At 32.8% G+C, this 115,343-nt stretch carries 102 protein-coding genes, 1 pseudogene and 1 CRISPR repeat array (1 of these 104 running past the window's edge); of the genes and pseudogenes, 68 read left to right on the forward strand and 35 right to left on the reverse strand.

The window, feature by feature from the left end; all coding sequences use genetic code 11:
* Positions 1-1,246 precede the first annotated feature (1,246 nt).
* The 4 genes from thrS to rplT all read left to right on the forward strand — a co-directional run bounded on the left by thrS (position 1,247) and on the right by rplT (position 4,602).
* The gene (gene thrS / locus E0F76_RS14095) at positions 1,247-3,193 is read left to right on the forward strand and encodes a threonine--tRNA ligase (protein WP_132007369.1); all 1,947 of its coding nucleotides are present in this window, start codon (positions 1,247-1,249) and stop codon (positions 3,191-3,193) included.
* A 16-nt stretch (positions 3,194-3,209) separates the two neighbouring features.
* A complete protein-coding gene (gene infC / locus E0F76_RS14100) occupies positions 3,210-3,767 on the forward strand; it encodes a translation initiation factor IF-3 (RefSeq protein ID WP_407920993.1) in 558 nt (185 codons plus the stop codon).
* 121 nt (positions 3,768-3,888) lie between these two features.
* Positions 3,889-4,086, forward strand: a complete 198-nt coding sequence (gene rpmI / locus E0F76_RS14105; protein ID WP_022827375.1) for a 50S ribosomal protein L35 — start codon at positions 3,889-3,891, stop codon at positions 4,084-4,086.
* A 171-nt stretch (positions 4,087-4,257) separates the two neighbouring features.
* Positions 4,258-4,602: a 50S ribosomal protein L20 gene (rplT, locus tag E0F76_RS14110; protein ID WP_132007375.1), complete on the forward strand. Its 345-nt coding sequence runs from the start codon at positions 4,258-4,260 to the stop codon at positions 4,600-4,602.
* A 102-nt stretch (positions 4,603-4,704) separates the two neighbouring features.
* On the opposite strand, the gene E0F76_RS14115 is transcribed toward rplT, so the two are convergent.
* On the reverse strand, positions 4,705-4,914 hold the full coding sequence (locus E0F76_RS14115) for a hypothetical protein (RefSeq protein WP_132007378.1): 210 nt from the start codon (positions 4,912-4,914) through the stop codon (positions 4,705-4,707).
* Positions 4,915-5,246: 332 nt separating this feature from the next.
* Here E0F76_RS14115 and E0F76_RS14120 point away from each other — a divergent pair, with 332 nt between their 5' ends.
* From E0F76_RS14120 to E0F76_RS20045, 6 genes are all read left to right on the forward strand, one after another.
* Entirely contained in the window at positions 5,247-6,713 is a 1,467-nt protein-coding gene (locus tag E0F76_RS14120; RefSeq protein WP_132007381.1) for a tetratricopeptide repeat-containing sensor histidine kinase, read from the forward strand.
* A 12-nt stretch (positions 6,714-6,725) separates the two neighbouring features.
* Positions 6,726-7,394, forward strand: a complete 669-nt coding sequence (locus E0F76_RS14125; protein ID WP_132007384.1) for a response regulator — start codon at positions 6,726-6,728, stop codon at positions 7,392-7,394.
* A 288-nt stretch (positions 7,395-7,682) separates the two neighbouring features.
* A complete protein-coding gene (locus E0F76_RS14130; RefSeq protein ID WP_132007387.1) occupies positions 7,683-7,892 on the forward strand; it encodes a KTSC domain-containing protein in 210 nt (69 codons plus the stop codon).
* Positions 7,893-7,986: 94 nt separating this feature from the next.
* Positions 7,987-8,139 (forward strand): hypothetical protein, encoded by a 153-nt coding sequence (locus tag E0F76_RS19370; RefSeq protein ID WP_165932711.1) that lies wholly within the window; start codon positions 7,987-7,989, stop codon positions 8,137-8,139.
* On the forward strand, positions 8,136-8,339 hold the full coding sequence (locus E0F76_RS14135; protein ID WP_132007390.1) for a hypothetical protein: 204 nt from the start codon (positions 8,136-8,138) through the stop codon (positions 8,337-8,339). The genes E0F76_RS19370 and E0F76_RS14135 overlap by 4 nt, the downstream gene beginning before the upstream one ends.
* 6 nt (positions 8,340-8,345) lie before the next feature.
* Entirely contained in the window at positions 8,346-8,513 is a 168-nt protein-coding gene (locus tag E0F76_RS20045) for a DUF4236 domain-containing protein (RefSeq protein WP_132007393.1), read from the forward strand.
* A gap of 237 nt (positions 8,514-8,750) precedes the next feature.
* On the opposite strand, the gene E0F76_RS14145 is transcribed toward E0F76_RS20045, so the two are convergent.
* The 6 genes from E0F76_RS14145 to tgt all read right to left on the reverse strand — a co-directional run bounded on the left by E0F76_RS14145 (position 8,751) and on the right by tgt (position 16,028).
* Positions 8,751-10,013: an asparagine synthetase B gene (locus E0F76_RS14145; protein ID WP_132007396.1), complete on the reverse strand. Its 1,263-nt coding sequence runs from the start codon at positions 10,011-10,013 to the stop codon at positions 8,751-8,753.
* 91 nt (positions 10,014-10,104) lie between these two features.
* The gene (gene dnaB, locus E0F76_RS14150; protein ID WP_132007399.1) at positions 10,105-11,649 is read right to left on the reverse strand and encodes a replicative DNA helicase; all 1,545 of its coding nucleotides are present in this window, start codon (positions 11,647-11,649) and stop codon (positions 10,105-10,107) included.
* A gap of 140 nt (positions 11,650-11,789) precedes the next feature.
* A complete protein-coding gene (locus E0F76_RS14155; RefSeq protein ID WP_132007402.1) occupies positions 11,790-12,743 on the reverse strand; it encodes an acetyl-CoA carboxylase carboxyltransferase subunit alpha in 954 nt (317 codons plus the stop codon).
* Between the two features lie 118 nt (positions 12,744-12,861).
* The gene (locus tag E0F76_RS14160) at positions 12,862-13,743 is read right to left on the reverse strand and encodes a DMT family transporter (protein ID WP_132007405.1); all 882 of its coding nucleotides are present in this window, start codon (positions 13,741-13,743) and stop codon (positions 12,862-12,864) included.
* Positions 13,730-14,818 carry an LptF/LptG family permease gene (locus E0F76_RS14165; RefSeq protein ID WP_132007408.1) on the reverse strand — a complete coding sequence of 363 codons (1,089 nt, stop codon included), beginning with the start codon at positions 14,816-14,818 and terminating at the stop codon, positions 13,730-13,732. Before E0F76_RS14165 ends, E0F76_RS14160 begins: the two co-directional genes overlap by 14 nt.
* Before the next feature lie 79 nt (positions 14,819-14,897).
* Positions 14,898-16,028 (reverse strand): tRNA guanosine(34) transglycosylase Tgt, encoded by a 1,131-nt coding sequence (tgt, locus tag E0F76_RS14170; protein ID WP_132007411.1) that lies wholly within the window; start codon positions 16,026-16,028, stop codon positions 14,898-14,900.
* A gap of 291 nt (positions 16,029-16,319) precedes the next feature.
* On the opposite strand from tgt, the gene cas9 reads away from it, so the two are divergent.
* The 4 genes from cas9 (at position 16,320) to cas2 (ending at position 22,536) form a co-directional block, all read left to right on the forward strand.
* On the forward strand, positions 16,320-20,381 hold the full coding sequence (gene cas9, locus E0F76_RS14175) for a type II CRISPR RNA-guided endonuclease Cas9 (protein WP_132007414.1): 4,062 nt from the start codon (positions 16,320-16,322) through the stop codon (positions 20,379-20,381).
* 272 nt (positions 20,382-20,653) lie between these two features.
* Positions 20,654-21,085 (forward strand): IS200/IS605 family transposase, encoded by a 432-nt coding sequence (gene tnpA / locus E0F76_RS14180; RefSeq protein ID WP_132007417.1) that lies wholly within the window; start codon positions 20,654-20,656, stop codon positions 21,083-21,085.
* Positions 21,086-21,299: 214 nt separating this feature from the next.
* Complete coding sequence (gene cas1, locus E0F76_RS14185; RefSeq protein ID WP_132007420.1) at positions 21,300-22,196, forward strand: type II CRISPR-associated endonuclease Cas1; 897 nt, start codon at positions 21,300-21,302, stop codon at positions 22,194-22,196.
* Positions 22,189-22,536: a CRISPR-associated endonuclease Cas2 gene (gene cas2 / locus E0F76_RS14190; protein WP_132007423.1), complete on the forward strand. Its 348-nt coding sequence runs from the start codon at positions 22,189-22,191 to the stop codon at positions 22,534-22,536. Before cas1 ends, cas2 begins: the two co-directional genes overlap by 8 nt.
* A gap of 117 nt (positions 22,537-22,653) precedes the next feature.
* A CRISPR array of direct repeats spans positions 22,654-25,885; the repeat unit is 46 nt; unit sequence GTTGGGAATTATAAGCTAAAATACAATTTTGAAAGCAATTCACAAC.
* A gap of 428 nt (positions 25,886-26,313) precedes the next feature.
* Here the strand turns inward: cas2 and E0F76_RS14195 are convergent.
* The gene (locus E0F76_RS14195; RefSeq protein WP_132007426.1) at positions 26,314-27,903 is read right to left on the reverse strand and encodes an NAD(P)/FAD-dependent oxidoreductase; all 1,590 of its coding nucleotides are present in this window, start codon (positions 27,901-27,903) and stop codon (positions 26,314-26,316) included.
* Positions 27,904-28,035: 132 nt separating this feature from the next.
* Here E0F76_RS14195 and E0F76_RS14200 point away from each other — a divergent pair, with 132 nt between their 5' ends.
* The gene (locus E0F76_RS14200; RefSeq protein WP_132007429.1) at positions 28,036-28,272 is read left to right on the forward strand and encodes a hypothetical protein; all 237 of its coding nucleotides are present in this window, start codon (positions 28,036-28,038) and stop codon (positions 28,270-28,272) included.
* 130 nt (positions 28,273-28,402) lie between these two features.
* Here E0F76_RS14200 and E0F76_RS14205 read toward each other — a convergent pair whose 3' ends face one another.
* On the reverse strand, positions 28,403-30,598 hold the full coding sequence (locus E0F76_RS14205; RefSeq protein ID WP_132007432.1) for a RecQ family ATP-dependent DNA helicase: 2,196 nt from the start codon (positions 30,596-30,598) through the stop codon (positions 28,403-28,405).
* Positions 30,599-30,683: 85 nt separating this feature from the next.
* On the opposite strand from E0F76_RS14205, the gene E0F76_RS14210 reads away from it, so the two are divergent.
* The 4 genes from E0F76_RS14210 to E0F76_RS14225 all read left to right on the forward strand — a co-directional run bounded on the left by E0F76_RS14210 (position 30,684) and on the right by E0F76_RS14225 (position 33,789).
* Positions 30,684-31,649 carry a KpsF/GutQ family sugar-phosphate isomerase gene (locus E0F76_RS14210; RefSeq protein ID WP_165932712.1) on the forward strand — a complete coding sequence of 322 codons (966 nt, stop codon included), beginning with the start codon at positions 30,684-30,686 and terminating at the stop codon, positions 31,647-31,649.
* Positions 31,649-32,470 carry a twin-arginine translocase subunit TatC gene (tatC, locus tag E0F76_RS14215; protein ID WP_132007435.1) on the forward strand — a complete coding sequence of 274 codons (822 nt, stop codon included), beginning with the start codon at positions 31,649-31,651 and terminating at the stop codon, positions 32,468-32,470. The genes E0F76_RS14210 and tatC overlap by 1 nt, the downstream gene beginning before the upstream one ends.
* Before the next feature lie 280 nt (positions 32,471-32,750).
* Positions 32,751-33,491, forward strand: a complete 741-nt coding sequence (gene lptB, locus E0F76_RS14220; RefSeq protein WP_132007438.1) for an LPS export ABC transporter ATP-binding protein — start codon at positions 32,751-32,753, stop codon at positions 33,489-33,491.
* A 61-nt stretch (positions 33,492-33,552) separates the two neighbouring features.
* Complete coding sequence (locus E0F76_RS14225) at positions 33,553-33,789, forward strand: DUF5808 domain-containing protein (RefSeq protein WP_132007441.1); 237 nt, start codon at positions 33,553-33,555, stop codon at positions 33,787-33,789.
* On the opposite strand, the gene E0F76_RS14230 is transcribed toward E0F76_RS14225, so the two are convergent.
* Both E0F76_RS14230 and E0F76_RS14235 read right to left on the reverse strand, forming a co-directional pair.
* Complete coding sequence (locus E0F76_RS14230) at positions 33,790-34,653, reverse strand: glycoside hydrolase family 25 protein (RefSeq protein ID WP_132007444.1); 864 nt, start codon at positions 34,651-34,653, stop codon at positions 33,790-33,792.
* A 7-nt stretch (positions 34,654-34,660) separates the two neighbouring features.
* On the reverse strand, positions 34,661-35,371 hold the full coding sequence (locus E0F76_RS14235) for a CDP-alcohol phosphatidyltransferase family protein (protein WP_132007447.1): 711 nt from the start codon (positions 35,369-35,371) through the stop codon (positions 34,661-34,663).
* A gap of 190 nt (positions 35,372-35,561) precedes the next feature.
* On the opposite strand from E0F76_RS14235, the gene E0F76_RS14240 reads away from it, so the two are divergent.
* Both E0F76_RS14240 and E0F76_RS14245 read left to right on the forward strand, forming a co-directional pair.
* Positions 35,562-36,635, forward strand: a complete 1,074-nt coding sequence (locus E0F76_RS14240) for a putative type IX sorting system protein PorV2 (RefSeq protein ID WP_456236440.1) — start codon at positions 35,562-35,564, stop codon at positions 36,633-36,635.
* A 20-nt stretch (positions 36,636-36,655) separates the two neighbouring features.
* Entirely contained in the window at positions 36,656-37,789 is a 1,134-nt protein-coding gene (locus E0F76_RS14245; RefSeq protein ID WP_132007450.1) for a lipoprotein N-acyltransferase Lnb domain-containing protein, read from the forward strand.
* A gap of 11 nt (positions 37,790-37,800) precedes the next feature.
* On the opposite strand, the gene E0F76_RS14250 is transcribed toward E0F76_RS14245, so the two are convergent.
* From E0F76_RS14250 to E0F76_RS14260, 3 genes are all read right to left on the reverse strand, one after another.
* A complete protein-coding gene (locus E0F76_RS14250; RefSeq protein WP_132007453.1) occupies positions 37,801-39,195 on the reverse strand; it encodes an exopolysaccharide biosynthesis polyprenyl glycosylphosphotransferase in 1,395 nt (464 codons plus the stop codon).
* Between the two features lie 211 nt (positions 39,196-39,406).
* Positions 39,407-40,486, reverse strand: coding sequence for a glycosyltransferase (locus E0F76_RS14255; RefSeq protein ID WP_132007456.1), 1,080 nt, complete (start codon positions 40,484-40,486; stop codon positions 39,407-39,409).
* Positions 40,487-40,488: 2 nt separating this feature from the next.
* Positions 40,489-41,601, reverse strand: coding sequence for a glycosyltransferase family 4 protein (locus E0F76_RS14260; protein WP_132007459.1), 1,113 nt, complete (start codon positions 41,599-41,601; stop codon positions 40,489-40,491).
* A 242-nt stretch (positions 41,602-41,843) separates the two neighbouring features.
* Between E0F76_RS14260 and E0F76_RS14265 the strand changes: the two genes are divergently transcribed.
* The 7 genes and pseudogenes from E0F76_RS14265 (at position 41,844) to E0F76_RS14295 (ending at position 47,610) form a co-directional block, all read left to right on the forward strand.
* A complete protein-coding gene (locus tag E0F76_RS14265; RefSeq protein ID WP_132007462.1) occupies positions 41,844-42,611 on the forward strand; it encodes a ParA family protein in 768 nt (255 codons plus the stop codon).
* Between the two features lie 4 nt (positions 42,612-42,615).
* Positions 42,616-43,515, forward strand: coding sequence for a ParB/RepB/Spo0J family partition protein (locus E0F76_RS14270; protein WP_132007465.1), 900 nt, complete (start codon positions 42,616-42,618; stop codon positions 43,513-43,515).
* Positions 43,515-44,075, forward strand: a complete 561-nt coding sequence (locus E0F76_RS14275) for a DUF5683 domain-containing protein (RefSeq protein ID WP_132007468.1) — start codon at positions 43,515-43,517, stop codon at positions 44,073-44,075. The genes E0F76_RS14270 and E0F76_RS14275 overlap by 1 nt, the downstream gene beginning before the upstream one ends.
* A gap of 14 nt (positions 44,076-44,089) precedes the next feature.
* Positions 44,090-44,785: a 4-hydroxy-tetrahydrodipicolinate reductase gene (gene dapB / locus E0F76_RS14280; RefSeq protein WP_132007471.1), complete on the forward strand. Its 696-nt coding sequence runs from the start codon at positions 44,090-44,092 to the stop codon at positions 44,783-44,785.
* 138 nt (positions 44,786-44,923) lie between these two features.
* Positions 44,924-46,474, forward strand: a complete 1,551-nt coding sequence (gene lepB / locus E0F76_RS14285) for a signal peptidase I (protein WP_132007474.1) — start codon at positions 44,924-44,926, stop codon at positions 46,472-46,474.
* 109 nt (positions 46,475-46,583) lie between these two features.
* A pseudogene (locus E0F76_RS14290) lies at positions 46,584-46,987 on the forward strand (four helix bundle protein).
* Complete coding sequence (locus E0F76_RS14295) at positions 46,984-47,610, forward strand: WbqC family protein (protein WP_132007477.1); 627 nt, start codon at positions 46,984-46,986, stop codon at positions 47,608-47,610. The pseudogene E0F76_RS14290 and the gene E0F76_RS14295 overlap by 4 nt, the downstream one beginning before the upstream one ends.
* A 15-nt stretch (positions 47,611-47,625) precedes the next feature.
* Here the strand turns inward: E0F76_RS14295 and E0F76_RS14300 are convergent, their stop codons facing one another.
* The 6 genes from E0F76_RS14300 to E0F76_RS14325 all read right to left on the reverse strand — a co-directional run bounded on the left by E0F76_RS14300 (position 47,626) and on the right by E0F76_RS14325 (position 53,855).
* Positions 47,626-48,672 (reverse strand): endonuclease/exonuclease/phosphatase family protein, encoded by a 1,047-nt coding sequence (locus tag E0F76_RS14300; protein ID WP_132007480.1) that lies wholly within the window; start codon positions 48,670-48,672, stop codon positions 47,626-47,628.
* A gap of 52 nt (positions 48,673-48,724) precedes the next feature.
* Positions 48,725-49,591, reverse strand: coding sequence for a rhomboid family intramembrane serine protease (locus E0F76_RS14305; RefSeq protein ID WP_132007483.1), 867 nt, complete (start codon positions 49,589-49,591; stop codon positions 48,725-48,727).
* 85 nt (positions 49,592-49,676) lie between these two features.
* Complete coding sequence (locus E0F76_RS14310) at positions 49,677-50,435, reverse strand: rhomboid family intramembrane serine protease (protein ID WP_132007486.1); 759 nt, start codon at positions 50,433-50,435, stop codon at positions 49,677-49,679.
* Entirely contained in the window at positions 50,432-52,276 is a 1,845-nt protein-coding gene (mutL, locus tag E0F76_RS14315; protein ID WP_132007489.1) for a DNA mismatch repair endonuclease MutL, read from the reverse strand. Before mutL ends, E0F76_RS14310 begins: the two co-directional genes overlap by 4 nt.
* 160 nt (positions 52,277-52,436) lie before the next feature.
* Positions 52,437-53,006: a 6,7-dimethyl-8-ribityllumazine synthase gene (gene ribH / locus E0F76_RS14320; protein WP_132007492.1), complete on the reverse strand. Its 570-nt coding sequence runs from the start codon at positions 53,004-53,006 to the stop codon at positions 52,437-52,439.
* Positions 53,007-53,081: 75 nt separating this feature from the next.
* A complete protein-coding gene (locus tag E0F76_RS14325) occupies positions 53,082-53,855 on the reverse strand; it encodes a tetratricopeptide repeat protein (RefSeq protein WP_132007495.1) in 774 nt (257 codons plus the stop codon).
* Between the two features lie 142 nt (positions 53,856-53,997).
* Here E0F76_RS14325 and recF point away from each other — a divergent pair, with 142 nt between their 5' ends.
* The 13 genes from recF to E0F76_RS14390 all read left to right on the forward strand — a co-directional run bounded on the left by recF (position 53,998) and on the right by E0F76_RS14390 (position 68,339).
* A complete protein-coding gene (recF, locus tag E0F76_RS14330) occupies positions 53,998-55,077 on the forward strand; it encodes a DNA replication/repair protein RecF (RefSeq protein WP_132007498.1) in 1,080 nt (359 codons plus the stop codon).
* Positions 55,078-55,158: 81 nt separating this feature from the next.
* Positions 55,159-55,854: a thioredoxin domain-containing protein gene (locus E0F76_RS19895; protein WP_132007501.1), complete on the forward strand. Its 696-nt coding sequence runs from the start codon at positions 55,159-55,161 to the stop codon at positions 55,852-55,854.
* A 14-nt stretch (positions 55,855-55,868) separates the two neighbouring features.
* The gene (locus tag E0F76_RS14340; protein ID WP_132007504.1) at positions 55,869-56,546 is read left to right on the forward strand and encodes a DUF2461 domain-containing protein; all 678 of its coding nucleotides are present in this window, start codon (positions 55,869-55,871) and stop codon (positions 56,544-56,546) included.
* A gap of 5 nt (positions 56,547-56,551) precedes the next feature.
* Entirely contained in the window at positions 56,552-57,619 is a 1,068-nt protein-coding gene (locus tag E0F76_RS14345; protein WP_132007507.1) for a glycosyltransferase, read from the forward strand.
* A 2-nt stretch (positions 57,620-57,621) separates the two neighbouring features.
* Complete coding sequence (asnB, locus tag E0F76_RS14350) at positions 57,622-59,469, forward strand: asparagine synthase (glutamine-hydrolyzing) (protein WP_132007510.1); 1,848 nt, start codon at positions 57,622-57,624, stop codon at positions 59,467-59,469.
* Between the two features lie 41 nt (positions 59,470-59,510).
* Positions 59,511-60,524 (forward strand): UDP-N-acetylmuramate dehydrogenase, encoded by a 1,014-nt coding sequence (murB, locus tag E0F76_RS14355; protein ID WP_132007513.1) that lies wholly within the window; start codon positions 59,511-59,513, stop codon positions 60,522-60,524.
* Positions 60,525-60,609: 85 nt separating this feature from the next.
* Complete coding sequence (locus tag E0F76_RS14360) at positions 60,610-61,716, forward strand: glycosyltransferase (protein ID WP_132007516.1); 1,107 nt, start codon at positions 60,610-60,612, stop codon at positions 61,714-61,716.
* Complete coding sequence (locus E0F76_RS14365; protein ID WP_132007519.1) at positions 61,707-62,258, forward strand: RNA polymerase sigma factor; 552 nt, start codon at positions 61,707-61,709, stop codon at positions 62,256-62,258. Before E0F76_RS14360 ends, E0F76_RS14365 begins: the two co-directional genes overlap by 10 nt.
* Before the next feature lie 203 nt (positions 62,259-62,461).
* Entirely contained in the window at positions 62,462-63,280 is an 819-nt protein-coding gene (locus tag E0F76_RS14370; RefSeq protein ID WP_132007522.1) for an energy transducer TonB, read from the forward strand.
* 156 nt (positions 63,281-63,436) lie between these two features.
* Positions 63,437-64,063, forward strand: a complete 627-nt coding sequence (locus E0F76_RS14375) for a TetR/AcrR family transcriptional regulator (RefSeq protein ID WP_132007526.1) — start codon at positions 63,437-63,439, stop codon at positions 64,061-64,063.
* On the forward strand, positions 64,053-65,381 hold the full coding sequence (locus E0F76_RS14380; RefSeq protein WP_132007529.1) for a TolC family protein: 1,329 nt from the start codon (positions 64,053-64,055) through the stop codon (positions 65,379-65,381). The genes E0F76_RS14375 and E0F76_RS14380 overlap by 11 nt, the downstream gene beginning before the upstream one ends.
* 8 nt (positions 65,382-65,389) lie before the next feature.
* The gene (locus E0F76_RS14385; RefSeq protein WP_132007532.1) at positions 65,390-66,469 is read left to right on the forward strand and encodes an HlyD family secretion protein; all 1,080 of its coding nucleotides are present in this window, start codon (positions 65,390-65,392) and stop codon (positions 66,467-66,469) included.
* A 286-nt stretch (positions 66,470-66,755) separates the two neighbouring features.
* Entirely contained in the window at positions 66,756-68,339 is a 1,584-nt protein-coding gene (locus E0F76_RS14390; RefSeq protein WP_132007535.1) for a DHA2 family efflux MFS transporter permease subunit, read from the forward strand.
* A 125-nt stretch (positions 68,340-68,464) separates the two neighbouring features.
* Here E0F76_RS14390 and yaaA read toward each other — a convergent pair whose 3' ends face one another.
* A complete protein-coding gene (gene yaaA, locus E0F76_RS14395; RefSeq protein ID WP_132007538.1) occupies positions 68,465-69,223 on the reverse strand; it encodes a peroxide stress protein YaaA in 759 nt (252 codons plus the stop codon).
* 117 nt (positions 69,224-69,340) lie between these two features.
* Between yaaA and E0F76_RS14400 the strand changes: the two genes are divergently transcribed.
* Both E0F76_RS14400 and E0F76_RS14405 read left to right on the forward strand, forming a co-directional pair.
* On the forward strand, positions 69,341-69,865 hold the full coding sequence (locus tag E0F76_RS14400; protein ID WP_132007541.1) for a GNAT family N-acetyltransferase: 525 nt from the start codon (positions 69,341-69,343) through the stop codon (positions 69,863-69,865).
* A 17-nt stretch (positions 69,866-69,882) separates the two neighbouring features.
* Positions 69,883-71,130, forward strand: coding sequence for an ATP-binding cassette domain-containing protein (locus tag E0F76_RS14405; RefSeq protein WP_132007544.1), 1,248 nt, complete (start codon positions 69,883-69,885; stop codon positions 71,128-71,130).
* A 164-nt stretch (positions 71,131-71,294) separates the two neighbouring features.
* Here the strand turns inward: E0F76_RS14405 and E0F76_RS14410 are convergent, their stop codons facing one another.
* Complete coding sequence (locus E0F76_RS14410; protein WP_132007548.1) at positions 71,295-72,332, reverse strand: RluA family pseudouridine synthase; 1,038 nt, start codon at positions 72,330-72,332, stop codon at positions 71,295-71,297.
* Positions 72,322-72,918: a PASTA domain-containing protein gene (locus tag E0F76_RS14415; RefSeq protein ID WP_132007551.1), complete on the reverse strand. Its 597-nt coding sequence runs from the start codon at positions 72,916-72,918 to the stop codon at positions 72,322-72,324. The genes E0F76_RS14410 and E0F76_RS14415 overlap by 11 nt, the downstream gene beginning before the upstream one ends.
* Before the next feature lie 232 nt (positions 72,919-73,150).
* On the opposite strand from E0F76_RS14415, the gene E0F76_RS14420 reads away from it, so the two are divergent.
* The 5 genes from E0F76_RS14420 (at position 73,151) to E0F76_RS14440 (ending at position 76,622) form a co-directional block, all read left to right on the forward strand.
* A complete protein-coding gene (locus E0F76_RS14420; RefSeq protein ID WP_132007554.1) occupies positions 73,151-74,125 on the forward strand; it encodes a D-alanine--D-alanine ligase in 975 nt (324 codons plus the stop codon).
* A gap of 6 nt (positions 74,126-74,131) precedes the next feature.
* On the forward strand, positions 74,132-74,824 hold the full coding sequence (locus E0F76_RS14425) for a DUF421 domain-containing protein (protein ID WP_132007557.1): 693 nt from the start codon (positions 74,132-74,134) through the stop codon (positions 74,822-74,824).
* Between the two features lie 116 nt (positions 74,825-74,940).
* A complete protein-coding gene (locus tag E0F76_RS14430) occupies positions 74,941-75,519 on the forward strand; it encodes a TMEM175 family protein (protein ID WP_132007560.1) in 579 nt (192 codons plus the stop codon).
* 1 nt (position 75,520) lies between these two features.
* Positions 75,521-75,979 carry a pantetheine-phosphate adenylyltransferase gene (coaD, locus tag E0F76_RS14435; protein ID WP_132007563.1) on the forward strand — a complete coding sequence of 153 codons (459 nt, stop codon included), beginning with the start codon at positions 75,521-75,523 and terminating at the stop codon, positions 75,977-75,979.
* Positions 75,980-76,049: 70 nt separating this feature from the next.
* Positions 76,050-76,622, forward strand: coding sequence for a PhnA domain-containing protein (locus tag E0F76_RS14440; protein WP_132007566.1), 573 nt, complete (start codon positions 76,050-76,052; stop codon positions 76,620-76,622).
* Between the two features lie 137 nt (positions 76,623-76,759).
* Here the strand turns inward: E0F76_RS14440 and E0F76_RS14445 are convergent, their stop codons facing one another.
* Both E0F76_RS14445 and E0F76_RS14450 read right to left on the reverse strand, forming a co-directional pair.
* A complete protein-coding gene (locus tag E0F76_RS14445) occupies positions 76,760-78,109 on the reverse strand; it encodes a DEAD/DEAH box helicase (RefSeq protein ID WP_132007569.1) in 1,350 nt (449 codons plus the stop codon).
* 64 nt (positions 78,110-78,173) lie between these two features.
* Positions 78,174-78,797 carry an NUDIX hydrolase gene (locus E0F76_RS14450; RefSeq protein WP_132007572.1) on the reverse strand — a complete coding sequence of 208 codons (624 nt, stop codon included), beginning with the start codon at positions 78,795-78,797 and terminating at the stop codon, positions 78,174-78,176.
* A gap of 7 nt (positions 78,798-78,804) precedes the next feature.
* Between E0F76_RS14450 and pyrE the strand changes: the two genes are divergently transcribed.
* Positions 78,805-79,446: an orotate phosphoribosyltransferase gene (pyrE, locus tag E0F76_RS14455; protein ID WP_132007575.1), complete on the forward strand. Its 642-nt coding sequence runs from the start codon at positions 78,805-78,807 to the stop codon at positions 79,444-79,446.
* A 49-nt stretch (positions 79,447-79,495) separates the two neighbouring features.
* A complete protein-coding gene (locus E0F76_RS14460; RefSeq protein ID WP_132007578.1) occupies positions 79,496-79,888 on the forward strand; it encodes an SRPBCC family protein in 393 nt (130 codons plus the stop codon).
* Between the two features lie 76 nt (positions 79,889-79,964).
* On the opposite strand, the gene E0F76_RS14465 is transcribed toward E0F76_RS14460, so the two are convergent.
* Positions 79,965-80,693, reverse strand: coding sequence for a biotin--[acetyl-CoA-carboxylase] ligase (locus tag E0F76_RS14465; RefSeq protein ID WP_132007581.1), 729 nt, complete (start codon positions 80,691-80,693; stop codon positions 79,965-79,967).
* A 94-nt stretch (positions 80,694-80,787) separates the two neighbouring features.
* Here E0F76_RS14465 and rsfS point away from each other — a divergent pair, with 94 nt between their 5' ends.
* From rsfS to E0F76_RS14500, 7 genes are all read left to right on the forward strand, one after another.
* Positions 80,788-81,159 (forward strand): ribosome silencing factor, encoded by a 372-nt coding sequence (gene rsfS, locus E0F76_RS14470; protein ID WP_132007584.1) that lies wholly within the window; start codon positions 80,788-80,790, stop codon positions 81,157-81,159.
* A gap of 14 nt (positions 81,160-81,173) precedes the next feature.
* On the forward strand, positions 81,174-83,099 hold the full coding sequence (gene ftsH, locus E0F76_RS14475) for an ATP-dependent zinc metalloprotease FtsH (protein WP_132007587.1): 1,926 nt from the start codon (positions 81,174-81,176) through the stop codon (positions 83,097-83,099).
* A 110-nt stretch (positions 83,100-83,209) separates the two neighbouring features.
* The gene (locus E0F76_RS14480; protein WP_132007590.1) at positions 83,210-83,812 is read left to right on the forward strand and encodes an LUD domain-containing protein; all 603 of its coding nucleotides are present in this window, start codon (positions 83,210-83,212) and stop codon (positions 83,810-83,812) included.
* A gap of 1 nt (position 83,813) precedes the next feature.
* Positions 83,814-84,704 (forward strand): phosphatidate cytidylyltransferase, encoded by an 891-nt coding sequence (locus tag E0F76_RS14485; RefSeq protein WP_132007593.1) that lies wholly within the window; start codon positions 83,814-83,816, stop codon positions 84,702-84,704.
* The gene (locus E0F76_RS14490; RefSeq protein ID WP_132007596.1) at positions 84,694-85,350 is read left to right on the forward strand and encodes a phosphatidylserine decarboxylase family protein; all 657 of its coding nucleotides are present in this window, start codon (positions 84,694-84,696) and stop codon (positions 85,348-85,350) included. Before E0F76_RS14485 ends, E0F76_RS14490 begins: the two co-directional genes overlap by 11 nt.
* The gene (locus E0F76_RS14495) at positions 85,347-85,613 is read left to right on the forward strand and encodes an acyl-CoA-binding protein (RefSeq protein WP_132007599.1); all 267 of its coding nucleotides are present in this window, start codon (positions 85,347-85,349) and stop codon (positions 85,611-85,613) included. Before E0F76_RS14490 ends, E0F76_RS14495 begins: the two co-directional genes overlap by 4 nt.
* 11 nt (positions 85,614-85,624) lie before the next feature.
* A complete protein-coding gene (locus E0F76_RS14500) occupies positions 85,625-86,401 on the forward strand; it encodes a superoxide dismutase (protein ID WP_132007602.1) in 777 nt (258 codons plus the stop codon).
* 103 nt (positions 86,402-86,504) lie between these two features.
* Here the strand turns inward: E0F76_RS14500 and E0F76_RS14505 are convergent, their stop codons facing one another.
* Positions 86,505-88,373, reverse strand: coding sequence for an alpha-amylase family protein (locus tag E0F76_RS14505; RefSeq protein WP_132007605.1), 1,869 nt, complete (start codon positions 88,371-88,373; stop codon positions 86,505-86,507).
* Positions 88,374-88,654: 281 nt separating this feature from the next.
* Here E0F76_RS14505 and E0F76_RS14510 point away from each other — a divergent pair, with 281 nt between their 5' ends.
* From E0F76_RS14510 to E0F76_RS14535, 6 genes are all read left to right on the forward strand, one after another.
* Complete coding sequence (locus E0F76_RS14510) at positions 88,655-90,277, forward strand: OstA-like protein (protein WP_246022074.1); 1,623 nt, start codon at positions 88,655-88,657, stop codon at positions 90,275-90,277.
* Positions 90,278-90,390: 113 nt separating this feature from the next.
* Positions 90,391-91,572 carry an aspartate aminotransferase family protein gene (locus tag E0F76_RS14515; RefSeq protein WP_132007611.1) on the forward strand — a complete coding sequence of 394 codons (1,182 nt, stop codon included), beginning with the start codon at positions 90,391-90,393 and terminating at the stop codon, positions 91,570-91,572.
* 168 nt (positions 91,573-91,740) lie between these two features.
* Positions 91,741-93,135 carry a tetratricopeptide repeat protein gene (locus tag E0F76_RS14520; RefSeq protein ID WP_132007614.1) on the forward strand — a complete coding sequence of 465 codons (1,395 nt, stop codon included), beginning with the start codon at positions 91,741-91,743 and terminating at the stop codon, positions 93,133-93,135.
* A gap of 117 nt (positions 93,136-93,252) precedes the next feature.
* A complete protein-coding gene (locus tag E0F76_RS14525; protein ID WP_132007617.1) occupies positions 93,253-94,002 on the forward strand; it encodes a shikimate dehydrogenase family protein in 750 nt (249 codons plus the stop codon).
* A 173-nt stretch (positions 94,003-94,175) separates the two neighbouring features.
* Positions 94,176-95,636: a sialate O-acetylesterase gene (locus tag E0F76_RS14530; RefSeq protein WP_220398928.1), complete on the forward strand. Its 1,461-nt coding sequence runs from the start codon at positions 94,176-94,178 to the stop codon at positions 95,634-95,636.
* 195 nt (positions 95,637-95,831) lie between these two features.
* Complete coding sequence (locus E0F76_RS14535) at positions 95,832-96,056, forward strand: hypothetical protein (RefSeq protein WP_132007620.1); 225 nt, start codon at positions 95,832-95,834, stop codon at positions 96,054-96,056.
* Positions 96,057-96,455: 399 nt separating this feature from the next.
* Here E0F76_RS14535 and E0F76_RS14540 read toward each other — a convergent pair whose 3' ends face one another.
* From E0F76_RS14540 to E0F76_RS14550, 3 genes are all read right to left on the reverse strand, one after another.
* Positions 96,456-96,803, reverse strand: a complete 348-nt coding sequence (locus E0F76_RS14540) for a DUF1508 domain-containing protein (protein WP_132007623.1) — start codon at positions 96,801-96,803, stop codon at positions 96,456-96,458.
* Between the two features lie 102 nt (positions 96,804-96,905).
* Positions 96,906-97,262, reverse strand: coding sequence for a hypothetical protein (locus E0F76_RS14545; RefSeq protein ID WP_132007626.1), 357 nt, complete (start codon positions 97,260-97,262; stop codon positions 96,906-96,908).
* Positions 97,263-97,376: 114 nt separating this feature from the next.
* Positions 97,377-98,555 (reverse strand): AIR synthase related protein, encoded by a 1,179-nt coding sequence (locus E0F76_RS14550; protein WP_132007629.1) that lies wholly within the window; start codon positions 98,553-98,555, stop codon positions 97,377-97,379.
* Positions 98,556-98,807: 252 nt separating this feature from the next.
* Between E0F76_RS14550 and E0F76_RS14555 the strand changes: the two genes are divergently transcribed.
* Genes E0F76_RS14555 through E0F76_RS14565 form a run of 3 tightly spaced genes read left to right on the forward strand, consistent with a single transcriptional unit; the run spans position 98,808 to position 101,421 of the window.
* Positions 98,808-99,080: a DUF4242 domain-containing protein gene (locus tag E0F76_RS14555; protein ID WP_132007632.1), complete on the forward strand. Its 273-nt coding sequence runs from the start codon at positions 98,808-98,810 to the stop codon at positions 99,078-99,080.
* Between the two features lie 43 nt (positions 99,081-99,123).
* Positions 99,124-99,546 (forward strand): hypothetical protein, encoded by a 423-nt coding sequence (locus tag E0F76_RS14560; protein WP_132007635.1) that lies wholly within the window; start codon positions 99,124-99,126, stop codon positions 99,544-99,546.
* Positions 99,547-99,573: 27 nt separating this feature from the next.
* Positions 99,574-101,421, forward strand: a complete 1,848-nt coding sequence (locus E0F76_RS14565) for an adenylate/guanylate cyclase domain-containing protein (protein WP_246022075.1) — start codon at positions 99,574-99,576, stop codon at positions 101,419-101,421.
* A gap of 126 nt (positions 101,422-101,547) precedes the next feature.
* Here E0F76_RS14565 and E0F76_RS14570 read toward each other — a convergent pair whose 3' ends face one another.
* Entirely contained in the window at positions 101,548-103,737 is a 2,190-nt protein-coding gene (locus tag E0F76_RS14570; protein WP_132007637.1) for a glutamine synthetase III family protein, read from the reverse strand.
* 431 nt (positions 103,738-104,168) lie between these two features.
* Between E0F76_RS14570 and E0F76_RS14575 the strand changes: the two genes are divergently transcribed.
* Together E0F76_RS14575 and E0F76_RS14580 are read left to right on the forward strand one after the other, a co-directional pair.
* On the forward strand, positions 104,169-105,185 hold the full coding sequence (locus E0F76_RS14575; protein WP_132007640.1) for a glutamine synthetase beta-grasp domain-containing protein: 1,017 nt from the start codon (positions 104,169-104,171) through the stop codon (positions 105,183-105,185).
* 151 nt (positions 105,186-105,336) lie between these two features.
* Entirely contained in the window at positions 105,337-106,284 is a 948-nt protein-coding gene (locus tag E0F76_RS14580; protein WP_132007643.1) for a TerC family protein, read from the forward strand.
* Between the two features lie 70 nt (positions 106,285-106,354).
* On the opposite strand, the gene E0F76_RS14585 is transcribed toward E0F76_RS14580, so the two are convergent.
* The 4 genes from E0F76_RS14585 to E0F76_RS14600 all read right to left on the reverse strand — a co-directional run.
* Positions 106,355-106,861 carry a hypothetical protein gene (locus tag E0F76_RS14585; RefSeq protein WP_132007646.1) on the reverse strand — a complete coding sequence of 169 codons (507 nt, stop codon included), beginning with the start codon at positions 106,859-106,861 and terminating at the stop codon, positions 106,355-106,357.
* Between the two features lie 246 nt (positions 106,862-107,107).
* Positions 107,108-112,132, reverse strand: a complete 5,025-nt coding sequence (locus E0F76_RS14590; protein WP_132007649.1) for an Ig-like domain-containing protein — start codon at positions 112,130-112,132, stop codon at positions 107,108-107,110.
* A 1,059-nt stretch (positions 112,133-113,191) separates the two neighbouring features.
* The gene (locus E0F76_RS14595; RefSeq protein WP_132007652.1) at positions 113,192-114,412 is read right to left on the reverse strand and encodes a 3-oxoacyl-[acyl-carrier-protein] synthase III C-terminal domain-containing protein; all 1,221 of its coding nucleotides are present in this window, start codon (positions 114,410-114,412) and stop codon (positions 113,192-113,194) included.
* Between the two features lie 550 nt (positions 114,413-114,962).
* Positions 114,963-115,343: the 3' portion of a methylmalonyl-CoA mutase family protein gene (locus E0F76_RS14600; protein WP_132007655.1), read on the reverse strand. It continues 3,072 nt past the right edge of the window; 381 of the gene's 3,453 nt are visible here — the last part of the coding sequence; the start codon falls outside the window, past its right edge; its stop codon occupies positions 114,963-114,965.

Here is a 115,343-nt window from a genome sequence, read left to right on the forward strand (position 1 = left end):
CGGTTAGCGGCTGCAAAAGTAACTATTCTTTTTTAACTGGCAAGACTTTTTGAAAATCTTTTGAAAAATATTTTTTTTCCATCTTATTATCAATCTTCTTATCAGTCTATCAAGGAACGTTGCTCGTTTAGCGGGGTGCAAAGGTAACTCTCGTTTTTAAATCTCACAAGCTTTTTTTAAACTTTATTTAGAAAATAAATCTTCCTTTTTGTTTGTAATGCTTGTCAGTATTTTAAAGAACTTCGTGCTCATTGCGGGTGCAAAAGTAGTGGGTTTATTTAGTTATTCAAGACCTTTTGCAAACTATTTTTAAAGTATTTTTTAAGTTGTTGGTTTTTCGGTATTTAAATCCCAAAGTTTTTTGGATTTTAGGATTCTAATAGCCACGTTTTTCAGAATTCTATCGGTTTTGGGTGTTTGAGGTTTTGTTTTTGGTCAGCGGTTATGGTTGGAATGCGAGTTTATTAGCGTTATAGATAATGAAGGTTGTTGGAAAAAGCGGATTTTGCTTTTAAAAATAGAATCGAAACCACGCTCTCCCACTTTTGAAACCCTGATTTATGCTGATTTCTTTGATGTAAAACTGTTTTTCATAAATCATTCGGGTTTTACTTTCCGATTAACTCGTCTGACACTGCTTTCTATTCCTATATATAAGGTGAAAGATGATTATATTATCTATTCTAAATTATTGGAAGGTTAATTGGCACGCAGATTTTAGCAGATTATGGAAGATGTGGTAATAGCCAAGCTACTTTAATTAAAAATCAGTGAGGTTTCATTTTACAATAAGCTCGTTTGATCTGGTTTTCTATTCCTATATATAAGGAGAAAGATAACTTTAAAAACAATTCTGCTTTGTTCGATTAAAGGTAGGCACGCAGATTTTAGAAGATGGTGAACTGAGATACATGTTTATTTTCAAAAGCATTGGCTTTTATAGTACTATATAATGACTTGAACAGATTATATAAAGGAGAAACATCTTGATGACTACGTATGCCATAGCCCTGATCGTAGTGGAAATCCTTGTGAAAAGAAAGACTAATTTTTCTTGCAGAAAAAGAGCGACCAAAGGAAGCTCCTTTTTATGCTTAGAAAAATAGACTGGATTGAACAAGATTGAAACGAAGAGATGGATGAAGCTCCCAGAAATTCTTATACTATATATAATGTATAAACTTGTGCTTATATATTGTATGTATTTTAGTAATGCGCTATATTTGCATTCACAAAATTAAAAACAATGATTAAGATTACTTTGCCCGATGGGACAGTTAAAGAGTTTGCACCAAATGTAACGCCAATGGAGGTTGCTATAAGCATTAGTGAAGGATTTGCTAGAAATGTAATTTCGGCTTCTTTTAATGGTACAATAGTAGAAACGACAACTCCTTTGACGACAGATGGAAGTCTTGTTTTATATACTTGGAATGATGAAGGTGGGAAGAAAGCTTTTTGGCATTCGACTTCGCACGTTATGGCTCAGGTTCTTGAAGAATTGTACCCAGGAATTAAACTAACTCTTGGACCAGCAATTTCTAACGGATTTTATTATGACGTGGATTTTGAGGATCAAAAAATCACAGAAGCGGATTTTAAAAAGATTGAAACTCGTATTTTGGAAATTTCTAGAGAGAAGCACGAGTTCAAACTACGTCCTGTTTCTAAAGCGGAAGCACTCGAGACTTACAAAGACAATGTTTATAAAACAGAATTGATTTCTAATCTTGAAGATGGAACGATTACGTTTTGTGATCATTCTACTTTTACTGACTTATGTCGTGGTGGCCATATTCCGAATACTGGAATTATAAAAGCCGTAAAAATAATGAGTGTTGCTGGTGCTTACTGGCGTGGTGATGAAAAGAACAAACAATTGACTCGTGTTTACGGTACTTCATTCCCGAAACAGAAAGACCTAACTGAGTACCTTGAACTTCTTGAAGAAGCCAAACGTCGTGATCACAGAAAATTGGGAAAAGAATTGGAATTATTTGCTTTCTCCCAAAAAGTAGGTCAAGGTTTGCCATTGTGGCTGCCTAAAGGTGCCGCATTGCGTGATCGACTAGAGCAATTCTTAAAAAAAGCACAGAAGAAAGCAGGTTACGAACAAGTGGTGACTCCTCATATTGGACAGAAGGAATTGTATGTTACTTCTGGACATTATGCTAAATATGGAGCCGATAGTTTTCAGCCGATAAATACTCCTAACGAAGGTGAAGAGTTTTTATTAAAACCTATGAACTGTCCTCATCACTGTGAAATATACAATGTGAGACCTTGGTCCTACAAAGATTTACCAAAGCGTTATGCAGAATTTGGAACTGTATATCGATATGAACAAAGTGGCGAATTGCATGGATTGACTCGTGTACGTGGATTTACTCAAGATGACGCTCATATTTTTTGTACTCCCGATCAATTGGATCAGGAATTCAAAAACGTAATTGATTTAGTATTGTATGTTTTTGGATCATTAGGTTTCGAAAACTTTACTGCTCAGATTTCCTTACGTGATAATGAAAATAGAGAAAAATACATTGGTTCTGATGAAAACTGGGAGAAAGCTGAAAATGCCATCATTAATGCTGCTGCTGATAAAGGATTGAAAACAGTTGTTGCTTATGGCGAAGCTGCTTTTTATGGTCCAAAATTAGACTTCATGGTAAAAGATGCGCTAGGAAGACAATGGCAATTAGGAACTATTCAGGTGGATTATAATTTACCAGAACGTTTTGAATTGACATACAAAGGTTCAGACGATCAATTGCACACACCAGTTATGATTCATAGAGCGCCATTTGGATCTATGGAACGATTTATCGCTATATTAATTGAACACACAGCAGGAAAATTCCCACTCTGGTTGATACCAGAACAGGCTATAATATTGTGTTTGAGTGAGAAATATGAAATATATGCGAAAAAAGTTTTGAATCTGCTAGAAAATCACGAAATTCGCGCCCTGATTGACAACAGAAATGAGTCAATTGGTAGAAAAATTAGAGATGCAGAAATGCAAAAAACCCCGTTTATGTTGATTGTAGGCGAGGAAGAAGAGAAAAACGGAACCATATCCATACGTCGTCACGGACAAGAAGGAAAAGGGAATGTTAGCGTTACAATTGAAGAGTTTGCCACAATTGTTAATGAAGAAATAGGCAAAACACTAAAAACATTTACAGTTTAACTTAAATTATAAAGCCATAGCAATAAGAAGCAATAGAGGTTATCAACCTCGAGTAGAAAAAAAGGATGCCCACAGAATAAACAACCTTATCCGTGGAGTACAAGAAGTAAGGCTTGTGGGTGAAAATATTGAGCCGGGAGTTTTTAAACTTTCCGAAGCACTAAGATTAGCTGACGAATTCGAATTGGATTTGGTAGAAATTTCACCAAATGCTGAGCCACCAGTTTGTAAAATAATGGACTATAAAAAGTTCGTTTACATGCAAAAGAAACGCGAAAAAGAATTAAAAGCTAAATCTACTCAAATTACAGTAAAAGAGATCCGTTTTGGACCTCAGACTGATGAGCATGATTACGAATTCAAAAGAAAAAATGCTGAGAAATTCCTAAAAGAAGGTTCAAAATTAAAAGCTTTTGTTTTCTTTAAAGGTCGTTCTATCATTTATAAAGATCAAGGTCAAATCTTATTATTGAGATTAGCAACTGATTTGGAAGAATTTGGAAAAGTAGAAGCTATGCCAGTTCTTGAAGGAAAGAGAATGATTATGTTTATTGCTCCGAAAAAGAAGAAATAAATTTGTCATAAAGTCTAAAGTCATAAAGTCCAAAGTCAGTTGCTGACCTGAAGACATTTGACTTTTAAACTTTAGGACTGAAAGATAAGTAAGTAAGAATAAATTAAAACACTAGGAAAAAATGCCTAAAATGAAAACCAAATCTAGCGCCAAGAAACGTTTTAAAGTTACTGGTTCTGGAAAAATTAAGAGAAAACATGCTTTCAAAAGTCATATCTTGACCAAGAAATCTAAGAAACGTAAATTAGCTTTGACACACTCAGCGTTAGTTCACAAAACCGATATGAAAAGTATCAAACAACAATTAAGAATCATCTAATAAGCCACTAGTAAAAAGCCAATAGCCATTAGTTTTAAAACTTTTGCCTAATGCCTAATAACTATTGCCTAGATTTCTTTAGGTTAAAACAATTTAAAATAACCTTGGAGTGGGCCATTAAGTACTTTCGATTAAATTCAAGTCGCCTTATTACAAAAAAACATAAAAATTATGCCAAGATCAGTAAATTCAGTTGCTAAAAGAGCAAGAAGAAAAAAGATAATGAAGCAAGCCAAAGGATTCTTTGGTCGTCGTAAAAACGTTTGGACAGTTGCAAAAAATGCGGTTGAGAAAGCAATGTGCTATGCTTACCGTGATAGAAAAGTGAACAAAAGAAATTTCCGTTCTTTATGGATTCAACGTATCAACGCTGGAGCTCGTTTAGAAGGAATGTCTTATTCAGAACTAATGGGAAAAATCAAAAAGAACAATATCGAATTGAACCGTAAAGTTCTTGCAGATTTGGCTATGAATCACCCAGTAGCTTTCAAAGCAATACTTAATAAAGTAAAATAAACGTTTTATCAACTCAATTTAAGATTACTTACTTATACAGAAACCCAGTCGAAAGATTGGGTTTTTTTTTATATTTCATTTTCTAAAATCAAATGTAAAGGACTACTCCTTATTATGAATGTATTTTTCATAAATATATTTTGTGATTGGTTTTAAAGTTTTACCAGTTTCAGGATGTAATCCAGGTTGATTGAAATAGTCCAACTTCTTTGCATCTACAGCCTTTCCGTACCAGACTAATGGTTTATTATAATTTCCATCTTTAAAAAATTTGGTTGTATTGCAAATGGATAGTTTTTTAAAATCATCCAATAAAGACTTTTTAAAAGGAATAATTTTTTCTTTTAAAAGTATAAATAAATTTTAAATTTCTGTATTTTCGGGAAATGGTTCGAAGCAAATTTCATTTCCCGATTTACATTTTAATACTCGTATTTTTTCATGTGTTACAATCATGTGAAAATAAGCCTATAACAACAATCTCAAAAAACAATGATGTAAAAAAAATAGATTTTTTTCTGGACCTTGGTGATGCGTTTTTTGAAAAAACTATAAATGACAGTGCCTACTATTATTACAATGAAGCAAAATCACTTTGCGACACAAAAACCGACACTACCAGGATCATATATTCTTTGACTAAAATGTCTGAAATCCAACAAAATCAAGGAGATTATTCTGGAAGTGAGGCTACAGCTATAGAAGCCCTCCCCTATTTAAATAACACAATAGATCCAGCTTACGAATGCTCCTTATACAACTTACTTGGGATAGTTAATGTAAAACTGTTCGAATATGACAATGCAATTGAATATTATACCAATGGATTAAAATTAAAGATAGATGATGTTCGAAAATTAAAATTAAAACATAATATTGCTGTAGCCTATATGGCAAAGGACGATTACAACAGAGCAATACAAATTTTACTTCCATTGACTTTGAAAAAGGAAGTTATAAATGAACCTGCATCATTTGCAAAAGCAGTTGATAATTTGGGTTTTTCTTACTTTAAAGTAGGCAGCCCTTTAGCACTTGCTTATTTGAAACAAGCCCTAAAAATAAAAAAACAAAAGAAGGATGATAATGGTATAGTTACAAGCTATATTCACCTTACTAATTTTTATAATCAAACCAACCAAAAATTGGCATTTGATTTTGCACAAAAGGCATACGAAAAAGCAACTAAAGTTAATTCAGTTGATAAACGCTTAGAATCGTTAGCTTTATTAATCCAAAATGGTACTGGAAATCAAACCAAAACCTATTCCGAGAAATACGTCTTCATAAATGATAGTATAACAAAGGTGAGACAAAAAGCCAAAAATCAGTTTGCTAAAATAAAATACGATTCCAAAAAAGATAAAGAAGAAAACCTGGTACTTAAAACTCAAAAAGCAGAAGCAGCACTTGAATTGGAATTACAAAAAAACCGTAATTTGATTTTACTTTTTATAACATTAATTGGCGTTTTGACTACCGTTTTTCTATATTATTTTTGGAAATCAAAAAACAAAAAGGAAAAATTACAAACAGTATATGACACCGAAACCCGTATTTCGAAACGCTTACATGACGAGCTAGCAAACGATGTGTACAATACTATGACATTTGCAGAGACACAAGATCTGAGTATGACTGACAAAAAGGAACACTTCTTAAACCAAATCGAAACTATTTATAACCGAACACGAAACATTTCGTTAGAAAACAGTGAAATTGATACTGGCATACACTTTAAAGAAAATTTATTAATGCTAATTTCTAGCTTCAATAATGAAAAAACCAATATAATAATTAAAAATCAAGAAGTTATCAATTGGAATACTCTTGAAAAATTAACAAAAATAACCATCTACCGCATTGTACAAGAATTATTGGTTAATATGAAAAAGCACAGCCAATGCAGTCTTGCCGTTTTTAGTTTTGAATCTAAAGGAAAAAAATACGAAATCAAGTATTCAGACAATGGAGTTGGTAGCCCAAAAACGTTAAAATTCAAAAATGGTTTGCAAAATGTGGGAAACCGCATAAAAACTATAAATGGAACATTTACTTTTGACAATGAAACTCAGAAAGGGTTCAAAGCCAAAATTATTTTTCCACACTAGAAATTTTAAATTATGTTTTCAAAAGTACTCCTTGCAGAAGATATCGACAGCATAAATATAGCTGTGGTAAATACACTAGACGAATTGAATATTATTGAAAAAGACAGTGTGAAGTATTGTGATGATGCGCTATTAAAAATAAAAAAGGCCTTACAAGATGAGAAACCTTATCAATTATTGTTAACCGATTTATCCTTTAAGGAAGATTTTAGGCAAAATACGCTCAATTCAGGTGAAGAATTAATCATTGCAATCAAACAATTACAACCAACCATAAAAGTAATTGTATTATCTGTAGAAGAAAAAACCTATCGCATAAAATCACTTTTTGAACATTTACATATTGATGCTTTTGTATTAAAAGGCCGAAACAGTATGCCCGAACTCAAAAAAGCCATTCAACATGTTTTTGATGGAAACACGAATTACATTGCTCCTAATTTATCTTTTATCTTAAAAGACAAAATGATACACGAAATAGACAATTACGACATCCAACTTATCGAGCAACTTTCCTATGGAATTGCCCAAGAAAAAATGGATATCAAGTTTAAAGAATTAGGTGTAGAACCTAATAGTAAATCCACCATCGAAAAACGAATAGGCAAACTCAAAGACTATTTCAAAGCCAACAATACCGTACACCTCATAGCAATTGCTAAAGATTTAGGACTCATATAAATCTTTTTTTATGTTTTATTTTGGCATGACCCTTCAGGTTACTTCGTCATTCTTCCTCGCACCTTCGGGTCGGGCTTTACGCTCCCGCTTTTCTTTATTTGGCAAAAAAAACGCCATATAAAGAAAGAGCTTCACTTCAATCCCTCATGCAACAACAAAGGAAAATTACAACTTAAAATCAAGTGAATCATAGAAATTAGTATTCATTTTTGAATTATAAATCATTTTTACGGTTTCCCGTAAGGAACATTATTTAATTGAAATTACATTTGGAAAAACTAAAAAACAATGAACCGCTACACTGTCAACGACCATAACATCATTTCTATAGGATATGATGAGATCAAAAATGTTCTCGAAATTGAATTTAAATTGCAAGCAATACATCAGTATTTTAATGTTTCCTTGGATGAATTTATAGCATTAATGAAAGCACCAAAAAAAGAAACTCATTATTTCAATTTCGTGTATTGCCAGTATCTATTTGATGTAGTTTAATTATTACACCTCTTTACGGTTTCCCGTAAGGAATTGATTTTCACAATTTTTAGGTTTGGAGAATTATTAATTTAAAAAAAGAAATTATAAAAAAATGGCTCTAGTATTTACTTTATTCTTATTCTTTATGGGAAGTCCTATTGATGCCTATAGTGGACATTATAAAAACGGTAAAGGAAGTTCTCATAAGGGAGGAAAGCACAAAAATTCAAGTACTAATAACCATTATAAAAAAATAAAGTCATGAAATATTATGTAAACAAAAATGCACAAACCAATGGAGATCGTGAAGTACATACAGAATTTTGTGGGTATATACCAAAAGTTGAAAATCGAAAATATCTAGGAGAATTTTCAAATTGCAAAGATGCAGTTTCAGAAGCAAAGAAAACATATCCACAATCCAATGGCTGTAAAACTTGCTCAAATTCATGTCATACAAGCTAACTAATCATGAGATTCAGATATTCAAAAAGAATTAATTTGGGAGGTGGTTTAGGATTAAATATTAGTGAAACTGGTATTTCTACAAGCCTAAGAACTAAGGCAGAATCAATTAGCAACAACGGTTTATCAGTTAGAAACAGGTGTTTCTGGTGTGTCGTACAGAAAACCATTTAAGTCATCAAAATCAAGAGGGTGTCTCTTAACGCTAGCTATTTATTTGAGTTTGGGCTTTACAATTTGACAATGTCTTTTTCAACACTTCAAAAATACAATTGATACATTCGGGAATTATTGCTTTTCATAAAAGCTTTGAATCCCTAGAAGAAGCTAGAAAAATATCAGATCACATTCCTATTTGGTTTAAATTTTCTTTAAAATAACTCATTAAATCACTCTCAAAAAAGAGAAAAACTACGTTTTCATTTTCTTTTTCCTGGCTGCAGGGAATAAAACATTGTTCAATATTAATCGATACCCCGGAGAGTTTGGATGCAAATCAAGAACTGTAGCGGGGTCCCCTACTCTATGTTGGTAATCTTCAGGATCATGTCCTCCAAAAAAAGTAAACATTCCCTTTCCTTTTTCACCGTGAATGTACCGGGCTTCACCGTTAAGTTCACAGGTCCCCATAACAAGTACATTCGATTTAATAAGGGTTTGATCATAGGATGTAGTTTGCCCCATAAATCCCTTTATCAATTGGGTGTGATTTTGACACAACATGCTAGGAATAGGATCCCATTTTGCCGAAAACTCCATCAAAGTAAAATAATCTTTCTCCATTGGAATTCTTCTTTTTTCAGTCATATCAATATCTGAAAATTCATAGTGTTCTGGTTTCCGATCTAATATAAAATCTTTAAATGCGAAAGTATTACCATAATTTATTTTGGTTTGATAATTAGCATCACTGGCATCACCGTCAAACATGGGTTCACAAATATCGACACCATCAGCCGCTAAAGCAATATCAAAACTATCGGTTGCAGAGCACATGGCAAACATAAACCCACCACCAATTACGAAATCCCTTATTTTTTTAGCTACAGCCAATTTTTCTTCCGAAACTTTTTTATAACCCAATTTCGATGCCAAATTTTCAGCCTCTTTTTTCTGGTCAATGTACCAAAGTGAATTTTTATTGGATCCATAAAATTTCCCGTATTGCCCCGTAAAATCCTCATGATGCAAATGCAACCAATCATAAAGTATCAATTGATCACTTAAAACTTCTTCGTCATATATAGGCGTAAAAGGAATTTCGGCATAGGTCAAAACAAGCGTTACGGCATCATCCCAAGGCTGTTTCCCTTTTGGTGTATAAACAGCAATTTTAGGCGCTTTTTCTAGAACAACTGCTTCCATATTTTGGGAAGGACTGGCTATTAATTCTAGAATCTGATTCGTTTCAGTATCACTTAACACTTCAAAACTCACCCCTCGAATCTGACATTCTTTTCTGATTTCTGGTGCATCTGGAAATAAAAAAGAACCACCTCTATAATTGAGTAACCAGCTGGATTTGTATTTTTTTTCGATGCACCAATAGGTAATTCCATAGGCTTTTAAATGATTTTGTTGCGTAGTTTCATCCATTGGCAACAAGATAAAAGAAGCCTTTGCTGTAAAAGAAAAAAGGATTAATAGGATAAAGAATATCTTTTTTGAAATCATTTTAAAAATTTTATATCTCAAAGATACTTGTTTTATTTTTTTAAAAAGACAAAAAAAAAATTCGCTCATAAAGCGAATTTTAATTTATTTTCTAAAATGGCATATCATCATCTTCTTCTTCCTCATTCAAATTACTACCAAAGGCTTCATTTGGAGATGGAAGGTTTTTGGATTGAAAAGGGTTATCATCATGATTCATTTTTGATGGTAAGTCATCATAACTTCCGCTAAAATCTTCAAGGTTATCAAATTTACCCAGATTTCCTATAAACTTTAAGCGAACGTTTTCAAGCGAACCATTTCTATGTTTGGCAATCATAAATTCAGCTTGACCAGCCGAAGGTGATTGTTCATCATCATCCCATTCTTCAATTTTATAATATTCTGGACGGTAAATAAACGATACAATATCGGCATCTTGCTCAATTGCACCCGATTCACGAAGGTCAGAAAGTAATGGTCTTTTACTTGAACCCCTAGTTTCCACTGCACGAGACAACTGAGATAAGGCAATTACTGGAACTGCTAGCTCCTTGGCCAATGCTTTTAAATTTCGAGAAATTGTCGAAATTTCTTGTTCCCTATTACCTCCTCCTTTTCCATTTCCACCGGCAGTCATCAACTGCAAATAATCGACAATAATGATTTTAATACCATGTTGGGATACCAAACGTCTTGCTTTTGCTCTTAAATCAAAAATAGAAAGCGATGGAGAATCATCAATAAAAAGGGGTGCTTTTTCTAAATTTTTAACCTTTACACTTAATTGTTCCCATTCGTGTTTTTCTAATTTTCCTGTTCTCAATTTTTCAGATGACAAACCTGTTTCAGAAGAAATTAACCTGGTAATCAACTGAACTGAGGACATCTCTAATGAAAACAATGCCACTGCATGTCCATAATCGATGGCAATATTACGAGCCATTGAAAGTACAAATGCAGTTTTACCCATACCTGGACGAGCAGCAATAATAATTAAATCACTAGGTTGCCAACCAGAAGTAATGGCGTCCAGTTTTGTGAAACCAGTTTCTACCCCACTTAATCCTTTTTGATTGGCTATTTCTTCAATTCGTTTTTTAGCTTGTAAAACCAAACTCTGCGCTGTTTCAGAACTCCGTTTTATATTTCCTTGGGTAACTTCATATAATTTAGACTCTGCTTTATCTAATAAATCAAAAACATCTGTAGTTTCATCATAGGATTCTTCGATAATATCCGAAGAAATACGAATTAAGCTTCGCTGAATAAATTTTTGAAGAATAATTCTAGAGTGAAATTCAATATGTGCAGATGAAGATATTTTTTGCGTAAGCTGAATTAAATAAAAATCGCCACCAGCCAAGTCTAACTTTGCATTTTTACGCAACTGAGCAGAAACTGTTAATAAGTCAATAGGCTGCGTTTCTGTGAATAACTGTACAATTGCTTCAAAAATATGTTTGTGTGCCTCTTTATAAAAAGCATCTGGTTGTAAAATATCAATTACCTCATCAACACCTTTCTTATCAATCATCATTGCTCCAAGCACAGCCTCCTCTAAATCTATTACCTGAGGCGGGAGTTTCCCTTTTTCAAGGTTGATGATAGTTGTTCTATCAGCTTTAGCAGGGTTATAATTTTTGACATTTTCCATGAAGCGAAATTAAGTAAAAATTAAAAAATATTACTATAGAGTTATTAGAAAGATTTGTTCATAAACAATCATTTTTTGTTAATAACCATAAAAAAATCCGAAACTGTAAGGCTTCGGATTTTATATAAAATTACAAGGTATTACTCTTTAAATTCACCCATATTACAGTATTTATCCATTCTTTGAGCTATTAATTCGTCTGTTGATAAGTCTTTCAATTCATTGAATCCTTTCAAAATATATTGCTTAACTGTTTTAAAAGCAGTTTCTCTATCATAGTGAGCTCCACCAAGTGGTTCAGGAATAATATCATCAACTAATTTTTGATTTTTCATATCAGTTGAAGTCAATTTCAACGCTTCTGCAGCTTGCTCTTTGTAATCCCAGCTTTTCCACAAAATAGAGGAACATGATTCTGGAGAAATAACTGAATACCACGTGTTTTCCATCATATAAACACGATCTCCAACTCCTATACCCAATGCGCCACCAGAGGCACCTTCTCCAACAATAACCACAATTATAGGCACTGTTAATCGCACCATTTCGATGATATTTCTAGCAATGGCTTCTCCTTGTCCGCGTTCTTCCGCTTCAATTCCAGGAAAAGCTCCAGGAGTATCAATAAAAGAAACTACAGGAATACCAAATTTCTCTGCCATTTTCATTAATCGCAAAGCTTTACGATAGCCTTCTGGATTTGCCATTCCAAAATTACGATATTGACGAGTTTTGGTATTAAATCCTTTTTGTTGACCAATAATCATAAAGGATTGTCCTCCAATTTTTCCTAAACCACCTATCATTGCTTTGTCATCTTTAAAACCTCTATCACCGTGAAGTTCTAGAAAAGTTTCGCCACAAAGCGCTCTTACGTGATCTAAAGTGTAGGGTCTACTGGGGTGTCTTGATAATTGAACACGTTGCCAAGCAGTAAGATTTTTATAAATATTTTTTTTAGTTTCTTCGAGTTTCTTGTTGATTTTTTTACAAGTAGTTGTCACATCAACCTCCGATTCCTCTCCAATAGTAAGACACTTTTCTAACTGGTCTTCTAATTCTTTTATTGGAAGTTCAAAATCTAAATATTCCATATTATGTATATTTTTTGTTTTAATTCGAACTGCAAATATAAAATTTAAAATTATCAAAACATTACTTTTCTTATTCAAATGCAAATAAATTGATAGAAAAACACTCTTAAATTTATTATTATTTAGGTTTAAAATAGTGTTTTATGATACCATTTAAGATAACTGTAGCTACAATTATTATAGCTCCAATATAGAACTCAAAACTCATTTTCTCTTTCTCGCCTATGATGAAATATGCCAAAATAATTCCATAAACAGGTTCTAAACTAGTGGTAAGCATCACTGTATAAGGAGAGAGTTGTTGCATTATTTTTACTGATGCAGTAAAAGCGTAAGCCGTACAGATGGAAGCGAGAATTAGAATTAAAATCCAATCATTTGATGTCAAAACAAAAAAATCAGGAGTAAATTTATTATCGAATAAAAAATAGATGGATATAAAGAAAACGCCCGAAATAAATTCATAAAAAGTGATAACTGCCGAATCATTTTTTACAATTAACTTTCCATTCATCAGTGTAAATAAAACACCAATAATCACTGAAATTAAAGCATAAATCATTCCTTCAAAATAATTAATTTCAACCTTTAATATTAAAGATAAAGAAGCAATAATGACAAGCCCAAAAAACACTTCATACCAAAGTACTTTTCTTCCGTAAAAAAGAGGTTCCAATAATGAGGCGAAAAATGCTCCCAATGAAAAAATTGCTAACGTGATAGACACATTAGATAAATGAATGGCTTTGAAAAAAAATATCCAATGAACCGCAATTAATAGTCCCACAAAAATTAATTTCAGAAACTCTTTTGTCGGAATTATAAAGGATTTCTTTTTGAAAAGGATATAAAGAAATAAAAAACCACTAGCAAAAAGCATGCGATACCAAACTAAAGAATCGGCATTAATTGAAATTAAGGCACCCAATATTGCTGTGAATCCCCAAATAAATACAATTAAATGAAGATTTAAATAACTACTTAATTTACCGTTTAGCATTTCGTAATAAAAATATTGCTAAAATTCCAAATATGAAATTAGGAAACCAAACTGCTATAATAGGGGGAAAAGTAGATTTCTCAGCTAAAGTTCCAAATATTTTATCAAAAAACACAAACGAAAAAGCAATTGCAATTCCTATTGCTAAATTCATCCCCATTCCTCCTCTACGTTTCATAGAAGAAACAGCAACAGCAATAATTGTCAGAATAAATGCGGAGACTGGAATACTGTATTTTTTATACAATACCACTAGATATATGTTAATATTAGAAGAACCTCTACCTCGCTCCTTCTCTATAAACCGGTTTAATTTTCCTAAATCTAAGGTTTCGGCAATATATATAACAGGGGTTAAATCTTCTAAGTCAAAACTAAACTTGGCATTTCTTTGATCCGCTTTTTCTATTTTATCTCCAAACTCCCCTACTGTTCTTTTAACAAAATCATACAAGGTATAGTTCTTAGTTTTAGGGTTCCATTGGATTCTTCTAGCCGAAATTTTATATTGTAATTTGTTTTTATTAAATCTCTCGTAACTAAAATTATAAGCCGTTTTAGTTTCTGCATTGAAACTATTTACATAAATAAACTCATTTTTGGCAATTTGACGAAAAACATCCGTAGCATCACCTCGCATCACCTGTTTACCATCACCTCTAAGATATGTATATCTAAAATTATTAAATCCTTCACTGGCTTTTGGCACAATAAAAAAACCCATTAATAATATAAAAACAGATACGATGGAAGCACCAATAATAAAAGGCCTTAAGAATCTTGTGAAAGAAATCCCTGAACTCAAAATAGCTATAATCTCTGTGTCGTTTGCTAGTTTTGATGTAAACCAAATCACAGATAAAAATAGAAATATAGGAAATAGAAGATTGGTAAAGTAAATTGTGAAATTGAAATAATAGACCAAAATTTCCATAATTGGAACTTTGTTTTCTATCATTTTATTGATCTTTTCAGATACGTCTATTACAATGCCAATAGGCGCAAACAAAAGTAACATAACCGAGAAAGTCGATAAATATTTCTTTAATATGTATTTGTCTAATATTGTTAACATATTTTATTTATGAGTTATGAATTATGAATTATAAACTACAAGCTAACTCATAATTCATAATTCATAACTCATAATTATTTTAAAGTCTTTGGCTCATATTGCGAACCATCATGTCTTTCCAAGTTCTAAAATCTCCTGCTAAGATATGTTTTCTTGCTTCACGAACCAACCACATATAAAACCCAAGATTATGTATCGTAGCGATTTGTTTTCCAAGGTATTCATTGGCGGCAAACAAGTGACGCAAATAGGCTTTTGTATATTCTGTATCTACAAAAGTGTGTCCCATTTCATCAACTGGAGAAAAATCATCTTCCCACTTTTTGTTTTTAATATTAATCGTTCCATGCGCTGTAAACAACATTCCGTTTCTCGCATTTCGCGTTGGCATCACACAGTCGAACATGTCAATTCCTAAAGCAATATTCTCTAGAATATTAATTGGAGTTCCAACACCCATCAAGTAGCGAGGTTTGTCTTCAGGAAGGATTTCACAAACCACCTCAGTCATCGCGTACATTTCCTCAGCGGGTTCCCCTACCGAAAGTCCGCCAATAGCGTTTCCTTGTTGATTTGAATTGGCAATATATTCCGCTGATTGTTGACGTAAATCTTTATACGTACTTCCTTGAATAATTGGAAAGAAAGTTTGATCGTACCCATATTTTGTTGGCACTTTTTCTAAATGATTGATGCATCGATCCAACCAACGGTGGGTCATGTGCATTGACCGTTGAGCGTATCTATAATCACAAGGATATGGTGTACACTCGTCGAATGCCATAATAATATCGGCCCCAATTGTCCGTTGAATTTCCATCACATTTTCGGGTGTGAAAAAATGATACGAACCATCAATGTGTGATTTGAATTTTACGCCTTCTTCTTTGATTTTTCTATTGGCCGAAAGCGAATACACTTGATAGCCACCAGAATCGGTCAAGATATTACGATCCCAGTTCATGAATTTATGCAACCCACCTGCTTTTTCCAATATTTCAGTTTGCGGACGTAAGTACAAATGATAGGTATTCCCAAGGATAATATCGGGGTTTATATCGTCTTTCAATTCCCGCTGATGCACCCCTTTTACTGAAGCTACTGTACCAACAGGCATAAAAATTGGGGTTTCAATCACACCATGATCAGTGGTAATACTTCCAGCTCTAGCTTTAGTATGTGGATCTTTTTGTAATAAATCAAATTGCATAAGGACTTTTTTCAGTGCGCAAAGATAATTTATTTAAGATTTAAGAATTAGGAATTGAGGTTTTATTTAGAATACATTTCAAAATAAAAAAAGCGACCCTTTTGAGGCCGCTTTGAATGTTTTCACAACGGAATAATCCTTATTGTGAATTGCTCAAAATTGTAGTACAATGATACAATAAAAGTTTTAATGTTCGAATGTGGTTTTTCATAAAAAAGGTAATTTTTTTATTGTTAAATTTAGAGATTAATTTACAGTCCGTGAAAAATTATCATAAAATACAGTTATAAAATGAAGAAAATATTAGGATTGGATTTGGGGACAACATCAATAGGTTGGTCATTTATAAACGAATCAGAAAGCGAAAATGAAACTTCATCCATTATAAATACAGGGGTTCGTATTGTTCCGCTTAGTACAGATGAAGAAGCTGATTTCAAAAAAGGCAATACAATCTCAATAAATGCTGATAGAACATTAAAACGAGGAGCAAGAAGAGGTTTACAGCGTTTTAAACAAAGAAGAAATGCTTTATTAGAAACTTTTAGCAAAATAAAATTCATTCCTCGTGATTTTATTTATGCCGAAACTGGAAAAGAAACTACTTTTTCTTCATATCAATTAAGAGCCAAAGCAGCTGTTGAAGCCGTTACAAAAGAAGAATTGGTTCAGGTTTTATTGATGTTGAACAAAAAACGAGGTTATAAAAGCAGTCGAAAAGCCAAAACTGCCGAAGAAGGAGAAGCAATTGACGGAATGAAAATTGCCAAAGAAATTTTTGAAAATAATTTAACACCTGGTCAATGGGTTTTTAATTCTTTATCAAATGGAGGCAAATATATCCCCGACTTTTATCGTTCTGATTTACAGAAAGAAATGGAAAAAATTGTTTATTATCAAAATCCATTTCACTCAGAACAAATGAACAATAAATTACTTGAAGATATTCAAGGAAAATCGAGAACACAAACTTCTCAACATTTTACTAAAACTCTAAAAATAGAACTTGCAGAAAACAAAGGAACTAGGGAAGAAACCAAACTGCAACATTACAAGTGGAGAGATGAAGCTTTGACAAACGAACTAGATTTGAAAGTTTTGGCCCTTATTCTTACTGAAATCAACAATCAAATTAATCAATCCAGCGGTTACCTTGGAGCTATTAGCGACCGAAGTAAGGAATTGTACTTCAATCAAGAAACGGTTGGTCAATTTCAGTACAAACAACTTCAAAAAAATGTACATTCAAAACTAAAAAATCAAGTTTTTTATCGTCGAGATTATTTAGATGAGTTTGAAAACATTTGGGAAACACAGACACGATTTCATCCTGAATTAAATGACAAACTCAAATCAGAAGTTCGAGATATTACGATTTTCTACCAACGAAAACTTAAATCTCAAAAGCATTTAGTAAGTTTTTGTGAATTTGAAAAAGGACATAAAGCCATTCCAAAATCGTCTCCTTTATTTCAAGAATTTAGAATTTGGCAGAATTTGAACAATGTTGTTGTTAAAAATGAAATTACAAAAGAACCGTTCCTTTTAGACGAAGATTTAAAAAAACTTATTACTCAAGAATTATTGTTTAAAGATAGTATGACTGACTCACAATTACTCAATTTTTGTGGACTTAAAAAAGCAGAATACTCGGTTAATTTCAAAAAAATTGAAGGCAATAGAACCAATACCGAAATTTACAAAGCATTTGAGAAAATTTTAGTTTTAGAAGGTAATGATGAATTAGATATTTCAAAATTAGATGCAATTGATATTAAAACAACAATAAAATCAGTCTTTTCGGATTTAGAAATTAATACCAAATTATTGAATTTTGATACAACAATTCAAGGCAATGATTTCGACAAACAGCCCTATTATCAATTATGGCATTTGCTATATTCGTCGGAGGAAGACGAACCCTTGAAAAAAACTTTAATGACAAAATTTGGTTTTAAAGACAATCATATTCCATTTCTTTTGAATGTAAAACTGCAAGCAGATTACGGAAGTTTGAGTGCTAAAGCCATAAAAAAAATATTGCCACATTTGATGGACGGACATATTTATGACAAAGCCTGTTTATTAGTCGGCTACAACCATTCATCATCATTAACGACAGAACAAAATAATGAAAGAATTCTAAAAAACACTCTTGAATTACTCAAGAAAAACAGTTTGAGAAATCCTGTGGTAGAGAAAATCCTAAATCAGATGATTAATGTGATTAATGCTATTATTGCTGACTCAACAATGGGGAAACCTGATGAAATTCGTGTAGAATTGGCTCGTGAGTTGAAAAACAACAACGAACAGCGCAGCGAAATGACAAAAGAAATCAACAAAAGTACCGCTGAACACGAACAAATTAGAAAATTATTACACACCGAATTTGGAATCCATCGGGTAACTCGAAACGATATTATTCGTTATAAACTTTGGAAAGAGTCAGATGGAATTTCGCTTTATACAGGGAAACCAATCGAACCATCAAAGCTGTTTTCTAAAGAGTATGATATTGAACATATTATTCCAAAATCACGTTTGTTTGACGATAGTTTTTCTAATAAAACAATTTGTGAACGCCAATTAAATATTGATAAAAGTAACAAAACTGCCTATTCATTTTTAAAAGAAAAATTAACTCCCGAAGAATTTGACCAATTCGAAAAAAGGGTTCGAGGGCTTTTTGGAAAAGTCAGTAGAACCAAGCAAAATAAGCTTTTGATGGCTGACAGCGATATTCCAGAAGATTTTATTGCCCGTCAATTACGAGAAACACAATACATTGCAAAAAAAGCGAAAGAAATTTTGTTGGAGGTCTCCAGAAATGTAACTACAACAATTGGAAGTGTAACCGACAAACTTCGTGAAGATTGGGAATTAGTTGATGTGATGAAAGAACTTAATTGGGACAAATACCATAAATTAGGGTTAACCAAAGAGGAAGAAGGCAAAAATGGAGAACGTTTATATAAAATTCTGGATTGGACAAAACGAAATGACCATCGCCACCACGCTATGGACGCAATAACAGTTGCATTCACTAAACCTGCTTATATTCAGTATTTGAATAATTTGAATGCAAAAACGCAAGGAGAGAAAAAAGCCGGAGCGATTTACGGAATAGAAACCAAATATTTAGAGCGAGATAAAAATAACAAACTACGTTTTAAATCTCCAATGAAAAACTTTAGAGAAGAAGCCAAAAAGCAACTTGAAAACATTTTGATTTCTTATAAAGCCAAAAACAAAGTCGTTACCAAAAACAAGAATATTACTAAAAAAAGTGGTGGTACAAATCAAAAAATTCAACTTACACCTCGTGGGCAATTACATAAAGAAACCGTTTACGGAAAACTGCAACGTTATGAGACTAAAGAAGAAAGCGTAAACGCTAAATTTACTAAAGAATACATCGCTAAAGTTGCCAAAAAAGAATATCGAGAAGCACTTTTGAAACGATTGCAACAAAATAACAATGATTCTAAAAAAGCATTTACAGGTAAAAATGCTTTAAACAAAATACCAATTTACATTAGTTTGAAAGATAATATTGTAGTACCTGAAAAGGTAAAAATAGTATGGTTAGAGGACAATTATACAATACGAAAAGACATTACACCTGATAATTTCAAAGACATAAAAAGCACAGCTAAAGTAATGGATTCGGGTTTGAAAACTATTTTAGAAAACCGTTTAGCAGAATTTGGTGGCGATGCTAAAAAAGCTTTCGTGAATTTAGACGAAAATCCAATTTGGCAAAACAAAGAAAAAGGAATTGCGATAAAACGAGTAACTATAAGTGGTGTGAGCAATGCGCAAGCCTTGCATACCAAGAAAGATCATTTAGGCAACGAAATTTTAGATGAAAACGAGAACCCAATTCCAGTAGATTTTGTGAGTACAGGAAATAATCATCACGTGGCTATTTACAAAGACGAAAAAGGCAATCTACAAGAAGAAGTAGTTTCATTTTATGATGCTGTTGTTCGTATAAATTTAGGGTTATCCGTTATCAACAAAAATCACAAAAAAGGTTGGGAGTTCCTATTCTCTATGAAGCAAAATGAGTTTTTTATATTTCCGTCAGAGAGTTTCAATCCACACGAAATGGATTTATTAAACTCTAGTAATTATCATTTGATAAGTCCTAATATTTTTAGAGTGCAGAAGTTTGGGTCCCTTCTTTCAGGTTTTTGGTTTAGACATCATTTAGAAACTCAAATTGAAACACCAAAAGAATTAAAAGGTATTACTTTTAAAGTAATTCAAAGCGCTAATAATTTAAAAGATATAATAAAAGTCCGTATCAATCATTTAGGTCAAATTGTTCAACTTGGAGAATATTAATTATGATAAAACGCACCCTTTTCTTCGACAATCCCGCTTATTTGAGCACCAAAAAAGAGCAAATTATAATCTATTATCCAGCTAAATTCAATAGGATTGGGCTTTAGCCCATTCGACAAAAATAGAAATATATAAAATGGCTATAGCCAAAATATTTCGGCTAAAGCCAATATTCAAAATCAATTATTATATCCCTCCAGCTAAAGCTGGAGGCAATTCAAAAACTAAAGCTGGAGGCAATTCAAAAATGAGAACAATATAATAATCAAATTATGTCATACATCAAAACCTATATTCATTTTGTTTGGAGTACAAAAAACAGAATTCCTTTTTTGGACAGCAAAGAATTAAGACAAAAAGTGTGGCGTCATATCAAAGAAAATGCCCAAGAGAAAGTGATTTTTGTAGATCATGTTAATGGATATACCGATCATTGCCATTGTTTGGTTTCTATAGAAGCAGATCAAACCATTCAAAAAGTAACGCAACTCATCAAAGGGGAATCTTCGTTTTGGATTAACAAAAATAAATTGTGTTTAGAGAAATTTGAATGGCAAGATGAATATTTTGCTGTTTCGGTTTCGGAATCTATGCTTGATAAAGTTCGAAATTACATTAAAAATCAAGAAGAACATCATAGCAAACAAACATATCAGGAAGAATATGATGAATTTATTGCTAAATATAAATTTCAAAAAGAATAGTTTTTTGGCTAAAGCCATTTATATTATTATCATTTTTTCCCTCCAGCTAAAGCTAGAGGCAATTCATAAAATGAGGTAATTAATATACAGATGCATTTCAAAAGTTGGAGACTATTAAAATGAATAGGATTGGGCTTTAGCCCAATCATAAATATATAATATATCAAAAGGCTTTAGCCAAAATTTTAATTGAGCATTTTTAAATCCAAAAACGATGATAAAACGTACTCTTTTCTTCGGTAACCCAGCGTATTTAAGCACGAAAAATGAACAAATAGTAATCTCATATCCTGACAAAGAACTAGAAATAAAAACAGTCGCTATTGAAGATATTGGAGTTGTCGTGCTGGAAAATCAACAAATCACAATTACCAATGGTTTACTCGAAAAACTAACTAATAACAATGTGGCATTAATTAATTGTGACCAATTTCATTTACCTATTGGTTTGTTAATGCCTTTGAATGGTCATACAGAACAATCGGAGCGGTTTAAGAACCAAATTAATGCTTCCGTCCCTCTCAAAAAGAATTTGTGGCAACAAACTATTAGCTCCAAAATTATGAACCAAGCAGGATTGCTCAAAGAAAAAGGAATTCCGTGTCGAAAAATGGAACTTTGGGCAAAAGAAGTGACTTCAGGAGATGCTTTAAATCACGAATCGAGAGCCGCTGTTTTTTATTGGCAAAACCTCATCACAGTAGAAAATTTTACTAGAGGACAAAAAGGAATCCCACCAAACAATTTATTGAACTATGGATATGCCATTTTACGAGCCATTACAGCTAGAGCAATTGTTAGTTCTGGGATGTTGCCAACTTTGGGCATTTTTCATCGCAACAAATACAATGCCTATTGCCTTGCGGATGATATTATGGAACCCTATCGTCCCTATGTAGATTTGATAGTATGCCATATTATGGAAACTGAAGATACTTTTGAAGAATTGACGATTGATATCAAAAAACAATTATTGAACATTGCCAGTATTGATGTTTTCATTGATGGAAAAAACAGTCCGTTGATGGTTGCAATGAGTAGAACAACGCATTCCTTACAGGAATGCTTTGAAGGAACAGCAAGGAAAATTTTATACCCTGCATATGTATGACGATAATTACACTCGTTTAAACCAATATAGAAGTTTGTGGATATTAGTATTTTTTGACCTTCCAACCGAAACACGCAAAGAGCGTAAAATTGCTAGTTCGTTTCGCAAGAAATTATTAGACGATGGTTTTTCTATGTTTCAATTTTCGATCTATATGCGATTTTGTGCCAGCCGAGAAAATGCCGAAGTGCACGGAAAAAGAATAAAAAACAATCTTCCCGAACATGGAAAAATTGGTGTGATGCAAATAACCGACAAACAATTTGGGATGATGGAACTTTTTTACGGTAAAAAGCAAGTAGAAACAGACAAACCTTCACAACAATTAGAGTTATTTTAATGGTACAGGATAAGAAAACAGACTAACTCGCTGTATTACACCAAACAAGCACCACTTCTTTTCATTTTCAAAATAAGCTCATAACTGCCAACATATCAAACGATTGAATCGCGGTATGTTGGGAATTATAAGCTAAAATACAATTTTGAAAGCAATTCACAACTCTATAATAAACGGGTATTCCTTTTGGTGTGTTGGGAATTATAAGCTAAAATACAATTTTGAAAGCAATTCACAACAATTCTTGTAACATAGTCGTTTGAAAGAGGTTGGGAATTATAAGCTAAAATACAATTTTGAAAGCAATTCACAACGATACTATGGAAATTCTATTTTTATTCGTTGTTGGGAATTATAAGCTAAAATACAATTTTGAAAGCAATTCACAACACAAGTGTATCAGCAATATCATTAAATGAAGTTGGGAATTATAAGCTAAAATACAATTTTGAAAGCAATTCACAACTATATCAAACAGTTGTGATAATCATAATAAGTTGGGAATTATAAGCTAAAATACAATTTTGAAAGCAATTCACAACTAGGTTCTCCTTGATTTTCAAATTCTACTGGTTGGGAATTATAAGCTAAAATACAATTTTGAAAGCAATTCACAACATAGCTGTAGACTTATCTATAACAATAGATGTTGGGAATTATAAGCTAAAATACAATTTTGAAAGCAATTCACAACAACGGTGTTGTTTCCCAAACAGAAGCATCTGTTGGGAATTATAAGCTAAAATACAATTTTGAAAGCAATTCACAACTTATGTAATAGGTTAATATTTATATTATTTGTTGGGAATTATAAGCTAAAATACAATTTTGAAAGCAATTCACAACATTTGTAATTGATTTTCTTGGTTTATTTTAGTTGGGAATTATAAGCTAAAATACAATTTTGAAAGCAATTCACAACTTCGCTTTCGCATCAGCGTTATCGATTTTGTTGGGAATTATAAGCTAAAATACAATTTTGAAAGCAATTCACAACATATAACCGCCATACAATTCATTAACAGTAGTTGGGAATTATAAGCTAAAATACAATTTTGAAAGCAATTCACAACAGATATGAATATGTACTTGTGCAGCATCAGTTGGGAATTATAAGCTAAAATACAATTTTGAAAGCAATTCACAACTTCTGAGGAGTTGAGGCTACGCAAGCGTTTGTTGGGAATTATAAGCTAAAATACAATTTTGAAAGCAATTCACAACTAGATTTGTGTATATTTGTTGGGCTTAGGTGTTGGGAATTATAAGCTAAAATACAATTTTGAAAGCAATTCACAACACAATAAGTCTAATTATTTTATCAACTTTTGTTGGGAATTATAAGCTAAAATACAATTTTGAAAGCAATTCACAACACTAAACCCACAGTAAGTACAAACGTGTGTGTTGGGAATTATAAGCTAAAATACAATTTTGAAAGCAATTCACAACTCATGCAGGTATTGCCCCATATTTTGGTCAGTTGGGAATTATAAGCTAAAATACAATTTTGAAAGCAATTCACAACTATGGATAAGTAATGTTTTATATTTTTCGTGTTGGGAATTATAAGCTAAAATACAATTTTGAAAGCAATTCACAACTGTCGTTACATTATAATAATCATTTGTCTTGTTGGGAATTATAAGCTAAAATACAATTTTGAAAGCAATTCACAACTCTTCTGTTAAAGTAAAGTATAAGTTTTGAGTTGGGAATTATAAGCTAAAATACAATTTTGAAAGCAATTCACAACTAAGCAACCTATTGACATTGTGTGATGGTGGTTGGGAATTATAAGCTAAAATACAATTTTGAAAGCAATTCACAACTTGTACTGCTTTGTTTGTTTGTCTAATGCGTTGGGAATTATAAGCTAAAATACAATTTTGAAAGCAATTCACAACTGTCACAATTAGAGTTAGATGGTCTTTATTGTTGGGAATTATAAGCTAAAATACAATTTTGAAAGCAATTCACAACGCAATTAGAATCTACGTCAATGAATCTGCAGTTGGGAATTATAAGCTAAAATACAATTTTGAAAGCAATTCACAACTAGGTGTTTCGACACCTTTAGTATATTTTCGTTGGGAATTATAAGCTAAAATACAATTTTGAAAGCAATTCACAACAAATTCTATCAGCAAATTCAGAATCTTGTTGTTGGGAATTATAAGCTAAAATACAATTTTGAAAGCAATTCACAACACGGGAGTCCCAGTTGCACCAACAGCTACCGTTGGGAATTATAAGCTAAAATACAATTTTGAAAGCAATTCACAACAAAGAATCCTATTCAGTTAAAATGGGAGGGTTGGGAATTATAAGCTAAAATACAATTTTGAAAGCAATTCACAACTAGTAAAAGACTTTATTACGCTATCGTATTGTTGGGAATTATAAGCTAAAATACAATTTTGAAAGCAATTCACAACAATCGCTGCATTGTTTTACGTTTTCTAATGGTTGGGAATTATAAGCTAAAATACAATTTTGAAAGCAATTCACAACGGAGGTTTAGTGGTTAATGCCAATTCCTTTGTTGGGAATTATAAGCTAAAATACAATTTTGAAAGCAATTCACAACTAAGAATATATAATAAATCATTGTCTTTGCGTTGGGAATTATAAGCTAAAATACAATTTTGAAAGCAATTCACAACTAATGAGTAAAATAAAACGTCATTACAAAAGTTGGGAATTATAAGCTAAAATACAATTTTGAAAGCAATTCACAACAAGGAGTCGTAGATCCTTTGTTAAATGAAGTTGGGAATTATAAGCTAAAATACAATTTTGAAAGCAATTCACAACGGGACCACAATTGTTTCTCCAAAACAAGTTGTTGGGAATTATAAGCTAAAATACAATTTTGAAAGCAATTCACAACACAAAACTAAACCTATCTTCAATGAAAATAGTTGGGAATTATAAGCTAAAATACAATTTTGAAAGCAATTCACAACACCTACAATCTGAGCATTTAATGCGAATGGGTTGGGAATTATAAGCTAAAATACAATTTTGAAAGCAATTCACAACAAGGTGAGAACGAGAGAGAGAGGGGAGAGAGTTGGGAATTATAAGCTAAAATACAATTTTGAAAGCAATTCACAACAGTTTCGGAACAACAGCAGGCGACGGCACAGTTGGGAATTATAAGCTAAAATACAATTTTGAAAGCAATTCACAACCTGTCTAAAGATGCTTGAGAATATTCTCCTGTTGGGAATTATAAGCTAAAATACAATTTTGAAAGCAATTCACAACAAATGGAGACTCCTACACTAAAATTATTATGTTGGGAATTATAAGCTAAAATACAATTTTGAAAGCAATTCACAACGGAAAATCGTTGCAACAAAATCGGAAGGTCGATTTTCCGTTGTTAATTGGATGATTAAGACTGTGAAAAATAGAAAAATATTTTGTTGTAAATGTTACAACAAAACTTCTGGGTGGAACGATTAATCAAAAATAGAGGATTTCAACATATTCCAAATATTTGTCAACGTTAAAAACAACAGTAATACATGGGTTTACCATAAATTTTAGTTTTTAATAAAAATATTTCTATACTTTATCAAAATCTTATCACAATAAGGCTATATGCCGTAGATGAAAATCTTTAGTCCTGCTTCGGTGGGACTTTTTGTTTTCATAAACAGTTTACTAATTGTCACCTTTAATATTGGTAATAAAATAACACCTAACAGGTTTTAAAAACGGGTTAGGATTTAGCATTAAAATTTAAAAATAAATAAAACGTGTAGTTTACCTTTTCAAAACCTCCCCGATTTTCAAGGCACATTTTTCCCCATCGATTGCTGCTGAGATAATCCCTCCTGCATAACCTGCACCTTCTCCGCAAGGATACAAGCCTTTTATTTGAAGATGTTCTAAAGTGTCGGAATCTCTAGGAATTCGAACTGGCGATGATGTTCTTGATTCGGGTGCGTGAAGAATGGCTTCATTAGTCAAATAGCCGCGCATTGATTTTCCGAATTCAGTGAAACCTTCTCTTAATATTTGGGTAAGAAATCCAGGAAAAACGGATCCCATTTCCACCGAAGTGGTTCCGGGAACATACGATGTTTTTGGAATAGTTGCAGAAACTTTATTTTGAGTAAAATCGACCATGCGTTGCGCTGGAACTTTTTGAGTTTGCTTCGCCTGTTCGCTAAAGCTCGAGCCCCCTGCCAAATGCCAAGCTTTTTGTTCGATACTTTTTTGGAATTCCATTCCAGCTAAGGCACCAAATTTGGCAAAAGGCTTAAAATCTTCGAGTTTTAATTCGATCACAATTCCAGAATTAGCAGTTGCCTGATCTCTTTTTGATGGTGACCAACCATTAGTTACCACTTCGCCTGGACTTGTAGCACAGGGCGCAATCACACCACCGGGACACATACAAAAGGAATATATTCCTCTTCCGCCTACTTGTTTCACAATCGAATAAGGTGCTGGAGGCAAATGTTCACCACGATAATCACAACTGTATTGAATACTATCTATCAATGATTGTGGATGTTCCGCTCGAACGCCAAGAGCAAATGCTTTGGCTTCGATGAAAATTTGCTTTCTATCTAATAATTCATAAATATCTCGAGCAGAATGTCCAGTGGCTAAAATTAATTTATTGGCATTAATAGTGTGGCCATTATTAGTCACGACGCCTTGAACTTCATTATTTTTGATAATAATATCAGTCAGTCGAGTTTCGAATAGGACTTGACCTCCCATTTCGATAATTTTCTCCCGAATATCCTGGATAATTTGTGGTAATTTATTGGTTCCAATATGCGGATGTGCATCAACTAAAATATCTGGTGAAGCGCCATAAGCAACAAATAGCTCTAAAATCCGGGTTACATCGCCCCGCTTTTTGGAACGGGTGTATAATTTTCCGTCGGAATAAGTTCCTGCACCACCTTCACCAAAACAGTAATTACTATCTTCATCAACGACATGTTCTAAATTGATTGCTTTCAGATCACGACGGCGACCACGAACCTCTTTCCCTCGTTCTATGACTATTGGCTTCAACCCCATTTCTATTAATTGCAGAGCAGCAAACAATCCTGCTGGACCTGCACCTACAACTATTACTTCTTGCGAATTGGAAACATTTTTATATTCAGGAAGTTCTATTTTAGTTTCAACTAAAGGCTCTCCTACTTTAAAAATAGCCACTTTTAAATTGAACTTTACCGCTTTTTGGCGTGCATCAATTGACCGTTTTAAAATCGAAATATGTTGGATTTCTTTGGCGTCAAGCCGAATTAATTTCGCGACATGCTCTTTGAGCACCATTTCGTTTGAGGCTATCTCTGGCGTAACTTGAAAAAGAAGTTCTTGTGGCATTTTACAATTAATTGGGTTATTTGAAAACCATAATGAAATGCAAAAATAGCACTTTGATATGAATATGTTTATTGAAACTAGAATCCATTTTCAAATAAGTCTTTGTAACTTTACGTTCTAAAAACTTATTAAATGTCTCGACTAATTAAACTAATATGGGATTTTCGTGGTCCATCTTCGGCAAAAACAGCGGAACATCATGAAATTCATTTGAAGGAATACATCATTACAGAAAAATTATCTCCGAATATTACTGGATTTAAAATTGTAAATGAAATGTATGCAATTGCATTTATGGTGGTAAATGAAGAGAATATGATTCAAGTTCGGGATTCTTTGAAACCACATCGAGGAGAGGTTTTTGAGTGATCAGTGTTCAGTGGCAGTGTTCAGTGTGTGAGTTTAAAAATTCTATTTAAACAAAATTTAATTATCTATAAAATTTCGATTTTTAGCAAATAGTTCTAAAAAAACAAGATTGCTGAACACTGAACACTTTTTAATTTGCTACTTCGCTTATAAATTTAATTCTCATTAAGCGCAATTCTTCAATATCATAATCACCCTCGAATTCCTTGAGAGCTTTCTCGATATTATCGGAATGTGTTTCCATAAAATAATCAAAAATTTCTTCTTGTTGGTCTTCGTCGAGCATATCATCTACCCAATATTTGATATTCAACTTTGTCCCAGAATTAACAATTTGTTCCATTTCGGAAATTAGGGCTTCGAGGGTTAAACCTTTGGCGGAAGCAATATCATTAAGCGGTAATTTTCTATCAATGTTTTGAATAATATATAGTTTATTAATAGAATTTGCACCAGTGGATTTTACTACTAAATCGTCTGGACGAATGATATCATTGTCTTCAACATATTGCATTATTAGTTCAATAAATTCCTTACCATATTTTTTTGCTTTACCTTCTCCAACACCGTGTATGTTTAATAATTCCACCATAGAAATAGGATATTTCAAGGCCATATCTTCAAGTGAAGGATCTTGAAAAACCACAAAAGGAGGAACTCCTAATCTTTTGGCTGTTTTTTTACGCAAATCACGTAACATAGTCATTAAAACCTCATCGGCAATTCCGGTAGATTTTGAAGCAGTAACTAGTGCTTCATCTACTGATTCATTATATTCATGATCCTCAGACATCATAAATGATTTTGGATCACTGATAAAATCTAATCCTTTCTTAGTGATTTTAACAATACCATAGGTCTCAATGTCTTTAGATAATAATCCATCTACAAGCACTTGCCTCAATAAAGCCATCCAATATTTCTCATCGTGATCGGCTCCTGATCCAAAAAAAGACTGCACATCTGTTCTATGGGCTTTTATCACTGCGTTAACTCGTCCTATAAGCGTAAAAACAACTTCTTTGGATTTGTATAAATGTTTGGTATCACGAACAATTTTAAGCAATTTTACGACTTGTTCTTTGGCTTCTTTTTTTACTTTTGGATTGCGAACATTGTCATCCATATCGCCACCATCACCAGTTTCATTGTCGAATTCTTCACCAAAATAATGCAAAAGAAATTTACGTCGAGACATCGAAGTTTCGGCATAAGCCACCACTTCTTGCAATAATGCAAAACCAATCTCTTGTTCGGCTACAGGTTTTCCGGATAAGAATTTTTCGAGTTTCTCTACATCTTTATAAGAATAATAAGCAAGACAATGCCCTTCTCCTCCATCGCGACCTGCACGACCCGTTTCTTGGTAATAACTTTCTAATGATTTTGGAATATCATGATGAATCACAAAACGCACATCTGGTTTGTCAATACCCATTCCGAAGGCGATTGTTGCCACCACCACATCTACATCTTCCATTAGAAACATATCTTGATGTTTGGCTCGGGTTTTAGCATCTAACCCAGCATGATACGGAACAGCGCTAATCCCATTAACCTGCAAAACATGGGCAACTGCTTCTACTTTTTTACGACTTAAACAATATATTATTCCTGATTTTCCTTTATGAAGCTTTATGAAACGAATAATATCCGATTCTATATTTTTGGTTTTGGTACGTACTTCATAATATAAGTTGGGTCTATTAAAGGATGCTTTATAGGTTGTTGCATCAGACATATCCAAATTTTTCAGAATATCTTCTTGTACTTTTGGAGTGGCAGTTGCTGTAAGACCAATAATTGGCACATCACCCAATTGTTTTATTATATGCTTTAAATTTCTGTATTCTGGCCTAAAATCATGCCCCCATTCTGAAATACAATGCGCTTCATCTATTGCTACAAAAGAGATTGTCACCGTTTGAAGAAAATTCAAGTATTCTTCTTTGGTTAAGGATTCAGGAGCAACATATAAAAGTTTGGTCAAACCAGAACTTATATCTTTTTTAACTTGGGTTATTTCAGTTTTTGTTAATGAGGAATTGAGAACATGTGCGATACCATTTTCAGAAGACAAACTCCTAATAGCATCTACTTGATTTTTCATTAAAGCTATCAATGGTGATACAACTATGGCAGTACCTTCATTAAATAAAGCTGGTAATTGATAGCAGAGTGATTTACCACCGCCTGTTGGCATAATTACAAAAGTGTTTTCTTTATTGAGAATACTTTTAATTACCTGTTCTTGTAAGCCTTTGAATTGGTTGAAGCCAAAATACTTTTTTAATTCTTTGTGGATATCAATTTCGTTTGAATTCATTCTTTATTAATGGTATTTTATCTAAATTTGCACCACTAAAGATACTACTTTCTTTTATACATACAAATTTTTTAAAAATTCTATTTTGAATACCAAGGAAAATATATTGATTTTAGCAAAGAAAACGATTCTATCAGAAAGCGAGTCAATAGCTAAACTAATTGATTTTATTGACATTAACTTTTCAGAAGCTGTGCAAATCTTATTTAATGCCAAAGGCAGAATAATTGTAACAGGTATTGGGAAAAGCGCTATTATTGCCCAAAAAATTGTAGCTACATTTAATTCTACTGGCACGCCTTCACTTTTTTTACATGCCTCAGAAGCCATTCATGGTGATTTAGGTATGGTACAAGCCGATGATGTGGTGATTTGTATCTCTAAAAGTGGCAATAGCCCTGAAATAAAAATTCTTATTCCTTTCTTGAAACGTTTTGGCAACAAACTAATCGCAATTACAGGAAATACTACTTCTTTTTTAGCAAAAGAATCTCACTATACGTTAAACACTTTTGTTGAAGCAGAGGCTTGCATATTAAATTTAGCTCCTACAAACAGCACAACAGCGCAACTCGTAATGGGTGATGCACTAGCTGTATGCTTGATGTCGTTGCGAGATTTCAAAAACGAGGATTTTGCAAAATACCATCCAGGAGGCTCTTTGGGCAAAAAACTGTTACTTCGAGTAAAAGATATGATAGGAAATTCTTTGAAGCCTATGGTAACACCAGAGACTTCTATTAAGAAAGTGATTTTTGAAATCTCTGAAAAAAGACTTGGAGTTACAGCTGTAGTCGAAAACGACGTAGTAATCGGAATTATTACTGATGGAGATATTAGAAGAATGCTGAATGAAAATGATACTTTCATCCATTTGACTGCTAAAGATATTATGACAAAAAAACCTAAAATAATTCAACCCTCATGCATGGTTGTTGATGCTTTTAATATTCTTGAAGATTTTTCCATCACACAATTAGTTGTTGTTGATGAAGGAAAGTATATTGGAGTGTTGCATTTGCATGATATCTTAAAAGAAGGAATAATATAATGAAACAAAAAGAAACTAAAGAAATGTCGTTTTTAGACCACCTTGAGGAATTAAGATGGTTATTAGTAAGAAGTACAATCGCTATAATTATTATGGCTTTCTTAACTTATTTTATTAGTGATTACTTATTTGACACAATTATATTTGGCCCCGCAAGACCTTCCTTTTTTACTTACCGTTTTTTTTGTGATCTATCACATACTTTAAATTTCGGAGAAAGTATTTGTATTGAAGAATTGCCTTTCATTATTCAAAACACTGAAATGGAAGGACAAGTGAATATGTTTGTATGGATGTGTATCCTTGCAGGATTCATTTTGGCTTTCCCATATATTTTATGGCAAATTTGGCGCTTTATAAGTCCCGCACTTTATGAAAAAGAAAGAAAAAACGCTAAATTATTTATATTTATATCTTCACTTTTATTTTTCTTAGGCGTTCTTTTTGGTTATTTTATAATTATACCTATGTCAGTAAATTTCGTAGCTACTTTTTCAGTGAGTGATATCGTAAAAAATCAATTTACCTTAGATTCTTATATAGGAATGGTAAGAACATCTGTATTAGCTGGCGGTTTGTTTTTTGAATTACCAATTATCATCTACTTTTTAACAAAGCTTGGATTAGTAACTCCTGAATTTTTACGTAAATACAGAAAATATGCTGTAGTAATTGTATTAATAGTAGCAGCCATTGTAACTCCTCCTGATGTTGTGAGCCAAACAATTGTCGCCATTCCTATGTTGATTATTTTTGAGCTAAGCGTTATTATCTCTTCTATTGTCTATAAAAGAAAAATAAAAAAGGAGCAACTAAGTTAAAGAATGCAACACCAACAATATTGCTATTAAAAGGATTCTCTAAAGAAGGAATTATGAAAGCCCAAAAAATTGCTACTTTAAATATAGGAACAATTATCATTTCTCCTTTGCTCAGAACCTATGATATTGAGAAGAATTGAAAACAATAAATCTACTTGAAAATTATAATTCAAAGTTAATAGTTCCTTGTTTTTTAATCCTTTTGATTTTCTTTACATAAAATAAATTAAAATTATCAGAAGTAGCCAGAAATTAAACTTCTAAACTCATAAACTTAAAAATGATATTAAGAGCCGAGAATCTAGTAAAAAAATACAAAAGTAGAAGTGTCGTAAAAGGCATTTCGGTAGAAGTAAATCAAGGCGAAATCGTGGGTTTACTTGGGCCAAATGGAGCTGGAAAAACAACTTCATTCTATATGATTGTTGGTTTAGTAAAACCAAATATGGGCAATATCTATCTTGATGATTTAGATATCACCCATTATCCAATGTACAAAAGAGCACAAAATGGCATAGGTTATTTAGCCCAAGAAGCTTCGGTTTTCAGAAAACTGAGCATCGAAGACAATATTCTGAGTGTTTTACAATTGACCAAACATACAAAAGCGGAACAGGAAGCAAAAATGGAAAGCTTAATAGCTGAATTTGGTTTAGAACACATTCGCACCAACCGAGGTGATCTTCTCTCAGGAGGAGAACGAAGACGAACTGAAATTGCACGTTGCTTGGCTACTGACCCAAAATTTATTTTACTAGATGAACCTTTTGCTGGAGTTGACCCAGTTGCAGTTGAAGACATTCAAAGAATTGTAGCTCAACTAAAAAATAAAAACATTGGTATATTAATTACGGATCACAACGTTCAAGAAACCCTTGCCATTACAGACAAAACCTATCTTATGTTTGAAGGAGGTATTTTAAAAGCAGGTATTCCAGAAGAATTAGTAGAAGATGAAATGGTACGTCGTGTCTATTTAGGTCAAAATTTTGAATTGAGAAAGAAGAAGTTGGAGTTTTAGAAAAAAGTGAACAGTGGTCACTTTTTGAGTAATCTGTTTTAAAAATAATCGCAATTATTAAATGAAAAATCCAGATTATCCTACCGACGAAACTTCTGAAAAATGGCGTAAAGATCCCAATAAATGGATTTGGGGAATTTTTTATTATAACAAAGAAGACAAACGAATTTTCCCTCCTAAAAAGATTCCTTGGATGGGTTTTACTACCAATTTTGCCAATACAAAATCTGTGCTTTCAATGATTGCTTTTTTACTCTTGGCAATCTTTATTGTTACTATGATATCAAGAAAACATTAATTATTCGATTGTAATAAAGCCCAACTGTTCTGAGTCTCCATTAAAAATATTGGCATCCACATTTCCTTTTATTCCAGGAATAGTTGCTTTTTCAGTAAATTGCCAGAACAACCAATGGTCATCCATTGTTTCTCGATAGAAATTATAATTGGCAATCCAGAATAAATAGTCACTAAATTCTTCTTTCAAAAAATCATCATAATATTTCTCACCAGTATATATAATAGGTTTTACTTTATAATGAGCTTCAACAACCTTTAGCCAACGCTTTAAACCAAGCTTTAAATTCGTTAAAGATTGCTCCTTTGGCAATTTTTCAATATCTAAAATTGGAGGTAAATCTCCTTTGTGCAAATGCACTGTTTTGATAAAAAGCTGAGCTTGTTCTAATGAATTTTCATTGGGACGATAATAGTGATAGGCACCACGAATTATTTTTCTTTTTTTGGCACCAAGCCAATTGGTTTCAAATTGTCCATCTGCTTTATCGTTACCAGCAGTTGCCCGAATAACAACAAATTCTATTTGATAATTCCCCTCTATTGTTTCTACCAATTCCCAATCGATTTTTCCTTGAAACTCAGAAACATCAATCCCAATGGCTTTTCCTTCGTGATTTTTTAATACTTCATAATTGCGAACATCAGAAATCCGTTTTGCTTCGGCCTTTTCGTAAGAAAGTTTATTGGATTTAAAACTAAAATAATAAGCCAAACCATTTCGATAATGATATGCAAGGCCAATAATTAGCAAAATAAAAAAACCAATTATCGAAAAATGCAACAGTTTTCCAGAGAATAAAGAAGCTTTTTTTCGAGGTTTTCGCCGACTAACCGTTCTTGTTCGAGTACTTTTCCGTCTCATTAAAAAGTTACTTTTTTAGGAACTTATTATTAAAAACAGACAACAAAACATATAAAAGGATTACCAATGGAATTCCTAAATAGTGGAGGAAGACCAATAACAATACTGAAAGCAAGAGAAAAACAAGTTGTAAAGCATTTTTCTGGAACGTGAAATCTTTTATTTTTAAAGAAAACAATGGGATTTCGGCGTTTAATATGTATGCACTAAATAGCGTAATTGCTAAAAGAATCCAATGATTTGACAAAATTTCAAATACTACTAAAGAATCTGAATATTCTAAAACCAATGGTAAACTTAATATAAACAGTGCATTGGCTGGAGTAGGCAAACCAATAAAAGAATCTGTTTGTCGGGTGTCAATATTAAAATTAGCCAAGCGATAACAAGAAGCCATAGTGATTATAAATCCCAAATAAGGCAAAATGACATTAGGAGAAACTGGATTATTGGCCATTTGTAATAATGTAAACATCACATATCCAGGAACGACACCACTAGTAACCATATCTGCTAATGAATCTAATTGCAACCCTAATGGGCTAGAAACTTTAAATAATCGGGCAAAGAATCCATCGAAAAAATCTAGAAAAATCCCCAAACAAACAAAATAGAAAGCCATTAGAAAATTCATTTCTGAAATATATACAACTGCAATACAACCACAAAAAAGATTAAGCAAAGTAATGATATTCGGAATGTGTTTTTTAATTAGCATAGTTTATGGATTAAAATTCTAAGTTCACAAATTTAATATAATAAGTGGATGAGAAGTACGTTTTTTAATAGAGATTTTAAACCATTGGATCTTTTAGTTAATATTTAGGTCATTCAAGGAATTAGCTCAATTAAAAATTATATTTTTGAAAAAAAATTCAAACCACATAATTGGTCTGCAAAAATTAACAATGTTTAAAATAAATCAACTTGTCTTTGTTTTTTTACTTTGCGTCTCTTTGAACGCACAAACTTTACGAAAATATTCGAACGAATTTATGAATATTGGTGTTGATGCAGCAGCTTTAGGAATGGCAAATGCAATGACTGCAAGCACTAACGATGTGAATTCAGGCTACTGGAATCCAGCTGGTTTAGTACATCTTGAAGACCATCAACTATCACTAATGCACGCCAATTATTTTGCCAACATCGCTCAATACGATTATATTGCTTATGCAAAACCAATAGACGATGAAAGTGCTTGGGGTATTTCACTCATCCGTTTTGGTGTGGATGACATTTTGAATACTACTGAATTAATAGACAGTCAAGGCAATATAGACTACAACCGAATCAGTCTTTTTTCTACAGCAGATTATGGATTTACCTTTTCTTATGCCCGAAAATTACCCGTTGCCGGATTTCAATACGGAGTAAATGCTAAAGTAATACGAAGAATTATAGGTAAATTTGCAAGTTCTTGGGGTTTTGGATTTGATGCCGGAATTCAATTCGAAAAAAACGACTGGCAATATGGTTTGATGATTCGAGATATCACAACAACTTATAATGTTTGGAATATTAACGAAAAAGAATATCAAAAAATTGCCGATGCTATTCCAGGACAAAATAAAGAGTTGCCAGAAAGCACGGAGATTACAGCGCCAAAAGTTCAATTAGGTTTATCAAAAAAGTTTATCATTCGATATGATTATAGCCTTTTGGCTGCAGCCAATATCAATATGTTATTTACCAAAACCAATGACTTGATTTCTACTCGATTTGCCAGTATTGATCCTGCTTTGGGTTTGGAATTTGGTTACACTGATTTAGTCTTTCTAAGAGCTGGAGTTGGCAACTTTCAAAACATTCAACAAATAGATAATACTAATAAAGTAGGATTCCAACCTAATGTAGGTTTGGGATTTAAATACAAAGGAATCCAAGTTGATTATGCATTGACCAATTTAGGCAATCAAAGTGCTTCTTTGTATTCGAATATCTTTTCTGTAAAAATAGATTTGGGTTTATTCAGAAATTAATTTTATTTATATATCCACAAATGAATTTATCATTCAATAAAACATTCTTTTTCCTGTTGCTTATTTTTTCATGCAGCAGCAATGGACAAAATATCAAATTGTCTAATACTACTCAGGTCAGTATTATCACATGTGATACTGGTAACGAATCCTATTCCCTTTTTGGTCATACTGCTATTCGAATAGCGGATTCAGAAAACAACTTAGATTTAGTGTACAATTATGGAGCTTTTGATTTTGCTACACCTAATTTCGTTGCGAAATTTGCAAAAGGAGATTTACAGTATTTTGCTGTAGTGAATAAATACAATGACTTTATCAATCAATATGTTTATGAGCAAAGGAGTGTTTATGAACAAGAATTGAATGTTCCTTTGGCTTATAAACAACAATTATTTGACAATCTTACTTCTGCTTTAGCCTCAAGTGAAAGTTATTATACCTATAAGTTTATTGATAAAAACTGTACTTCTATGGTTGTTGACATTTTAAACAAAACTTTGGGAGAATCTACAATTGTAAAAAAAACAGATACAGACATAACCTATAGAACTATTTTATACCCTTATTTCAATAATTCATTTTATGAAAAATTAGGAACTAGTATTATTTTTGGAAAAAAAGTAGATGAGTATGGTACAAAAATATTCCTACCTCTTGAATTGAAAAAAAGTTTAGCTCTAATACAATTTCAAGACCATCCGCTTTGTACCGAAAGTAAAACATCACTAGAATACAAAAAAGAAACATCCTTTTCTTGGTGGGATAACATATACACTTATTTACTAATTCTAGGATTGATTCTAGTTATAAGTAAAGAAAGCGTCAATAACATTTATTTTTTGATCATGGGATTTTTGGGATTATTCTTTGGTTTTATGGGATATTATTCTTTGCATCAAGAATTAGCCTACAATTATAATATATTCCTATTCAATCCAACATTATTACTATTGCTCTACTTTACAATCAGGAATAACAAAAAATGGATTATCAACATCGGTGTATTTAACCTAATTTCACTTTGTGTATACTTCTTTTTCATGCTTAATAAAGCACATTTATTAATCGTATTGCCAATGCTGTTTACAAGTGCAATTGTATTAATTAAAACAATTATTAAAAACAGCAAAAGAATTCCAATCGTTATATAAAAACAATATTATTATTGACCTCTATAAAATAAGACAGTGCTGATGGTTTTTATAGTGATATTCAAATCTAAGAAAACACTACGATGCTTTATATAGTACAAATCATACTGTAATTTAATCAAACTGTCCTCAATTGATATTCCATATACATAATTAACCTGCGCCCAACCTGTTAAACCAGGTTTAATAACATGCCTAGTTTCATAAAAAGGCATGATTTCTGAAATTTCTTTAACAAAAATGGGACGCTCTGGTCGTGGACCAATAACAGCCATTTCTCCTTTTAATATATTTATAAATTGCGGAATTTCATCGATTCTAGTTTTACGCAAAAATTTACCAAAAACGGTTACCCGACTATCGTTTGGTGTTGAAAATACAGCCCCATTTTTTTCTGCATTTATAACCATTGTTCTGAACTTAATAATTTGAAATATTTTTCCGTGTTTCCCAACTCTTTCCTGGGTATAGAATAATTTTCCAGGATTCCCAATAGCATTTCCAATAATAATAAATGGCAAAAAAATCAGTCCAAATAATAATCCAATTATGGATATTACTGTTTCCATAATTTTAATATTAAGTTGGTACAATTTATTATAATTACTTCTGCTAAATGGGAAAAATTTATAAAAATCCCTTGTAATAAATTGTACTGGAATGCGTTGAACCTTATCCTCGAATACTTGGTTGTATTCGCGAATATTTGTTCCTGATTCTAATAGAAGTAGCAAAACTTGATACAATTCAACTGTAATATCTTCTGTTTTTTTAGAGGCTATAACAATTTCAAAAATAATAGTATCATTAATAAAATCAACTATGTTTGCTATTTCAATATTTTTAACAAAATGGTAGGTAGAATGCCCGTTTTTATTAGTAACAGTATTTACATAAGCAACCACTCTATAATGTGGATCTGATTTTTCTAGTGCTTGAATTAATTCCTCAACTTGCTCTTGATCACAAATTAAAACCACATTTTGAACAAATCTACTGGAAGCCAAAAACTTTACATAAATAGTTCTCCAAAGTACTAAAGCAAAAAGCACCGTGAAATAAAATAGTAGAATTTGAATCCTGTTATTAGGAAGCTCGGCTGATAAAACTGGAGTCAAAAGGTAAAACAACACGGAAGTTGAAGCAGTTAATATACAACTTTTCAATATTTTAAATTGATTACTAGCAATATGTAAACTATACATTTCAAAAACAGTCCCAATTACATTAATATAAATTGCAAGAACAATAGCATAGTAAAAATTTGTTGAAGAGGTTTCTAGATAATTTAAATCTAAAAAATTACCCGTACTACGTAATAATGACCAAACAAAGATTACATCAAAAATCCGCAACAGCACTTTTCGTTCCGAAACTTCAAAATGTATCTTATTATTTTTGGTCATAATTTTTTGTTTCTGTGCAATTTTGAAAACAAAATTAAGCAAACTCATCAGAATACATTAATATATCCGATAAATAACCATTTTATAAGGTCAAACCAAGCCTAAAACACTCTATCTCAACAATTAAGCTATTGTAACTTATTAATATGCTTGTTTAAAAATGCAAAATAGCCCATTTATTTTACACTTTAATTAAAACAAATCTTAATTACTATTTTACATTATTTGTTAACCACTTTAAATAGTTAGTTATTATCGTTTGTTCTGAAAAACTATTATGTATTGTTTTGTATAATTCATTCCCGAAATTGAGTTGAATTGTATCATTTTCTATCAATTTGACTAATGACTCATTAAATAACTCAACTTGATTTGAAGTAATTAAAAATCCATTTACTCCCTCTTGAATCACCATTGGAATCTCTCCAACTGCTGTAACTACTACTGGTAATTTATGCAAACCATATTCTAACAATGCAACAGGCAATCCTTCTGATTGAGAAGTTAAAATAGCAATAGTAGACTGCGTTAGTATATTTCCAATATCTTGTTTTGAACCGTAGATAAAAACAGATTTTTCTAAATTAAATGCTATAATCAATTTTTTAATTTGTTTAGAATAATCATCCTCAAAATCTTTTCCTACTAAATGAAAGGTCCATTCAGGATGAGACAGTTTAATTCTTTTTGCCACTTCAAGCAACATAAAATGATTTTTTTGCACTCTCAAATTAGCCAAAGAAAGTATTCGTTTTCCTTTAATTCCAAATAAAACAGTGTCATGCTTACCCTCAATTTCCGTTGAAGGAAAGTTAGGCAAGTAAATTACATTCTTAAAATGCATTTTTTCTTCATCCCAAGTTTTAAGTTTTTGGTTTACAGCAATAATTCCATTAAAAAACAAAAGACATAGCTTTAAACTTATTGTTGGTCTTTGATTTAAAAACTCACTATCCCCATAATGATCGTGCCAAATTAATTGTACAGATGGAATACTTAATTTCAAAAGGAATGCAAAAAAAAATGAGGTACTATGAGCATGAATCATTGTTACATTATTTTCCTGTACAAATTTTCTTAATTTATAAAGTGCCTGTACATCAATACTGCTTCTTTTATTCAAAAAAAGGTAGCTAACATTATCACAAATTTGGCGCAAAAGTGGTCCTTCTTTACGAGTAACAACCAAACCTGAAAATTCAATTTTATCCGAAAGTGCATTGGCGTAATTAACGGCCATACGTTCTGCTCCTCCAGCATCTAATGAATCAATAATTTGAATTATTCTCATAGTTACAATAATTTTTTGATTTCGGCTTCAAAAACATCCAATGTATAGTTTCTAGACCAATCAGATGCTGCTTTACTCCTGTTTTCAAATTCAACTAAATTTTGCAAAACAGCTTCAATTTGATTAGCATCTTGAGCTAAATCACATTCTAACAAAATACCTCTTTGTCCATTATCAAGCATAAAAGGAACACAGGAAATAGTTGTTGCAATAGGTACACAACCCCAAAACATTCCTTCGGCAATGGCTTTTGGCCAACCTTCACTTTGAGATGGTAACACAACGAAGTGGCTTTGTTTGTATGCAATTTTAATAGATTCTGCATTCTGATTTCCTTCTAAAGAAATAAAATCACTTAAATTATTTTGGTTGATATACTGTTCCAAAGTGATTCGTTCTATTCCTTCTCCATATAAAGCCAAGCTAACATTATATCCTCTCCTTTTTAGTTCTTCAACTAGTTGAATGCAGTACAAAGGATTTTTACCCGAAACCAATGTTCCCACAAAAACAAATCGAATTTGTTCTTTAAAATCTTTTATTGGAACAGCTAATTTATCAGATTCATTGTAAGTGGCGGTAAAAAATGATTTAATATTTTTAGAATTATTATCCCATTCGCCATAAACCAAAACTTGGATGTTTTTTGTCAAAAAAGGATTCGATAAAATCCATTTTTGCAAAGTATAACTTATGGGTTGATTTGATTTCGGATCCCAATTTCCGGCATATTTGGCTGTTTTGATTTTATTTGGAAATAAAATCTGAACGACGCAACCTAATAGACCTATATTTCCGGGACAGCGTAAATGAATATGATCGGCTTTTTGCATTGCTTGATAAATCTTCCAACAGATACATGGCACTTTAAAAACAGTCGCAAAAACGGAACTTAGTCGCAATATATCAAAACTGGCAATGGGAATAAATTCTATATTATTGTGTTCGTAACTGATATCAATTGAAGAGGTTTTCAAATTAGAAATTGGGGCAACAATTATCAATTTATCTACTTGTTTAATCCAAATATTCATTTCGCGAACATAAGGTGCATAAGCAAAATATTTATTTTGATGAATAATATGGGGTACATGAGTAACGATTACAAAATTCATTCTAAATAATAGTGTTGTGAATTATATTTATAATGGTAAATATATCGCTAAATCCAGTCATTTTGAAAATTTAATATCAAAATTGTTACTTAAATAAGGGAAATGTGATACTTAAATGTAAAATATGTAAAAACTCTTTCAATAAAACCAACTACTTATCAAGTCTTAACATTTGTTAACAAAATAGATTTTTAGAAACGATAATAAATTGTATTTTTACCGTTCAAAATTTAGAAAAATAAATGGGCAAAATCATTGCGATTGCTAATCAAAAAGGTGGTGTTGGAAAGACTACAACGTCTATAAACCTCGCTGCCTCACTAGGCGTTTTAGAAAAAAAAGTATTACTAATAGATGCTGATCCTCAGGCGAATGCCACATCAGGATTAGGGATCGATGTTGAAGCTGTTGAAATTGGAACTTATCAAATTCTAGAACACAGCAGTACTCCTAAGGAATCTATTGTTGTAAGTTCGGCTCCAAATGTAGATGTAATTCCATCGCATATCGATCTTGTAGCTATCGAAATCGAATTAGTTGACAAAGAAAACAGGGAATACATGCTAAAAAAAGCATTGGAAAGCATCAAAGACGAATACGATTATATTATTATCGATTGTGCACCGTCTCTTGGTTTGCTTACATTAAATGCTTTGACAGCTGCAGATTCAGTTATTATTCCTATACAATGCGAATATTTTGCTTTAGAAGGATTAGGTAAATTATTAAATACTATAAAAAGTATTCAAAAAATTCACAATCCAGATTTAGACATCGAAGGTCTTTTATTGACCATGTTTGATTCCCGATTGCGTTTATCCAATCAGGTTGTTGAAGAGGTTCAAAAACATTTTAACGATATGGTTTTTGAAACCATTATCCAAAGAAATGTAAAATTAAGTGAGGCTCCAAGTTTTGGCGAAAGCATTATAAACTATGACGCTACAAGTAAAGGAGCCACAAATTATTTACAATTGGCTCAAGAAGTTATAAAGAAAAACAGCAAATAATTTTATGGCAAAAGCAATAAAAAAACAAGCGTTAGGAAGAGGTTTATCAGCATTATTGAAAGATCCTGAAAATGATATAAAATCAGTAACAGATAAAAATGCTGACAAAGTTGTTGGAAATATTATTGAGCTTGAAATTGATGCTATCGAAATAAATCCTTTTCAACCTAGAAGCAATTTTAACGAAGATTCTTTGAGAGAATTAGCTTCTTCTATAAAAGAATTAGGTCTTATTCAACCTATAACTGTTAGAAAATTAGATTTTAATAAGTACCAATTAATTTCAGGAGAGCGACGTCTTCGTGCCTCAAAATTAGTGGGATTAACAACTGTTCCAGCTTATATAAGAATCGCAAATGACAACGAATCCTTAATAATGGCTTTGGTTGAAAACATTCAACGCCACGATTTAGATCCAATTGAAATAGCGCTATCTTACCAAAGATTGATTGACGAAATTCAATTAACTCAAGAACAAATGAGTGAAAGAGTGGGAAAGAAACGTTCTACAATCGCCAATTATTTAAGACTTTTAAAGCTAGATCCAATTATTCAAACTGGAATTCGTGATGGATTTATAAGTATGGGTCACGGTAGAGCTATAATAAACATTGAGGATCTTGATATCCAAACCGATATCTATCAAAAAATAGTAAGTCAAAACCTCTCCGTTAGAGATACTGAAGCATTGGTTAAAAATTATCACGAAAGTTTAAAACCTAAAGCAGTAAATCAACCCAAATCTACTTCCTTTGTAATAGAGGAAAGCAAAAAAAACACTTTCAACAATTATTTTGGAACTAAAGTTGACGTAAAAGTGGCTGGTAACGGTAAAGGAAAAATCACTATTCCGTTTCATTCTGAAGAAGAATTAAACAGAATTATAAAATTAATAAAAGAGTAGTGAATAAATTTGCTTTCATAGGTCTTTTCCTTTTTGTTTTAGGAAACATTTCCGTTTTTTCTCAAGGTAAAATAGGCAAAGAATTCGTGGCACAAGACACCTTGAAATCAGTTGATATAGACCCACTAACTCCTGCAAAAGCAGCTTTTTACTCGGCAATTTTACCTGGATTAGGTCAAGCATACAATAAAAAGTATTGGAAAATACCCCTAGTTTATGGAGCTATCGGTACCAGTATGTATTTCTATTTGGATAGTAATAAAAAATACAATCAATATAGAGATGCCTACAAAAGAAGATTAGAAGGATATTCAGATGATAATTTTAGCTATTTAGATAATAGCCGATTAATTGCAGGTCAAAAATTTTATAAAAAAAACAAGGATTTTTCTGCTCTTTTTGTAATTGGTTTTTATGTATTAAATATCATTGACGCCAATGTTGACGCTGCCTTAATACAGTTTAATGTGAATGATAATTTATCTTTAAAGCCAAATATGTACTATAATGATGTAACATTAAAGTCGAATTTAGGTCTAACACTTAATTATAATTTTTAGAAAATTAAAAAAAAATGAAAATCGCACTTTTAGGATACGGAAAAATGGGTCACGTGATTGAGCGAATTGCTCTAGAAAGAGGTCACGAAATTGTTTTGAAAAAAGATGAAAATAACACTTATGATGGACTTTCGAATGCCGATGTAGCAATAGACTTCAGTATACCAACAGTAGCTGTTGATAATATTTCAAGTTGTTTTCATGCTAATGTCCCTGTTATTTCAGGCACAACGGGCTGGTTAGAACATTACGATGACATGGTGGCACTGTGCACAGAAAAAAAAGGGGCTTTTATTTCTAGTTCTAATTTTAGTTTGGGTGTAAATCTTTTCTTTGAACTCAATGATTATTTAGCCCAAATGATGTCTAAATTTAACTCTTACACTGTAGAAATGGAAGAAATTCATCATACTCAAAAATTAGATGCTCCAAGTGGAACAGCAATTTCATTGGCAAAAGGCGTTATTGAAAACAGCAGTTATACCGATTGGACATTAGACAAACCACTTGATAATCAGATTCACATTGAAGCCGTAAGAACTGAAAACATACCAGGAACACATACTGTAACATATAATTCAGATGTAGATTCTATTGAAATAAAACATACAGCACACAATCGCGATGGTTTTGCACTAGGTGCAGTTATTGCTGCCGAATGGATCGTAGGAAAACATGGTGTTTTTACTATGAAAGATGTCCTAAAATAAATTTAAGATTGCAGATTAGCGATTTTAGATTTAAAAACTTAAAACAATAAATAACTAAACATATAATTCGTATTTTATATTTTTTATTTTCAACTGAAATCTAAAATATAAAATCTAAAATCTAAATTGTAAAATATTATGACACTATATCACTGGTTTCTATTTTTCTTATCAATTCAAATAATTCATTTTTTAGGGACTTGGAAAATATATGTTGCCGCTGGCAGAAAAGCATGGGAAGCTGCAGTTCCAGTTTATAATGCTATCATTTTAATGAAAATAATTGGCCGGCCAACTTGGTGGACACTGTTACTTTTCATTCCTATTATAAACTTAATAATGTTTCCTGTTATTTGGACTGAAACCCTAAGAAGTTTTGGAAAACGATCTACTTTAGACACTTTTTTGGGTATTGCTACATTTGGATTTTATATTTATTTTATCAATTATACCCAGAAATTAAATTACATCGCAGATAGAAATTTGAATGCTGAAAATAGAGCTGCTGACACAGTGAGTTCCCTTCTTTTTGCTATTATAGTGGCAACCTTAGTTCACACTTATGTCCTTCAACCCTACACTATTCCTACTTCATCATTAGAAAAATCATTATTAGTTGGCGACTTTTTATTTGTTAGCAAAGTGAATTATGGCGCTAGAGTACCAATGACTACCATTGCTTTGCCAATGGTTCATGACTCTATACCAATGACTAAATGCAAATCCTATTTGACTTGGCCTCAACTGCCTTATTTTAGATTACCTGCTTTCGAAAAAATTAAAAATTGTGATATTGTTGTTTTTAATTGGCCAGTAGATACGGTCTACAAATTCAGGGACAATTCAGGAAGAAGAGCCTACAAACCAATTGACAAGAAATCGAATTATGTAAAACGATGTGTAGGTATTCCTGGGGATAGTTTACAAATAAAAGAAGGTATTGTTTATATCAATGGTAAAATACTGGCTCTGCCAGAAAGAGCAAAACCTCAATATTCTTATAAAATAGCTATTGATGGTAAAACTCCAATAAATTTTGAATATTTATTCAAGGACATGCATGTAACTGATGGAGCTGGTTTTACATCTGAAACAAGAGACACCTTATTTGTTGCTGCCTTGACAGAAGAAAGTGTAACAAGATTGAAAAATGTACCTGGAATTACAGCTGTAACTAGAGAAATTGCTAAAGGAGTAGAAAATGGCATTTTTCCTCATATAAACAAATGGAATCGCGATAATTTTGGCCCTATTTTTATACCTAAAGAAGGAACAACAGTTGCGCTAAACACTGCTACATTACCGTTTTATAGAATGATTATCACAGAATACGAAAGTAATAAATTGGAAGTAAATGGTGATGTAATTAAAATAAATGGAATAGTCGCTAACAGCTATACTTTTAAACAAAATTACTATTGGATGATGGGAGACAATCGTCACAACTCCGAAGATAGTCGCTATTGGGGTTATGTACCTGGCAACCATATTGTGGGCAAGCCCGTTTTTATATGGATGTCTTGGGACACAAATGGAAAAGGACTTGGAAAAATTCGTTGGGAAAGATTGTTCACAACCGTTGGTGGTGATGGACAGCCTCAATCGTATTTTAAATTTTTCTTAATTTTATTAGCAGCATATTTTGTTGGTGAATATTTTTGGAAAAAGAGAAAAGAGAAAAAGGGTTAATTTGTTGATTCGGTTATTTGATTATAAATACTGAACTATTTCCTTATTTTATACATTCAAATAAAATCTAATTATTAGTGAACATCATAGTATTTAAAAATAAATAAGTATGTACATTTATTCATTTGAAAAATTAGAGGTTTGGAATGAATCGAAAGAATTCACTAAAACAATTTATAAACTAACTTCAACATTTCCTGTTTCAGAAAAATTTGGAATGGTTTCACAATTAAGAAGAACATCTGTATCAATATGTTCAAATATTGCGGAAGGCTCTCAAGAAAAAGTTTTAAAGACAAAGCACATTTTACAACAATGGCAATTAGCTCAACTGTTCAAGTTTTGAATAAATTAATATTATCTTTTGAGCTGGATTTCATTAAGGAATGTGACTATTTGAAATTACGACAAGATATTGAAAGTGTTACCAATAAATTAAATCGACTTCGAAATTACCAAATAGACAAGTCTATCGAAAACTCTAAACAACCAAATCCACGAATAACCGAATGAACATTCTTATTCACCCTACTTATTTTCCGCCTATTAGTCATCTTGTTGCAATGGTACAGGCAGATAGCATCACCTTTGAAATAGAGGATAATTTCCAAAAACAAACCAATCGCAATCGAACGTATATTTATAGTCCAAACGGAATTCAACTTTTAAACATTCCTATAAAACATTCCAAAGAAAGTCATCAAAAAACAAAAGAGGTGAAAATAGATAATGATTTTGACTGGCAGAAACAACATTTCAAATCATTAGAAGCAGCATACAGAAGTTCCCCATTTTTTGAGTATTTTGAAGATGATATTCGTCCTTTATTCGAAAAAAAACACACTTCCCTTATTGATTTGAATTTCGAGACATTAGAATTACTTTCTAAATTATTGAGAATGAAATTAGAATATCAAACCACAACTGAATATTTTCACGAAATAGATCAATTATCTGTTTTGGATTACCGGTTTTTAGTAAATGGTAAAAAAGACGATTCACAATTCGAATCTTATCCTCAAGTTTTTAAAGAAAAGCAAGGTTTTCTAAATAATTTAAACATCCTAGACTTATTATTCAACGAAGGAAGGTACGCCATGGATTATTTAAGAAATCAAAAATTAATCATTAAGTAAATTTGTTCGCAGCTATTATTCCATTGATAAAGTTGCCATAATAGGCAAATGATCTGAGTTTTCGAAATCAGGAAAACATTCATATTTTTTGACTTTCATTTTTTCGTCCGCAAAAATAAAATCGATCCTGGCTGGATAATATTTAAATTTATAAGTTGCTCCAAATCCTAATCCAGCTTCTTCAAAAGTGTCTCTTAATTTTCCTTTTATATTCCTATATACATAAGAAAAAGCACTGTTATTCATATCTCCACAAATAATAATTGGGTACGGACAGTTTTTTTTATGTTCTTTTATTATCTCTGCTTGCTGCTGTTGTTGCTTGAAAGCCTTACTAATTCTATAAATAAGCTTTTGAGATTTCCCTTGATCAATAGCATCAATATTATCATTTATTTCATTAACATCAGGCGATATTTTAATGGATTGTAAATGCATATTATACACTCTAATAATATCTTTTCCTTTTTTTATATCGGCAAAAACTACATTATTATTTGAATTTGGGAATAGAATATTTCCTTGATCAATAATAGGAAATTTAGAAAATATAGCTTGTCCTGTTTTAATTTTATTTCCTTCCATAACTATATACTTATGACGGTACACTTTTAAATCAATATTCGCAGAATTAGAGAATTCTTGAATACAAAGTATATCAGGATTTTTATCGTTTATAAACTCAAGTATTTTATCCGGAACATTATCCCTTTCCATCCATTTGAACACATTAAACAAACGAACATTATAACTCATAACAATGAAGTCTTTCTCCTCTATTGGATACTCTTTGTCTGAAAATTTATAAAATTTATTAATAAAAGTAATCCCCATCAAGAGGACTAAACCTGATAATATCAAATGTTTTTTGAATTGAATTGCCCAATAAATAAAAAACAAGGCGTTTAATACTAAGAACACAGGCATGAATAAGGTAAGCACCGACAAAATTGGGTAAAGTTTTGGTGCCAAAAACGGCAAAATATAAGCAATGAATGTTGAAACAGCCAAAACTATATTAAAAAAATAAACCAATTTATTAAACCAAGAGAGGTTTTTCATTTTTTACGCTGATTCGTGATAAACTAAAAATTGATCACTGATTACTGAACACTTACTTTCCTGCCTTAAATAAAAATTCTTTTTCTTCTTTTGTTAAACAATCATAACCCGATTGACTTATTTTATCCAATATTTCGTCTATTTGTTGTTGTGATTTGTCTTTAGTTATAATTTTAGATACTGGTTTCTCCACCGGTTTTTTATAATTTTTATGAACTTTTTTGAATGGTGTTGAAGAAGATTTCGCAAACAAATTAACGACAGATTGAATTACTATTGAAACAATTTTACTTAAATCTGTTCCGTTTTCGAGTAATTTAATAAATACAAAACCAAAAAAAGCACCGGCCAAATGAGCGATATGACCACCCGTATTTTCTACCCTAATTTGCATTAAGTCTATAACAAGAATTACGAGCGTAATATGCCATAATTTTACATTTCCTATGATCAATAATCGAATATTCATTAATGGCTGATAGGTTGTTGTTGCCACTAATATTGCCATGATAGCTGCGGAAGCTCCAACAATTGAAGCGCTAAAGTTTAAAAAATAATAACCCGAAACAAAAGCTATTCCTGCAAAAATAGAACTTAAAACATACAATCCTAGCAATTGCTTTTCAGAAAAAAAAGTTAAAAACAATGCACTCGAAAAATTTAAAACGATCATATTAAAAAATATATGACCAAACCCATCGTGAAAGAAAGCATAAGTCAATAGAGTCCATGGCTTAGTAATAAAAACCGAAGGCTCAGAGGACAAAGCAACCCAATTGGGAAAATCAAAAACTCCAATACTAAATTGGTAAAAAAATACCAAAGAAATTAGAAAGCAAGCCACATTCCAGAGGATTAACCTTTGGGCCATTCCTCCTAATTTGTATTGCATTTTTAAGTCGTCTATTATGTTACTCATTTAAAGTTAGATGTTAGAGGTTGAACTTAGATGTTAGGCGTTTTGTTTAATTGAACACTTAAAACTGAACACTGAATATTACATTTTAATTCCATCTATTGTCACTAAATTGATTTTTTTTCCATATCCACATCATTAAAAATCCGGTAACTGCACCACCAATATGAGCAAAATGGGCAATTCCTGTGCTTCCTGCACCAAAAATGGACTGTCCTTTAAACCCTAAAAACAAATCGATTGCTAAAATTCCTGGCACAAAGTATTTAGCTTTAATTGGAACTGGAATAAACATTAATGCCAATTCAGCATTAGGAAACATATAAGCAAAAGCAACTAGTAATCCATAAATTGCTCCAGAAGCTCCTACAACAGTTCCAAAATAGGAACTTGTGAAATTTTCAAAATCAGAAACAGACAATAACTCTTGCCATCTTGTATCTATTTTTCCTTCATTCAAAAGATGTAAAATATCTTGTTTATTAAAACCATGAGTAGTAAGCGTATTTATACTTTCTTGAAAAAAGTAATAATTCACTCCTGTATGTAACAAAGCCGCTCCCAACCCACAAGAAATATAGAAAAACAAGAATTTTTTCCCTCCCCAAAAATGTTCTAAGGCACTCCCAAAGGAATATAATGCAAACATATTAAACAAAATATGCATAACATTAGGAAAAGGAGCATGCATAAACATGTGGGTAATCAACTGCCATATTCTGAAGTGATTACTTTCAGGATAATAAAGTGCGAAAAAATCATACGATACGGGCACAATCTGTGAACCAATAAAGAAAATAAAATTGATTATTAATAACTGCTTAACAGTTGGTGTAATATTCATCATATAGCAAATTTTTTATCTAAATCTTCCACACGCATGGTGATGAAAGTAGGTTTTTGAAATGGAGAAACATTGGGGTCTTTACATGCAAAAAGTCCGTTTACCAAGTTTTCTTGTTCTTTTTGTGTTAAATAAGTTCCGGTTTTTACTGCTAAACTTCGTGCCATCGATTTGGCAATGGTATCATTCTGGCTGAAACTATTTTCCGGAATTCCGTCCTGCAAATCACTCACTAATTGTTCTAAAACTATAGTAGCTTCACTTTCGGAAACATTTACGGGTAATCCTGAAATGACAACATTACCTTCGTTTGTTTCTTCAAAAACAAAACCAGTATTAGTCAGTGAAGGTTTTAATTCAGTTATCAATTGCATTTCTCCATTAGAAAAATACAAATGTAATGGAAATAATAATTGCTGGCTTGAAGCCAAATTAACTGTGATATTGGTAAGAAATTGTTCGTACAAAATACGTTGATGCGCTCTATGTTGATCCACAATTATCATTCCTGATTTTATGGGATTAACAATATATTTTTTATGGATTTGATGGGTTTTATGAATAGCTTGTTCTACATCTTCATTATTAAATAAAGACGAATTAATGTCTTCATTTTCGAAAGTAATGGTCTCAACGTCATCAGAATCATTCTCTAAACCAACATATAAGCTTTCCCATTTAGCAGTAACTTCTGGTTTTCTGTAATTAGCAAAGTGTCTGTTGGGCTTAATTTCTTCAGAAAAGGGATTAAAATTACCATCAACCTGAATTGTAGGCGTTGAACCTTCTAAGTTTTTATAATGATAGGGAGTATCCAAATTAGAATCACGTTCAAAATCCAAAACTGGTGCGATGTTGAATTGTCCCAAACTATGTTTTATAGAAGCACGCAAAATAGCATACAAAGCCGATTCATCATCAAACTTGATTTCTGTCTTTGTAGGATGAATATTGATGTCAATTGTGTTTGGAGGGACTGATAGGTATAAAAAATAACTCGGTTGTGCACCATCTTTTAAAATTCCATCGTATGCTGCCATTACAGCATGATGCAAATAACCACTTTTTATAAAGCGATCGTTGACAAAGAAAAACTGTTCACTTCGATTTTTCTTGGCAAATTCGGGTTTACAAACAAACCCTTGAATAGTTACAATTTCGGTTTCTTCTTTTACTGGAACTAGTTTCTCATTGGTTTTACCTGAGAAAATAGCGACAATTCGTTGTCTCAAACTCGATGAATGCAAATTAAACATCTCGCTTCCATTATGATAAAATGTAAAATATATTTGTGGATGTGCCAATGCTACTCTATGAAACTCATCAATGATGTGGCGGTATTCCACTGTGTCTGATTTCAGAAAATTACGACGAGCAGGAATATTAAAAAACAAGTTTTTGACAGAAAAAGAAGTTCCCTTTGGCAAAACAGCTACTTCTTGCGAAACAAACTTACTGCCTTCAATCACAATATGAGTTCCTAATTCTTCTTGATCTTGTTTGGTTTTCATCTCCACGTGAGCAATCGCAGCAATAGATGCTAATGCTTCACCACGAAATCCTTTGGTATGCAAGGAAAACAAATCTTCGGCTTGACGAATTTTAGAAGTGGCGTGACGTTCAAAACACAATCGAGCATCGGTAACACTCATTCCTTTTCCATTATCAATTACTTGGACCAGAGATTTACCCGCATCTTTAATAATTAATTTAATATCAGTAGCACCTGCATCAACAGCATTTTCAAGTAATTCCTTAACAACAGAGGCAGGTCGCTGAACGACTTCTCCTGCAGCTATTTGATTGGCAACGTGATCGGGAAGTAATTGAATAATACTCGACATTTTTTTAGTGTTCAGTGTTCAGGGATTAGCGTTTAGTACTATACTAACGTGAGCAAATTTAAGGAATTTCTATTGGGATTGCTACCTAAATTAATCATAAAAAACAAAAAACCTATACTAACAAAAAACTAGTATAGGCTTTACAATAAATGTATGTTTTTTATTCTTCTAGTAAAGGCTGACCTTCGATTTGCAACATCCCAGAAGATAATAATTGTTGACTTTTCATTTCATGACTAAATAAAGCTTGATGCTTTAAATAGGCCATTTTAATTGCTGCAATAGCAGCTTCTGTTCCTTTATTTCCGTGTTTTCCACCACTTCTATCAATAGATTGTTGCATGGTATTATCTGTCAAAACACAAAAAATAACGGGTACATCTGTTTGAACATTCAAGTCTTTAATTCCTTGTGTCACTCCTTCGCACACAAAATCAAAATGTTTTGTTTGTCCTTGAATCACACAACCAATAGCGATAACAGCATCTACCTTTTGAGTTTGCAACATCTTTTTAGCACCATAAATAAGTTCAAAACTTCCAGGCACATTCCAACGAATTATGTGCTCTGAAGGAACTTCATTTTCTAAAAGTCCGGTAACAGCTCCATAACAAAGCGCTTCAGTTATAGCATCATTCCATTCAGAAACAACAATCCCAAACCGAAAATTTTTCGCGTCTGGGATTGAATTTTTATCGTATTCAGATAAGTTTTTATTTTTAGTTGCCATCTTTATAATTAGTATTTTAAAGTTAAAATTTCAGATTATAAATTTACGAATCAAAAATCAACAATCAAAAATTATTTATTGAGCTAAACCAATCAATACATCAACATATGAAGCTTCTGGTGAAGAATCGAAATTATCTTTAATATCATTAAAATATTTAAGAGCATCTTCTTTATTCCCTATTTCCAAAGCTATTTTCCCTGCTTTTAACAAGAAACGTGGTGTTGTAAAATCGTTTTTATTTACTTCAGCTGCTTTAATATAATATTCTAAAGCTTCTTTTGGGTTTTTATTTTGTGAATAAGCGTCTCCTATTGCTCCCTTTGCCAAAGCATTTAAAACAATATCTTCTGATTTAAATTTCCCTAAATACTCTATTGCTTCTGTAAATTTCCCTGTGTTCAAATAAGCAATACCAGCATAATAATTAGCTAGATTTCCAGCATCAGTTCCAGAATATTTATCAGAGATATCAACAAAACCAAATTTCCCTTCCGCTCCTTTCAATGACAATTTATATAAAGAATCACTAGCAACACCTGTAGTGGCTTGCTGAAAATATTGTTGTGCTTGAAACATTTCTGAAGCTGCTTCTTCTTGTTTTGGCGCAGCAACAAATTTTTCATAAGCCAAATACCCTACTAAAACAACTGCTATTGCAGCAACAACACCAATAATAATTTTTTGGTTTTTTGCAACAAAATCTTCCGTTTTTGAAGCTGTTTCATCTAATGTTGAAAATACACCTGCCGTTGCACTGTTTTTTTCTAATGCACTGATATCTTCAGTAACATCTGTAACTTCTTTTTCCTTTGCTGGTTTATATCCTCTCTTATTATAAGTAGCCATTTAAATTTTATTTAGTGAGTGGCAAAAATATAATATTTATTCAAATCTAAAACCTCTTTTATCGATATTTTTCAATAATTTGCACCCTCCTAAAAAAAACAACTCAAAAGGAGCAAAATTCCCAATACCAGCAAGCCTTAAAATGTATTTAAAAAAGATTTCATTATTCAATTACAAGAATTTTTCAGAGGTAAATTTCGATTTTGTAAACAAAATAAATTGTTTTGTAGGCAAAAACGGAATTGGAAAGACCAATGTTCTCGATGCAATCTATCATTTATCGTATGGAAAGAGCTATTTTAATCCTCTAGCAGTTCAAAATATAAAACACGGCGAAGAGTTTTTTGTTATTGATGGTGAATTTGAAAGAAACGAAAGAAACGAACAAATAGTTTGCAGCCTGAAAAAAGGACATAAAAAAATTCTTAAGCGTAACGGTAAAATCTACGACAAGTTTTCTGAACATTTAGGATTCATCCCGTTAGTTATTATATCACCTGCCGACAGGGATTTGATAATTGAAGGAAGCGAAACTAGGAGAAAATTTATGGATAGTGTGATTTCACAACTCGATTCTCACTATTTAAAACAAATTATTCAATACCAAAAAGTAATGAGTCAACGCAATGCTTTATTGAAGTATTTTTCGGTAAATTATGTTTTTGACAATGATACTTTATCTATATATAATGAACAACTCGATAGTTTTGGCAATTATATTTTTGAAAAAAGGAAAGAATTTATAACACAATTTGTACCTATTTTCAACAATCATCATCAAGCCATAACCGGTTCCGAAGAAACGGTACAACTAGTTTATGAAAGTCATTTGTATGAAAATAATTTATTGACGCTTTTAAATGAAAACATCAATAAAGACAGGGCTTTAAATTATACCAGTGTTGGCATCCATAAAGATGATTTGTCTTTTGAAATAGATCATTTTCCTATTAAGAAATTTGGCTCACAAGGACAACAAAAGTCGTTTCTGATAGCGCTAAAATTGGCACAATTCGAATTTTTAAAAAATCAAAGTGGCAGTAAACCTATTTTACTTTTTGATGATATTTTTGATAAATTAGACGAATTTCGAGTTGCCAAGATCGTTGAAATGGTCAACAGCGATACCTTTGGCCAACTTTTTATTTCAGACACACATCCAGAACGAACTGAAAAAATCGTAAAATCAACCCATCAAAATTATAGAATTTTCAATCTTTAAATTACTATTATTTTAACTTTTCCTTTCCACATTAGAAATAGAAATTTCTTATTTTAGCCTCGTTAATTTAAACCAGTTAAAATGAGATTTTATTCAATTTTAGTACTATTTATTTCTCTTACCATTTCCTCCTGCATCGGACAACCTTCAAAAAATATCGAAAACACTTCTCCTGAGGCTTTCGCCAAAAAAATAAGCGAAGTTCCAAATGCACAAATTTTGGATGTAAGAACGCCTGAAGAATACGCGCCGGAACATATCGACAATGCTGAAAATGCGGATTGGCTTGGGAATAACTTTGTTTCAGATATAGCTATATATGACAAATCAAAACCTGTTTTTGTATACTGTAAAAGCGGAGGAAGAAGTGTAAAAGCAGCTGCTAAATTACAAGAATTAGGATTTAAAAAAATCTACAATCTTGAAGGTGGTTTCTTAAAATGGACGTCAGCAGGATTATCAAAACCTGATGACACAATCATTGGCATGAGTAGCTTAGCCTATTCAAAATTAATACATTCTCACAAAAAAGTACTTATCGATTTCTATGCAGAATGGTGTGCCCCATGCAAAAAAATGACTCCGTATCTCTTGCAAATGCAAAAAGAAATGGCTGGCAAAGTAGTTATAATTCGCTTAAACGCTGATGAAAACAAAACCCTAATGAAAGATATGAAAATTGACGAATTGCCAACACTTTTATTATACGAGAACCAGGAAATAAATTGGAAACATTCTGGATTTATAAGTGAAGAAGACTTGAAAAAACAACTGTAATAATCGAATTACCTATGATTTCAACAGACAGCCTGCAATTTCTGGAAGACTTAAAAATCAACAACAATCGAGATTGGTTTTTAGACAATAAAAAGCGTTATGACATTTTCAAAAAAGACTATCATAATTTAGTATCGGATTTTCTGGATGCAATGAAACCGTTAGATCCATCGTTAGAAATGCTCGAAATTAAAAATTGCACCTTCAGAATCAATCGTGACATTCGATTTTCAAAAGACAAATCACCTTATAAAGACCATTTAGGCATATGGATGTCGAGTGGAGCCAAAGGGATGAATCGTTCGGGTTATTATGTTCACCTTGCCAAAACTGGCAGTTTTATAGCTGGCGGTTTCTATTGCCCTGAATCCGAAGATTTAAAAAAAGTTCGAAAAGAAATTGCCTATTTCAACGAAGATTTACAAGAAATCATGAATAACAAAAGCTTCAAAAAAGAATTTGGAGATTTTGACCGAAATGAAAACAATATACTAAAAAACCCACCACGAGGTTACGAAAAAGAACATCCTGCAATAGAATTCCTGAAGTTAAAAAGCTTTGAAACTACACATAAATTTGATTTAGATGAAGTTACGAAAGAAGATTTTGTTGCCAGAATGAGCAAGAAATTAATCGTATTAAAACCCTTGAATGATTTTATAAATCGTGCTTTAACAACCGAAGAATTATAGAATCAATGACTAAAAAGAAAATACTTTTTCTTGGTGAAACCTATAGAGCCGACGCTATTACTTGGATGAATGGGCTGAAGGAATTTGGCGACTTCGACATCGTCACTTGGGAATTAAAAACACCAAACACAAGTTTTTTTAGCCGACTAATTCGAATTTTTGAATTTAGTTTGGCTATTTTCTCCATTAGAAAAATAATCCAACAACATCAACCTGACATGGTTATTGCTGAACGAACCACTAGTTATGGTTTTCTTGCTGCATTATCAGGAGTAAAACCTATTGCAATTGCGCAACAAGGAAGAACGGACATATGGCCTGAAAAATCTATTTTGTTAGCTTTCAAAAAAATAATTCAGCATTATGCTTTCAAAAAAGCGGACTTAATACACGCTTGGGGTTCTGTTATGACCATTTCAATGAAAGCCACAAATGTCGATATGAAAAAGGTTTTAGTACTGCCAAAAGGAATCGATTTGATACAATTTAAATATATTAACACTGCAAATCCATCCAAAATAAATGCTATTGTGACCCGTTCTTTGGCACCAGATTATCGACATGAAGTTATATTAAAAGCTTTTGGAATACTAAACCAAAAAGGAATTGATTTCACATTAACCATTGTAGGTGACGGCAAACAATTACCAATCCTAAAAGCATTATCCAAAAAATTACAAATCGAAACTAAAGTCAATTTTACGGGTCGAATCCAAAATACAAAATTACCAGAACTGCTACAGAATTCAAACATTTATCTCAGCATGCCAATAACTGAAGGAGTATCGGCTTCTTTATTTGAAGCAATGGCATCCAATTGTTATCCAATCGTAACTGATATTCCAGGCAATCAAAGCTGGATAAAACATCGAGAAAACGGACAGTTAATCACAATTGATGATTATAAAATGCTTGCTGATGAAATTATTTGGGCTTTTGAAAACAATCAATATCGAAAAGAAGCCAAAATAAAGAACAGAAAATTTGTTGAAGAAAATGCAGATTACAAAATCAATATGAAAATAATTGCTGAAAAATACCATGAATTAATTAACACACAAAAAACGAACTAGTTATGTGTGGAATTAATGGGATCATGCATTTGCAAACGCAAAAAAAAGTAGATGAACGCCTTTTAACTAAAATGCGAGATTCGCTTGAACATCGTGGTCCAGATGACAAAGGATTATTTTTAGAAAACAATATTGGATTAGGACATCGGAGACTGTCCGTTATTGATTTATCGTCAGCAGGACATCAACCTTTTTTTTCGGATAATGGTCGATATGTTATGGTATATAATGGAGAAATATATAATTTCAAGGATTTTTACCCTGAATTACGAAGCCATGGAATAATTATAAAAACAAATTCCGATACTGAGGTTTTGTTGCAATTGTATGAATTATATGGTCTAAAAATGCTAAATCGACTCCATGGTATGTTTGCTTTTGCCATTTGGGACAAAATGGAACGAAAGCTAATCACAGTTCGTGACAGAATGGGGGTTAAGCCTTTATATTATACGTTCAAAAATGAAACCTTTTACTTCGCATCGGAACAAAAGGCACTTTTTACTGTTGGAATTCCTCTAAAATTAGCTAATGATGGACTGGAAGAATTTATTTTTAATCGTTTTGTTTCTGGTGAAAATACCTTGTATGAAAACGTAAAAAAAGTATTACCAGGACACGTGATGACCATTCACGAAAGTGGAAAAATAACGAATGAAAAATGGTGGGATTTGAAATCCGAAATTCAGAACCATCCAAAGATTCAGAAACCAATTGAATGGTTTCGCAACACTTTTGATGACTCCCTAAAATTGAGAATGGTAAGTGACGTTCCAGTTGGTGTTTTGCTTAGCGGCGGACTCGATTCAGCATCAATTTTGGCTTCATTAAACCAACAGAATTTCAAAGATATTCAAACTTATAATATTGGATTCAAAGAAAAAGAACATAACGAATCCCATTTAGCAAAATTAATTGCTGATAAATTTAATTACGGTTTTCATACCATGCAGTTAGAAGACAACAACCTTTTCGAAAAACTGCTTAGCGCTACTTATTTTCAGGATGAACCCATTATGCATTTAAGTGAACCTCATATTTTGGCACTTTCGCAAATGGCAAAACCAGCTGTAAAAGTGCTACTTTCTGGTGAAGGCGCTGATGAATTAATGGGCGGATATGTAAGATATAAAGCACTAAAATACCCAAGTTTACTTCAAACTATTGCAGTTATTGGCAATATGGAATATTTCAATACAAGTCCTCGATTCGAAAAACTTGCTCGTTATTCTCAAATAGCAGACCCTGATGACTTAGTACTCTATAATGGTTGTAATATTTACCCAAAGGACATTTCAACTGTATTTGGAATTAATTCGCCACCAAAAAACGAATATAGGATGCAAATTTTAGCAGAGGCAAAATCAATATATCCAAACAATTTAAGGAGACAAGCACTGTACCTAGACCAACATACCTATTTATGTTCGCTTCTTGACAGAAATGATCGCTGTACAATGGGCGCATCTATCGAATGTAGAGATCCTTTTTTGGACCAAAGACTTATTGCCGGACTTGGATCTCTTGATGACAAATGGTTGTTCACTGGAAAAAAATGGAAATACATTTTAAAATCAGCAATGGCATCAAGATTACCTGCGGAAGTATTAAAATTTAAAAAAGTAGGATTGAGTGTTCCATGGGGAGATTATTTGATAAAAAGCCAAGGATTCATTGATGAATTAGATTCATTTTCAAAAAGTGATTTATTCAAAATGGATTATTTTGGACGCATCAATGCACCGAAATTAGTTGAAAATTTTAGAAAAGGAGATACTAAAATGATACCTTATATAATGCCGTTATTTATGATGCATATTTGGCTGAAAAACTATGCCAATAAATTTTAATCCTTACTTTTGATCACAGAATTCAAAAAGCACTATTATTCATGGAAATTCAACACAATTTTTCTCTAAAAAACTACAATACTTTTGGCATAGAAGCCAAAGCAAAACAATTTGTTGCCGTTCATAATGTTTCTGAATTACGAACTATTTTAGAACAAAATAAAACCGAAAAAAAATTCATACTTGGAGGCGGAAGCAACATGCTTTTGACAAAAGATATAGATGCTTTAGTTATACACATAGATTTAAAGGGTCATAAAATTATTGATGAGAACGATGATTATGTATGGGTCGAAAGTCAAGCTGGCGAAAATTGGCACGAATTTGTGCTATGGACCATCGTCCAAAACTTGGGTGGATTAGAAAACATGTCGCTTATCCCGGGAAACGTTGGGACAACTCCTGTACAAAATATTGGTGCTTATGGAACTGAAATTAAAGACACTTTTATTTCCTGTGAAGCCATGAAAATTGAAAATCAGGAAATGAAAACATTCACCAAGGACGAATGTCATTTTGGTTACCGTGAGAGTATTTTCAAAAACGAAGTAAAGGACCAATATATTATTACCTCGGTAATTTATAAATTAACGAAACGCAATCATAAAATTAATATTTCTTACGGAGATATTGCTTCTGAATTGGCTAAAAACCACATTACGAAACCTTCATTAAAGGACGTCAGTAATGCGGTAATTGCCATTCGAGAAAGCAAATTACCTAATCCAAAAGAACTAGGCAATAGCGGAAGTTTTTTTAAAAACCCCATTATTCTGAAAAAAGATTTCGATAAAATTCATCCATTATTTCCTGAAATGAAATATTATGATGTTTCAGAAACCGAAGTTAAAGTTCCTGCTGGCTGGCTCATTGAGCAAGCAGGTTTCAAAGGAAAACGCTTTGGAAACGCTGGAATTCATAAAAATCAGGCCCTAGTTTTAGTTAATTATGGTAATGCAACAGGTAAGGAAATTCTAGCAATTGCTACCACTATTCAAGACACTATTTTTAAGACTTTTGGCATTCAAATCGAAGCAGAAGTAAACGTGATTTAATACTAAAAGTAATTGCTATTTAACGGTTGATAATTGATAATTGATATTTATATTTGCACAGATTTTAAAAAGAAGCCTTGCCTATATGTTAACCTTTATTTTTTACGCGTTTGTAATTATCGTTCTAATTCAACTTTCGTATTATGTGTTTGTTTTTGGAAAATTTGCTTTTGCTAAAAAGCAAAAATCTACACCAAAAAGAATTCCGATTTCTGTAATTGTTTGTGCTAAAAACGAAGCCGAAAATGTGGTTCGATTCATTCCGCTCCTTGCTGAACAAGATTATCCAGATTATGAAATTATTCTGATTGACGATGCATCAAGTGATGAGACTTTAGAAATTTTCGAAAATTTTGAAAAACAATACTCCAATGTCAGATTAGTAAGAGTACAAAATAATGAAGCCTTTTGGGGCAACAAAAAATACGCCTTAACGCTGGGAATAAAAGCAGCTAAAAAAGAATATTTGATATTTACAGATGCCGATTGTTTTCCTGCTTCAAAAGATTGGATAAAAGAGATGAGTTCACAATTTACAATGCATAAAACGATAGTTTTGGGTTATGGAGCTTATGAAAAAATCAACAAGTCTTTCTTGAATAAAATCATTCGATTCGAGACCATGCTCACAGCGGTACAATATTTTTCCTGGGCAAAAGCTGGAAAACCATATATGGGTATTGGGCGCAATTTAGCCTACAAAAAGGAAGAATTTTATAATGTAAATGGATTTATCGAACACATGAAAATCCGTTCTGGTGATGATGATTTATTCATCAATCAGATTGCTACAAAAAGGAATACAACATTCAATTTTAGCCCTGAAAGCTTTACGTATTCGATGCCAAAAACTACTTTCAAAGCTTGGTTTACTCAAAAAAGAAGACACGTATCTACAGCAAAACATTACAAATCCTTTGACAAAACACAACTAGCTCTTTTTTATATTTCACAATTGCTCTTTTTCTTATTTGCTATCGTTTTATTGTCTTTTCTATATCAATGGATCATTGTTTTGTGCATCATTGGCTTCCGATATTTATTCTCTTGGATCACCTTGGGATTCTCGGCCGGAAAATTAAAAGAAAAAGATGTGATGTATTGGTTTCCTATTATTGAAATTGTGCTTATCTTCACTCAATTAAATGTTTTCATAACAAATCTTTTTTCAAAACCAGTATATTGGAAATAAATCTACAAATTGAAAAAGCTAAAAAAGGAGATCAAGCAGCCTTTACTTTTCTATTGAATTTATATTGGAATGAGGTCTATGGTTTTATGTTAAAACGCACCGAAAACGAGACGAATGCCGAAGACATTACTATAGAAACGTTCTCAAAAGCATTCGATAAAATTGCTAGTTACAATCCCGAATTTCAGTTTAATACCTGGTTGATCGCTATTGCAAAAAATGTTCATATTGATTTGTTACGTAAAAACAAATCGTCACTTTTTATTGAAATCAGTGAAGACGACGATCGAAAAGCCCACAATATTGCCGATACAACTCCATCTGCAGAGGACGAATTAATAACTGAACAAAATCTTTCTCAACTTTTACAGTTCATCAAAGAACTAAAACCACATTATCAGGAAGTAATTCAATTGCGTTATTTTCAAGAAATGACCTACCAAGAAATCGCCACTAAAATTGACGAACCCTTGAGTAATGTCAAAATAAAACTTCTCCGAGCTAAAAAACTATTGGCAGAAATCATTAAAGACAATCGTTAATTTGAGCTTGCTTTAAATAAAAACCCCCTGTTTTTATTATTATTTTTCATCAAGACACCTTATAAAATGGACCTTCACTATTTTTGTTAAAATAATTATAAAATATCCTCTGTTTTATATATTAAACTCATGCCTTTTTACGTTATTAGTTAAAATAGCACTTATATGACAAAATAAATACTTAACCTTTAAAACCACAAATTATGTCTAGATTAAGTATTTACGAAACCCCATGGATTGATCTTGTATTCGAAAACAGAAACAAAAATTACGGTGCCTATCAATTACGCCGTGAAAGTGTCAAAAGCACCTTATCGGCCTTCTTTATGGGATTATTATTTGTAGCATCCATTGGAACTATTGCAACAGTTATCAGTTATTTTAACTCCGATACCATAGTTGTTGAAAATCCAGCACAAGAATGGTCAGACCCTATTCAAATTACAGATGTTGTCTTAACAGACGTCCATAAAACTGTAATTCCCGAAGTAAAAACCCAAGTTGCTGCAACTATTATTCAAAAAGACCAACTTATTAATCCAGTTATAGTTCATGCCGAAGAAGCAATTAAGGAGTTAGCCACAAACATTGAAAACAAGAATACTACAAGTATAACTTCCGATGCTTTGGGAACAGTTGGAACTAATCCAATAACAGCTACAGGAACCGAAACCGAAATATCAAAAGCTGTGAATTACGGTACATCGATTGTAAACACAACAATATTAGACAAATTACCAGAGTTTCCAGGCGGAATGAAAAATTTCTATACTTATGTGGGAAAAAATTTTGAGAAACCAGAAATCGACGGAATGAGTAACCTAAAAGTATATGTTTCGTTTGTGATAGAAAAAGACGGAAGTATGAGTAATATTAAAGTACTAAGAGATCCTGGATATGGTTTAGGACAAGAAGCGATTCGTGTTTTAAAATCTATAAAAGCCAAATGGACTCCTGGAATAATCGATTCAAAACCCGTCCGAACAGCTTATAACTTGCCGATTTCTATTGAGATGAGATAATCTTATAATCCTATTTAATATAAAAACAGCAACAAGAATCTTCTTAATGCTGTTTTTTTACGAACTATTTTATGTTAAATTTAAGTTAATTAATAATTAAACAACTGTTTAAATTAAACAGTTGTTTAATTTTGTCGGCTAATAAATTTACTAACATTGGAAAACAATTTAAACGACAAACAAATTCAAATTCTCGAAGTAGCTGAAAAGTTATTTGCCGAGAAAGGATTTGATGGAACTTCTATTCGAGATATTTCGAAAATTGCGAATATTAATGTTGCTATGATTTCCTATTATTTTGGATCAAAAGATTTATTGTTAGAATCATTAATCAAACACAAAACGATTGGACTTAAGGAACAGTTATTAGTTTTAATAGCCGAAAACCTTGAACCTGTAGCCAAAATAAATAAGTTAATTGAATTATACATCAATAGAATTAATTGTAACAGGGGAATTTATCGCATTATGCATTTTGAATTAACTTCAAAGAAAAACGAAAGTATTCTTAAATATTTCACTGAATTAAAAAAAGCAAATTTAAAATCCGTAGAGTTAATAATCAAAGAAGGTCAAGCAAAAGGAATCTTCAGAAAAGATATTATAATCCCACTTATTACTCCAACAATTATTGGAACTTTTTTCCATTTTCAAATGAACAAAGATTTCTATGAAGAAATATTAGACTTGAAAACTGACACTCAATATGACAACTTTATAAAAACAGATTTAACAAAACACATTCAACAAACCATAAAAGCCCTTCTTGTTTATGAAAATTAATTCAATACTCCTCTTTGGCTTATATTTTATTGGAATTCACGCCATAAATGCCCAAGAAAAAACGAGTTACACCTTAAATGAAGCTATCCAAATGGCGTGGTCAAATAGTAATGAAGTTGCTTTAGCTAATACAAAAGTAACTACATCAAAGTACGAATTGCAATCGGCAAAAAACAATCAATACCCTGATTTAAAAGCCTCTGGTCAATACCTGAAATTATCAAAAGCATCTATTGATTTAAAAACCAATCAAGACAATAGTGCTACAAAGCCGATGCCAGTTGTAGATCAATTAATGCTTGGTCAGGTAAATGCAAGTCTGCCTATCTTTTCTGGATTTAAGATTCGAAATAGTATCAATTTATCAGAAAACTTATCCCTTGCAGAAACTGCAAGAGCAGACCAAACCAAAGAGGAAATTGCAATGAAGGTCATCCATTTATATGCAAGATTATATAAGTCTCAGAAAACATTAGAATTACTAAAAGAAAATCAAAACCAAGCAGAACAACGTACGGCCGATTTTAGTGAAATGGAAAAAAACGGTATAATTCCGAGAAATGATTTACTAAAATCACAGTTACAAGTCTCTAAAATTCAGCTCTCAATTGACGAAATTAGAAACAATTTGAATGTAACAAATTACAATCTTGTAAGCATTTTAAAATTACCAGAAAACACAGAATTAGTTATTAGAGAAAGTGATTTTGATGATTTTAAAATGAATAACATCCCTACTGATGAAAAACCAGCATTGGAATATCGTAAGGATTTGGAAGCGATAAAATATCAGGAAAAAGCATCTCAAGCCAATATAAAAATAGCCAAAAGCAATTACTATCCGTCTTTATCCATTCAAACTGGCTATACTGTATTAGACATTAAAAATTTAGTTACAGTAGAAAATGCAATGAATTTTGGAGTTGGTATTTCCTATGATATTAGTAATATCCTTAAAAACAATAGCACTGTAAAAATTGCCGAAAGCAAATCGCTTGAAATAAAAAACACTCATGAAATTCTTTTAGACAATATTAAAATTCAGGTAAAACAAGCTATAGAAAATTATGATTTAGCATTGAAACAAAGTCAAGTGTATCGACAAGCTTATGAACAATCCTCTGAAAATTACAGAATTGTAAAAGACAAATACGACAATGGACTTTCAGACACAAATGATTTATTAGAGGCCGATGTTGAACAGTTGAATTCAAAAATCAATACAGCTTTGGCAAGAGCCAATATCATTCAAAAATATTACGAATTGCTTTCGGCAACAGGACAATTATTAAATACTTTCAACATTACAAAAATATAATCAAGACCATGGAAAAGAAAACTAAAAACAAGAAATTTATATTTATCATTCTTTCATTATTAATTTTGGGAGGTATTTATGGCGGTTTCAAATATGCACATTCTTTGTCGCATGAAGAAACGGATGATGCTCAAATCGAAAAAAACATGAATCCTATCATCCCAAAAGTATCTGGATACATTCATAAAGTATATGTAAAAGACAATAATTTTGTAAAAAAAGGAGATACTCTTTTCACGATTGATAAGCGTGATTATCAAATAAAAATAGAAGAAGCGAATGCTTCATTGGTTGCTTCACAGGCTAGTTTTGAAGTTGCAAAAGCAGATATTGGAAGTGCATCTGCTAATATTTCAGTTTCTAATTCCAATGTATTATCTGCAGGTGGAAATATTGAATCGGCAAAAATCAGATTAGCTCAAGTTACTAATGATTACAACCGTTATAACAATTTGTATAAAAATCATTCTATAACAAAACAGCAATTTGAGCAAGCATCTTCTGCAAAACAAGAAGCCGAAAATCAAGTTCGTATTTTGCAACAACAAGAAAAAACTAGTTCCTTTCAAAAATCGGCAATCGTAGCTAAATCTAGAGTTTCTGACAAACAAACTGAGGTGGCTGCTGCCAATATTAAAAGAGCACAAGCTCAATTGGACTCGGCTTTACTTAATCTTACTTATACCGTAGTTACGGCATCAATTGATGGACAAGTTTCTAAAATTGATATTCAACCGGGGCAATTAGTCCAAGCAGGGCAATCATTGTTTTATATTATCAATAACGATGAAGCATGGGTAATTGCTAATTTCAAAGAAACACAATTGGACAAAATGCTAATAGGACAAAAAGTAATTGTAAAAATTGACGCTTATCCTGATTTTGAATTTGAAGGAAAATTGGCCAGTTTTTCACCTGCAACTGGATCGGTTTTTTCATTATTACCTCCTGATAATGCGACAGGAAACTTTGTAAAAACAATCCAAAGACTGCCTGTTAAAATTAGTTTAAATGAGTCGAACGATCCAAAAAAGATAAAATTACTTCGACCTGGGATGAATGCAAGTGTTGATATTCATTTGAAATAAGATTTTTGATTTTAGATTGCAGATTTTAGATTTGGTGTTAGTGGAAAATGGATACTGATAATTATTTATAGATTTTCACTTCTGCAATCTGCAATCTGAAATCTAAAATTCCTTCTGCGCTCGCGTGAGGGATTGCAGTGGAGCTCTTTTTGTGAGCGGCGCTTTTGCCGATCCCAAAAAAGCGGGAACGGAAAGCCCGACCCGAAGTTGCGAGGAGGCACGACGAAGCAATCTGGAGGGTCACGCCCAAAAGATTGAAATTTAGTTTATTTATAATAATAATTTTATGGTAAAAACAGTTGACGATGAATTAGTAGAATACGGTTTTAGAAGGATTATCATTACGATAACTGCCGTTCTTTGCGCCTTGCTTGAAATCGTGGACACGACAATTGTGAACGTAGCATTGAACAATATGCGAGGTAGTCTTGGCGCGACGCTTACAGATATTGCTTGGGTTATAACCGCGTATGCAATAGCCAATGTGATTATAATTCCTATGACAAGCTGGCTTTCGCAGCAATTTGGTCGTCGTAATTATTTTGCGGTTTCTATTGTTATATTTACAACTGCCTCATTTTTGTGTGGGAATGCCACTAATATTTGGGAACTCGTTGCCTTTCGATTCATTCAGGGACTTGGAGGAGGAGCCTTATTGGTAACCGCACAAACGATTATTACCGAAAGTTATCCTATTGCCAAAAGAGGTATGGCACAAGCTATTTATGGGATGGGAGTAATTGTTGGGCCTACACTTGGACCGCCATTAGGAGGTTATATTGTGGATCACTTTTCATGGCCTTATATTTTTTACATTAACATTCCGATTGGAATTATTGCCACAATTCTTACCATTATGTTTGTAAAAAGTCCAAAATACGGCAATAAATTAAGTGTAAATCAAGTGGATTGGTGGGGAATTGCCTTTTTAACAACCTTTATAGGTTCGCTACAATTTGTTTTGGAACACGGTCAACAAGACGATTGGTTCAATGATAATTTAATTGTTGGTTTAAGCGTTGCTTCTGTATTTGGTCTAATTCTTTTTATAAAAAGAGAACTTACCTACGAACACCCGATTGTAAATCTTAGGGTTTTGAAAAATGCTAATTTAAGGGTAGGAACTATCATGAGTTTTATCATGGGATTTGGTTTGTATGGCTCTACTTTTATTGTCCCTATTTACACCCAATCGGTTTTGGGATGGAATGCTACTCAGGCAGGACTATTACTAATTCCGAGTTCGATTACCACAGGAATAATGATGCCTTTTATTGGTAAGATGATTCAACGAGGCGTTCCTCAGTCTTATATGGTAGCAGTAGGATTCTTAATGTTTTTCTGTTTTACCTTTTGGATGCATAATATTATAACACCAGATACCAGTTCCGAGGCTATGTTTTGGCCTTTAATATTAAGAGGAGTTGGATTAGGATTGCTGTTTGTACCCATTACCACTCTTTCTTTGTCGACACTTTCTGGCAGGCAAATTGGCGAAGGAGCCGCTTTTACTGGGATGATGAGACAGTTGGGAGGATCGTTTGGAATTGCTATCATCACTACTTTTATAGCAAGATTCAATCAAGAACATCGTGTAAATTTGATATCCAAACTTGATAAAACTGATTTCAAAGTACAACAAACACTACAAGGATTACAGCAAGGATTTATGTCGAAAGGTTTTACTTTTAACGAATCTTTAGCGAAAGCGTATAAAATTATCGAGTACAAAGTAATGGTTCAAAGCTCTGTATTAACTTACATGGACGTCTTTATGTATTTAGGAATCTTGTTTTTATTATGTATTCCTTTTATTTTGTTGATTAAAAAAGGAAGTGGCAAAATTAATCCAGCTGATGCGATGCACTAGATTTTAGATTGTAGATTGTAGATTTCGTGATGGTAAATACGAGATTGTATAGCTTCATAAATTTGAGTGTCAAATATTGTCTGCTCATAATTCTGAAATCTAAAATCTGCAATCTAAAATTTTTATTATCTCGTAAAAACCAGATGATTCCCTTCTGATAAATTAGCATCAAATTGATAGCCATCATAATTGAATCCTTTCAAATCATCAATTGTTTCCGCATTAGAATCGATAATGTAACGCACCATCATTCCCCTAGCCTTTTTGGCAAAAAAACTGATTATTTTTAGTTTTCCGTTTTTGTAATCTTTGAATTCTGGAGTAATTACGGGAACTTTCAACGCTTTTACATCTATTGCAGAGAAATATTCGTTGCTTGCTAAATTGACAAACAACTCCCCTTTTTTGAGTTCTTTGTTTAAAGATTTGGCTATAATAGGTTTCCAAAATTCGTATAAGTTTTTGCTGTCGCCAATAGGTAACTTAGTGCCCATTTCTAAGCGATACGCTTGCATTAAATCCAGCGGTTTCAAGAGACCGTACAAACCGGATAAAATTCTTAATTTATCTTGAAGAATTTCCAATTTTTCTAAAGGAATCGAATAGGCATCCAATCCCAAATATACATCACCATCGAAAGCGAAAATCGAAGGTCTTGCATTATCTGGAGCGAAAGGTGTTTTCCAATCTTTATTACGCTGCCAATTCAAATCGGCCAGTTTATCCGAGATATCCATTAATTCCGATAAATCTTTTGGCGATTTTTGCTTTAATACTTTATGAACTTGACGTGATTCTTTAAGAAAAACAGATTCAGAAAATTGTTCCGTTGGAAGTTCTTTTTCAAAGTTTAAAGATTTAGCTGGCGACAATACGATTTTCATAATTTGTTATTCTGTTTATTGAATGCTCAAAAGTACAAATACAATATCCGAAAATGAAAATTGCAGAACATTTAATTTGTGGTATTTTTGCATTCAAAATCATCAAGCATTTTTTATATGTCCAAAATTGAAATTAGGAAAGCCACTATTTCCGACCTTGAAACCATTCAAGAAATCAGCATAACAACTTTCAAAGAAACATTTGCATCTGTAAATTCGCCAGAAAACATGGCCAATTATATTCGTGATAATTTTAATCAGAAACAATTGATTATGGAAATAAACAATCCTGATTCGGCTTTTTATCTTGCTTCTTTGGAAAAAGTTACTATTGGATATTTGAAAATAAATACTGGTATTTCCCAAACCGAAAAACAAAAAGAAAACAGCTTAGAGATACACAGGATTTATGTTTTACAAACTTTTCATGGGAAAAAAATAGGGCAATTATTGCTCGACGAAGCTATAAATAGTGCTATACAAGCCAATATTGATTTGGTTTGGCTTGGAGTTTGGGAAGAAAATCACCGAGCACTACAATTTTACTCTAAAAATGGTTTTGTTGAATTTGACAAACATATTTTTACCTTGGGCGATGATGTACAAACCGATTTGTTGCTTCAACTTGAAATAAAAAACTAAAATCACCCAATTTAACTATGAACAACACAACCCATTGGAACATCATAATCTCTGATTTCGTAAATAAAAACCAATTCATAGACACCGTATTGACAGGAGAAATGACTGATGAATTATCCGAATACAACACCATAAAAGGACTATTATTCTCGGATATTACCATTCAACAATTCATCGAAAAAGAAGACCAATACGACATTTGCGAAGCCGCTTCACCTGAATTGAACCGGAAACTCAGAACGTTTTCGGCCGGAGAACAAAAGAAGGAATTTTTAAATTATTGCTTGAAGCAAAAACCAGATTTTCTGATTTTAGACAATCCTTTTGATCATTTAGATCATGCTTCAAGAATAAGTTTAGCAGTAGCTTTAGAAAAATTATCTCATTCTATTGGATTGATTCAATTAGTCAACCGTACTGAAGATTGCCTTGATTTTATTCCAAATAAAGTAAAAATACTTGATGATTCTTTTACCTTAAATCCTATCGAAGCTGATTCAAAAAAACTTACAAAAACAATAGAAAATCAAATTCCAAAAGCACTACATTCTTATAATTTCCCAAATGAAGAACTTGTAAAAATGAATGGTGTTTTTGTAAGTTATAACGAAAGACCCATTGTCGAATCCATAAATTGGATTATAAAACAAGGCGAATTCTGGCAGCTCATTGGCCCAAATGGTTCCGGAAAAAGCACCTTATTATCCATGATTACGGGAGAAAACCCAAAAGGATATGGCCAAGAATTATATCTTTTTGGAAGAAAAAAAGGAAGTGGAGAAAGTGTTTGGGATATCAAAAAGAACATCGGAGTTTTTTCGACTTCAATGACACAACTTTTCAAAAGAAACCAAACTTTGGAAGAAATGATACTTTCTGGTTTTTTTGATTCCATCGGATTGTATACGCTTCCCACGCAATTGCACCGCCAAATTGTGGCCCAATGGCTCAAAGCACTAAATTTAAGTGCGCTTAAAAACAAAAGTTTCAACCAACTTTCCTTGGGTTTGCAAAGAGTCACTTTGATTGTCCGTGCAGTGCTAAAACATCCACCTTTAATCATTCTGGACGAACCACTCGAAGGACTTGACGACAGTAATTCGGCATTGGTAATCGACCTTATCAATCTATTAATCCAAGAAACAAAAATGACTGTGATTTATGTTTCGCATCGCATAGAACCTGCGTTAAAACCGACTTCGATTTATGAATTGATACCAAGTGAAACGGGTTCGACTGGAAAAATAAAAGAGATTAAAAACTAAAATATTGAATACAATAATAAAAAACTATGAATATTTAATCCCCACAAAAAAAGCCTCATCCGAGGCTTTTAATTTTATATTTCATTTCCAACTAAAATAAAAATCCGCTTTTAATCTGCCAAAATCTGCATTTTCAGCGTGCCAATCTCAACAAAGATTAAAACCTACTCCTCCTCAGTCAAATGCGATTTCGAATAGCCTCTCCATTTCTCAATACAATCCTGAAAATCCTGAGGCAATTCCGTATCGAAACGCATCATTTCTCCCGTTGTAGGATGGACAAAACCAAGTGTTTTAGCATGCAAAGCTTGTCTTGGCAACGCCTTAAAGCAATTATCGATAAATTGTTTGTATTTGGTAAACGTCGTTCCTTTCAGAATCAAATGACCGCCATAACGCTCATCATTAAAAATAGGATGACCAATGTGTTTCATGTGTACCCGAATCTGGTGCGTTCTACCTGTTTCCAGAATACAAGAAACCAAAGTCACATAACCAAAACGTTCCAAAACTTTATAATGCGTCACGGCATGTTTCCCAATTTCGGGATCAGCAAAAACCGACATTTGCATGCGATCTTTCACGTGGCGGGCAATGTTACCTTCAATTGTACCTTCTTCAGCGATTACATTTCCCCAAACAAGAGCAACATATTCCCTTTCAGAAGTTTTTGCTTCAAATTGTTTGGCAAGATGCGTCATCGCTGCTTCGGTTTTGGCAATTACCAAAAGTCCCGAAGTATCTTTATCTATTCGGTGCACCAATCCTGGACGTTCACTACTGTTCAATGGCAAATCCTTAAAATGAAATGCCAAAGCATTTACCAACGTTCCCGTATAATTTCCGTGACCGGGATGCACTACAAAATCGGGTGGTTTATTCACCAACAAAAGAGCGTCATCTTCATAAACGATATCAAGTGGAATATCCTCAGGATCTACCCTGTTTTCAAACGGTGGATGCGTCAACATAATCCGCACCACATCTAAAGGTTTTACTTTATAATTCGACTTTACGGGAAGATCATTCACATAAATATCTCCGGCAGTCGCCGCATTTTGAATTTTATTTCGAGTCGCATTCGGAATCATGTTCATCAAATACTTGTCAATCCTCAAGAGCAATTGCCCTTTAGGAATGTCAAATCTATAATGTTCGTATAATTCGTCTTCTAAATCTGTAGTATCGTTATTATTGTTCATTTGGTATTGCTAGTGTGTCTACTTCTGCTGCATAACTTTCTTTTCCGTCGCCTAGAACCAAATCAATTTTTGAGGATTTCAAAACACGATCGCCTGCTTTAATATTTCTGCCTTTAAAACGCATTTCAAGAACCATATCTTTCCCAAGATTCGGAATATAGGTAATCGTACCTTCCTCAAGACCAAGTGCTTTAAGTGTCGGAACGGCTTCACGATAGGTTCTTTGAATTAAATCTGGAACTTTTACAGACGAAAAGCCCGAAGCATTAATTTTGATATATACTTTTCTACCTACTTTCACTTTCGCACCAGGTAACGGATCTTGCTCGACCACACTATATTTAGGAAAATCTTTATTGTAATCTACACTATCTAAAAGCACATAATCCAAATCCAATTCATCCAGTTTCTGCTCCACTTGCTCCTCGGTCAACTTAGCTAGGTTAGGCACCGTAATTTCGTGACCATGATCAGTCGTAAATGTCAACCAATGAATAAACAAATAGGCTAAAACTGCTATAATAACTAGAGCGGCTAATGCTTGTCCAAAAAACACGCGACTCTTAAGATAATTCCCTAAACTCATAAATTTATTTTTAGAAGTAGCAAAGATAAAGCTATTTCGTTCGAAAAAAAATTCTAATTTTGTTTAATAATAATTTAACGTTTTCCGGAGCACAGTCGAAGGAAGGAGCTTTTTCCCGCTATTCGTTGCAATCTCCCGAAGAAAAATCGGGAGGATTTTCACTTCTATCGGGGCTAAAAACCAATCATTTTCATAATAACATAATTTATACCTAATACCCAAGACCTAAAACATGAAAAACATTGCGATCATAATGGGCGGTTATTCAAGCGAATACAAAATCTCATTAATCAGCGGAAACGTTGTGTATCAATACTTAGACAAAACCAAATACAACGGATTCCGAATCCACATTTTCAAAGAAAAATGGGTGTATGTCGATGAAAATGAAGCCGAATTTCCAATTGATAAAAATGATTTTTCAACCACAGCCAATGGTACAAAAATAACTTTCGACTGTGTGTTCAATGCCATTCACGGTACACCGGGCGAAGATGGATTGCTACAAGCTTATTTTGATTTAATTGGAATGCCACAATCATCTTGCGATTATTATCAATCTGCATTAACGTTCAATAAACGTGATTTATTGTCAGTATTAAAACCTTATGGCATCAAATCAGCCACATCCTATTATCTGAATAAAGGAGATCATATTGACACTGACGAAATCGTAAAAAAACTAGGTTTGCCTTGTTTTGTGAAACCCAATAAAGCTGGCTCAAGTTTTGGAATTTCTAAAGTAAAAACCGCCAACGAATTACCAATTGCCATTGAAGTGGCTTATAAAGAAGACAACGAAATCATCATCGAAAGTTTCTTAGATGGCACCGAAGTTTCTGTTGGAGTTATCAACTATCAAGGAAAAATAATTGTTTTACCATTAACCGAAATAGTTTCCGAGAATGATTTCTTCGATTATGAAGCCAAATACCTCGGTAAATCACAAGAAATAACACCTGCCAGAATTTCCGAAGAAATGACACAAAAGGTTGGTGACATTGCCAAACGCGCTTATGAAATATTAAAAATGAAAGGATTTTCAAGAAGCGAATTCATCATCGTAGATGACGAACCTTTTATGCTCGAAATGAACACAATTCCAGGTCTCACTACCGAAAGTTTGATCCCACAACAAGCCAAAGCGGCAGGAATTTCATTGGAAGATTTGTTTACCAATGCGATTGAATTAAGTCTCAAAAACTAAATAATCATGAAAGAAATTTTTGAATGGAATAGACTTTTTTTTAATGGTTTGCCTGAAAATTTTATTTTAGAAGTTATATTCCGTTCAACAGTCATGTTCCTAATTTTATTACTGACTTTAAAATTAGCAGGAAAACGCGGCGTAAAGCAATTATCAGTTTTCGAAACTGTAATCATTATCGCTTTAGGATCGGCAGCTGGTGACCCGATGTTTTATGAAGACGTTGGAATAATACCAGCAGCAACAGTGTTTCTGGTAATAATCAGCCTATACCGTTCGGTAACCTGGCTTACAGGAAAAAGCAAGAAATTTGAGGAATTTATTGAAGGAAAAACAGAATGTTTTATTCAGGAAGGTAAATTTTCTATTAGTACCTTTAAAAAAGAAAGTTTGGCTCAAGATGAATTTTTCTCTGAACTTCGCATCAAATCCATAGAACATTTGGGTCAGGTAAAAAATGCCTTTATAGAAACCAGTGGAGAAATAAGTGTGTTTTATTATCCAGATCAAGAAGTAAAATACGGTTTACCTATTTTGCCCTCTTTATTTCTTAAAAAAAATAAAACAATTCCAATAAACGGCGTCTTTGCTTGTGCTTTTTGTGGACATACTGAAAAACAAAAAGCGGGAACAGCAAAATGCAATGTCTGCTCTAAAGAAGAATGGGTTGAAGCTATAAAAACAATTAGAACAACATAATAAAAAACACTAGATTTATTTGTAGTTTATCAATACTTTTAAATTCACTTTATGCTGCAGATCGAAGACATAAAATTCAAATTAAATCATGAGGATTGCTACGAAACAATTAAACCATGAACAAAAACAGACTCGAAGCCTTTAGTGACGGTGTTTTAGCCATAATCATCACGATAATGATTTTAGAGATCAAAGCGCCCGAAGAAAGCAGTTTTGAGTCTTTAAAACCACTTATTCCTGCCTTGTTGAGTTATGTTTTGAGTTTTGCTTATATTGGGATTTATTGGAACAATCACCATCATATGTTTCAGGTCGTAAAAAAAATTAATGGTTCGATTTTATGGAGCAATATGTTTTTACTTTTTTGGTTGTCCTTAATTCCTTTTGGCACAAGTTGGATTGGTGAACATCATTTCGCTGCTGTTCCGATGAGCATTTATGGTTTTATTTTGTTTATGGCAGCCATTTCTTATACCATTCTTCAGAATAAAATCATAAAATTGGAAGGTCCAGATTCTATATTACAGAAAGCAGTTGAAAAAGATATAAAAGGCAAAATATCAGCAACTTGTTATATTTTAGCCATCCCATTAGCTTTTGTATCTCCATGGATTTCAGGCTTACTATATATTACAGTAGCATTGCTTTGGATTATACCAGACGCCAGAATTGAAAAACAAATAAATAAAATTTAAAATGAATAAAGCTATTTTTCCAGGCTCATTTGACCCAATAACCTTAGGTCATGAAGATATTATTAGAAGAGCTATTCCACTTTTTGACGAAATTGTTATTGCTATTGGTATCAATTCCGAAAAGAAATATATGTTTCCACTTGAAGAAAGAAAAAGATTTATCGAGGAAACTTTCAAAGATGAACCAAAGGTTTCTGTCATCACTTATGAAGGACTAACCATTCATTTATGCCAAAAAATAAATGCGAATTTTATCCTTCGAGGCCTACGTAATCCAGCTGATTTTGAATTCGAAAAAGCCATTGCCCACACCAACAGAAGAATGTCGAAAATAGAAACTGTATTTTTATTAACCGCCGCAAAAACTTCGTATATCAGCTCTAGCATTGTGAGAGACGTAATTCGCAACCATGGAGAATATGAATTATTAGTTCCACAAGCTGTTAAAGTAACAAAATAGTATTCCGCTTATATTTGCGATAAGCGTTATTTAGCCCTATTTTCGCAAAAAAAACATACAAAAAAATACAATGGAAAGAGCATTATATAAACGCAGCGGATCTCAATGTGAACTTTGCGCAGCAACAGAAAACCTAAAAATATACACCGTTTTACCAACTAAAAAAGGGGGATTAGACGAAACTATTTTAGCTTGCACCACTTGTATTGACCAAATAGAAAACCCAGACAACGTAGATTTAAACCACTGGAGATGCTTGAATGACAGCATGTGGAGCGAACACACCGTTGTACAAGTTGTGGCTTGGAGAATGCTTAGTAGATTACGTAAAAACGGCTGGCCTCAAGAATTGCTGGAACAAATGTATTTAGACGAGGAAACTCTATCTTGGGCACAAGCTACTGGCGAAGGAGAAGAAGACGAAAACAAAATAATTCATAGAGACGTAAACGGAGTTATTCTTGAAACTGGAGATTCTGTTGTATTGATCAAAGATTTAAAAGTAAAAGGTTCCAGCATGATAGCAAAACAAGGGACTGCCGTTAGAAACATTAGACTAGACCACGAAAACGCCGAATACATTGAAGGCCGTGTTGACGGACAAACTATTGTAATTATTACTCAATACGTTAAGAAAACATAGTTAGCAGTTAGCAGTTAGCAGTTAGCAGTTAGCAAAAAAACAAAAACGTCCTGAGAAATCAAGACGTTTTTGTTTTTATTTTTTTATGGAGATGATTAACCTTCTTAATCTCAAATCTGAAATCTGCGATCTGAACACTACTCCTCCTCTTTCTTAATTACCTTTCTGGCAACCTCAATTTTAAACTTCTTGCCTTTCATTTTTTCGTCTTTGATATTATGAAGCAAGTCTTTTACTTTATTAAATTTCACAGCAGCAAAAGAAATAAAATCTTTTACTTCTATTAGTCCTAAATCTCCTTTTTCAAGTTTTCCTTTTTGGGAAAAGAAACCAACGACATCAATTTTATTTAATTTATTTTTCTTTCCACCACTAATATAAATAGTTTGAAATTCAGGCGGTTTGGGTAAAGAAGTACTATTTTCCACTTTAAAAACTGGCATTCCATAATCGATATAATCCAACTTTTTCTCGCTTTCATGAGCGATTACATAAGCTGTTCCTGAAGCCAACATACGCGCTGTTCTACCATTCCTATGAGTGAATTCATCCTCTTTTGAAGGCAAATGATAATGAATTACATGATTCATTTCTGGGATGTCCAATCCACGAGCAGCTAAATCTGTTGTGATCAAATAACTTACACTCCCATTCCTGAATTGAATTAAAGCGCGTTCTCGTTCGTCTTGGTCCATACCTCCATGATAATAAGTAGAATAAATTCCTTTTTCATTTAAAGTGTCGCTAATGCGCTCTGCAGCATCTCTGTGATTACAAAAAACAATTGCCGACTGAGATTTTAACGAGCAAATCAAATTAAAAAGACTACCAATTTTATCTTTTTCCTTCGAAACCACCATTTTCATCGCTAGATTCGATTTTTCTTCTTCTTCATTTGGAATAAAGTCCAAAATGGTTGGATTAACTACTCTAGTATATTTTGGAATTTCAATATCAGAAGTTGCCGATACCAAAACACGTTTGTTCAGTTTGGATAATTTTCCAATAATAAAAGACATTTGCTCGTGGAAACCCAATTGCAACGATTTATCAAATTCATCAAGAATTAAAGTTTCTATTTTGTCCAAACGAAAAGTCCCTCTATCAATATGATCTGCAATTCTCCCAGGAGTCCCAATTAAAACAGCTGGCGGATTGCTTAAATTCTTAATTTCAGTATCGATGGAATGTCCACCGTAACAAACATTAACTTTATATTCCGTTCCCATTTTTTTCCAAACCTGTTCAATTTGCAATCCTAATTCACGCGAAGGAACTAAAATCAAACATTGAACAGAAAGTATTTCGGGTTTCAGCATTTCGAATATTGGAAGCAAGAAAGCCAATGTTTTACCAGAACCTGTTGGCGAAAGTAATAGAATATTGTTGTCGCTCAAAATAGTTTCTTGGGCTGCAACTTGCATTTCATTTAAGTTTTCGATACCTAAATTGAGTAGTATATTGTTGGAATGGTATTTTTTATTCATTTTGCAAAGGTAGTAAAAAAGTTTGCAGTGAACAGAAGCAGTTTACATTCAAATAAAAGAACATCTATTGAAAACTGTTTACTGAAAACTGTTCACTGGAGCCTTCTTCAAATAACAATTTAATATTTTCGTAAGAATTTTGCAATATTTCAGGTACGTCATTAGGATGAATCCATGCTACCTTTTCTATTCCTTCATTTATTTGCCCAACTAGAATTCCATCAAAATTAGACTGCATTTCAAACCAATGAGTGATTTTAAGCTTATAATTTCCATTTCGTTTGAAAATATGGTAAGTTTTTTGAAGTTTTTTAGTAACCCTCAAATTATTTACCCCAGTTTCTTCCTCCACTTCTCGCATTGCGGTATCCTCAATTTCTTCCCCTTTTTCTGTTCCTCCTTTAGGTAAATCCCATTTTCCTCCTCTGAAAATAAATAAAATCTCTCCTTTTTTGTTGTAAACCAATCCTCCACCAGCTTTATTTACTGGGATTTTTGATTTAAGAGTTTTCATAATTTGCTTTTCATCAGGATGATACAAATAAGCTTTTTGAATTTTATTTTGGAATATTTTTACTATAAGTTGCTTTATATCAATACTTTCCAGTAAAAACAATTGAAAATTTGTCTCCTTAGAGATTTCATTTGTCAAAAAAAGTGGTTTATCGTTAACAAAAACTTTATACATTTGTATTATGATATTTAATAAAGATACAGCCGAAAAAACTGCCGAATTGCTTTTGCAAATAAATGCAATTAAATTGAATCCAAGAAATCCTTTTACATGGGCTTCGGGATGGCAATCACCGATTTATTGCGATAATCGGATAATTCTTTCATTTCCAGCCATAAGAAATTATGTTCGAGATGAATTTTCTAAACACATTGAAAAACAATTTGGAAAGCCTGATGTAATTGCTGGAGTAGCTACTGGAGCCATAGGAATTGGAATTCTTGTAGCCGAAAGTATGGGATTACCTTTTGTTTATGTACGTCCTGAACCCAAAAAACATGGTCGACAAAACCAAGTAGAAGGTTTTTTACAAAAAGGACAAAATGTAGTTATTGTCGAAGATTTAATTAGTACAGGAACCAGTAGTTTACTTGCTGTTGAAGCGTTACGTGCTGCTGGTGCTAACATCAAAGGAATGGCTGCCATATTTACTTATGGATTTGATATTGCTCAAGAAAACTTAAAAAACGCAAATGTAGATTTGTTAACTTTAAGTAATTATCAAAATTTATTGAATTTGGCTGTCGCCAAAAAATACATCACCGAGGAAGAAGAACAAACTTTGAGAGAATGGAATTTAAGTCCATCAACTTGGAGTGTTTAAAAAAATAGTCATTTTTTGTATCACATTAATAAATCCAAAATAAAATAAAATGAATTTAGAAAGTCCTAAAGTACCTATCGAAAAATCAGCTCAAGAATTATTTGATTTATTAAGCGATGTAAGAAATTTCGAAAAATTAATGCCTGATAATATCGCAAAATTTGAATTGATAGGTGATGACGCTTTTATTTTTGGATTAAAAGGAATGCCCGAAATAAAATTAAAGATGAAAGAAAAAACAGCACCAAACAAAATAATACTAGGTGCTGCAAGTGATAAATTACCATTTACTTTAGTGGCAAACATTAATGCCATTTCAGAACAATCGAGCGATGTAAAACTAGATTTCGAAGGCGATTTTAACCCAATGATGGCAATGATGATAAAAGGACCCATTGGAAAATTCATAGAAACTTTGGCTGTTAACATGACAAAATTATAACGGTTTTATTTATATTTACAATTGCCTTTCATTAAAAACGAAAGGCTTTTTGCATTTAAAAAGTAGCTATTTAAAATTAATATAACATTTGAATTTCTTTAATATCAAAATCGGAAACAGAATCATTTTCTAATAGAACCTCGAGCTTCCCTATTGTAGAAACACCTTGGATAATCCCCATGAAATACTTTTCGTTTTTATCTAAAAAAGTCATAGGAATTCCTTTTTTAAATAAATTGTCGCTATATTTTGCCCACATTGAAATTGCATTTACATTCCAAAATTGAATATTTTGCTTTAATTTTTCAACTATCATTAAAAGTATCTTTTCTTTATCAAAAGTGGTACTACAAATTTTTGCTAAACTTGAAGCTTTTGGTAAATTTGTGAAATCAGTTTGATTGATGTTTAGCCCTATTCCAACAATTGAATGAATAGTCCCATTACTTTTAATACTATTTTCAATTAAAATTCCGCCAATCTTTTTATTGTATGACATAATGTCGTTTGGCCATTTAATACTTAATTTAGGAATATGCAAATCTTTTAAAACTTGAATTATAGAAATCGAAACAGCAATGTTAATATCAAAAACAGCACTTATATCTGACAAATAATCATTTACCAAAACACTCATTGTTAGATTCTTACCCTTTTCCGAAACCCAAACAGAACCCATTTGCCCTTTACCTTTTGTTTGACTTTCTGCCGTAACAACCGTGAAATTTTCAATAGATTGGTTGTTTGACAGTCCTTTTAGAAAATCATTTGTTGAATCTATGGCATCGAGTTTGATTAGTTTCATGAGAAGTTATTTGTGAAACAGAATTTAATATTATGTATAAGGTCAAAAATAAACACAAAAAATGGTAACTTTGCAAACTTATTAAAAAAAATTCATGACAAAAAAAATTATAAACAATGATGTTTTATTGGCAAACATCATCAAAGGAATTGAAGAAGTAAAAGGAAATGACATCGATATTCTAGATTTAAGAGATTTAGATACCGCAGTTTGTGACTATTTTATCATTTGTAATGGTAACTCAAACACCCAAGTTAATGCCATTGTTAACTCAATCCAAAAAATAGTTTCGAAAGAATTAAAAGATAAGCCTTGGCATATTGAAGGAACTGATAATGCAGAATGGGTTCTTATGGACTATGTAAATATTGTGGTTCATGTATTTCAAAAACACATACGAGAATATTATAATATCGAAAGTCTTTGGGGTGATGCTAAAATTACCACAATCGAAAACAAATACTAAAGTAACATACTATAATGGCTAAAGATAACAATCCAAATTCGAATAAATTTAAGGTAAGTCCTTGGTTGATTTATTCCGCAATCTTATTAATTTTCTTGTTTATCAGTTTCATCACTGGAGGCTCAAGTTTTCAAGAACCTGCACAATTGACATCGTCAAATTTTAATTCTTATCTAGAAAAAGGTAAAATTGAAAAAGTAATTGTTTATAATAAAACCGAAGCTGAGGTATTCTTAACTGCAGCAGCACTAAAAGAAGCTGAAAATAAAAAAGTTGCTAACGATGTTTTTGATCGTCCAAATAAAGGGCCTCATTATACTTTTATTATTGGAAATGATCAATTATTCCAAACTAAACTTGAAAAAGCAGTTGCTGAAGGAAGATTAAAAGACTTTAATTTCTTACCAAAAAATAATTGGACGGATATACTTGTTAGCTTATTGCCAATCATCATAATTATTGGAGTTTGGATATTCATAATGCGAAGAATGTCCGGTGGCGCTGGTGGTGGCGGAGGTCAAATTTTCAACATTGGAAAATCTAAAGCCAAACTTTTTGACGAAAAAACAGATATTAAAACATCTTTCAAAGATGTAGCAGGTTTAGAAGGGGCAAAAGAAGAAATTCAGGAAATCGTAGAATTCCTTAAAAACCCTCAAAAATACACTAATCTTGGAGGTAAGATTCCAAAAGGAGCATTACTAGTTGGCCCTCCAGGTACAGGAAAAACTTTATTAGCAAAAGCAGTAGCTGGCGAAGCTCAAGTTCCCTTTTTCTCTCTATCAGGTTCTGATTTTGTTGAAATGTTTGTGGGAGTTGGTGCTTCAAGAGTACGTGATTTGTTTAAACAAGCCAAAGAAAAAGCGCCTGCAATCATTTTTATTGATGAAATAGATGCTGTGGGAAGAGCAAGAGGAAAAAACAATATGTCAGGAGGAAATGACGAACGTGAAAATACTCTGAATCAACTGCTAACTGAAATGGATGGTTTTGGAACCAATTCAAACGTAATTGTATTAGCAGCAACAAACAGAGCAGATGTACTTGACAAAGCTTTGATGCGTGCAGGTCGTTTTGATAGACAAATATTTGTCGATTTACCAGACATTCGCGAAAGAGCTGAAATATTCGAAGTTCATTTGGCACCAATCAAAAAAGTAGAAGGTCTTGATTTAGATTTTCTTGCTAAACAAACTCCAGGATTTTCAGGAGCAGATATTGCAAATGTATGCAACGAAGCAGCTTTGATTGCTGCAAGATATAATAAAACAGCGGTAGACAAACAAGATTTTCTTGATGCTGTAGACAGAATTATTGGAGGTCTTGAAAAGAAAAACAAGATTATCACTCCTGATGAAAAAAGAGCCATCGCAATTCACGAAGCTGGTCACGCTACGGTGAGCTGGATGTTAGAACATGCTGCACCACTTATTAAGGTAACTATTGTCCCTCGTGGTCAAAGCCTCGGAGCCGCATGGTATTTACCCGAAGAAAGACAAATTGTTAGAACTGACCAAATGCTAGACGAAATGTGTGCCACAATGGGAGGAAGAGCAGCTGAAAAAGTAACTTTCGATAAAATTTCAACTGGAGCTCTTAGTGATCTTGAAAAAGTAACCAGACAAGCTCGGGCTATGGTCACGATCTATGGTTTGAATGATAAAATTGGTAATGTTACCTACTATGATTCAACTGGACAAAACGAATACAATTTCTCGAAACCGTATTCTGATGAAACTGCCAAGGTTATAGATAAAGAAATCTCCTCATTGATAGAAGGTCAATATGAGAGAGCAATTCAAATATTAGAAGTAAACAAAGACAAATTGAATCAACTGGCAGATATTCTTATTGAAAAAGAAGTTATTTTTAAAGATGACTTGGAAACAATTTTTGGTAAAAGAACTTTTGACGCTAATTTAGAAGAAGTAGTCTCATAATACCTGAAAACGTATATTATTTTAAAATCTTAATTCAAAACCCGCTTTTGAATTAAGATTTTTTTATCTTTGAACGTTTTCGAATAATATTTAAAGTAGTTTAGAAAAATATGAGTCTTTTTAGAAAATTTTTTGGTTCCATTAATCCCGCTTCAGATGAAGAGAAAGAAAATGAAAATAGCAAATTCTATCCAGACATTGACGCGCCTTTAGATGAGCTATTTATCTATAATTTTAAGAAAAACGGCGGAAAATTTTTATACTGCGAAAATGCAGCAGAAGTTAAGGATCAACTAGAAAATATACTGGAAGAAAATGATTGGTTCGAAAGTGAAGCATTATGTTTTGAGCCCAATCTTTATCAGATGCTTGATGACAATAAGATCACACACGACAAACCTAAAACCCCTGCATTTTTCTTAGGAAGTTGCGAAAATTTAATAGCTGAAGAAGGTTCTATTTTGTTTTCATCCAAGCAAATTAAGCAACAAAAGCCAAATGAATTACCAGCTAACATTGTTATAATTGCTACTACAAGCCAAATTATTGGTTCAAAAAGCGATGGCCTAAGCGTTATAAAAAAGAAGTATGTTAAAGATTATCCGACTAACATCACTGCCATGAAATATTTCGAAAAAGTGGAAGAGGAAGATTTTACACAATACGGAAGTACTGCAAAAAATCTATATTTATTGCTTTTAGAAGACCAATAATATGAATGAAACTCTAAAGAGATCACTTTCTGGTGCTGTTTATGTAATTTTATTACTTGCTTCAATACTGTTTAGCACTGAAAGTTTTATAATTCTATTTGGTATTTTTTTATTTATTGCCACCTATGAATTTTGTAATTTAATACAATTTAATAAAGTTATCCCACTTTTATTAGTTTCAATTTGTTACACCTTTATCAGTTTAATTAGCTTTTACAAAAATGAAACTGAAAGTTACATCAATGAATTTTTGGATAAAAACATTAAAATCACTGTAAACGTTGCACTTCTTAATTCAATATTACTTGTAACTACATTATTAGTTTTTATAAAATGTATTTTCTTTTTATTTAATGACTCAATCCAAACTTTATCTAAATCATCCAAATACATCTATTTATTAGGTTATATATTTTTACCTTTTGTTTTTATCACCAAAATTTCATTTGGAATTAATGATTACAACCCTAAAATAATTATTGGTTTGTTAATTCTTATCTGGACAAATGATACCTTTGCATATTTGGTAGGGAAATCAATTGGCAAAAGAAAATTATTCGAAAAAGTATCACCCAAGAAAACAATAGAAGGATTTATGGGAGGAATTGTTTTTGCCACTTTTGCAGGTTTTTTAATATCAAAATTATACATAAAACCAAATGCCAATTTTAGCGAAAAATCGATACTTATTTGGACAATAATTGCCTTAATTGTGGGTGTTTTTGGTACAATTGGCGATTTAATTGAATCGAAATTCAAGCGTATTGCTGGTGTAAAAGATAGTGGAGCAATTATGCCTGGCCATGGAGGCATTCTAGATCGTCTAGATAGTGTTATATTTGTAGCACCAATAATATTTTTATTTTACCAAATACTAAACTATGTTTCATAAAGAAGGAGCTCAATCTATTTTAATCGGCACTGTTTTTACAGCTGTCGCACTTTTATTAACTGATAAATTTATAGATATCTATTGGTTAAGAATGACGATACAAATTATTGCTTTCGCATTGTTAATCATAATTCTACAATTTTTCAGAAATCCAAGCCGCAACGTAATCATCAATAAAAATGAAATTCTAGCTCCTGTAGATGGAAAAGTAGTAGTTATTGAAGAAGTATATGAAAGCGAATATTTCAAAGATAAACGCATTCAAGTTTCTATTTTTATGTCCCCAATCAATGTTCACGTTACTCGATATGGGCTAAGTGGCCTTGTAAAATTCAGCAAATACCATCCAGGGAAGTTCTTGGTGGCTTGGCATCCAAAAGCAAGCGAGGAAAACGAAAGAACTACAATTGTAATTGAAAACAAAAACTTTGGAGAAGTGCTGTATCGTCAAATTGCTGGTGCATTGGCAAGAAGAATTGTTAATTATGCCAAAGAAGGAATGCAAGTAGTTCAAGGAGAAGATGCCGGTTTTATCAAATTTGGATCAAGAGTAGATATCTTTTTACCGTTAGGAACACCTTTAAATGTTGTCCTTAATCAAAAAGCAATTGGCGGGAAAACAATAATTGCAACTAAATCTGAATGAACAAGGAAGCTTTAGACATACGGTTTCAAAAAGCAATAGTAATTGCTTCAAAAATGACTCAAGCATCATTACCCCAAGATGTGCAGTTACGACTTTATGCCTACTATAAACAAGCTACTTTTGGCACATTAAATTACAATCATACCGAAAGTTCTGATTTAAGAAATGCTTTCAAAATCAATGCTTGGATTCAAGTTAGTCACTTATCGGTTAATAAGGCCAAAGAAAAATATATCGAATTAATAAATTCTTTACAGGAATAATTGTTCTCATTATGAAAAAAATTTATTTCATACTTTCAAGTTTGTTACTTCTAGTTATTACTGTTTCCTGTAACAACAAAAAATATACAGAAGTTGTAGAAGTTCCTCTACCAACTTCCCAAGAGAAAATTGGCATCGGTAATCCTGATGACGTAAAGGCAAATGAAGGTTCCTTTTTGATGGAAAAACTACCCTATACCTACAATGCTTTGGCTCCAAACATCTCAGCTTTAACAATGGAAATGCATTATTCAAAGCATTATCTAACATATACCAATAATTTAAATAAAGCATTAGAAGGAACTCCGCTGGAAAATCTAACAATAGAAGAGGTCTTAGCAAAATTAGATCTAAACAATCCAGAACTTAGAAACAATGCTGGCGGATACTACAACCATTCCCTATATTGGAAATGTATGGGTCCAAAATCAGAAGAAAAAGTAAATGATAGTTTAACATCCGTGATTACGAAAAAATATGGTTCTTTTGAAAATTTTAAAACCGCTTTCAAATTAGAAGCTTCAAATCAATTTGGCTCAGCTTGGACTTGGCTTATCGTTGATAAATACGGGAATCTTCAAATTACAAGTACTCAAAACCAAGACAACCCATTGATGCGGAATGCCGTTATCCCTGGCACTCCAATATTAACTATAGATCTATGGGAACATGCTTATTATTTAGGATATCAATACCGAAGACGAAGTTATATCGAAGCTTTTTTAGACGTTGTGAATTGGAAAAAAGTAGGTGAAAATTATGATGCTGCACTGAGAAGGAAATATTAAATTGAATTCTATAAAATCAAAAAGCTGAAGTAAATTAATTTTACTTCAGCTTTTTTCATTTTAAATGGTACAATAATTAATTATGCAATTATTACCATACGAGTTACAACTGAAAAATAAATGATTCTGAAGGCCCGATTGAAATTTGAGCTTTCCCTTCCCCATTTTCCACTCGCAATTGCGTCTTTTTTTCATGATACAATTGATCTGTAATAGTATAAACTCCATCTTTCAATTTCCATTTTCGAATAATATCAGCAGGGATTCGTAGATCGAAATTACTGGAAGCAAGCGAATAAAAATTAGTTACAATAATCAATTTTTCTGTGTCGGACCAACGAGTATAAGCATAAATTGCAATGTCATAACCTGAGGTTATGTTGCGATTTGCAGTCTGGATTTCTTGAAAATTCCCCATTAGTGCAGAACTATTAACCGAGAAATTAAGCAATCTTTTATAAAAATCACGTAAGTCTTTGTCTTCTTTTGATAGTTGACCGCCATCAAATTTCCCTTCATTCATCCATTGTTGATGATTAGGAACTCCTATATAATCAAAAATTGAAGTTCTGGAATGTGTACCAAAACCGGCATTTTCATTTCCCGCTTCTCCCACTTCCTGACCAAAATAAATCATAATCGGCGCAGTGCTGATTGTTGTTGAAACTACCATAAGCGGCTTCCCTTTTTCAGGAGTCCCTGCGAATTCAGGACTTGCCAATCGTTGTTCGTCATGATTATCTAAAAACTTCAACATGTGATGCTCAATGTCGGTCATGTTTTTTTGAATATCCGAAAGTCCGTCAGGATATGATTTTCCTTGAATTACATCTTTTAGTTTATCATACGTTTCTACCTTATCATATAAATAATCCATTTTCCCTAGATGAATATAATTGCGATATTCCTGCGGATTGTATACTTCGGCCAATAAAAAAGCATTTGGATTTTTCATTTTTATTGAAGAGTTCAAATAACTCCAAAACTCATATGGTACCATTTCGGCCATATCGTAACGAAAACCATCTACTCCTTTTGCTGTCCAATATAGGGCAATATCACGGAATTTTATCCAAGAATTGGGCACACTTTTAGTTGCCCAAAAATCAAAATGTTGCTTATAGGATTTGGTTTCGAAACCCTCTGGAAGTTCGGAAAAATCCTTAGAGCCATCAGGACGAATTCCATAATTTACTTTTACTGTTTCATACCAATCATTTTTATCTGGTTTAGCTTTACGCGAACCATTACCGGTCCATTTTGCAGGAAACTCATCGAATTTTCCGTCAATTAGTGGATTTTTTTCTCCATTTAATGGCAAATCTCCATCAGGAATTTCAAAAGAAGTATTCGGAATATAATAAAAGTTATTATCACGACTGTATTCTACAGAAACATCATCATCTGCACCAAAGTCGTGAATATCTTTTGGATTACTTTTACCTTCATATTTCCGCGCAATATGATTGGGAACAATATCGATAATTACTTTCATTCCCGCTTTGTGAGTTCGGGCAATTAAACTTTCGAATTCCTGTAAGCGATTTGCCGGATGTACTGCTAAATCTGGATTAACATTATAATAGTCTTTTACAGCATAAGGAGAACCTGCACGACCTTTTACCACTTCGGGATCATCATTTGAAATTCCAATTGAAGTATAATCTTGCACCAATGCATGATGTGGAACTCCAGTATACCAAATAAAAGTTACTCCTAAATCTTTTATTTCTTTCAATGCTTTATCCGTAAAATCATTGAACTTCCCAACTCCATTTTCCTCAATTGTACCCCAAGGTTTATTCGTAGTGTTTTTATTCCCAAATAATCGGGTAAAAACCTGATAAACGACTATTTTCTTTTCAGAGCCCGTCTCCTTTTTTTCTGTATTCATTTTTGAAATTGTAGTTTTACAAGCTGTTGCTAAAAGTAGTATGCTTAATCCAGCAACAGTTGTTATTTTTTTTATCATAACTTTTTTTTTATTTGATTATTAAAGCATTCTACCCTTTTTTGGCCTAATCAATTTTTAAAATTAATATTTTTTTTTAGACTGAACTTAATTTATTCAGAAAAAATCTAGTACTTTCAACCTATAAATAGTACTACAACGTAACACTATCCCTATTTGTTGAAAACTTTAGAAAATTTAGCAATTCATTTAGTTTCCAACTTATTTAACATCTATAAATAAATCATAATATGGATTATGGTTGTTTCCTTTTTCTTAAATTTGAAAAAAAAATAAATCAATTGAAGAAATTCCTGTTTATTATTAGTTGCAGTTTATTATTAGTTACACAAATACTCTTGGCGCAAGCACCAAAAAAAATTCTTATTGAACATTCAGATTATTTTGATGTAAACCAATTAGAAGCTCCAGATGCGGCATTACTAACCGGAAATGTTCGTGTAAATCACGACGGAGTAATTATGACTTGTAATAAAGCCTATTATTTTCAAAAAGAAAATTATATAAAAGCTTTTGGAAATGTACAATTAGTTCAAGGTGACACTTTGTATCTTAATAGTAAATATGCCGAATATAATGGCAATATAAAACAAGCATTTGCTACAGGAGATGCCATCATGCGTTCACCAGAATCAACTTTAGCAACTGACACAATAAACTTTAACAGAAACACTCAAGAAGTATATTATAATTCTAAGGGAACGATTACCAATAGAGAAAACACTTTAAAAAGCAAATCTGGAAAATATTTCGTTGCTGAAAAAAAATTCCAATTCTTGACGGCAGTAACTATTACGAATCCTAAATATGTTATCAAGTCCAACCACTTGGATTATTACAGCAATTCTGGGCATTCTTATCTCTTTGGTCCATCCACAATTACCAGTAAATCTAATTTTATTTATACCGAGAACGGATTTTATGATACTAAAAAAAATCTGGCCCATTTTCTTCGAAAGTCTTACATAAAATACGACGATAGATTAATAGAAGGCGATAGTTTGTATTATGACCGCAACCGAGAATTTGCTTCTGCAACAAGGAATGTAAAAATAACCGACTCCGTTAATCGTGGAATAGTCAAAGGACATTATGCAGAAATATACAAAAATCAGGACTCAATGTTTGTAACCAAAAGAGCAGTTGCAATCAACCTTGTCGAAAATGATTCGGTTTATATTCACGGAAAAAAATTAATGGTAACTGGACCGGAGGGTAACCGAATTATTCGTGCCTATAACAAAGTACGCTTTTTCAAAACAGATATGAGCGGAAAATGTGATTCTATTCATTCTAATTCTAAAATTGCACTGACAAAATTAATAGGAAACCCAATTTTATGGAATGGGGAGAGCCAAATTACTGGTGACATTATGCACTTAATTGGCAATAAAATTACACAAAAACTCGATTCACTTAAAGTACTTAACAATACGTTTATTGTTTCGAAAGACACTATAGGCACAGGCTATAATCAGGTAAAAGGGCAAAATTTATTTGGTAAATTTGAAGAAGGAAAACTTCATGATGTCGATATTATCAAAAATACAGAAGTTATTTATTATATGCGAAATGACACTCAAGAACTCATTGGGATCAATAAAAATGTAAGTAGTAAAATCAATATTTTATTTGATAAAAATGAAATAGAAACTATTACCTTTTTCACAGCTGTGGATGGAACAATTTATCCCGAAAAAGATTTACCAGAACCAGATCGAAAACTACGAGGTTTTGTATGGCGTGGGGAGGAACGAATAAAATCAAAAGACGATATTTTTACTGATGAGGAGAATGAACTCAATGATAAACTAATCAAGGAAGGAAAAGTCGAAGAATCCAAGGAAAATGTTCCAATGAAAATCAGGAAGGAAACCTTGAATTACGATAAGAAAAAAAAATAATCAGTGGTCAGGTTTTAGTGGTCAGTGATTTCGAGGCATTAAGCAACCTTATAACAAATATAACTCCGTACACTTTACGACTTTGTGCCTTTGCGGTTAAAAAAACATAAAACGTGGATAACGATTTCATAAAATACCAAGCTCAAACTTCTCCGTATCCTTTAGGAATGGAGGTTTCTTATGCCAAAGGTTCTTATATTTTTGACACTAATAATAAAAAATACTTGGATTTTGTGGCTGGAGTTTCGGCTTGCACGCTTGGACATCAACCGCTTAGAGTCAATCAGGCAATTAAAGACCAGTTAGACAAATATTCGCATGTCATGGTGTATGGCGAGTATTCGCAAAGCCCAGCAGTGGAATATTGTAAATTGTTGGCCTCGCTTCTACCAAAGCCTTTAGACAAAACTTATTTAGTTAATTCTGGCACCGAAGCTATCGAAGGGGCTTTAAAACTTGCTCGAAGAACCACTGGAAGAAGTCAATTGATTTCTTGTCACAACGCCTATCATGGCAATACTATGGGTTCCATGAGTGTGATGGGATTTGAAGATAGAAAACGAATTTTTCGTCCGTTGATTCCCGATGTCGAATTTATCACTTTCAACAACGAAGCCGATATAGCAAAAATAACTACAAAAACTGCAGGAATACTTCTGGAGACTATTCAAGGTGGAGCTGGTTTCATTCAACCTGAAAATGAATTCCTGAAAAAAGTTCGGCTTCGATGTAGTGAAGTTGGTGCAATAATGATTCTAGACGAAATCCAACCAGGTTTTGGCAGAACGGGAAAACTTTTCGGATTTCAAAATTACGATGTTATTCCTGACATTGTTGTGATGGGAAAAGGAATGGGCGGAGGAATGCCAGTAGGAGCTTTCACAGCATCATCTAAAATGATGGACTTGTTGTCCAATAATCCAAAGTTAGGTCACATTACTACTTTTGGTGGTCATCCTGTCATTGCGGCAGCCTGTTTGGCCACTTTGCAAGAATTAACCGAAACTAATTTAATGGAAGAAGCTTTAGAGAAAGAAAAGCTCTTTAGATCACTTTTGGTACACCCTTTGATTAAAGGAATTAGAGGAAAAGGATTGATGTTGGCTGCAATGACAGAAAGTGAGGAGATTACCAATGAAGTGATTTTGAAATGCCAAGACAAGGGACTTATTTTATTTTGGCTACTATTTGAAGCAAATGCCATTAGAATTACGCCCCCTTTAACAATTTCAGAAGAGGAAATTAGAGAAGGTTGTGCCATAATTCTTGAAGTGATGAATGAGATTAATGTTTAAGATTTTAGATTGCAGATATTAGCTATAAATTGAACTTTTTATTGACATTGATATTGAAATTGCCATTTTAAACCTGTTAATTAAATTGTTCACAACAATTCAGAATTTTCCTCACATTACCAATAAGGATGCCTAAATTTATTTTGGGCAAACTCAAAAAAACAAAGTATGCAATTAAGCGAAGAGGAAGAAGAATATAACTTATCCCTATCCAAATTTGAGTCCATGTTGAAAACCAACAAAGTGCTCTTTTTTGACTCGGAGGAATTTGAAGAAATCATCCTCCACTATATTGATATGGGTAAGGCGGCTTTAGCTAAAAAAGCCTTGAAACTAGCACTTGAACAGCACCCTAAATCAACTGGACTAAAACTGGTTCAAGTAGAAATGTTGGTGTATGACGACAAGCTCGAACAAGCTGAAAAGCTCTTGAACGAATTGTATGCCATCGAACCAAATAACGAAGAAATTTATATTCAAAAAGCAAATATTTGTTCCAAAAGAGACCAACACGAAAAGGCAGTCGAAATGCTCAATATTGCTTTAGAATACACTGATGATTTTGCCGATGTGTATAATTTGATCGGTATGGAATACCTCTTCATGGACAATCTTGAAATGGCAAAAGAAAGCTTTATCAAATGTCTTGAAGTCGATCTTGAAGATCAATCCGCCTTATATAATGTGGTTTATTGTTTCGAATTTTTGGATCAAAACCAAGAAGCGATTGATTATTTAACAAAATACATCGATAAAAACCCGTACAGCGAAATCGCATGGCACCAATTGGGTCGCTTGCATTATGGCATCAAAGAATATGAAAAAGCGATTCGTGCTTTTGATTATGCCACTCTTATAGACGATGAGTTTTTAGGTGCTTTTATGGAAAAAGCTAAAGCTTTAGAGCGATTAAAAAAATACAAAGAAGCTATCGAAAGTTACAACAGAACAATCGAATTAGACGATGCGACTTCTTATGCCTTACTTCGAATTGGGAAATGTTACGAAAAGTTAGGTAATAATGTTCAAGCATTAAAACATTTCAACAAAACAGTACATGAAGATCCACTTTTAGACAAAGGTTGGATTGCTATAACCGATTTTTACGTTCGACAAAAAAACTTCGAGAAAGCCCTTTTATTTGTCAACAAAGCATTAGCAATTGACAATCAAAACCGATTGTATTGGAAACGATTTGCATCGATAAACAAACAATTAAATTTATTTGAAGAAGCTGAATTTGGCTATAGAAAAGCGGTTGAATTTGGCGATTATCAATTAGACACATGGTTGTATTGGGTTGATATTTTGCAATTTTTAGGTGAATTCGAAAGCGCCATTCAAACTTTATTACAATCTTCGGAATATTTTCCAGAAGAGAATGAAGTCGAATATCGTTTGGCTGGATTGTATTTTATGATTCAAGACACTAAAAAAGCCAAATTTCATTTGAGTAATGCGTTGCGTTTGAATTTTGACAATTACATCATTTTGGAGGATTTATTTCCTGTAGTTTGGACTCGAAAAATGGTTCAAAATTACATTGCAAAACATAAAAAATAAGAGTTTCAAACACAAATTTCACAGATTAGCACAGATTATTTTTGCTAATCTGTGACCCGAGCGATAGCTAAAAGGCAGAGAAAATCTGTGTTTATAAAATAATTTATATAAAATCACATGTTGGAAACAATAAAAAAACGTTTTGGGTTGCTAGGTCGCAATATTAATTACTCTTTCTCAAGAGGCTATTTTACCGAAAAATTTAAAAACGAAAATATTGAAAATTGCACTTATGAAAATTTTGATATTCCTGAAATAAACGAGTTTTCCAAAATCATTGCAAACAATTCGGATATTTACGGGATAAATGTGACCATTCCGTACAAAGAACAAGTCATTCCTTATTTAGATAAATTGTCAAAAAAAGCAACTAAAATTGGTGCTGTAAACACGATAAAGTTTACCAAAAAAGGAAAACTGAAAGGCTACAATACCGATTATTATGGCTTTATGGAATCTTTAAAACCATTACTCGAAACCCATCACAAAAAAGCTTTGATTCTAGGAACTGGAGGCGCTTCAAAAGGTGTAGCTTTTGCTTTAGCAGAATTAGATATTGATTATACTTTCGTTTCAAGAGAAGCAAAACAAAACATTCTATCCTACGAACAAATAAATGCTGAAACGTTTCAAAACTACCAACTCGTGATTAATTGCTCGCCAGTAGGAACAAGTCCAAACACAGAAGCCTTTCCTTTAATTCCTTATGAATATTTTACCCTGAAATACATTGCCTACGATTTGATTTACAATCCTGAGGAAACCCAATTTCTAAAAAAGGCAAAAGCAAAAGGAGCAAAAACTAAAAACGGACAAGATATGTTGGTGTATCAAGCAGAAAAGTCTTGGGAAATTTGGAACAAATAATTCACTACTACCAAATTTACAACGTTAGTTTACCAACTTCTTCAAAACACCGAAGAGCATAAAAATAGTGGATGTAGTAGAAAAACGACTAACAAATTTGGCTACAAAATCCTGAATAATCTTTATTCACAGTTTGCAGTGAGTCAACTAGTGAGTTTTTTAATTATAAAAATATGTGTTCCAAAAAATTGACTTTCTTATTCTCAAGTGTTTTACTTCTATTTACGTTCAATCTTTTTAGTCAAGTTACGCTTCCGAAAATTCTGGGACATAATATGGTTTTACAACAACAGAAAGAAGTCCCTGTATGGGGAACTGCTGGTTCAGGCGAAAAAATAGTGGTAACTTTTGCTGGACAAAACAAAACAACTATTGCTGACAATTCAGGAAATTGGTCAGTGAAACTCAACCCCATGATAGCATCATTTACGCCTCGTGAAATGACTATTAAAGGGGCAAATACAATCGTACTTAAAAACATTTTGGTTGGTGAAGTCTGGCTTTGTTCAGGCCAATCGAATATGGAATATGCTATGCGTAAATATAGTAAATTCGAGACTGCTATCAAGGGGTACAAACCGCCCGAAGATGATTTAAATACGGCAAACAATCCTAATATCCGCATTTTTCTGGATCGTCGAAAATATATGGATCCAAGTCCTGAGCATATCGGTTGGGACACGGCAATAGGACGGCCATTGGTTGATTTCTCTGCAGTTGGTTATTATTTTGCAAAAAACTTATATGCCAAATTACATGTCCCTATCGGAATGATTTCAGCAGCAGTGCCCGGTAGTCGAATTGAACCCTGGATGCAAGCTTCTAAAATGGAGATAGCACCTAAAATGCAAAACGGGAAAATTTTAGACAAATTAAGTGCTGATGATCGTGACTCTGGCAAATTTTATGACACCATGATACAACCACTAATTCCATTTACATTGAAAGGAATTCTATGGTATCAGGGAGAATCAAATTGTTTCCTGAATGAAAATATCCGTTATGCCTATAAATTTAAAACACTCATTGAAAGTTGGCGTAACGATTGGAAAAATAAAAAATTACCCTTTTATTTTGTTCAGATAGCTCCTTATAATTATTCCGCAGCCAAAGATGTACGTCACCATACTACCGAAAATCTTCCAGAATTCTGGGAAGCCCAAGCACTAGCTTTGCATTTAAAAAACACAAACATGATTGTAATTACCGATTTAGTCGATAGCATCGTTGATTTGCATCCTGGCTACAAATGGGAGGTTGGTCGCCGTTTAAGTCTTGTTGCCGAAAATAAAGCATACGGACAAAAAAATGTTATTTGTTCTGGACCAGTATATCAAAAAATAAAAATACTACACAATGCCATTGAAGTCACTTTTTCAAATGTAGGAAGTGGTTTGGCAAGCCGTGATGGACAAACGCTCAGCTGGTTTAGCATAGCTGGAGCGGATGGAAAATTCGTAGCAGCAAAAGCGGAAATAGTTGATAATAAAGTAATTGTTACTGCTCCTGATGTTCAACATCCACTTTCCGTTCGTTTTGGCTGGAACGAAGCGGCTCAATCTAATTTTATTAACAAAGAAGGACTTCCTGCCACTCCTTTCAGAAGTGATAATCCGTGGGATAAACTCTTTTAATGAAACCATTTCGTCCAAAAAAACCATAGGTTTTTTTTACAACTGTTAGCTCTAATACATTCGATTAAGTATTTCATTTTCGATTCAAAATTATGAACCGAATTATTAAATAGATGTTTTACTCAAAAAAAAGACTTTATTATCTTTATGCAGATTTATTTTACTAAATTAGATTTATTAATCAAATCAAAAATAATGAACTCATCAAAAATAATTGCATCAATATTAATTTTAGCAAGCTTAGGAATGGGATATCTTGGCTTTAATAAAATATCCGAAAACACAAATCAAGTAAATTTATTAGGTATTGAAATCGAAGCATCAAATAAATCTGGACAGCAGGAAGGGTATCTATTTGTTGGTATAGCAGTTTTACTTTTTTTAGGCGGCATCTACACTTTAAATAAATCACAAAAGTAAACTTGCTTTTTTAGCACATTAATTCAAAATAACTTGCGTGTCAATTAAGTTGATAAAAAAATAAAGAAAGTTCTTTAAAAGTCAGAAAAAAAAGAAAAAAAAAAAAACATCACGAAGTGGTGCGGTTAGAATAGGGCAATGAACGAACAGTGGAGCATGATGCGTTTTCTATTGATACCGAGGCAGGATTGGCATGACGTTATACTATGTCACTAAAAAGAACACCTACCAAAAAAGATTCCTTGAACAAAACATAAATTGGGAATATGTCTTTTGTGGCTAACAATCTTATAGACCAAATGATAAATGACATTAATGAATCAACTGATTTTTTTGATATATATTTAGCAAGGAAATTAAATTTTCCCTTATCTATTTCTTGTAACTATATACCGGAATCTAATCTAGAAATACAAAATCATTTATTGTAAAATCCAAGACATCTGATTGCACAGAAGTACGAATGATTTCGTCTATGCCTTTTTGAAGCAACAATGGTGTGGTATATCTTCTACTGCTAGCAATGACATTGTCTTCTAGCATCATTTTAAAAAAATATTTTCCGTTAGCTGCTCTGGATTTCACGTAAATGTACTTTTCGATGTTTGCTTTAATTTCTTCGATACACTCTTCACATTCCATCTTGAGCTCATAAGAGGGACTAGTAAAAATAGTTTTTCCTTTTCTGGAAGTAAATACAAATTTGTACCGATCATCAAATCTTTTACTGATAACGAAAGCTCCCATAGTTTAGTTGTGATTATTGATTGAATAGCCATAATATGGCATACGGATTTTACGTATAAAACAGATTGATACCGCTTTTTAGTTTATTGCAATGAAGAAAACTTATTCGTTAAATTCGTCGTAACGTACCGGTTTTTGAGGATCGTAAAGAGGACATTTAAATTCTTCTAAAGTGTCTGCAAGTAAATCCATTGTTTTACCTTCGGTACCATAACAATCGATTTGGATACTTTGTGGTGTGGTATTGATATGAAAAGCTCCTTTGCCATTAGGGTTTTTCCAACTATTTTCATCTACTTTTTCCCAGCTATCAAATACTTTATTAATCCGATTGATAATCACTTGAACTGGTAGTGTTTCAAGACCTTCGACTTCTTGCTGTTCGACCAAAGCCTCATAAACCAAATGATGGTTAAGATAAATTCCGTCTTGATATTGCCAAAAAAGTAGTTCGTACATTAGAAAAAAGTTTAAGGGTTTAAAAAAAGGTTAATTGGTTAAGGGTTTAAAAGCTTAAAAAAAGACTTAATGAATCATCGATTAACCAATTACCTTTTAATCAATTAACCCTTTTTAATATTCGAAAGTTCCGTATTCGCTAGTAATCGTCAGTTTTTTAGTATCGGATGCTTCTACTCTTCCTACGATTTGAGCATTAACATTAAAGGATTTTGAAATCGCTATAATATCCTGAGCAACCGCTTCTGGAACGTAAATTTCCATACGGTGGCCACAGTTGAATACTTGGTACATTTCTTTCCAATCGGTTTTTGATTGCTCTTGAATTAACTTGAACAAGGGTGGAACTGGAAATAAATTATCTTTTATAATGTGTAGATTTTGAATAAAATGTAATATTTTAGTTTGCGCGCCACCGCTGCAATGTACCATTCCGTGAATTTCATTAGACGAATAGTTGTCTAATATTTTCTTGATGATTGGCGCATAAGTTCGCGTTGGCGAAAGCACTAATTGTCCCGCATCGATTGGGGAATTCTCAACCGCATCAGTTAATTTTACTTGACCCGAATAAATCAATTCTTCGGGAACGGCAGCATCATAACTTTCTGGGTATTTGGTTGCCAAATATTTCCCGAAAACATCATGCCGAGCAGATGTTAATCCGTTGCTTCCCATTCCGCCATTATAACTTTTTTCGTAAGTCGCTTGACCGAAAGATTCCAATCCTACGATTACATCGCCCTCTTTAATATTGGCATTATCAATGACTTTAGAACGTTTCATTCTAGCCGTAACGGTAGAATCTACGATGATGGTTCGAACGATATCGCCCACATCGGCCGTTTCGCCACCTGTAGAATGTATGGTTACACCAAAAGAATCTAGCTCTTTAATCAATTCTTCAGTTCCGTTGATGATAGCCGAAATCACCTCAGCAGTAATTAGGTTTTTATTTCTTCCAATAGTCGAAGAAAGTAAGATATTGTCGGTTGCACCTACACACAATAAATCGTCGATATTCATTATCAAAGCATCTTGTGCAATTCCTTTCCATACTGAAATATCGCCCGTTTCTTTCCAATACATATACGCCAAAGACGATTTGGTTCCAGCTCCATCGGCATGCATAATAAGGCAATATTCTTCATCATTAGTTAAATAATCTGGGACTATTTTGCAAAAAGCTTGTGGAAATAATCCTTTGTCGATATTTTTTATGGCGTTGTGTACATCTTCTTTAGATGCCGAAACTCCTCTTTGTGCATAACGTTTGCTAGAATCTGAACTCATTTAGTTTAGTTGTGTAGTTGTGGCGCAAAGATAAATATTTTTTTGGGTGAATCCTATTGGGTTTTTTATGGTTTTAAGAAATGGTCTTTTTTTTGAAATAGCTATTATATTTTAACTATATTTGATATAATTAACTAACACCTAACCACTTACGACTTCGCAATCTTTATACAAAGTGGAACCCAGCTACCACTTAAAAAAACGGGGCACAACCGAAAAGCCATAAGAGTAGGAAATTAAAAACTTTTATTGATGCCTAAATATGTAATTGAAAGAGAAATTCCTGGTGCAGGTAAATTGACTGCAGACCAATTGAAAGCTATTTCACAAACTTCTTGTGGAGTTTTAAGCAATATGGGGCCGCAAATTCAATGGGTTCAAAGTTATGTAACTACAGATAAAATTTATTGTATTTACAACGCTCCCAATGAAGAAATGGTTCGTGAACATGCCAAACAAGGTGGGTTTCCAGCCAACTCAGTAAGTGAAGTTTCATCCATTATCGATCCAATTACTGCAGAGTAAATGAGCATGCAAAATTTCAGAATATTAATTAAAAAAAATAATTATGAAAAACTACAAATTGATCCTGTTTTCAATTCTTTTGGCATTTACAGCAACTTCAAGTTCAACCTTAAATGAATTTACAAAATCAACCCGTGTAATTACGATTAAATTAGACGAAGCTGGTACAGGTTTAATCTTGCATGACGGATTAAGCAATGGTCCTAATATCAGAACTATTGTTTCTGCAGGCGATGTTATAATATGGAAACTTATTCCAAATCAAGGAATAGATTCCCTAGTTGGAATTCAAGTAAAAGAGGATAACGTTTCTATTTTCACTGCTGATATAGTAAGACGTCGTGACGGCTCATTAATAGGAACAATTGGTGATTTTCTTCCGGGTACGGCCGAATCTTACGGAATAAATTATTCTATAAATGGAGTTTCTTATTATCACGATCCTGTGATACAAATCCATGATTAAATCAACAATATTAAACCGCCTTCTATTTTGTTTGGAAAACTGCCATTACTTAAAACACTCTGTTTTAAAAAAGCTTATATCCTATTAGGCTTTTTTATTTTTTGTTATAATGGCATTTATTGTCAAAATCAAAAGCTTGCCGACAGTATTGAAATTATTTATCTAAAGGAAAGCTATAATCAAAAGGATAAGTTAAAGATTTTAAAACAATTATCAGTAAATGAAACTGATACTGATAAAAAGCTAACGTATAGTTTAGAATTAATTCAGACAGCAAAAACATTAGATTCTGTTGATTATTTATTTTCTGGATACCTTGAAAAAGGAAATGCTTTACGACTTAAAAGTGATCTAAACCAAGCGTTAGAAAGTTATTTTCAAGGGGCAAGAATTGCTGTCAAAAAAAAACAAAAAAGAGATTTAGGTCTTATCTACATATCAATCGCAACTGTCTATTCTATTATTGGCAACCATAAAAATTCAGTTCAGTATTTTAAAGGAGCCACTAAAATCCTTAGGCAAGAGAAAGACTCAATAAATATTGCTTCCGCACTTTTAAATGCAGGAGATGAGTGTATCAATATGGATGACTTGAAATCAGCTCTCGAATTCACAAAAGAATCAGAAGCTATATTCAATGCAATTAAATATCCACTTGGTCAAGCCTATAGCTTAGGAAATCTAGGGATGATTTATGCTAAAATGGGAATAGATTCACAAGCAGAGAAAAACATAAACAAAGCGATTTTATTACTGCAAAAATTAGGGGAATTTTATCCCATTTGTGTTTATCTCACCTACATGTCTGATATTTATTTAAATAAAAACGATAAGATTGAAGCATTAAATTATGCCTCCAGAAGTCTTGTTTTGGCTAAAAAATATAAGTTAAAGAAAGAGGTTTGTGACGCCAATCTAAAGATTTCAGAATTATATGAAGCGCTAGGCAATCCTAGTAAATCATTAAGTTATTTTAAGGAACATATCACGTATCGTGATAGTGTAAGTAATATTGATTATGTTCAAAAAATGGCTGATTTACGTACTGATTTCGAAGTTTCGCAGAAACAAGTGGAAGTAGATTTGCTCAATCAGACTAAAAAGACCCAGCGGATTATTTCGATTGCATCAATAATGGCATTGTTTCTTGTTTTCCTACTCGCTTTAGGATTGTATCGACGCTATAAATTCATTAAGAAAACTAACATTATTATAGAAGAAGAAAAAAATAAATCGAATAACTTATTACTCAATATTCTTCCAGAAGAAACAGCCCTTGAATTAAAACAAAGTGGTAAGGTTCAGGCTAAAAAGTTTGAATCTGTAACCGTATTATTTACAGATTTTGTAGGGTTTACACATTATGCAGAGAACTTATCCCCAGAAAAATTAGTAGAAAGTGTAGATTACTATTTTTCAAAATTCGACGAAATAATAGAAAACCATGAATTAGAAAAAATTAAAACAGTTGGCGATGCTTATATGTGTGCTGGAGGATTACCTTTCCCTACCAAAGATCATGCTTATAAAATGATTCTAGCTGCAATTGATATTGCTGAATTTGTGAAAGATTCTAAAAAAAACAACCCCGAGAATCAAATCCGTTTTGATATCCGAATTGGAATTAACACAGGCCCTGTAGTAGCAGGTGTGGTTGGAATTAAGAAATTTTCTTATGACATTTGGGGAGATACTGTAAACATAGCGTCACGTATGGAAACTAATTCAGATTCTGGCAAAATTAACATTTCTGAAAACACCTATCAATTGATTAAAGATCTATTTAATTGTGACTATAGAGGCGAGATTGATGCAAAAAATAAAGGGCGAATGAAAATGTATTTCGTCAACGGTTTTAAGATTAAATCTATTTAAAGTAATTTTTTGATACTAACATTACGTTAAAAACCATTTAAGTATATTAAAAATTATCCTTCAAATTTTTCAAAAAAATATGCCTATCCAAAATTGGATAGGCATATTATAAATTGAAAGTTATTCTTATTTAGTAAGCAATAATTCTCTATATTTAGTAAGTGTCCATGATTCGTCATCTACTAACAACTCCAACTTATCACAGTGATTCCTAATTTCGTCAAAATATGGTTTCACATTATTGCAATAAGCTTCAGCCATAACTTGCGCATCACTTAATTGGTTTGCTTTTTTTCTTTCGTTTGTCATTTCTTCCACTTTAGAATTAATTCCTTCAATATGACCAGAAACTTCCCGTATTAAGATAATTTGTTCTTTGGCAAGGTTTTTATATTCGTCGCCAAAAATTTCTTTTAATCCTTTTACATTTTCTATTAAAGTGTTTTGATAGCGAATTGCTGTTGGAATTACATGATTTTGAGAAAGATCACCTAAAACTCTACCTTCAATTTGGATTTTCTTAGTGTACTCCTCCAATTCAATTTCGTAACGCGCTTCCACTTCAATTTGATTCATAATTCCCATTTCTGAGAACAAGTCCAAAGCTTGTTTTGAGGCTCTAGCTTTCAATGCTTCAGGAGTAGTTTTGAAATTGCTTAATCCTCTTTTAGCTGCTTCTTTTTCCCATGCTTCGCTATATCCATCGCCTTCAAATAGGATTTTTTTGGAAACTTTAATATATTCTCTCAACACATTAAAGATGGCTTCGTCTTTTTTTAATTCTTTAGTTTCAATCAATGTATCAACTTCAATCTTGAAATCCTTCAATTGTTTGGCTACAATGGTATTCAAAGTAGTCATCGCATTAGAGCAATTTGCAGATGAACCTACAGCTCTAAATTCAAATTTATTTCCTGTGAAGGCAAATGGCGAGGTTCTATTTCTATCCGTATTATCAAGAAGTACATCTGGAATTTTACCTACAACATTTAATTTCAAATCGGTTTTTTCCTCAGGCGATAATTTTCCTTTTGTCACCCCTTCTAATTCAGCCAATACTTTAGTCAATTGTTCTCCAATAAATACGGATATAATTGCTGGTGGCGCTTCATTTGCACCTAATCTATGATCATTACTTGCAGTTGCAATCGCACCTCTTAGTAAGGATTCATAATCATTTACTGCTTTAATTGTATTAATAAAAAAGGTCAAAAACTGTAAATTGCTCATTGGTGTTTTACTAGGACTCAACAAGTTTACGCCAGTATCAGTTGCCAATGACCAGTTGTTGTGTTTCCCTGAACCATTTACACCTTTGAAGGGTTTTTCATGAAGTAAAACTTTCAAGTCATGACGTTCGGCTACTTTTTGCATCACATCCATTAATAAGCAATTGTGATCGACAGCAAGATTGGTTTCTTCGAAAATAGGCGCCAACTCAAATTGATTGGGAGCTACTTCGTTATGACGTGTTTTTACTGGAATTCCAAGCAACATACATTCTTGTTCTAAATCTCTCATGTAAGTTAAGGCACGACTTGGAATAGACCCAAAATAATGATCATCTAATTGTTGTCCTTTTGCAGAAGTATGACCTAGTAATGTTCTTCCTGTCATAACAAGATCCGGACGAGAATTTGCTAATGCACTATCGACCAAAAAATATTCTTGTTCCCAACCCAATGTTGCAGTAACTTTTTTAACATTTTTGTCAAAATATTTACAAACTTCGGTTGCTGCTTCATCAATTGCAGATAATGCTCTTAACAATGGAATTTTATTGTCTAATGCTTCGCCAGTGTAGGAAATAAACACAGTAGGAATACATAAAGTCGTCCCATAAATGAACGCTGGAGAGGTTGGATCCCAAGCTGTATATCCTCTTGCTTCGAATGTATTTCTGATTCCACCATTTGGAAAACTGGACGCATCAGGTTCTTGTTGAACCAATTGTCCTCCACCGAATTTTTCTACAGGATCGCTACCATCATAAGAAGTTTCAAAAAAAGCATCATGTTTTTCTGCAGTTGTTCCTGTTAGTGGCTGAAACCAGTGTGTATAATGAGTCACCCCTTTCGATAGCGCCCATTCTTTCATTCCCATAGCGATATAATCAGCTAGTTTTCTATCTATTTTAGTCCCATGTTGAATAGCTCCTTGCACCCCTTTTAAAGCATCTGAAGTCAAATATTGCTTCATTGCCTTATCATTAAATACATTTGAACCAAAAATAGTTGATTTCCTATCGGTCTCTTCAAATTTTACCGGTTTTCTACTTGAAGCTTTTTTCAACGCTTGAAAACGTAATATTGCCATAATAATTGCTTTTGTTGAATTTATAATTCCCCTTACTAATAGAAGCAAATATAAAAAATATATAAGTATTAGTATATCTATTTAACATATTGCCATTTATTTACAATTCAAAAAAAATAAAAAAGTTAAGGATTAAAAAGTAAAATAGGAGTCTAATTTATATTTGTAAATTTCAAAAATTATAAAAAGCGACCCATTTAAATTATTTATCATTAAAATTCTTAATTATTCTTAAAATTAAAATTCAACACATTACGAAATTGTTTTTTTTAACTTAAAAAATCTATTAATTTTTATTAACACCCCCATATAAATACACTTTTATGAAAAATTAAAGTCAATTAAATAAAAAACACCCCTCAATTTTTCCCCAAAGTTAATTTAAACTATATTTGCATTTGAATATCAAAAAAAAATTAATTTATTATATTATGGCTAAAATAAAGTTAGAATACCTTTGGTTAGATGGTTATGAACCAACACAAAATCTTAGAAGTAAAACTAAAGTTGAAGAACACGAAAATTTTCAAGGAACGATAGCAGAAATTGGTAACTGGTCTTTTGACGGATCTTCAACTAAACAAGCAGAAGGTGGATCTTCTGACTGTTTATTAGTACCTGTTGCAATCTATCCAGATCCAACTCGTATTAATGGATACTTAGTAATGTCTGAAGTTATGTTTGCAGATGGAACTCCACACCCATCAAACGGAAGAGCAACTATAAATGATGACAATGATGATTTCTGGTTTGGTTTTGAACAAGAATATTTCATCATGGACACTAAAACTTTATTGCCTTTAGGATTCCCTGTTGGTGGATATCCTGCACCTCAAGGTATGTACTACTGTTCTGTAGGTGGAAAAAATACACATGGAAGAACTTTAGTTGAAGAACATGCAGATTTATGTATTGCTGCTGGACTTAACTTTGAAGGAATTAATCAAGAAGTTGCTTGTGGACAATGGGAATTTCAATTATTCGCAAAAGGAGCTAAAAAAGCAGGTGATGAAATCTGGGTTGCTAGATATTTATTAGATCGTTTGACTGAAAAATACGGTTACTATATTGATTACCACCCAAAACCATTAGGTGATACTGACTGGAATGGTTCAGGTATGCATGCTAACTTCTCTAACGAAGTTCTAAGAACTTGTGGTGACAAAGCAATTTACGATAAAATTTGTGAAGCTTTCCGTCCAGTTGTTGAAGAACACATTGCAGTTTACGGAGCTTACAATGAACAACGTTTAACTGGTAAACACGAAACTGCTTCTATCCACGATTTCTCTTATGGAATTTCAGATAGAGGAGCTTCAATCAGAATCCCTTTATATACCGTTCAACATGGTTGGAAAGGATATTTAGAAGACAGAAGACCAGCTTCAAATGGTGACCCATACAAAATTGCTGCAAGAATTATCAAAACTGTAAAATCAGCTTTATAACTCCCACATAATACTATATTAAAAAGTGCTTTCGGAAATGAAAGCACTTTTTTTATACTAACTATTTTAAAAAATACTTTTATTTTAATTGAAATAGCAGAATGTATCCAATCAAAAAGTATCTTTGCTTTACATTAAAAACACTTCACTAATGATTGTCTGGATTTCATTTTTAGCTGCTATATTTCTATTTCTCGCTCTAGATTTAGGTGTTTTCAATAAAACACCCCATATCATTAGTACAAAAGAAGCAAGCAAATGGACTGCTATATGGGTAACTTTATCGTTTCTGTTTTCTGGAATAATATATTGGCTGTATAGCAACAATTACATATCAAATCCTGATAATTTAAAACCTGCTGCAGCTTCCATAAAATACCTCACTGGATATTTAATTGAATTATCATTAAGTGTCGACAATATTTTTGTTATTGCTATTATTTTTTCTGCTTTTAAAATCCCTCAAAAATACCAACATCGGGTCTTGTTTTGGGGAATCTTGGGCGCCATCCTTTTTCGAGGTTTAATGATTTATTTTGGAGTACTGCTAATCCATAAATTTATTTGGACTACTTATATTTTTGGCGTTTTCTTGATTTTCACTGCCGTTAAAATGTTATTCACCAAAGAAGACGAAAAATTTGAACCAAGAAAATCTTTTGTTTACAAGACATTACGAAAAATAGTTCCTATTACAACTCACATCGATGGTGAACATTTTTTTGTAAAAAGAAGACACATTACTGCCGCAACACCATTATTTGTTGCACTTATTGTTATTGAAGTAATGGATGTTGTTTTTGCTTTAGATAGTGTACCAGCAATTTTAGCAATTACTTCAGATCCGTTTTTAGTATTTAGTTCTAATATTTTTGCTATTTTAGGATTGCGTTCCATGTATTTTTTCTTGTCTCACATGCTGGAAAGATTCAGCTATTTAGAATACAGTTTAATTGCTATTTTGAGTTTTGTAGGGATTAAAATGCTGCTTCATGATTTTATTGACTTTCCTGAATGGATTTCATTAACTTTCATAGCGCTTTCATTATTAATAGGAATTCTTGTCTCTTTAAAAAGAAACAAAGAAGATACTGTCTAACTTTAACGAATAAGCATAAAAAAAAGGAAATCGAGTGATTTCCTTTTTCTATGTCAACTTTCTATTTAATTTAGAAATTTATCGTTTGCACTTTATTTTCATTACTGTTTATCGCAGCCATAACCGAAACATAATTGTTTTTATCTACTCCATAAATAAGATTAGCCGGAACAACTACAAATCGAAAAGTTTGATTCAATCTAAATTCACCTCCAACCGTTTGCAAATTATTACCCTCTAAATAAATTTGAACATCATTTTGAGTAAAGTCAAAATTAAAACTAAAATTCCTTGTCCCATCTGCAAAATAATGCGTCTCAGGCAAAAACTCCCACAAATCATTTCCATTTGATGAGCCTGATAATCGATAAACTAATACCATATCGGACGAAATTATGGTATTAGGGAAAATAAATTTTACTTTATACCCATTAGTAGATGTAAAGTTAAAAGGTATCTTGTTTTCAAACACTGTACTAATAGTATCATTATCAACATAGTTCGAATCTGTTGTCGTAGTGCAACTTTGAAAAGTAAACATTCCTACAACGGCTAAAAGTGTAATTATCTTTTTCATGATTTTATATTTTTATGAGTTCATATTGTTTATTTCAAAAACCAAACCAAAAAAGTTTTTTCGTGAAAAATTAATTAAAATTAATTAATTACACAATCACAATACCAACTACAGACTTATTATATATGCAGCATAAACAAGTTCTATTTGATTATTATAGTATTAAATTTAGTTAAACAAACAAAAAGCATCCCGAATATTTCGGGATGCTTTAGCTTTAAAATTATTAATTATTAATTAAATTTATTAAAAAGAAGACATCACTTTTTGTTCACTATGTCCAAGTTTAGTTGTTACTCGTACAATGTAAACTTTTTGAGTACCGGTATTGAAATTATAGTTAATTGAGACTTCTTTATCAAGATAACTATTGTTATCTAATTTAGAAAACACTTTATTTCCAGAAATATCAAATACATCAATTGTTACATCAGAAACATAAGCAAATTTATATTTAATTGTAAGCTGATTGTTGACAATTGGCACTTCAAATGCTACGAAACATTGTGGATCACTTGCATTACAAACTAAAGGTATTTGCTCGTAACCCATAGAAATTCTACATTCATCAAAAGCATTGTTGATTGCATCAGCCGCACTTGCTAAAGCACCCAATGTGATACCAGCAGGTAGCGCTTCGCCTCCTAGTGCTTTATTTAACATAGCATATAATCCTTGAACTGTTCTATTAGGTAAAGGTAAAAGATCTACAACTGATGGTATAGTAGTATATAAATACTCATTAATTACTGGAGTATATCCTTCTGCTGAACAACTTCTAGGTTTTGCAGTTAAACTACCACAACCTCCATTAAGTGCAGCAGTTGCTAATGTTCCTGATTGTAGAACAAAATCACCCAATTTAGAATTGATACCAATATTAAGTCCTAAGGCGATAGTTTGTGCCAATGCGGTATTGTTTATTCTACCTTTTCTCAAATAAGAAGCAGGCAAATTACAGATATTATATGCACCTGTTAATACAAAACTTCCACCTCCTCCTGGCATCACATTAATAACGCAGCTTGGGGAACTTATAGAAACTGTATTCAATCCAGATCCTACAATCATTGTACCACCATAATAATTCAAAGCTTTTGTAATTAAGCCTGTAGTTGTATACAGTGGAAGACCTTCACCAGCACAGGACATACCACCTGAATTACCATAATACCCCTGAGTATAAGTACATAATGGTCCTCCACAAATTTCTGTTGTAACCATCACTGGTTTTATATCCATACATCCTGAACTTGTCATTACCTTGATATAAAAGGTTCCAGAAGCTATTACTGCAGCTGGAGTTCCAAGCGAAATTGTTGCTGCGGCATCGGTCCAATAGCTCAAAGCACCACCTTCTAATGTGCTTCCAGCTGTAACGGCTGCTGCTGTTAAATCAACACTCACACCTTCACAAACTTTTTGTGGATTTGTAATAACCAAAATTGGTAAAGGATTGATTGTAACGGTTACCAGTGTACGTGGCCCTTCACATCCTGTTGCTGTAATCTTGGCTCCGGCATAGGCTGAAGAAGACCCAACTGCAGCTCTAGAAGGGGCTGTTGTTACAGTGCCACCTGTTGCGGCAGTGTACCATACAACGGTTTCCCCTGCGCCTGCTGTTGCAGATCCAGTTTTGGTGGTATTGTCAAAACAAGCTGTTACGTCAATACCTGATGGTGCAAGTGGTAAAGCATTGATTGTAACGGTTACCAATGTACGTGGCCCTTCACAAGTTGTACCTGTAATCTTGGCTCCTGCATAGGCTGAAGAAGATCCAACTGCAGTTCTGGAAGGGGCTGTTGTTACTGTTCCTCCTGTTGCGGCAGTATACCATACAACGGTCTCCCCTGCGCCTGCTGTTGCAGATCCAGTTTTGGCGGTATTGTCAAAACAAGCTGTTACATCAGTACCTGTTGGTGCTGATGGTAATAAATTGATTATAACTGTTACCAATGTACGTGGTCCTTCACAACCTGTGGCTGTAATCTTGGCTCCGGCATAAGCTGAAGAAGTTCCAACTGTAGTTCTAGAAGGGGCTGTTGTTACTGTACCTCCAGTTGCGGCAGTGTACCATACAACGGTTTCCCCTGCGCCTGCTGTTGCAGATCCCGTTTTGGCAGTATTGTCAAAACAAGCTGTTACGTCGGTACCAGATGGTGCAAGTGGTAAAGGATTGATTGTAACGGTTACCAATGTACGCGGTCCTTCACATTCTGTGGCTGTAATCTTGGCTCCGGCATAAGCTGAAGAAGTTCCAACTGTAGTTCTAGAAGGGGCTGTTGTTACTGTACCTCCAGTTGCGGCAGTGTACCATACCACGGTTTCCCCTGCGCCTGCTGTTGCAGATCCCGTTTTTGCAGTATTGTCAAAACAAGCTGTTACGTCGGTACCAGATGGTGCAAGTGGTAAAGGATTAATTGTAACGGTAACCAGTGTTCGTGGTCCTTCACAAGTTGTACCTGTAACCTTAGCACCGGCATAGGCTGAAGAAGATCCAACTGCAGTTCTGGAAGGGGCTGTTGTTACTGTTCCTCCTGTTGCGGCAGTATACCATACAACGGTCTCCCCTGCGCCTGCTGCTGCAGATCCAGTTTTGGCGGTATTGTCAAAACAAGCTGTTACATCAGTACCTGTTGGTGCTGATGGTAATAAATTGATTATAACTGTTACCAATGTACGTGGTCCTTCACAACCTGTGGCTGTAATCTTGGCTCCGGCATAAGCTGAAGAAGTTCCAATTGCAGTTCTGGAAGGGGCTGTTGTTACTGTACCTCCAGTTGCGGCAGTGTACCATACAACGGTTTCCCCTGCGCCTGCTGTTGCAGATCCCGTTTTGGCAGTATTGTCAAAACAAGCTGTTACGTCGGTACCAGATGGTGCAAGTGGTAAAGGATTGATTGTAACGGTTACCAGTGTTCGTGGTCCTTCACATTCTGTGGCTGTAATCTTGGCTCCGGCATAAGCTGAAGAAGTTCCAACTGCAGTTCTGGAAGGGGCTGTTGTTACTGTACCTCCAGTTGCGGCAGTGTACCATACCACGGTTTCCCCTGCGCCTGCTGTTGCAGATCCAGTTTTTGCAGTATTGTCAAAACAAGCTGTTACGTCGGTACCAGATGGTGCAAGTGGTAAAGGATTAATTGTAACGGTAACCAGTGTTCGTGGTCCTTCACAAGTTGTGCCTGTAACCTTAGCTCCTGCATAGGCTGAAGAAGATCCAACTGCAGTTCTGGAAGGAGCAGTTGTTACAGTGCCACCTGTTGCGGCAGTGTACCATACAACAGTCTCCCCTGCGCCTGCTGTTGCAGATCCAGTTTTTGCGGTATTGTCAAAACAAGCTGTTACGTCGGTACCAGATGGTGCAAGTGGCAAAGCATTGATTGTAACGGTTACCAATGTACGCGGTCCTTCACATTCTGTGGCTGTAATCTTGGCTCCGGCATAAGCTGAAGAAGTTCCAACTGTAGTTCTAGAAGGGGCTGTTGTTACTGTTCCTCCTGTTGCGGCAGTGTACCATACAACGGTCTCCCCTGCGCCTGCTGTTGCAGATCCAGTTTTTGCAGTATTGTCAAAACAAGCTGTTACGTCGGTACCAGATGGTGCCAGTGGTAAAGGATTGATTGTAACGGTTACCAATGTACGTGGTCCTTCACAACCTGTGGCTGTAACCTTAGCTCCGGCATAAGCCGAAGAAGATCCGACAGCAGTTCTAGAAGGTGCTGTTGTAACAGTGCCTCCTGTTGCAGCAGTGTACCATACAATAGTCTGTCCTGCAGCTGCTGTTGCAGATCCAGTTTTTGCGGTATTGTCAAAACATGCTGTTACATCTGTACCGGTTGGTGCCAGTGGCAAAGGATTCACAGTAGCAATTACTTCTGCTCTTGCTCCTTCACAACCTGCAGCGTTTGTACATGAAACGAAATAGGAAGTCGTTGAACTTATTGAAGGTGTAACAAATGGTGAACCAGTACCAAGAACAGCAGTACTGTTTGCAGTTGCATACCATTTAAGTGTACCTCCATTACAACCAGAAGCTGTTAAACTAACTGTACCTGTACCACAAATAGAATTGGGACCAGCTAATGGAGCAGGCGGTCTAAGATCTAAATTCAACTGAAAAGGTGCTCCTGGAAAATCCTTTAATTCTGAATTTCCTGAAGAACCTGAAGTTCTAGTTCTCACAAACAAAGTACTAATTTTAAAACAAGCATTTCCGGCTCCAAAAAAACTACTCACATTTACAGCCCCTTCTGCCCATTGATTTGGTGCATAAGCCCACAAATTAGGACTAGTAGAAACAGGTGCTTGATTATATACTGGATAAGGCACCAAAGTTTCTACAAAATTATTAGTACCATAAACACTACCTGCGGGAGGGGTAAATTGAATATATTCGGTTCCGTTCCATTTTCTAACAACAACATTTGCGGCTGCTCCTCCTTGAGTAAACTCAATTGTTATTAGAAGATCCCCAACGGTTCGCCCACTAGGAGTGCCCGCATCAGAGGTAAAGTTTCCAAAATCAAACCCTTTACTATCAGTGCCTGTTTTGGTCATGTAAAGTCCTTTTTGAAGAATCTCAAAATCAATATAACTGCTCCCTTCTGTTACTTGACGGTCTGCAGCGAAAACCATCCACAAATCATTTGGGTTTCCGCCTAGAGCAGTACTTCCAAAAGTAAAGTGAGCAATTGCATTTTGAATTTCATTTTTGTTTGGTGAAGACCCCATCCCCCAATGCATATCAGTTACATTATAATCTATCTTATTTGTACCCGTAAAAATAGTAGGGTCTTCATTAGTTATATTATCTCTGTAAAAGGTAGTGAATCCTGGATTAACATAAAATGCATCAGGTAATGCAGTGTCTGCAGGATAAGTGTAAGTGGGTGGAATAGGAACAAACAATCCTCCTGGATTTGCTGTGATAGGAGCCGAGAAATTCTCGAATAAAAAGTCTCCTGCATATGGAGCTGTATCACCAGGATATTTAACAAATGCATTCCCATCAACACCAAAGCCTCCTAAAGGAGTTTGTACTGGTGCAGTTCCTAAAATATTTTGAGCATTACCCGTATAAAACGTCATAAAGATAGTCGCAAATAATAGCGGCGTTACAAGTGACTGCTGCCAATAATTGAGTAGTAGTCTGGATCGTTGATTAATAGATGTCATCAATTTATGACTCGTAAAGGCTGCTGTGAGACAGCAGCGGAAAGTGTGCCAATTGTATTGTACACTTTTTCTTGAATTACATATAAATTTTTTCATAATAATTTGGTTTTAAGACCATAGTATTAATCAAATAAGTATAGCTAGAATTTGGGTTTCGAATAATCTATTTTTTTTTGCTTCATACAATATAGTATTAACACCCTAATATTAGAAAATAAGGATTCTTATACACTGGAACACTAAAATTCATAGAAATCCACACACCTTCATAAAAAAGAATTTATGAAGTTTACCATCGTCAAAAAAAATATACTGTGTTGGAAATACCATTTTTTTTCAACAAAGACTAAAAATGCTACATTTAATTTAAAAAGCTTTAAAGAAATGAAATCAATATTAAACAAGTAAAAAACTGTATGACATTTTAAAATTAAAAATTCCACCGACAGCTATTCGACCAACTTCAAAAACGTCTAATTGAAGTATAACCTTTGCAAAATACCAGACTATAAAAATAAATTATAACTTATTTTATTCCATCGAATTTAGCCCTTTTTAAAAACCAATAATTTGTTTAAAAAAGTACTAGATAAATTTACTGAAATAAGTAAACTATTGAAAAAAATTACATGTAAAGCAGATTAAAGACGTTATTACTCGATTAAAAACACATTGACTAAGAATACAATTACATAGTTATTATGATTTAAAAAACAAAATAACTTTATATTATGTTTATTATCAGCTATTTACGTGTTAATGCTTTTGTAAAAAAAATTTAAAAAACCAATAAAACAAAAAACTTAGCTAACTTTCTCTATTTAATCAAAAAAAAGAATAAAAAAGAGAATCAGTAATTTAAGACGATAAGTAATATTTAAGTTAGAAATGATTTATTTACAGTATAAAAATGACTATTTAAACTAAAACTTCAATATCAAGATTAATATTAAATTTTATGTAAATATTAATCATGATATATAAAAGGAAATAACAATTTAATACATACACATAGTCATAGTTTATTCTATCTGTATTAGAAATGAGTATTTTTATATCAAGAAAAATTTGGTGATATCGAAGTAAAAAAAATGATCAATTTAAAAAAAACCGTCATAAAAAAGAATATTGATAAACTCTATTCCTTATTAAAAATCATATTTTCTCAAGAAGTAATCCTGTGGCAGTAAGACCAGGACCAAAAGCCATCGCTACTATTTTCGTGCCGGATTTTATAGTTGGGTCATTTGCTATTTTATTAAAAACATGTGGTATTGTTGCAGATGACATATTTCCATGATGAAATAATACATCATAAGACCAACGAGCCTGATCTTTCAATACTCCTACTTCTTTTACTACATAATCAATAATTTTAGGGCCACCTGGATGAATAGCAAAATGTATCATAGCCTTTTGTTCTTCAAAATTAATATTTCCTTTATTACAAAGAGTGGTTAAAAAAGATTTAATGTTTTTACGAATGAAAACAGGAACTCGTTTAGAAAGTGTCATCAAAAAATTATATTCTCCTAAATCCCAAGACATATCTTCTAATGAATCAGGTATGATAACTTCGTGCATAGCGATAATTCGAAGTCCTTTTTTCTCTTGAATCGAATCATCATTCATAAATGCATTTTCTTCATACAAAGAATAGCCTATAAAACCATCCGCAAAAAGGGAACATATCATGGTATTTGCTGGAGAGAACTCCGTTAAATTTAAGTGCGCAGATAATAATTCGGTATGAACAATGTCTGCTCTTCCGTTTATTTGACTAGCGCATATCAAGCTGCTCGCTGTACGAATTGCAGGAAAGGCTCCGTAACATCCCATATGATAAGAATGGGTAACCTGAACTGTATTCCAATTTCTTTCTATAACCGCTTCCTGTGCTACACTGGGTGAAGAATAACCAGAACACGTAACATGTAAGAGATTTTCAGGTCTTGAAATCACATTAGAATAAAATTGATCAAAAACATAACCCATTTTTTTTTTGAACCATTCCATACGAACTTCAATCTTTGGCCCATAATGATTTCCCTCAATTACTTCAAATCCAATTGGAAAATGATACTCTAGTGGAGAAGTAACATCCATTATTTTTTCGATAAAATCCTCAACTTCTTCAAAAATAGTACATTGCCTCTTATTAATATTTTCTGAAGAAACAGAATACTTGTCAACATGATCAGATATAAGTTCAAAACTAACTAATTCCTCCTCTTTTTTAAGAGTTCCCAATTTATTTAATTTTGGAAGATTTTGAAAATGATAATATAAAAACTTAGTATATTGATTAAGTTTGGCCTGGTCAATTGATTTATTAACCAGAATAGGTTTAAAATTTGAAATAATTATACTTTTCATAATTTTAAAATTAACTACTTATTAATTTTATTAAATAGTCTAATAAATTTATGAGAAAAATTTATATTAAAAAATAAGATAAATTTTAATTATAAAAACATTTGTCTTAATGCATTGATTATCAATTGTTTGTGAAAAGTTGTGGTTATGTTAAATATATTTATTTTTAGACATTATGAGAATAGATTTACGAATCTTACATGCTGATTATCAATACATAACAAGAATTATCTGCTTTAGTTTTTATAATTTAGAAAGAATTTTATTAAAATAAAATATTTTAATAAATCACCTATTTAAAGTCTATTTAAATGCATTTATTATATATTTTATTTAATTCAAAAAGTAGATATAATATTCCTGTAATACTCTAATAAAAAATACAAAGACCAACTAAAAGCAAGATAAGTGATTTATATATTTTTTTGGAATGCAAAATTCAGTAAAAAAAATTAACATATTCATTTTAAACAAAATTTCACCAAGATTCCCCAAAAAAACGGGATAATCGATTCAGCTATTTCTGGTAATGCAAAAAGCGGTTCTCTACTTACATATTTCTTCTATACTGACCGCCAACTTCAAACAAAGCATTGGTGATTTGCCCCAAAGAACAAACCTTCGTGGCTTCCATTAAATATTCGAATAAGTTTTCGTTTTGTATGGATGCTATTTTTAATAAACTCAACTGCTCTGTTACTTTATCTTGATTGGTTTGGTGCAAATTTGCTAACATCTTGATTTGGAATTGTTTTTCGTCATTGGTCGCCCGAATTACCTCAGCTGGAATAATGGTGGGTGAACCTTTCGAACTCAAAAAAGTATTCACTCCAATTATCGGGAATTCACCCGTATGTTTTAAAGTTTCATAATACAAGCTTTCCTCCTGAATTTTACTTCTTTGATACATGGTTTCCATAGCGCCAAGAAC

The organism is Flavobacterium cellulosilyticum, assembly GCF_004349355.1.
GTDB classification, from domain to species: Bacteria; Bacteroidota; Bacteroidia; order Flavobacteriales; family Flavobacteriaceae; genus Flavobacterium; species Flavobacterium cellulosilyticum.

Excerpts from the sequence above, each read along its gene's own strand:
- thrS (WP_132007369.1), top strand. The coding sequence starts at position 1,247 with ATGATTAAGATTACTTTGCCCGATGGGACAGTTAAAGAGTTTGCACCA.
- rpmI (WP_022827375.1), top strand. The coding sequence starts at position 3,889 with ATGCCTAAAATGAAAACCAAATCTAGCGCCAAGAAACGTTTTAAAGTT.
- rplT (WP_132007375.1), top strand. The coding sequence starts at position 4,258 with ATGCCAAGATCAGTAAATTCAGTTGCTAAAAGAGCAAGAAGAAAAAAG.
- E0F76_RS14120 (WP_132007381.1), top strand. The coding sequence starts at position 5,247 with ATGTCTGAAATCCAACAAAATCAAGGAGATTATTCTGGAAGTGAGGCT.
- E0F76_RS14125 (WP_132007384.1), top strand. The coding sequence starts at position 6,726 with ATGTTTTCAAAAGTACTCCTTGCAGAAGATATCGACAGCATAAATATA.
- E0F76_RS14130 (WP_132007387.1), top strand. The coding sequence starts at position 7,683 with ATGAACCGCTACACTGTCAACGACCATAACATCATTTCTATAGGATAT.
- E0F76_RS19370 (WP_165932711.1), top strand. The coding sequence starts at position 7,987 with ATGGCTCTAGTATTTACTTTATTCTTATTCTTTATGGGAAGTCCTATT.
- E0F76_RS14135 (WP_132007390.1), top strand. The coding sequence starts at position 8,136 with ATGAAATATTATGTAAACAAAAATGCACAAACCAATGGAGATCGTGAA.
- E0F76_RS20045 (WP_132007393.1), top strand. The coding sequence starts at position 8,346 with ATGAGATTCAGATATTCAAAAAGAATTAATTTGGGAGGTGGTTTAGGA.
- E0F76_RS14145 (WP_132007396.1), bottom strand. The coding sequence starts at position 10,013 with ATGATTTCAAAAAAGATATTCTTTATCCTATTAATCCTTTTTTCTTTT.
- dnaB (WP_132007399.1), bottom strand. The coding sequence starts at position 11,649 with ATGGAAAATGTCAAAAATTATAACCCTGCTAAAGCTGATAGAACAACT.
- E0F76_RS14155 (WP_132007402.1), bottom strand. The coding sequence starts at position 12,743 with ATGGAATATTTAGATTTTGAACTTCCAATAAAAGAATTAGAAGACCAG.
- E0F76_RS14160 (WP_132007405.1), bottom strand. The coding sequence starts at position 13,743 with ATGCTAAACGGTAAATTAAGTAGTTATTTAAATCTTCATTTAATTGTA.
- E0F76_RS14165 (WP_132007408.1), bottom strand. The coding sequence starts at position 14,818 with ATGTTAACAATATTAGACAAATACATATTAAAGAAATATTTATCGACT.
- tgt (WP_132007411.1), bottom strand. The coding sequence starts at position 16,028 with ATGCAATTTGATTTATTACAAAAAGATCCACATACTAAAGCTAGAGCT.
- cas9 (WP_132007414.1), top strand. The coding sequence starts at position 16,320 with ATGAAGAAAATATTAGGATTGGATTTGGGGACAACATCAATAGGTTGG.
- tnpA (WP_132007417.1), top strand. The coding sequence starts at position 20,654 with ATGTCATACATCAAAACCTATATTCATTTTGTTTGGAGTACAAAAAAC.
- cas1 (WP_132007420.1), top strand. The coding sequence starts at position 21,300 with ATGATAAAACGTACTCTTTTCTTCGGTAACCCAGCGTATTTAAGCACG.
- cas2 (WP_132007423.1), top strand. The coding sequence starts at position 22,189 with ATGTATGACGATAATTACACTCGTTTAAACCAATATAGAAGTTTGTGG.
- E0F76_RS14195 (WP_132007426.1), bottom strand. The coding sequence starts at position 27,903 with ATGCCACAAGAACTTCTTTTTCAAGTTACGCCAGAGATAGCCTCAAAC.
- E0F76_RS14200 (WP_132007429.1), top strand. The coding sequence starts at position 28,036 with ATGTCTCGACTAATTAAACTAATATGGGATTTTCGTGGTCCATCTTCG.
- E0F76_RS14205 (WP_132007432.1), bottom strand. The coding sequence starts at position 30,598 with ATGAATTCAAACGAAATTGATATCCACAAAGAATTAAAAAAGTATTTT.
- tatC (WP_132007435.1), top strand. The coding sequence starts at position 31,649 with ATGAAACAAAAAGAAACTAAAGAAATGTCGTTTTTAGACCACCTTGAG.
- lptB (WP_132007438.1), top strand. The coding sequence starts at position 32,751 with ATGATATTAAGAGCCGAGAATCTAGTAAAAAAATACAAAAGTAGAAGT.
- E0F76_RS14225 (WP_132007441.1), top strand. The coding sequence starts at position 33,553 with ATGAAAAATCCAGATTATCCTACCGACGAAACTTCTGAAAAATGGCGT.
- E0F76_RS14230 (WP_132007444.1), bottom strand. The coding sequence starts at position 34,653 with ATGAGACGGAAAAGTACTCGAACAAGAACGGTTAGTCGGCGAAAACCT.
- E0F76_RS14235 (WP_132007447.1), bottom strand. The coding sequence starts at position 35,371 with ATGCTAATTAAAAAACACATTCCGAATATCATTACTTTGCTTAATCTT.
- E0F76_RS14240 (WP_456236440.1), top strand. The coding sequence starts at position 35,562 with ATGTTTAAAATAAATCAACTTGTCTTTGTTTTTTTACTTTGCGTCTCT.
- E0F76_RS14245 (WP_132007450.1), top strand. The coding sequence starts at position 36,656 with ATGAATTTATCATTCAATAAAACATTCTTTTTCCTGTTGCTTATTTTT.
- E0F76_RS14250 (WP_132007453.1), bottom strand. The coding sequence starts at position 39,195 with ATGACCAAAAATAATAAGATACATTTTGAAGTTTCGGAACGAAAAGTG.
- E0F76_RS14255 (WP_132007456.1), bottom strand. The coding sequence starts at position 40,486 with ATGAGAATAATTCAAATTATTGATTCATTAGATGCTGGAGGAGCAGAA.
- E0F76_RS14260 (WP_132007459.1), bottom strand. The coding sequence starts at position 41,601 with ATGAATTTTGTAATCGTTACTCATGTACCCCATATTATTCATCAAAAT.
- E0F76_RS14265 (WP_132007462.1), top strand. The coding sequence starts at position 41,844 with ATGGGCAAAATCATTGCGATTGCTAATCAAAAAGGTGGTGTTGGAAAG.
- E0F76_RS14270 (WP_132007465.1), top strand. The coding sequence starts at position 42,616 with ATGGCAAAAGCAATAAAAAAACAAGCGTTAGGAAGAGGTTTATCAGCA.
- dapB (WP_132007471.1), top strand. The coding sequence starts at position 44,090 with ATGAAAATCGCACTTTTAGGATACGGAAAAATGGGTCACGTGATTGAG.
- lepB (WP_132007474.1), top strand. The coding sequence starts at position 44,924 with ATGACACTATATCACTGGTTTCTATTTTTCTTATCAATTCAAATAATT.
- E0F76_RS14295 (WP_132007477.1), top strand. The coding sequence starts at position 46,984 with ATGAACATTCTTATTCACCCTACTTATTTTCCGCCTATTAGTCATCTT.
- E0F76_RS14300 (WP_132007480.1), bottom strand. The coding sequence starts at position 48,672 with ATGAAAAACCTCTCTTGGTTTAATAAATTGGTTTATTTTTTTAATATA.
- E0F76_RS14305 (WP_132007483.1), bottom strand. The coding sequence starts at position 49,591 with ATGAGTAACATAATAGACGACTTAAAAATGCAATACAAATTAGGAGGA.
- E0F76_RS14310 (WP_132007486.1), bottom strand. The coding sequence starts at position 50,435 with ATGATGAATATTACACCAACTGTTAAGCAGTTATTAATAATCAATTTT.
- mutL (WP_132007489.1), bottom strand. The coding sequence starts at position 52,276 with ATGTCGAGTATTATTCAATTACTTCCCGATCACGTTGCCAATCAAATA.
- ribH (WP_132007492.1), bottom strand. The coding sequence starts at position 53,006 with ATGGCAACTAAAAATAAAAACTTATCTGAATACGATAAAAATTCAATC.
- E0F76_RS14325 (WP_132007495.1), bottom strand. The coding sequence starts at position 53,855 with ATGGCTACTTATAATAAGAGAGGATATAAACCAGCAAAGGAAAAAGAA.
- recF (WP_132007498.1), top strand. The coding sequence starts at position 53,998 with ATGTATTTAAAAAAGATTTCATTATTCAATTACAAGAATTTTTCAGAG.
- E0F76_RS19895 (WP_132007501.1), top strand. The coding sequence starts at position 55,159 with ATGAGATTTTATTCAATTTTAGTACTATTTATTTCTCTTACCATTTCC.
- E0F76_RS14340 (WP_132007504.1), top strand. The coding sequence starts at position 55,869 with ATGATTTCAACAGACAGCCTGCAATTTCTGGAAGACTTAAAAATCAAC.
- E0F76_RS14345 (WP_132007507.1), top strand. The coding sequence starts at position 56,552 with ATGACTAAAAAGAAAATACTTTTTCTTGGTGAAACCTATAGAGCCGAC.
- asnB (WP_132007510.1), top strand. The coding sequence starts at position 57,622 with ATGTGTGGAATTAATGGGATCATGCATTTGCAAACGCAAAAAAAAGTA.
- murB (WP_132007513.1), top strand. The coding sequence starts at position 59,511 with ATGGAAATTCAACACAATTTTTCTCTAAAAAACTACAATACTTTTGGC.
- E0F76_RS14360 (WP_132007516.1), top strand. The coding sequence starts at position 60,610 with ATGTTAACCTTTATTTTTTACGCGTTTGTAATTATCGTTCTAATTCAA.
- E0F76_RS14370 (WP_132007522.1), top strand. The coding sequence starts at position 62,462 with ATGTCTAGATTAAGTATTTACGAAACCCCATGGATTGATCTTGTATTC.
- E0F76_RS14380 (WP_132007529.1), top strand. The coding sequence starts at position 64,053 with ATGAAAATTAATTCAATACTCCTCTTTGGCTTATATTTTATTGGAATT.
- E0F76_RS14385 (WP_132007532.1), top strand. The coding sequence starts at position 65,390 with ATGGAAAAGAAAACTAAAAACAAGAAATTTATATTTATCATTCTTTCA.
- E0F76_RS14390 (WP_132007535.1), top strand. The coding sequence starts at position 66,756 with ATGGTAAAAACAGTTGACGATGAATTAGTAGAATACGGTTTTAGAAGG.
- yaaA (WP_132007538.1), bottom strand. The coding sequence starts at position 69,223 with ATGAAAATCGTATTGTCGCCAGCTAAATCTTTAAACTTTGAAAAAGAA.
- E0F76_RS14400 (WP_132007541.1), top strand. The coding sequence starts at position 69,341 with ATGTCCAAAATTGAAATTAGGAAAGCCACTATTTCCGACCTTGAAACC.
- E0F76_RS14405 (WP_132007544.1), top strand. The coding sequence starts at position 69,883 with ATGAACAACACAACCCATTGGAACATCATAATCTCTGATTTCGTAAAT.
- E0F76_RS14410 (WP_132007548.1), bottom strand. The coding sequence starts at position 72,332 with ATGAACAATAATAACGATACTACAGATTTAGAAGACGAATTATACGAA.
- E0F76_RS14415 (WP_132007551.1), bottom strand. The coding sequence starts at position 72,918 with ATGAGTTTAGGGAATTATCTTAAGAGTCGCGTGTTTTTTGGACAAGCA.
- E0F76_RS14420 (WP_132007554.1), top strand. The coding sequence starts at position 73,151 with ATGAAAAACATTGCGATCATAATGGGCGGTTATTCAAGCGAATACAAA.
- E0F76_RS14425 (WP_132007557.1), top strand. The coding sequence starts at position 74,132 with ATGAAAGAAATTTTTGAATGGAATAGACTTTTTTTTAATGGTTTGCCT.
- E0F76_RS14430 (WP_132007560.1), top strand. The coding sequence starts at position 74,941 with ATGAACAAAAACAGACTCGAAGCCTTTAGTGACGGTGTTTTAGCCATA.
- coaD (WP_132007563.1), top strand. The coding sequence starts at position 75,521 with ATGAATAAAGCTATTTTTCCAGGCTCATTTGACCCAATAACCTTAGGT.
- E0F76_RS14440 (WP_132007566.1), top strand. The coding sequence starts at position 76,050 with ATGGAAAGAGCATTATATAAACGCAGCGGATCTCAATGTGAACTTTGC.
- E0F76_RS14445 (WP_132007569.1), bottom strand. The coding sequence starts at position 78,109 with ATGAATAAAAAATACCATTCCAACAATATACTACTCAATTTAGGTATC.
- E0F76_RS14450 (WP_132007572.1), bottom strand. The coding sequence starts at position 78,797 with ATGTATAAAGTTTTTGTTAACGATAAACCACTTTTTTTGACAAATGAA.
- pyrE (WP_132007575.1), top strand. The coding sequence starts at position 78,805 with ATGATATTTAATAAAGATACAGCCGAAAAAACTGCCGAATTGCTTTTG.
- E0F76_RS14460 (WP_132007578.1), top strand. The coding sequence starts at position 79,496 with ATGAATTTAGAAAGTCCTAAAGTACCTATCGAAAAATCAGCTCAAGAA.
- E0F76_RS14465 (WP_132007581.1), bottom strand. The coding sequence starts at position 80,693 with ATGAAACTAATCAAACTCGATGCCATAGATTCAACAAATGATTTTCTA.
- rsfS (WP_132007584.1), top strand. The coding sequence starts at position 80,788 with ATGACAAAAAAAATTATAAACAATGATGTTTTATTGGCAAACATCATC.
- ftsH (WP_132007587.1), top strand. The coding sequence starts at position 81,174 with ATGGCTAAAGATAACAATCCAAATTCGAATAAATTTAAGGTAAGTCCT.
- E0F76_RS14480 (WP_132007590.1), top strand. The coding sequence starts at position 83,210 with ATGAGTCTTTTTAGAAAATTTTTTGGTTCCATTAATCCCGCTTCAGAT.
- E0F76_RS14485 (WP_132007593.1), top strand. The coding sequence starts at position 83,814 with ATGAATGAAACTCTAAAGAGATCACTTTCTGGTGCTGTTTATGTAATT.
- E0F76_RS14490 (WP_132007596.1), top strand. The coding sequence starts at position 84,694 with ATGTTTCATAAAGAAGGAGCTCAATCTATTTTAATCGGCACTGTTTTT.
- E0F76_RS14495 (WP_132007599.1), top strand. The coding sequence starts at position 85,347 with ATGAACAAGGAAGCTTTAGACATACGGTTTCAAAAAGCAATAGTAATT.
- E0F76_RS14500 (WP_132007602.1), top strand. The coding sequence starts at position 85,625 with ATGAAAAAAATTTATTTCATACTTTCAAGTTTGTTACTTCTAGTTATT.
- E0F76_RS14505 (WP_132007605.1), bottom strand. The coding sequence starts at position 88,373 with ATGATAAAAAAAATAACAACTGTTGCTGGATTAAGCATACTACTTTTA.
- E0F76_RS14520 (WP_132007614.1), top strand. The coding sequence starts at position 91,741 with ATGCAATTAAGCGAAGAGGAAGAAGAATATAACTTATCCCTATCCAAA.
- E0F76_RS14525 (WP_132007617.1), top strand. The coding sequence starts at position 93,253 with ATGTTGGAAACAATAAAAAAACGTTTTGGGTTGCTAGGTCGCAATATT.
- E0F76_RS14530 (WP_220398928.1), top strand. The coding sequence starts at position 94,176 with ATGTGTTCCAAAAAATTGACTTTCTTATTCTCAAGTGTTTTACTTCTA.
- E0F76_RS14535 (WP_132007620.1), top strand. The coding sequence starts at position 95,832 with ATGAACTCATCAAAAATAATTGCATCAATATTAATTTTAGCAAGCTTA.
- E0F76_RS14540 (WP_132007623.1), bottom strand. The coding sequence starts at position 96,803 with ATGGGAGCTTTCGTTATCAGTAAAAGATTTGATGATCGGTACAAATTT.
- E0F76_RS14545 (WP_132007626.1), bottom strand. The coding sequence starts at position 97,262 with ATGTACGAACTACTTTTTTGGCAATATCAAGACGGAATTTATCTTAAC.
- E0F76_RS14550 (WP_132007629.1), bottom strand. The coding sequence starts at position 98,555 with ATGAGTTCAGATTCTAGCAAACGTTATGCACAAAGAGGAGTTTCGGCA.
- E0F76_RS14555 (WP_132007632.1), top strand. The coding sequence starts at position 98,808 with ATGCCTAAATATGTAATTGAAAGAGAAATTCCTGGTGCAGGTAAATTG.
- E0F76_RS14560 (WP_132007635.1), top strand. The coding sequence starts at position 99,124 with ATGAAAAACTACAAATTGATCCTGTTTTCAATTCTTTTGGCATTTACA.
- E0F76_RS14570 (WP_132007637.1), bottom strand. The coding sequence starts at position 103,737 with ATGGCAATATTACGTTTTCAAGCGTTGAAAAAAGCTTCAAGTAGAAAA.
- E0F76_RS14575 (WP_132007640.1), top strand. The coding sequence starts at position 104,169 with ATGGCTAAAATAAAGTTAGAATACCTTTGGTTAGATGGTTATGAACCA.
- E0F76_RS14580 (WP_132007643.1), top strand. The coding sequence starts at position 105,337 with ATGATTGTCTGGATTTCATTTTTAGCTGCTATATTTCTATTTCTCGCT.
- E0F76_RS14585 (WP_132007646.1), bottom strand. The coding sequence starts at position 106,861 with ATGAAAAAGATAATTACACTTTTAGCCGTTGTAGGAATGTTTACTTTT.
- E0F76_RS14590 (WP_132007649.1), bottom strand. The coding sequence starts at position 112,132 with ATGAAAAAATTTATATGTAATTCAAGAAAAAGTGTACAATACAATTGG.
- E0F76_RS14595 (WP_132007652.1), bottom strand. The coding sequence starts at position 114,412 with ATGAAAAGTATAATTATTTCAAATTTTAAACCTATTCTGGTTAATAAA.